106 protein-coding genes (1 of these 106 running past the window's edge) are annotated in these 115343 nt (G+C 42.7%); 8 read left to right on the top strand and 98 right to left on the bottom strand.

Annotated features, from left to right (window positions below):
* The 18 genes from uvrB to VEHSUH05_RS05955 all read right to left on the bottom strand — a co-directional run.
* Nucleotides 1-1114, bottom strand: partial view of an excinuclease ABC subunit UvrB gene (gene uvrB / locus VEHSUH05_RS06040; RefSeq protein WP_105091046.1) — the 5' portion only. 1058 nt of this gene lie to the left of the window's left edge; 1114 of the gene's 2172 nt are visible here — the first part of the coding sequence; it begins with the start codon at nucleotides 1112-1114; the stop codon falls past the left edge of the window.
* On the bottom strand, nucleotides 1114-1497 hold the full coding sequence (locus VEHSUH05_RS06035; protein ID WP_105091045.1) for a hypothetical protein: 384 nt from the start codon (nucleotides 1495-1497) through the stop codon (nucleotides 1114-1116). The genes uvrB and VEHSUH05_RS06035 overlap by 1 nt, the downstream gene beginning before the upstream one ends.
* Nucleotides 1487-2422 carry a signal recognition particle-docking protein FtsY gene (ftsY, locus tag VEHSUH05_RS06030; protein WP_105091044.1) on the bottom strand — a complete coding sequence of 312 codons (936 nt, stop codon included), beginning with the start codon at nucleotides 2420-2422 and terminating at the stop codon, nucleotides 1487-1489. Before ftsY ends, VEHSUH05_RS06035 begins: the two co-directional genes overlap by 11 nt.
* A complete protein-coding gene (gene smc, locus VEHSUH05_RS06025) occupies nucleotides 2422-5976 on the bottom strand; it encodes a chromosome segregation protein SMC (protein WP_105091043.1) in 3555 nt (1184 codons plus the stop codon). Before smc ends, ftsY begins: the two co-directional genes overlap by 1 nt.
* A 45-nt stretch (nucleotides 5977-6021) precedes the next feature.
* Nucleotides 6022-7056: an elongator complex protein 3 gene (locus VEHSUH05_RS06020; RefSeq protein ID WP_105091042.1), complete on the bottom strand. Its 1035-nt coding sequence runs from the start codon at nucleotides 7054-7056 to the stop codon at nucleotides 6022-6024.
* 124 nt (nucleotides 7057-7180) lie between these two features.
* Nucleotides 7181-7918 carry a ribonuclease III gene (rnc, locus tag VEHSUH05_RS06015; RefSeq protein ID WP_095065724.1) on the bottom strand — a complete coding sequence of 246 codons (738 nt, stop codon included), beginning with the start codon at nucleotides 7916-7918 and terminating at the stop codon, nucleotides 7181-7183.
* Nucleotides 7918-9162: a beta-ketoacyl-ACP synthase II gene (fabF, locus tag VEHSUH05_RS06010; RefSeq protein WP_038114592.1), complete on the bottom strand. Its 1245-nt coding sequence runs from the start codon at nucleotides 9160-9162 to the stop codon at nucleotides 7918-7920. Before fabF ends, rnc begins: the two co-directional genes overlap by 1 nt.
* Nucleotides 9163-9198: 36 nt before the next feature.
* Nucleotides 9199-10155: an NAD(P)H-dependent flavin oxidoreductase gene (locus tag VEHSUH05_RS06005; protein WP_054673151.1), complete on the bottom strand. Its 957-nt coding sequence runs from the start codon at nucleotides 10153-10155 to the stop codon at nucleotides 9199-9201.
* A gap of 77 nt (nucleotides 10156-10232) precedes the next feature.
* Nucleotides 10233-10463 (bottom strand): acyl carrier protein, encoded by a 231-nt coding sequence (locus tag VEHSUH05_RS06000; RefSeq protein WP_005376767.1) that lies wholly within the window; start codon nucleotides 10461-10463, stop codon nucleotides 10233-10235.
* A 51-nt stretch (nucleotides 10464-10514) separates the two neighbouring features.
* Nucleotides 10515-11258 (bottom strand): 3-oxoacyl-[acyl-carrier-protein] reductase, encoded by a 744-nt coding sequence (gene fabG / locus VEHSUH05_RS05995; protein WP_105091041.1) that lies wholly within the window; start codon nucleotides 11256-11258, stop codon nucleotides 10515-10517.
* 1 nt (nucleotide 11259) lies between these two features.
* Nucleotides 11260-12201, bottom strand: coding sequence for an ACP S-malonyltransferase (gene fabD, locus VEHSUH05_RS05990; protein ID WP_105091040.1), 942 nt, complete (start codon nucleotides 12199-12201; stop codon nucleotides 11260-11262).
* 10 nt (nucleotides 12202-12211) lie between these two features.
* On the bottom strand, nucleotides 12212-13156 hold the full coding sequence (gene fabK / locus VEHSUH05_RS05985) for an enoyl-[acyl-carrier-protein] reductase FabK (protein ID WP_054673148.1): 945 nt from the start codon (nucleotides 13154-13156) through the stop codon (nucleotides 12212-12214).
* Nucleotides 13157-13171: 15 nt separating this feature from the next.
* Nucleotides 13172-14167, bottom strand: a complete 996-nt coding sequence (locus VEHSUH05_RS05980) for a beta-ketoacyl-ACP synthase III (protein WP_038114574.1) — start codon at nucleotides 14165-14167, stop codon at nucleotides 13172-13174.
* Entirely contained in the window at nucleotides 14151-15179 is a 1029-nt protein-coding gene (gene plsX / locus VEHSUH05_RS05975; RefSeq protein ID WP_095065719.1) for a phosphate acyltransferase PlsX, read from the bottom strand. The genes VEHSUH05_RS05980 and plsX overlap by 17 nt, the downstream gene beginning before the upstream one ends.
* 3 nt (nucleotides 15180-15182) lie before the next feature.
* Complete coding sequence (gene fapR, locus VEHSUH05_RS05970) at nucleotides 15183-15746, bottom strand: transcription factor FapR (protein WP_038114568.1); 564 nt, start codon at nucleotides 15744-15746, stop codon at nucleotides 15183-15185.
* A 228-nt stretch (nucleotides 15747-15974) separates the two neighbouring features.
* The gene (gene rpmF, locus VEHSUH05_RS05965; protein ID WP_038114566.1) at nucleotides 15975-16151 is read right to left on the bottom strand and encodes a 50S ribosomal protein L32; all 177 of its coding nucleotides are present in this window, start codon (nucleotides 16149-16151) and stop codon (nucleotides 15975-15977) included.
* 25 nt (nucleotides 16152-16176) lie between these two features.
* Complete coding sequence (locus tag VEHSUH05_RS05960; protein WP_054673142.1) at nucleotides 16177-16689, bottom strand: YceD family protein; 513 nt, start codon at nucleotides 16687-16689, stop codon at nucleotides 16177-16179.
* 101 nt (nucleotides 16690-16790) lie between these two features.
* A complete protein-coding gene (locus VEHSUH05_RS05955; RefSeq protein ID WP_004693422.1) occupies nucleotides 16791-16925 on the bottom strand; it encodes a rubredoxin in 135 nt (44 codons plus the stop codon).
* 393 nt (nucleotides 16926-17318) lie between these two features.
* Here VEHSUH05_RS05955 and VEHSUH05_RS05950 point away from each other — a divergent pair, with 393 nt between their 5' ends.
* Nucleotides 17319-18272, top strand: coding sequence for a nitronate monooxygenase (locus tag VEHSUH05_RS05950; protein WP_105091039.1), 954 nt, complete (start codon nucleotides 17319-17321; stop codon nucleotides 18270-18272).
* A gap of 21 nt (nucleotides 18273-18293) precedes the next feature.
* Nucleotides 18294-18842, top strand: coding sequence for a gamma carbonic anhydrase family protein (locus tag VEHSUH05_RS05945; RefSeq protein ID WP_038114560.1), 549 nt, complete (start codon nucleotides 18294-18296; stop codon nucleotides 18840-18842).
* Between the two features lie 168 nt (nucleotides 18843-19010).
* Here VEHSUH05_RS05945 and VEHSUH05_RS05940 read toward each other — a convergent pair whose 3' ends face one another.
* The 58 genes from VEHSUH05_RS05940 to VEHSUH05_RS05655 form a co-directional block, all read right to left on the bottom strand.
* Nucleotides 19011-20246 carry a chloride channel protein gene (locus VEHSUH05_RS05940; protein WP_105091038.1) on the bottom strand — a complete coding sequence of 412 codons (1236 nt, stop codon included), beginning with the start codon at nucleotides 20244-20246 and terminating at the stop codon, nucleotides 19011-19013.
* Between the two features lie 2 nt (nucleotides 20247-20248).
* Nucleotides 20249-20746 (bottom strand): anaerobic ribonucleoside-triphosphate reductase activating protein, encoded by a 498-nt coding sequence (gene nrdG / locus VEHSUH05_RS05935; protein WP_095065713.1) that lies wholly within the window; start codon nucleotides 20744-20746, stop codon nucleotides 20249-20251.
* 278 nt (nucleotides 20747-21024) lie between these two features.
* On the bottom strand, nucleotides 21025-23175 hold the full coding sequence (gene nrdD / locus VEHSUH05_RS05930; RefSeq protein ID WP_105091037.1) for an anaerobic ribonucleoside-triphosphate reductase: 2151 nt from the start codon (nucleotides 23173-23175) through the stop codon (nucleotides 21025-21027).
* A 230-nt stretch (nucleotides 23176-23405) separates the two neighbouring features.
* Nucleotides 23406-24203 (bottom strand): CpsB/CapC family capsule biosynthesis tyrosine phosphatase, encoded by a 798-nt coding sequence (locus VEHSUH05_RS05925; RefSeq protein WP_105091036.1) that lies wholly within the window; start codon nucleotides 24201-24203, stop codon nucleotides 23406-23408.
* 219 nt (nucleotides 24204-24422) lie between these two features.
* Complete coding sequence (locus VEHSUH05_RS05920) at nucleotides 24423-24875, bottom strand: VanZ family protein (RefSeq protein ID WP_105091035.1); 453 nt, start codon at nucleotides 24873-24875, stop codon at nucleotides 24423-24425.
* 36 nt (nucleotides 24876-24911) lie between these two features.
* Nucleotides 24912-26078 (bottom strand): nucleotide sugar dehydrogenase, encoded by a 1167-nt coding sequence (locus VEHSUH05_RS05915; RefSeq protein WP_105091034.1) that lies wholly within the window; start codon nucleotides 26076-26078, stop codon nucleotides 24912-24914.
* On the bottom strand, nucleotides 26079-27176 hold the full coding sequence (locus tag VEHSUH05_RS05910) for an NAD-dependent epimerase/dehydratase family protein (RefSeq protein WP_105091033.1): 1098 nt from the start codon (nucleotides 27174-27176) through the stop codon (nucleotides 26079-26081).
* A 27-nt stretch (nucleotides 27177-27203) separates the two neighbouring features.
* The gene (locus VEHSUH05_RS05905) at nucleotides 27204-28655 is read right to left on the bottom strand and encodes a lipopolysaccharide biosynthesis protein (RefSeq protein ID WP_105091032.1); all 1452 of its coding nucleotides are present in this window, start codon (nucleotides 28653-28655) and stop codon (nucleotides 27204-27206) included.
* Nucleotides 28655-29794, bottom strand: coding sequence for a CapA family protein (locus VEHSUH05_RS05900; protein WP_105091031.1), 1140 nt, complete (start codon nucleotides 29792-29794; stop codon nucleotides 28655-28657). The genes VEHSUH05_RS05905 and VEHSUH05_RS05900 overlap by 1 nt, the downstream gene beginning before the upstream one ends.
* Nucleotides 29772-30704: an ATP-grasp fold amidoligase family protein gene (locus VEHSUH05_RS05895; RefSeq protein ID WP_105091030.1), complete on the bottom strand. Its 933-nt coding sequence runs from the start codon at nucleotides 30702-30704 to the stop codon at nucleotides 29772-29774. The genes VEHSUH05_RS05900 and VEHSUH05_RS05895 overlap by 23 nt, the downstream gene beginning before the upstream one ends.
* Nucleotides 30691-31923: an O-antigen ligase family protein gene (locus tag VEHSUH05_RS05890; RefSeq protein ID WP_038114537.1), complete on the bottom strand. Its 1233-nt coding sequence runs from the start codon at nucleotides 31921-31923 to the stop codon at nucleotides 30691-30693. Before VEHSUH05_RS05890 ends, VEHSUH05_RS05895 begins: the two co-directional genes overlap by 14 nt.
* Nucleotides 31924-31942: 19 nt before the next feature.
* Complete coding sequence (locus VEHSUH05_RS05885; protein ID WP_105091029.1) at nucleotides 31943-33010, bottom strand: glycosyltransferase; 1068 nt, start codon at nucleotides 33008-33010, stop codon at nucleotides 31943-31945.
* The gene (locus VEHSUH05_RS05880; RefSeq protein WP_105091028.1) at nucleotides 33007-34056 is read right to left on the bottom strand and encodes an NAD-dependent epimerase/dehydratase family protein; all 1050 of its coding nucleotides are present in this window, start codon (nucleotides 34054-34056) and stop codon (nucleotides 33007-33009) included. The genes VEHSUH05_RS05885 and VEHSUH05_RS05880 overlap by 4 nt, the downstream gene beginning before the upstream one ends.
* Nucleotides 34049-34774 carry an IspD/TarI family cytidylyltransferase gene (locus VEHSUH05_RS05875; RefSeq protein WP_105091027.1) on the bottom strand — a complete coding sequence of 242 codons (726 nt, stop codon included), beginning with the start codon at nucleotides 34772-34774 and terminating at the stop codon, nucleotides 34049-34051. The genes VEHSUH05_RS05880 and VEHSUH05_RS05875 overlap by 8 nt, the downstream gene beginning before the upstream one ends.
* Nucleotides 34775-34783: 9 nt before the next feature.
* Nucleotides 34784-35650: a LicD family protein gene (locus tag VEHSUH05_RS05870; protein WP_105091026.1), complete on the bottom strand. Its 867-nt coding sequence runs from the start codon at nucleotides 35648-35650 to the stop codon at nucleotides 34784-34786.
* 11 nt (nucleotides 35651-35661) lie between these two features.
* Nucleotides 35662-36348, bottom strand: coding sequence for a sugar transferase (locus VEHSUH05_RS05865; protein WP_105091025.1), 687 nt, complete (start codon nucleotides 36346-36348; stop codon nucleotides 35662-35664).
* Entirely contained in the window at nucleotides 36342-37541 is a 1200-nt protein-coding gene (locus tag VEHSUH05_RS05860) for a DegT/DnrJ/EryC1/StrS family aminotransferase (protein ID WP_105091024.1), read from the bottom strand. Before VEHSUH05_RS05860 ends, VEHSUH05_RS05865 begins: the two co-directional genes overlap by 7 nt.
* Before the next feature lie 38 nt (nucleotides 37542-37579).
* On the bottom strand, nucleotides 37580-38191 hold the full coding sequence (locus tag VEHSUH05_RS05855; protein ID WP_105091023.1) for a CpsD/CapB family tyrosine-protein kinase: 612 nt from the start codon (nucleotides 38189-38191) through the stop codon (nucleotides 37580-37582).
* A 1-nt stretch (nucleotide 38192) separates the two neighbouring features.
* Entirely contained in the window at nucleotides 38193-39647 is a 1455-nt protein-coding gene (locus VEHSUH05_RS05850) for a GumC family protein (RefSeq protein WP_105091022.1), read from the bottom strand.
* A gap of 153 nt (nucleotides 39648-39800) precedes the next feature.
* Nucleotides 39801-41627: a polysaccharide biosynthesis protein gene (locus VEHSUH05_RS05845; RefSeq protein WP_105091021.1), complete on the bottom strand. Its 1827-nt coding sequence runs from the start codon at nucleotides 41625-41627 to the stop codon at nucleotides 39801-39803.
* 41 nt (nucleotides 41628-41668) lie between these two features.
* Nucleotides 41669-42418, bottom strand: a complete 750-nt coding sequence (locus VEHSUH05_RS05840) for a polysaccharide biosynthesis/export family protein (RefSeq protein WP_038114517.1) — start codon at nucleotides 42416-42418, stop codon at nucleotides 41669-41671.
* Nucleotides 42419-42830: 412 nt separating this feature from the next.
* On the bottom strand, nucleotides 42831-43541 hold the full coding sequence (locus VEHSUH05_RS05835; protein WP_054673122.1) for an ABC transporter ATP-binding protein: 711 nt from the start codon (nucleotides 43539-43541) through the stop codon (nucleotides 42831-42833).
* Nucleotide 43542: 1 nt separating this feature from the next.
* Nucleotides 43543-44301: an ABC transporter ATP-binding protein gene (locus VEHSUH05_RS05830; protein ID WP_105091020.1), complete on the bottom strand. Its 759-nt coding sequence runs from the start codon at nucleotides 44299-44301 to the stop codon at nucleotides 43543-43545.
* 11 nt (nucleotides 44302-44312) lie between these two features.
* The gene (locus VEHSUH05_RS05825) at nucleotides 44313-45323 is read right to left on the bottom strand and encodes a branched-chain amino acid ABC transporter permease (protein WP_105091019.1); all 1011 of its coding nucleotides are present in this window, start codon (nucleotides 45321-45323) and stop codon (nucleotides 44313-44315) included.
* Complete coding sequence (locus tag VEHSUH05_RS05820; RefSeq protein WP_105091018.1) at nucleotides 45323-46204, bottom strand: branched-chain amino acid ABC transporter permease; 882 nt, start codon at nucleotides 46202-46204, stop codon at nucleotides 45323-45325. Before VEHSUH05_RS05820 ends, VEHSUH05_RS05825 begins: the two co-directional genes overlap by 1 nt.
* Before the next feature lie 14 nt (nucleotides 46205-46218).
* Complete coding sequence (locus tag VEHSUH05_RS05815) at nucleotides 46219-47367, bottom strand: ABC transporter substrate-binding protein (RefSeq protein WP_105091017.1); 1149 nt, start codon at nucleotides 47365-47367, stop codon at nucleotides 46219-46221.
* Between the two features lie 122 nt (nucleotides 47368-47489).
* A complete protein-coding gene (gene abc-f, locus VEHSUH05_RS05810; RefSeq protein WP_105091016.1) occupies nucleotides 47490-49400 on the bottom strand; it encodes a ribosomal protection-like ABC-F family protein in 1911 nt (636 codons plus the stop codon).
* Nucleotides 49401-49427: 27 nt separating this feature from the next.
* Nucleotides 49428-50705: a type II secretion system protein GspD gene (locus VEHSUH05_RS05805; RefSeq protein ID WP_245875935.1), complete on the bottom strand. Its 1278-nt coding sequence runs from the start codon at nucleotides 50703-50705 to the stop codon at nucleotides 49428-49430.
* Complete coding sequence (locus VEHSUH05_RS05800; RefSeq protein WP_054673119.1) at nucleotides 50687-51481, bottom strand: hypothetical protein; 795 nt, start codon at nucleotides 51479-51481, stop codon at nucleotides 50687-50689. Before VEHSUH05_RS05800 ends, VEHSUH05_RS05805 begins: the two co-directional genes overlap by 19 nt.
* A gap of 121 nt (nucleotides 51482-51602) precedes the next feature.
* Nucleotides 51603-52592: a UDP-glucose 4-epimerase GalE gene (galE, locus tag VEHSUH05_RS05795; RefSeq protein WP_105091015.1), complete on the bottom strand. Its 990-nt coding sequence runs from the start codon at nucleotides 52590-52592 to the stop codon at nucleotides 51603-51605.
* Between the two features lie 12 nt (nucleotides 52593-52604).
* Nucleotides 52605-54038 carry a glucose-6-phosphate isomerase gene (locus tag VEHSUH05_RS05790; RefSeq protein ID WP_105091014.1) on the bottom strand — a complete coding sequence of 478 codons (1434 nt, stop codon included), beginning with the start codon at nucleotides 54036-54038 and terminating at the stop codon, nucleotides 52605-52607.
* A gap of 83 nt (nucleotides 54039-54121) precedes the next feature.
* Nucleotides 54122-54400 (bottom strand): DUF1294 domain-containing protein, encoded by a 279-nt coding sequence (locus VEHSUH05_RS05785; protein WP_038114496.1) that lies wholly within the window; start codon nucleotides 54398-54400, stop codon nucleotides 54122-54124.
* Nucleotides 54401-54419: 19 nt separating this feature from the next.
* On the bottom strand, nucleotides 54420-55349 hold the full coding sequence (locus VEHSUH05_RS05780; protein ID WP_105091013.1) for an NAD-dependent epimerase/dehydratase family protein: 930 nt from the start codon (nucleotides 55347-55349) through the stop codon (nucleotides 54420-54422).
* A gap of 22 nt (nucleotides 55350-55371) precedes the next feature.
* A complete protein-coding gene (locus VEHSUH05_RS05775) occupies nucleotides 55372-55971 on the bottom strand; it encodes a ribonuclease H1 domain-containing protein (protein WP_054673114.1) in 600 nt (199 codons plus the stop codon).
* A 9-nt stretch (nucleotides 55972-55980) separates the two neighbouring features.
* Nucleotides 55981-56472, bottom strand: a complete 492-nt coding sequence (gene ybaK, locus VEHSUH05_RS05770) for a Cys-tRNA(Pro) deacylase (protein WP_105091012.1) — start codon at nucleotides 56470-56472, stop codon at nucleotides 55981-55983.
* Between the two features lie 51 nt (nucleotides 56473-56523).
* Entirely contained in the window at nucleotides 56524-57522 is a 999-nt protein-coding gene (locus VEHSUH05_RS05765; RefSeq protein WP_105091011.1) for a nucleoid-associated protein, read from the bottom strand.
* A 16-nt stretch (nucleotides 57523-57538) separates the two neighbouring features.
* Nucleotides 57539-58828, bottom strand: coding sequence for an AMP-binding protein (locus VEHSUH05_RS05760; RefSeq protein WP_105091010.1), 1290 nt, complete (start codon nucleotides 58826-58828; stop codon nucleotides 57539-57541).
* Nucleotide 58829: 1 nt separating this feature from the next.
* Nucleotides 58830-59936, bottom strand: coding sequence for a thiolase family protein (locus tag VEHSUH05_RS05755; protein WP_105091009.1), 1107 nt, complete (start codon nucleotides 59934-59936; stop codon nucleotides 58830-58832).
* 90 nt (nucleotides 59937-60026) lie between these two features.
* On the bottom strand, nucleotides 60027-60539 hold the full coding sequence (locus VEHSUH05_RS05750; protein ID WP_105091008.1) for a biotin transporter BioY: 513 nt from the start codon (nucleotides 60537-60539) through the stop codon (nucleotides 60027-60029).
* A 10-nt stretch (nucleotides 60540-60549) separates the two neighbouring features.
* Nucleotides 60550-61098, bottom strand: coding sequence for a hypothetical protein (locus tag VEHSUH05_RS05745; protein ID WP_105091007.1), 549 nt, complete (start codon nucleotides 61096-61098; stop codon nucleotides 60550-60552).
* Nucleotides 61099-61285: 187 nt separating this feature from the next.
* A complete protein-coding gene (gene galU / locus VEHSUH05_RS05740; RefSeq protein ID WP_038114474.1) occupies nucleotides 61286-62146 on the bottom strand; it encodes a UTP--glucose-1-phosphate uridylyltransferase GalU in 861 nt (286 codons plus the stop codon).
* A gap of 13 nt (nucleotides 62147-62159) precedes the next feature.
* Nucleotides 62160-63713 (bottom strand): LptA/OstA family protein, encoded by a 1554-nt coding sequence (locus tag VEHSUH05_RS05735; protein ID WP_038114472.1) that lies wholly within the window; start codon nucleotides 63711-63713, stop codon nucleotides 62160-62162.
* Nucleotides 63714-63742: 29 nt separating this feature from the next.
* Nucleotides 63743-64870: a hypothetical protein gene (locus tag VEHSUH05_RS05730; protein WP_105091006.1), complete on the bottom strand. Its 1128-nt coding sequence runs from the start codon at nucleotides 64868-64870 to the stop codon at nucleotides 63743-63745.
* A gap of 110 nt (nucleotides 64871-64980) precedes the next feature.
* Entirely contained in the window at nucleotides 64981-65427 is a 447-nt protein-coding gene (locus VEHSUH05_RS05725) for a hypothetical protein (protein WP_038114468.1), read from the bottom strand.
* A 237-nt stretch (nucleotides 65428-65664) separates the two neighbouring features.
* Complete coding sequence (gene hypE / locus VEHSUH05_RS05720; protein ID WP_038114466.1) at nucleotides 65665-66672, bottom strand: hydrogenase expression/formation protein HypE; 1008 nt, start codon at nucleotides 66670-66672, stop codon at nucleotides 65665-65667.
* A 1-nt stretch (nucleotide 66673) separates the two neighbouring features.
* Nucleotides 66674-67792, bottom strand: coding sequence for a hydrogenase formation protein HypD (hypD, locus tag VEHSUH05_RS05715; RefSeq protein ID WP_105091005.1), 1119 nt, complete (start codon nucleotides 67790-67792; stop codon nucleotides 66674-66676).
* Nucleotides 67752-68003 (bottom strand): HypC/HybG/HupF family hydrogenase formation chaperone, encoded by a 252-nt coding sequence (locus tag VEHSUH05_RS05710; protein ID WP_038114462.1) that lies wholly within the window; start codon nucleotides 68001-68003, stop codon nucleotides 67752-67754. The genes hypD and VEHSUH05_RS05710 overlap by 41 nt, the downstream gene beginning before the upstream one ends.
* 109 nt (nucleotides 68004-68112) lie before the next feature.
* Nucleotides 68113-70404, bottom strand: a complete 2292-nt coding sequence (hypF, locus tag VEHSUH05_RS05705) for a carbamoyltransferase HypF (protein WP_105091004.1) — start codon at nucleotides 70402-70404, stop codon at nucleotides 68113-68115.
* Between the two features lie 46 nt (nucleotides 70405-70450).
* Nucleotides 70451-71860 carry a thioether cross-link-forming SCIFF peptide maturase gene (gene scfB, locus VEHSUH05_RS05700; RefSeq protein ID WP_038114458.1) on the bottom strand — a complete coding sequence of 470 codons (1410 nt, stop codon included), beginning with the start codon at nucleotides 71858-71860 and terminating at the stop codon, nucleotides 70451-70453.
* A 170-nt stretch (nucleotides 71861-72030) separates the two neighbouring features.
* A complete protein-coding gene (gene scfA, locus VEHSUH05_RS05695) occupies nucleotides 72031-72174 on the bottom strand; it encodes a six-cysteine ranthipeptide SCIFF (protein WP_009353042.1) in 144 nt (47 codons plus the stop codon).
* Between the two features lie 67 nt (nucleotides 72175-72241).
* Nucleotides 72242-72979, bottom strand: a complete 738-nt coding sequence (locus VEHSUH05_RS05690) for an ECF transporter S component (protein ID WP_105091003.1) — start codon at nucleotides 72977-72979, stop codon at nucleotides 72242-72244.
* Between the two features lie 49 nt (nucleotides 72980-73028).
* The gene (locus VEHSUH05_RS05685; protein WP_105091002.1) at nucleotides 73029-73871 is read right to left on the bottom strand and encodes a hypothetical protein; all 843 of its coding nucleotides are present in this window, start codon (nucleotides 73869-73871) and stop codon (nucleotides 73029-73031) included.
* On the bottom strand, nucleotides 73864-74268 hold the full coding sequence (locus tag VEHSUH05_RS05680) for a hypothetical protein (RefSeq protein ID WP_095065666.1): 405 nt from the start codon (nucleotides 74266-74268) through the stop codon (nucleotides 73864-73866). The genes VEHSUH05_RS05685 and VEHSUH05_RS05680 overlap by 8 nt, the downstream gene beginning before the upstream one ends.
* 120 nt (nucleotides 74269-74388) lie before the next feature.
* Nucleotides 74389-76527, bottom strand: a complete 2139-nt coding sequence (locus VEHSUH05_RS05675) for a heavy metal translocating P-type ATPase (RefSeq protein WP_105091001.1) — start codon at nucleotides 76525-76527, stop codon at nucleotides 74389-74391.
* 16 nt (nucleotides 76528-76543) lie between these two features.
* Complete coding sequence (locus tag VEHSUH05_RS05670) at nucleotides 76544-76807, bottom strand: DUF6110 family protein (RefSeq protein ID WP_038114449.1); 264 nt, start codon at nucleotides 76805-76807, stop codon at nucleotides 76544-76546.
* A 109-nt stretch (nucleotides 76808-76916) separates the two neighbouring features.
* The gene (locus VEHSUH05_RS05665; RefSeq protein ID WP_105091000.1) at nucleotides 76917-77120 is read right to left on the bottom strand and encodes a FeoB-associated Cys-rich membrane protein; all 204 of its coding nucleotides are present in this window, start codon (nucleotides 77118-77120) and stop codon (nucleotides 76917-76919) included.
* A gap of 232 nt (nucleotides 77121-77352) precedes the next feature.
* Nucleotides 77353-79722: a ferrous iron transport protein B gene (feoB, locus tag VEHSUH05_RS05660; protein ID WP_105090999.1), complete on the bottom strand. Its 2370-nt coding sequence runs from the start codon at nucleotides 79720-79722 to the stop codon at nucleotides 77353-77355.
* A 9-nt stretch (nucleotides 79723-79731) separates the two neighbouring features.
* Nucleotides 79732-79965: a FeoA family protein gene (locus tag VEHSUH05_RS05655; RefSeq protein WP_105090998.1), complete on the bottom strand. Its 234-nt coding sequence runs from the start codon at nucleotides 79963-79965 to the stop codon at nucleotides 79732-79734.
* 436 nt (nucleotides 79966-80401) lie between these two features.
* On the opposite strand from VEHSUH05_RS05655, the gene VEHSUH05_RS05650 reads away from it, so the two are divergent.
* Nucleotides 80402-81700, top strand: a complete 1299-nt coding sequence (locus tag VEHSUH05_RS05650) for a DEAD/DEAH box helicase (RefSeq protein ID WP_105090997.1) — start codon at nucleotides 80402-80404, stop codon at nucleotides 81698-81700.
* Nucleotides 81701-81861: 161 nt separating this feature from the next.
* Here VEHSUH05_RS05650 and VEHSUH05_RS05645 read toward each other — a convergent pair whose 3' ends face one another.
* Complete coding sequence (locus VEHSUH05_RS05645) at nucleotides 81862-84174, bottom strand: DNA topoisomerase 3 (protein ID WP_105090996.1); 2313 nt, start codon at nucleotides 84172-84174, stop codon at nucleotides 81862-81864.
* Between the two features lie 177 nt (nucleotides 84175-84351).
* Between VEHSUH05_RS05645 and VEHSUH05_RS05640 the strand changes: the two genes are divergently transcribed.
* Both VEHSUH05_RS05640 and VEHSUH05_RS05635 read left to right on the top strand, forming a co-directional pair.
* The gene (locus VEHSUH05_RS05640) at nucleotides 84352-85947 is read left to right on the top strand and encodes a peptide chain release factor 3 (RefSeq protein WP_105090995.1); all 1596 of its coding nucleotides are present in this window, start codon (nucleotides 84352-84354) and stop codon (nucleotides 85945-85947) included.
* A 380-nt stretch (nucleotides 85948-86327) separates the two neighbouring features.
* Nucleotides 86328-87575, top strand: a complete 1248-nt coding sequence (locus VEHSUH05_RS05635; RefSeq protein ID WP_105090994.1) for a sodium/glutamate symporter — start codon at nucleotides 86328-86330, stop codon at nucleotides 87573-87575.
* A 163-nt stretch (nucleotides 87576-87738) separates the two neighbouring features.
* Here the strand turns inward: VEHSUH05_RS05635 and rsmA are convergent, their stop codons facing one another.
* Together rsmA and rnmV are read right to left on the bottom strand one after the other, a co-directional pair.
* Nucleotides 87739-88587, bottom strand: a complete 849-nt coding sequence (rsmA, locus tag VEHSUH05_RS05630; protein ID WP_054674844.1) for a 16S rRNA (adenine(1518)-N(6)/adenine(1519)-N(6))-dimethyltransferase RsmA — start codon at nucleotides 88585-88587, stop codon at nucleotides 87739-87741.
* Nucleotides 88588-88598: 11 nt separating this feature from the next.
* Nucleotides 88599-89129, bottom strand: a complete 531-nt coding sequence (gene rnmV, locus VEHSUH05_RS05625) for a ribonuclease M5 (RefSeq protein WP_105090993.1) — start codon at nucleotides 89127-89129, stop codon at nucleotides 88599-88601.
* A 105-nt stretch (nucleotides 89130-89234) separates the two neighbouring features.
* On the opposite strand from rnmV, the gene VEHSUH05_RS05620 reads away from it, so the two are divergent.
* From VEHSUH05_RS05620 to msrB, 3 genes are all read left to right on the top strand, one after another.
* Nucleotides 89235-90176 carry a LysR family transcriptional regulator gene (locus tag VEHSUH05_RS05620; RefSeq protein ID WP_105090992.1) on the top strand — a complete coding sequence of 314 codons (942 nt, stop codon included), beginning with the start codon at nucleotides 89235-89237 and terminating at the stop codon, nucleotides 90174-90176.
* 119 nt (nucleotides 90177-90295) lie between these two features.
* Complete coding sequence (locus tag VEHSUH05_RS05615; RefSeq protein WP_105090991.1) at nucleotides 90296-91417, top strand: 5-methyltetrahydropteroyltriglutamate--homocysteine S-methyltransferase; 1122 nt, start codon at nucleotides 90296-90298, stop codon at nucleotides 91415-91417.
* A gap of 1 nt (nucleotide 91418) precedes the next feature.
* Nucleotides 91419-92357, top strand: a complete 939-nt coding sequence (msrB, locus tag VEHSUH05_RS05610) for a peptide-methionine (R)-S-oxide reductase MsrB (protein WP_105090990.1) — start codon at nucleotides 91419-91421, stop codon at nucleotides 92355-92357.
* Between the two features lie 55 nt (nucleotides 92358-92412).
* On the opposite strand, the gene VEHSUH05_RS05605 is transcribed toward msrB, so the two are convergent.
* From VEHSUH05_RS05605 to nhaA (VEHSUH05_RS05515), 19 genes are all read right to left on the bottom strand, one after another.
* Nucleotides 92413-93390: a resuscitation-promoting factor gene (locus tag VEHSUH05_RS05605; protein ID WP_105090989.1), complete on the bottom strand. Its 978-nt coding sequence runs from the start codon at nucleotides 93388-93390 to the stop codon at nucleotides 92413-92415.
* A gap of 429 nt (nucleotides 93391-93819) precedes the next feature.
* Nucleotides 93820-95937: a polyphosphate kinase 1 gene (gene ppk1 / locus VEHSUH05_RS05600; protein WP_105090988.1), complete on the bottom strand. Its 2118-nt coding sequence runs from the start codon at nucleotides 95935-95937 to the stop codon at nucleotides 93820-93822.
* The gene (locus tag VEHSUH05_RS05595; protein ID WP_105090987.1) at nucleotides 95927-97492 is read right to left on the bottom strand and encodes a Ppx/GppA phosphatase family protein; all 1566 of its coding nucleotides are present in this window, start codon (nucleotides 97490-97492) and stop codon (nucleotides 95927-95929) included. Before VEHSUH05_RS05595 ends, ppk1 begins: the two co-directional genes overlap by 11 nt.
* Before the next feature lie 8 nt (nucleotides 97493-97500).
* Nucleotides 97501-99039 (bottom strand): Ppx/GppA phosphatase family protein, encoded by a 1539-nt coding sequence (locus VEHSUH05_RS05590; RefSeq protein ID WP_105090986.1) that lies wholly within the window; start codon nucleotides 99037-99039, stop codon nucleotides 97501-97503.
* A gap of 182 nt (nucleotides 99040-99221) precedes the next feature.
* Nucleotides 99222-99992: a TatD family hydrolase gene (locus VEHSUH05_RS05585; protein ID WP_105090985.1), complete on the bottom strand. Its 771-nt coding sequence runs from the start codon at nucleotides 99990-99992 to the stop codon at nucleotides 99222-99224.
* A complete protein-coding gene (gene metG, locus VEHSUH05_RS05580) occupies nucleotides 99992-101938 on the bottom strand; it encodes a methionine--tRNA ligase (protein ID WP_105090984.1) in 1947 nt (648 codons plus the stop codon). Before metG ends, VEHSUH05_RS05585 begins: the two co-directional genes overlap by 1 nt.
* Before the next feature lie 35 nt (nucleotides 101939-101973).
* Nucleotides 101974-102822, bottom strand: coding sequence for a 16S rRNA (cytidine(1402)-2'-O)-methyltransferase (rsmI, locus tag VEHSUH05_RS05575; protein WP_105090983.1), 849 nt, complete (start codon nucleotides 102820-102822; stop codon nucleotides 101974-101976).
* Nucleotides 102812-103537, bottom strand: a complete 726-nt coding sequence (locus VEHSUH05_RS05570) for a tRNA1(Val) (adenine(37)-N6)-methyltransferase (RefSeq protein WP_105090982.1) — start codon at nucleotides 103535-103537, stop codon at nucleotides 102812-102814. The genes rsmI and VEHSUH05_RS05570 overlap by 11 nt, the downstream gene beginning before the upstream one ends.
* On the bottom strand, nucleotides 103530-104375 hold the full coding sequence (locus VEHSUH05_RS05565) for a PSP1 domain-containing protein (protein WP_038114391.1): 846 nt from the start codon (nucleotides 104373-104375) through the stop codon (nucleotides 103530-103532). The genes VEHSUH05_RS05570 and VEHSUH05_RS05565 overlap by 8 nt, the downstream gene beginning before the upstream one ends.
* On the bottom strand, nucleotides 104376-105416 hold the full coding sequence (locus tag VEHSUH05_RS05560) for a hypothetical protein (RefSeq protein ID WP_105090981.1): 1041 nt from the start codon (nucleotides 105414-105416) through the stop codon (nucleotides 104376-104378).
* Nucleotides 105417-105559: 143 nt separating this feature from the next.
* Complete coding sequence (locus VEHSUH05_RS05555) at nucleotides 105560-106258, bottom strand: dTMP kinase (protein WP_105090980.1); 699 nt, start codon at nucleotides 106256-106258, stop codon at nucleotides 105560-105562.
* A gap of 2 nt (nucleotides 106259-106260) precedes the next feature.
* Nucleotides 106261-107718 carry an aminotransferase class I/II-fold pyridoxal phosphate-dependent enzyme gene (locus tag VEHSUH05_RS05550; RefSeq protein WP_105090979.1) on the bottom strand — a complete coding sequence of 486 codons (1458 nt, stop codon included), beginning with the start codon at nucleotides 107716-107718 and terminating at the stop codon, nucleotides 106261-106263.
* Between the two features lie 59 nt (nucleotides 107719-107777).
* Entirely contained in the window at nucleotides 107778-108356 is a 579-nt protein-coding gene (pth, locus tag VEHSUH05_RS05545) for an aminoacyl-tRNA hydrolase (RefSeq protein ID WP_105090978.1), read from the bottom strand.
* A gap of 10 nt (nucleotides 108357-108366) precedes the next feature.
* On the bottom strand, nucleotides 108367-109320 hold the full coding sequence (locus tag VEHSUH05_RS05540) for a ribose-phosphate diphosphokinase (protein WP_038114378.1): 954 nt from the start codon (nucleotides 109318-109320) through the stop codon (nucleotides 108367-108369).
* A gap of 132 nt (nucleotides 109321-109452) precedes the next feature.
* The gene (glmU, locus tag VEHSUH05_RS05535) at nucleotides 109453-110826 is read right to left on the bottom strand and encodes a bifunctional UDP-N-acetylglucosamine diphosphorylase/glucosamine-1-phosphate N-acetyltransferase GlmU (RefSeq protein WP_105090977.1); all 1374 of its coding nucleotides are present in this window, start codon (nucleotides 110824-110826) and stop codon (nucleotides 109453-109455) included.
* A 131-nt stretch (nucleotides 110827-110957) separates the two neighbouring features.
* Nucleotides 110958-111776, bottom strand: coding sequence for a pur operon repressor (gene purR / locus VEHSUH05_RS05530; protein ID WP_105090976.1), 819 nt, complete (start codon nucleotides 111774-111776; stop codon nucleotides 110958-110960).
* Between the two features lie 243 nt (nucleotides 111777-112019).
* The gene (locus VEHSUH05_RS05525; protein WP_038114373.1) at nucleotides 112020-112628 is read right to left on the bottom strand and encodes a 3D domain-containing protein; all 609 of its coding nucleotides are present in this window, start codon (nucleotides 112626-112628) and stop codon (nucleotides 112020-112022) included.
* A 147-nt stretch (nucleotides 112629-112775) separates the two neighbouring features.
* Nucleotides 112776-113948 carry a Na+/H+ antiporter NhaA gene (nhaA, locus tag VEHSUH05_RS05520; RefSeq protein WP_038114371.1) on the bottom strand — a complete coding sequence of 391 codons (1173 nt, stop codon included), beginning with the start codon at nucleotides 113946-113948 and terminating at the stop codon, nucleotides 112776-112778.
* Nucleotides 113949-113982: 34 nt separating this feature from the next.
* Nucleotides 113983-115140 (bottom strand): Na+/H+ antiporter NhaA, encoded by a 1158-nt coding sequence (gene nhaA / locus VEHSUH05_RS05515; RefSeq protein WP_105090975.1) that lies wholly within the window; start codon nucleotides 115138-115140, stop codon nucleotides 113983-113985.
* Nucleotides 115141-115343: the final 203 nt, after the last annotated feature.

The following is a 115343-nucleotide window of genomic DNA, read 5'->3' as shown; positions in this document are numbered from 1 at the left end:
CGATAAGGGATTCCTTACGGGCCCGGTCTCCATTATACATGGCCCGCACCTGCGGTATTGTTACATGTGACTCATCCACCATAATAAGAAAATCATCAGGGAAATAATCAATCAATGTATACGGTGCTTCCCCGGCCTTGCGATTCGACATATGACGGGAATAATTTTCGATACCCGAACAATATCCCATCTCCTGCATCATTTCAATGTCGTATCGCGTCCTCTGTTCCAATCGCTGCGCTTCCAAAAGTCGATCAGCCGCTTTTAATTTTGCCAACTGTTCGTCCAGTTCGGCTTCAATACGCTCTACGGCAATATTCATTTTTTCTTTCGTCGTTACATAGTGAGAAGCCGGATAGACGGCAACATGCTTGCGTTCCGCAATGACTTCGCCGGTCAATGCATCCACTTCCACGAGGCGGTCGATTTCATCGCCGAACAGCTCAACCCGCACGGCTCTTTCACTATAGGCGGCAGGGAAAATATCAATCGTATCCCCTTGTACGCGGAATGTACCACGTACGAAATTCATATCATTGCGCGTATATTGAATATCAACCAATTTTGATAAGATTTCATCACGACTCTTCGTCTGACCTAAGCGCAACGATAACACGAGATCCGAATAATCCTCAGGGTCCCCCAAGCCGTAAATACAGCTGACAGAAGCGACAATAATGACATCGCGACGCTCAAATAAGCTCATCGTAGCACTATGTCGTAATTTATCGATTTCATCATTGATGGAAGCATCCTTTTCAATATAGGTATCGCTGGACGGAATATATGCTTCCGGCTGATAAAAATCATAATAAGATACGAAATATTCAACCGCATTATTAGGAAAAAAGCTTTTGAATTCACTGGCTAATTGAGCCGCCAACGTCTTATTATGCGCGATGATAAGCGTCGGTTTCTGCACCGCTTCAATGACCTTGGCCATGGTAAATGTTTTACCGGTACCCGTTGCGCCTAATAACACCTGCGCCCATTCACCGCGTTCAATTCCTTCCGTAAGAGATGCAATAGCACCCGGCTGATCCCCCGTAGGTATAAAGGGCGCCTCTACCTTAAACGGCTGGCCCCCTTCATGGTTATATGTATTGTGTTTCATTATTGTTCATCCTGATGCTTACGGATGGCGCGTAATTCTTCGTCACTTAAGCGCCGCCCCGCATTCTCACTTTGACTTAAGGTATCCTCTCCCTCCAATACTTCGATGAGCATGGCAATGGAGAATCGATCTAATGAAGGTGTCGATGTCTGAATTGACTCCGCCATCTTCCATTCTTCAGGCGTATAATTATTGATACGCTCCGTAATTTCATTCCAATTTGATAACAATAAACGCGTAATAGGACGATATAACTCTATGCCGAAATATTCAATTAAATCGACAATCTTGTTCATATTATCCAAGCTTACATTATATTCATTTGACTTATTTTCCGATTCTACATATTCAAGTAAGAATTCCCGGTTAAATTTATTTGTCACCTTGAATCATTCCTTTATTAAATAATGCATTAGCGAATTCCTTCGCATTAAACGGACGTAAATCATCCATGCCTTCACCAACGCCAATCCAACGAACCGGTACACCCAACTCTTCTTTAATGGAAATAACGACACCGCCTTTGGCTGTACCGTCAAGTTTTGTTACGACGATACCGTTCACAGGAACTGCTTGTCCGAATAATTTTGCCTGACTGACAGCATTTTGACCTGTCGTACCGTCAAGGACAAGCAACGTCTGATGCGGAGCCCCTTCCACATGATTATTAGCTACGCGTCCCATCTTTTTAAGTTCTTCCATAAGGTTGATCTTCGTATGCAAACGCCCCGCCGTATCGACGATGACAAGGTCCGCATTCCGGGCCTTTGCCGCCTCCATTGCATCATATACAACAGCTGCAGGATCGGCCCCTTCCTTATGCTTGACAATTGGTACACCTACGCGATCCGCCCAAATAGACAGTTGATCTGCCGCAGCGGCTCTGAACGTATCCCCCGCCGCGATGATGACCTTTTTGCCTTCCTTCGTATAGTAGTTTGCCAATTTTGCGATGGTCGTCGTCTTCCCGACGCCATTAACACCTACGACGAGGATCACCTCCGGATGATGTAATGTAATTTCATCCTCCTGATCGACGAGCATTTCCGTGATACGGTCCTCCATAAAAGGCATAACATCACCCGTATTGTTGATGATGCCTTCCGTTACGCCGCGACGGATTTCTTTCATCAGGTATTCCGTCGTTTTCGGACCGAGATCACCCGTAAGCATAACCGCCTCTAAATCATCAAGAAAGTCATCATCGATTTGAGCATAACCGATGATAATGCTTTCAACATTTTTGACAAAGGACTTACGAGTTTTCTCCAAGCCGTCCTTAATTTTATCAAAGAATCCAAATGCCATTATGCTAAATCCTCCTTCACATCTTCAAATGAAACCGTCAATAATCGCGATACCCCGCGTTCCACCATGGTCACGCCCTGTAATACTTCAGCGGCTTCCATGGTTTTCTTGCGATGAGTCACGACTATAAACTGCGTTTCTTTATTTATACGATTCAGATACGAACTGAATCGATCTACATTTGCTTCATCCAATGCGGCATCAACTTCGTCAAGCACACAGAACGGTGCCGGACGATAGTTGAGGAATGAGAACAATAATGCAATAACGGTAAGAGCACGTTCACCACCCGATAACAACGTCAATTGCTGACGCTTCTTCCCAGGCGGTTGTATATAAAAATCAATGCCGCCCGTCAAGATATTTTCCGGATCGGTTAATACGATTTGAGCCGTCCCGCCACCGAATAATTGACTGAATACATCCTGAAATCCCTTGCCGACCACATCCAATACATCATACAGCTGTGTACTCATGGCTTTATCCATTTCAGCGATAACAGCTTGCAACTGAGCCTTCGCCGTCTCCAGATCAGACAGCTGATTCGTTAAAAAGTCGTATCGAGTCTTTGTTTCTTCATACTCTTCAACCGCATTCGGATTCACAGGGCCCAATTCGGCGATTTCCGCCATCAAACGAGCCTGTTCATCCTTCCAGTCCGCCACGGAGCCTTCCAATCGGATACCTTGGGCATCTTCCAAAGTGAAACCTAACTCTTGCAGTTCCTCTACATATCGCTCACAATCCATGCGATGACGAGTAATTTTACCTTCCATATCGACAAGACGGGACTGAACAACTTTGTACCGTTGATTCAATCGATCCTGTTCACTTAAGATAGATTCCAATTCCTCTCGACCTGTAGAGGTTTTATCATACGCTTCATCGCGCAATATACGCAAACGCTCTACCTCTTCGGTAACAACCTGCAATTCCGACTGTATCAACTCTTGAGTCTTCGGCAACTCCTCTTCACAGCGAATAAGCGTGCTCGCCAGTAATTCCTTTAACGGTACCAATCGGGCAGCGATACTTTCAATAGACTGAGTCCGTTGTTCGCGCTGGCTTTGTCGCTCCTTAATGTTCTGTCTCAGTGTATCACATGTAAGTCGTACTTCCGTGAAAGCTTCATAGGCTTCCTGCTGCACCTTTTGCAAACTCGTTAATCGATCCATTAAGGCACCTCGATTGCCATCTACACCGTGAGATGCCTGCAGGCTTTTCAAGGTCTGTTCCTGTTGTTTCAAATTTGCTTGCGTCGTAGCCAAATCGATATCGATTTGTACCAACCGCTCTTGTTCGGCATTAAGGACACGTCGCTTACGGTCCGCTTGATTCTGTATATTCTGAACCTTTGTTTCTCCCGCCACATAAAGTAAATTCGTATGTTGGTACCGTTCATCAAGACCGATTCGTTCCTTTTCCGTCTCTTCGACGGAGGACTCAAGACGCTCTAAATTCGATGTCAAACTCCGGATCCGCTCTCTGATATGCTCTAATTCACGTTCTAAAGTAGCTGCTTCGTCCTTACGGCTCATAACGGATGCACGTTTCCGCTTTGTAGTCCCGCCCGTTAAAGAGCCGCCCGGTTGAAACTGTTCACCGGTTAACGTAACGATACGCAACTGGTGGCGGTATTTTTTCTGCAACCCAATGGCATCATCCATGGATGTAACCACCAATGTTCGTCCCAGTAAATATTGAAAGATATGAGCATATTGATTGTCAAAGGAAATACAGTCAACAGCCGTTCCCAGTACACAGGATTCAGTGAGAGCCGGTGTATCATAAGGCTTTCCTTTTACGGAATCCATAGGCAAAAAGGTAACACGACCACCTTGCATGGATTTTAAATAATTAACCCCATCCGATGCAGCCCGCGCAGTAGTCGTAACCACATGATTCACGCTGCCGCCTAAAGCCGTCTCGATAGCCGTCATAAACTTATCCTCTACGGTAAAAAGATCACCGACGGTGCCTGTTATTTGACTTCGCCATGAACCTTTTCCGTTCAGAATATTCTTGGTCCCTTCCAAATAACCTTCATGCTGCTCTTCCCATTGAGCCAACAGTTCCAATCGGCCTTTCGTGCGCTGCTCCTGCGTGCGCAACTTCTGTAATTCTTTTTGACTTTCTCGTATCTGTACAGATGCATTTTTCGCACGCTCTATGAGCGCTTCACGTTGAGCCGATAAGGTTTTGAAAGCCTGACCTAATTGTTCATACTCAGCACGAGCGACATGGAGTTCTTTTTCTACCTGACCGATTTCAGTCTCCAGCACGCTGCATTGAGCAACACATTCTGCCTTACGAGCTTCCAGGCTGCGCAATCCGGCCTTAGCCGTTTCAATCGCACTGACCACTTCTAACTGACGTTTCTCAAAGGTATCACGATCAGACTGCAAGGATTGAAACCTCTCCTGTTCTGTAGATACAGCTTCAACAGCAGAATTATAGGCGGCTTCCAATTTCTCTAACTGTTCTTCCTTTTCAGACAGTTGATCTCCTTCATCTTGTAAAAGTTGATCTAAAATGCGTAATTGCTGCTCCTCGCCCTTTTGCGTTGCTTCCAATTCATTAATACGCATAGTCGTTTCGTCCAACTCGCGATGCGCCGTCTTTAACTGTTCCTCCAGAAGACGCAACTGTCCGGACAAGCGTTCTTCATCACGTTGCTTTTCCGTGTACTGAGCTTCCCACAGTTTTAACTGTTCCTGCTCCTTTGAGGATGAAGACTGTAACATATGACGGCGTGCTTCTAATTTAGCCAGCTCCGTTTGTAGTTCAATCTCCTCGTCCTTAAAGGATATATTATCATTTTCAAATCTCGTGAGCAGACGATCCGAAGTTTTATAATTATGAAAGCCCAAAGCGCCATCATAATCTCGTTTTGTACGGCTGAGAGCCATATACGTTTTAGTCTTTTCGGCCTTCTCCGCCAATGGATCCATCTGCTCCTCGATTGTCGCCATCACATCGCGCACACGTTCCATATTACGATCTGTGCTTGCAATACGGCGAAGTGCATCTTCCTTATTGATTTTAAAACGGGAAATCCCGGCCACATCTTCAAAAATAATACGACGCTCTTCCGGCTTACTGTTCAGAATCGCATCGATACGATTTTGACCGATGATGGCCATCGAATCCTTTCCGAGGCCCGTATCAGCTAATAAAAGATGGATATCCTTTAAACGACAAGATCGTTTATTGATGAGAAACTCGCTTTCACCGGTACGATAAATACGGCGTGTAATCGCCACCTCGGCCATGTCGAGATCGAGCTGATGATCACTGTTATCAAAAACGAGCGTAACCTCAGCGGAACTCATCGGTTTACGTTTTTCCGTACCGGAGAAAATGATATCCTCCGCTTTTTGACCGCGCAAATTACGGACATTGGATTCTCCCAATACCCATTTCATAGCATCCGTAATATTACTTTTACCACTTCCGTTAGGACCAATAACGGCAGTCATTCCTGGTGAGAATTTTACAATCGTTTTATCCGCAAACGATTTAAAGCCCTTTAATTCCAACCGAAGTAATTGCATGACTGCCTCCTTTCTGCTAACAATCCCGAATAATCATACTTTTAATTATAACATATATTGTAGGCCATCAATACAGCAACACACTGTATTTCTCGTGCTATCTTCACACCATTCAAATGCATACCGCGGATACTGATTCTGAAAGTATTTAACGTTTCGATTGTTAAGGCCTCGCACCTTAGATGTCAAGCGGCGAGGGTATGTAATTCGAACTGTCAGAATCGGCAGCATATGTTCATCAATACAGTGCTCTATACGTTGCTTGAATTGTTCATTCACCACCAGTTCACCCATAGCGGGCTCATACGGTCCGGCCACTAAACTTTCACCGGAATCAAGTTCATCAGTACTCTGCAATCCGGTACGAATGACATCGATATGATGACGCTCAAACCATTCCTTGAGAAATGCACAGTATTCTATGGCCTGTTCCGTGCTGAGAGGCGTATAGTCACCTGCGCGATATTGATCTGCCAATTCCGTATTATCAATGACCAGTACGGGATAAATCCGTACAAAATCCGGTTGTAACTGCACTACCTTGACGGCGGTTTCCAACAAAGTCCCCCACGTTTCTCCTTTGAGACCCGGCAATAGCTGTATACCGACGATCATATCGTATCGTTTCAGACGTTGTACTGCACTGATTACTTCTTCCGCCGTATGTCCACGCTTAGCATCTGTTAAAATCTTTTCATTCATGGACTGAACGCCAATCTCTACGGTCCGTACACCATAAGACTGCAATAAAGCAATGGATTCTGTCCCTACCGCATCAGGCCTTGTAGAGCAGCGTATCCCATCGATCAAGCCCTCTCGTAATGCCTCATAAGCCGGATTCAGCAACTGTTTCTGCATTTTTTCGGGAACAGCTGTGAAGGAGCCGCCGTAAAATGCGACCTCCCAGAACTTGTCGCGGCGTTTATCGCCTACGTAATCCTCTATTGTTTTTCTGATATAGTCCGCTGTAAGATGACTGATTCCCGATTGTCCCGTAATGCGTGACTGATTACAGAATGTACATATATAGGGACATCCTACATGAGGTATAAAAAAAGGAATCATACCGTACGGTTTCATAGGCACCTCCTTTCTGATTTATTCCTTCCTGATTTATAAAATCTAATATAGTAATCTAAATATCTCTTTTTATAGTAATCCAGGTATCTCTATTTTAATACAGAAAAAGCGCCATACGGCGCTTTTATTTATTCATCAACCGTTCCAGGGTCAATTGAGCGGCATGCTGTTCTGCAATTTTTTTACTTTTACCTGAGCCGGCCTCATAGGTAACACCATCGATCTGAACCTCCATATGAAAGGTTTTGGCATGATCGGGTCCACTTTCACTGAGTAGACGATATACGATATGTTTATCCCCATCTCGCTGTACATACTCTTGCAATAATGTCTTATAATCTTTGCCCCGCTTACCTTCCAAGGCTTGATCTATATAAGCGGTCAAATGCTTCAACACAAAAGCCATAGCCGTTTGGTAATCTGTAGAAATATAAATGGCTCCGATAAGAGACTCAAATGTATCAGCTAAGATAGAGTTTCGATCATTACCGCCGGAAGCATATTCCCCATGTCCAAGCAATAAATATTTACCTAAATCCAATGTGCGACTCACGGAAGCCAAAGAGTCTTCACAAACCGTAGCCGCCTTGATTTTGGTCAAGCTACCTTCCGCCATATCCGGATAGGTTCTGAACAAATATTCACCGATGATAAGATCCAATACGGCATCACCGAGAAATTCCAAGCGCTGATTGTGATGAATATGCTTTGATTTATGTTCGTTCGCATAAGAGGTATGTGTAAATGCACAATCTATAATGGATATATCTGAAACAGGTATGTCTAAACGACTAACAAGCCCCTGAAGAGATTCTTCACGAGCTTGTGTCATCTTACTCTTATGCGCTTCAACTGCCCCCATTAAGCTTCATAACGGCGCACACAAATTGTACCGTTATGACCACCGAAGCCGAAAGAGTTGGAAAGAGCACATTTAACTTGTAAATCACGCGCGCCTTCACGAACGTAATCCAAATCCAAACCTTCATCAGGATTATCGCAGTTAATTGTAGGGTGAACCTTACCGGTTTCAATAGCCATTGCAACAACGATAGTTTCAATAGCTCCGGCAGCCCCCAACAAGTGTCCCGTCATGGATTTTGTAGAATTGACAGCGATATTCTTCGCATGGTCACCGAATAATTCCTTAATAGCTAATGTCTCATTTTTGTCATTAAGACCTGTGGATGTACCATGCGCATTGATGTAGTTAACCTCATTCGGATCAATACCTGCATCTTTAATAGCCAATTCCATACATTTACGAGCCTGTACACCACCAGGAGCCGGTGCTGTAATATGATAGGCATCACCGTTTGTACCGTAACCTACAACTTCAGCATAGATATGAGCACCACGAGCTTTTGCATGTTCTAATTCTTCAAGGACAACGATACCGGAACCTTCGCCCATAACGAAGCCGTCGCGGTCTTTATCGAATGGACGAGATGCTTTTGTAGGTTCATCATTGCGTGTGGACATAGCTTTCATAGCTGCAAAACCGGCCACAGCAGCTGGAGATACGGCGGCCTCTGTACCGCCTGCAAACATGATATCAGCATCACCACGCTGAATGATACGGAAAGCATCGCCGATTGCATTAGTACCGGAAGTACAAGCTGTTACATCTGTAATAACAGGGCCTTTAAGACCTAAGCGGATAGATACGCGTGCAGATGTCATATTAGCAATCATCATAGGCACCGCAAATGGGCTCACACGACCAGGACCTTTATCGAATAGTGTTTCGTATACTTCATGGATAGAGTCGATACCGCCGATACCGGTACCAACAACAGTACCGCAACGATCCAAATCTTCTTTATCCAAGTCGAGTTTGGAGTCTTCACAAGCAAGAACTGCTGCACCGATAGCCAATTCTACGGAACGGTCCATGCGACGAGCTTCTTTCTTATCTACTCCATAGTTTGTAATGTCAAAGTCTTTTACTTCACCCGCAATGCGTGTTGCATAGTCAGATGCATCAAAGCGTGTAATCGGCCCAATACCAGATTGACCTGCTAATAACGCATTGTAAAAGTTTTCTTTACCGATACCTACAGGAGTCACTGCTCCTAAGCCAGTAATTACTACACGTTTTTCCAATTATTCCACCTCTTATAGACATACAGCCCTTTTAAATTAATCAATCTCTGCTACCTGCTGTTTCAATTGAGCAAAGATATCTTTAACTGGCATAATCTTGTCAACTTTTCTCATATTATTGCCAGAGAATACCAATCCCGTTTCCACATCGCCCTGTTGTGCTCGTGAAAGTGCACGAATAATGCAGAATTTATGTGAGCAATGCTTCAAACAGTTATCACACACCGTCGGTGGTGCTACTGTGCCGTCCAATACGGATTCGGCAAACTTATTTTTAATGGCTTGTCCGGGTAAACCTACGGGACTTTGAATTAATACAATATCCTCAGGTTTTGTAGCCCGCACATACATTTTTTTCAATTCATCGGATGCGTTACATTCATCAGAAGCAGCAAAACGACTGCCCATCTGAACACCACTGGCACCGAGCTTTAACATATCCACAATGTCGCGACCATCTAAAACACCACCGGCAGCAATCACCGGTATTTTTTTTACGGCTGCTACAACCTCAGGAACGATATCCCGAGCTGAACGATTTGTACCCAGATGGCCACCCGCCTCGCTACCTTCAACGATAACGGCAGAGGCACCCAATCCTTCGGAAATGCGTGCTAACTTTGCGGATGAAACGATCGGTACGATAGGCGTACCGGATTCTTTACCCATAGCGAACATATCTCTTGAAAAACCAGCACCTGCTACTACAAGATCTATGCCCTCTTCGATGGCAGTCTTAACAAGGCCGGCAAATTGTGTGGCCGCTACCATCGCATTTATACCAATAATACCCGTAGGTGATAATTTTCTAGCTAATTGTATTTCATATCTTAATTCATCAAAAGGCAAACCGGATGCCGCAATAAGACCTATACCGCCTTCATTTGCAACGGCTGCTGCCAAGCGAGCTGTAGACAATCTAATCGCCATACCACCTTGAATAATAGGTACTTTGGCCACTAGATTCCCAATGCGAAGTTCAGGGAGCTTCACTATCAAATCCTCCTGTAAATAAAACCGGTGGGGAGGCCACTCGGCCCCCCTCTCGGCTGAATTGTCAGCTTTACAGCTTATTTAGCAGAATCAATATATTCTACTGTATCCTTAACGGTTTTGATTTTTTCTGCAACGTCGTCAGGGATTTCAACATTGAATTCTTCTTCGAATGCCATGATCAATTCAACGATATCCAAGGAGTCTGCGCCTAAATCGTCGATGAATGTAGAATCAATGGTAACTTCAGCTTCATCAACGCCTAATTGTTCCACAACGATTGCTTTAACTTTATCGAAAGTACTCATTAGTGGTTCACCTCCTTTCAATGTAGGTTTATATATAGTCAAATTTTACAACTACATTACCATGCCGCCATCAACATTGATGACTTGTCCCGTAATATAATTAGCAAAATCACTCGCAAGGAATGTTGCTACCGATGCCACTTCTTCAGCTTCAGCCATACGGCCTAACGGAATTTCAGCAACCATAGCTTCTTTAACTTTTTCCGGTAATATATCGGTCATATCAGTATTGATAAAGCCCGGTGCAATAGCATTAACCGTAATACCGCGACTTGCTAATTCCTTAGCACAAGACTTGGTAAATCCGATAACGCCCGCTTTAGATGCGGCATAATTGGTTTGCCCCGCATTACCGATAACACCTACAACGGATGTCATATTGATAATACGTCCGGAACGTTGCTTCATCATGATTTTTGCAACTGCTTTCGTTACTAGATACACACCTTTGAGGTTAATATCGATAACAGCATCAAAATCATCATCTTTCATACGCATTAATAAACCGTCACGTGTAATTCCGGCATTATTAACGAGGATATCAATGTGTCCGAATTCTTTATGGGCTTCTTCCACCATGGAAGCCACCTCTTCAGCATCGGCCACATTAGCTTTAATTTTTATGGCTTTACGGCCAAGCGCCTGTACAACTTTAACAGTTTCTTGAGCTGCACCTTCACTACCGCTGTAATTAACTACGACATCTACACCGGATTGTGCTAATTGAATCGCTACAGCGCGGCCGATACCACGGGATGCGCCTGTTACAATGGCTACTTTACCCTCTAAGTGCATTTTATCGAACCCCTTTCAAAAATTCAAGCGTTTTATCTAAGGATGCAATGTCTTCCACATTAGCTAATTCCATGTCTTTGTTGATTTTTTTAGTAAAGCCGGTAAGCACTTTACCAGGGCCCACTTCTACGAAGCGAGTTACACCGAAGTTAATCATTTCCGCTACGCAGTCTTCCCATAATACAGGACTAGCAGCTTGAGTAACCAGAGATTCTTTAATGTCATTAGCATTAGTCAAAATCTTACCGGTAACATTCGCAACTACAGGAATTTGTGCATCACTCACCTGAATTTTATCCAATTCCTCTTTTAAGCGGATTGCCGCAGGTTCCATCAAACGACTGTGAAATGGAGCACTAACAGGCAGCATAACTGCGCGTTTTGCACCGGCTGCCTTCATTTTTTCCGCCGCCGCTTCCACCGCTGCCGTTTCCCCGGCGATAACGATTTGTCCAGGACAATTGAAGTTTACTGCCTGTACGGAGCCAACAGATGCATCGATATCCTTACAGATAGCCACAACCTCTTCACGAGGCAATGCCAAAATAGCCGCCATAGCACCTTTCCCCAAAGGTACAGCCTCCTGCATATATTCACCGCGTTTGTGAACTACATATACGGCATCTTTAAATTTTAATACGCCGGCAGCCACAAGAGCACTGTATTCACCGAGGCTATGCCCGCCTACAATGTCAGGCGTAAAACCTTTCTCTTTTAAGATTTCATAGCATGCTACAGATGCCGTCAAAATAGCCGGTTGTGTATTTGCCGTCTTTACAAGCTCTGTATCAGGACCTTCGAAGCATAATTTAGTAATAGAATACCCAAGTGCTTCGTCAGCTTCTTCAAAACGTTGTTTCACAATAGGATATTCATTATACAAATCTTGTAACATACCTACTTTTTGTGAACCTTGACCGGGAAAAACAAATGCCGTTTTCATAGGGGCCTCCTTATTTACTAAGACCTTGAAGGTTTTTAATTACTGTTTCAGCTTCAGTCATAATATCCTGAATAATCGTTGCACATGGTTTAACATCCGTCAACATACCGGAAATTTGACCGATCATTACGGAACCTTCTTTTACATCACCGTCGATAGCAGCTTTACGAAGTGTACCTGCACCCAAACTTTCCAATTCTTCCTTGGAAGCGCCGCTAAATTCAAGCGCTTTATACTTATGCGCTAACGCATTATCGATAATACGTACCGGATGACCTGTCGTAAGACCGGTCATAACCGTAGCGCGATCTTTTGCTTTCAACACGGCATTCTTATAATTCTCGTGAGCAATACATTCTTCGGATAATACAAAACGAGTCCCCATTTGCACCGCTTTAGCGCCCAATGCAAATGCGGCAGCCATGCCGCGCCCATCTGCAATCCCGCCGGCTGCGATAACCGGTACATCAACGGCATCTACAACTTGAGGGATCAACGCCATCGTCGTAATATCACCTACGTGACCGCCGGATTCAGTACCTTCCGCAATAATCGCATCAATACCGCCGCGCAACAGACGTTTAGCAAGCAACACGGACGCTACTACAGGAATAACCTTCGTACCGATCTCTTTCAGCGCCGGAATATAAACCCCTGGATTACCTGCACCGGTTGTGATGACAGGAACACGTTCTTCCAGAACAACTTCCATTACTTCTTTCACAAACGGAGACATTAACATGATGTTGCAGCCAAAAGGTTTACTTGTCCGTTCTTTTAATTTATGAATTTCATTGCGGAACACATCAGGAGGCATATGACCTGCACCGATGATGCCGAGGCCACCGGCCTCAGAAACAGCTGCCGCAAGTTCTGCAGTACCGAGCCAAGCCATACCGCCCTGAAAGATCGGATACTCAATCTGCAACAAATCACAAATATCAGTCTTAATCATCTCGACGTTTCCTCCTTAATACCATTTCAAGACTAGGCTCGCCCATGTAAGACCAGCTCCAAATCCTGCAAACGCAACATTATCACCGCGTTTGAAACGTCCTTCACGCCAGGCTTCATCAAGAGCAATCGCTACGGACGCGGCAGATGTATTACCATACTTATGTAAATTAACAAATACTTTTTCCTTCGGCATATGTAAACGTTTTGCAGCCGAATCAATAATCCGAATATTCGCCTGATGAGGAATAAAGAAATCCAGATCCTCTAAATCCATATGAGCACGTTCTAAAGATTTTAAAACGGTGCGTCCCATTGTTTTAACGGCAAACTTATATACTTCAGGCCCATCCATATGGATGAAAGTCAGCCCTTCCTCTACACGCTGATCATTAGCGATAACAGCTGTACCGCCGGCAGGTATGCAAAGAGATGAACCGCCGGTACCATCGGCTCCCATATCGATGCCTTTGATACCATATCCTTCAGGAACTTCAGAAACAACGGCCGCTCCTGCACCATCACCGAAGAGAATACATGTACCGCGATCATTCCAGTTAACTCGACGTGATAAAATTTCAGCACCCACGACAAGTACCTTTTTATAAATTCCAGAATTAATATAACTTGCTGCCGTAATCAATCCATAGACAAAGCCGGAGCAAGCCGCCTGCAAATCATAAGCCGCTGCATTTTTTGCTCCTAAATTTGCTTGCAACACACAAGCAGCAGAAGGAATAATCATATCCGGTGTCAAGGTGGCGAAGATAATCATATCGAGGTCTTCTGCATTAACTTTAGCCATCTGCATGGCTTTTTTTGCTGCCTCAGCCGCCATATAAGATGTGTTCATGCCTTCCGGTGCAATGCGGCGTTCTTCAATACCTGTACGTTCTCTGATCCACTGGTCATTAGTATCGACCATTTTTTCAAGATCAAAGTTTGTTACCACATTGTCAGGAAGGAAGCTGCCTGTACCAATAATTCCTACAGGTTTACTCATCATACTCATATTTTAAAGCTCCTTCAATTTCTATCGTTTGTTGAATGTGTTCAATAATTTTACGATCCACCAAATCTCCGGCAATAGTAATAGCCGTCTTGATTTCCTTAGCCTTGGAGCTGCCATGGGCAATCATAAACACACCATTAACCCCTAAAAGTGGAGCACCGCCATTTTCTGTGTGATCTATCTTCTTCGCGATATGCTTCAAAGCCGGTTTTACAAGCATAGCACCGAGCTTTGCGAAAATACCGCTCGCCATAATGCTTTCTTTTATAAGTTGTGTTAAGCCCGTAACCAGACCTTCAGCAAACTTTAAAATTACATTACCTACAAAACCGTCACATACGACAACATCTACGGTCCCTTTCGGTATATCGCGGCCTTCTACATTCCCTTTAAAGTTGATGGTTTTCATTTTCTCTAAAATAGGATATGTAGCCAAAACGACTTCGTTTCCCTTTGTGGCTTCTTCGCCGATATTTAATAATCCTACTGTAGGGTTATCTTTGCCTAATAACAGCTTTGCATATTCCGACCCCATCAAGGCCCCCTGTACAAGATGTTTAGGTTTGCTATTGGAGTTAGCACCGGAGTCCAGCATTACCGTAATACCGTTCACCGTGGGCATCGGTGTTGCAATAACCGGTCTATCAATGCCCTTGATTCGACCTAAGCCGAAAAGAGCCGCAGCCACAGCAGCACCGGTACTTCCGGGAGCGATGACGGCATCACAGGCTTTATCTCTCACTAATGAAGTTGCAACGACAACGGATGCATCTTTCTTCTTACGTAATGCCTGACCCGGATGTTCATCCATGCCGATAACTTGACTGGCATGATGCACGGAAATACGCGAATTATTCGCTTCATTATTAGCTTCTAATATATCAAAAATTTGCTGCTCATCACCTACGAGAACCACTTCGATGTGACTATTTTCTCGTACGGCTTCAATGGAGCCCAGAACGGTTTCCAAAGGAGCAAAATCGCCTCCCATGACGTCTACTGCGATTTTCATAATTTACACCCTATTCTCTATGGATTCCATGATAAATTTTGCTCGAAATACTTCTTTTATTTTATCTCTTATGATGACCCAAATAAAGAACTTATTTCCACGGCGACGAACAATTTCTGCTTTTGCCACCAGATTGGTACCGGCTCTTACAGGGCTTTTATACTTTATATTTCCAACTTCCGCCGAACAAACGGTCGTCCCCATGACGACTTTTGCCAGGGAATTTGCTTGCGCATATAAATACTGAGGCTCTATATAACCGAACTGATCCTCCATATCCACAGTTGTGCGCAACATGGATAAGGCCTGTTGCCCTGCGGTAACATCAATCAGTTCTCCCACTACTTCGTACGGCAAATGTTCCGCTGTTTCCGGCGCATAACCGCCTGTAGCCATCACGCGAATACGCTCACGTAATTCAGGAATCCCTAATTCCAGTCGATCCAAACGAATAGTCGGCACACTCACGCCAAAGTGAGCGGCCAAATCTTCATCAGTTAGAAATGGCGTGATATTCAGTTTTTCTTGCAACTGCTTTTGGCGCTCTTGTTTCTTCAACCGACTCATGGTACCACCTTTTATGACCTAGTATTAATATTACATACTAAGTATATACAATAATTCCCTCATTGGCAAGACTTTTCATATATATGGTAAGAATTTTAAACACATCTACCAAATATGGTAATAATTTTATATTTTTGTTGTATTTATTTTATCGAAAATATAAAAGCCGACTATAAAACGCAAAAAAAGAACGTCTGCTAAACAGACGTTCTTCTCTCAGCTTACATATTAAGCATTAGTTACTACTTGCTCACCTTTATAGTGACCACATGTAGGGCAAACACGATGAGGCATCTTAGGTTCGTGACATTGTGGACATGCTACATAACCTGGAGCTTCCAATTTCCAATTAGCACGGCGACGATCGCGACGGCATTTAGACAATCTACGCTTAGGTACTGCCATTATCTGCACCTCCTTAATACAATCATTAGGACAATCTATCATCTTTCTCATCAAGCAAAGCACGTAACTCTGCAAATCGAGGATCCACCACAAAGGATTCACAAGAACAAGGTGAAACATTTAAATTTGCTCCGCAATGAACGCACAATCCTTTGCAATCATCCTGACATAACACTTGAGAGGGTTCATTGATGATTAATGTATCCCTAATCAGTTCGGTCAAGTCAATTTCCTCTCCATCGAAAGGAATCACATCATCCTCTGTACCCCGACCATCACTAAAGACTTCTTCGAAGAAATCATTACGATTATGTTCCGTTATGTTTAAACACCTAGAACACTCATAATCACCTTTAGATGTGATCGAACCGTGGACAATGTAGTTTTGACCATCATACCAAAACTCACCACTAATGGTTATATCATGACGGCTCCAAGGAAAAGCAGTTACGTCGCCAAGTATAGAGGCTGGCATCGTATGGCTATAAGGAAATTTCTTTCCTATATGTTCTTTTGCTTGCTCTACTTGCAGTTTCATAATCTTACCTCGACTTATAATATTATAAACACGACATTGTGCTTTGTCAAATAAAAAAGGCTATCTCAAGTCCGCTTAAGATAGCCTTTTCGGTAAATGAATTACATTTTTTCGAATTGGTCTTTACCAACACCACAGATCGGGCAAACATAATCAGCCGGTTGATCTTCGAATTTTACACCTTCTACAGCTTCATCATAAACCCAACCGCATACTACGCATACATATTTTTCCATGTGTATTTCCTCCTTCACTTGAAAATTATGATTAACATTTTATCTTTCAATAGTTCAGATACTTCATCTGAATGTAGTATATCAAAGATATCGAAACTTTTCAATACTCATTTTCTTATTTTTTTAGTTTTCACAATATTTAAAAAGCATAGATAATATGTAATATGCGGTTTTATTCTGCCCACCTTTACTGAAATATATTATCAATTAGCATTCGTATTATATCAAACGAGAAAAGTCTATATACAGAATTTCACTATTATACTATTATATGTTATATAAGTAAGATATGATTTTATGTCGATACTTATCATATGAATTATATAAGTATGTACTTATAAATATCGCTGTTTTATAGGCAAAAACCATAAATTAATTATTCTAGGAGGATGTATGAGAACAAAATTAACACAACTTTTACAAATAGAATACCCTATCATTCAGGGTGCCATGGCTTGGGTATCGGAACACGAACTCGTAGCCGCTGTTGCTAACGCCGGAGCTACCGGCGTCATCGCTCTAGGCGGGCGGGATGCGGACTGGACACGTAATGAAATTCGGGCCTGCAAAAAATTAACGGACAAACCCTTTGGTGTAAACCTCATGCTGATGGCCCCTAACAAGGATGAACTTGTAGATATAATCATCGCCGAAAAGCCTGCATTTGTTACACTCGGTGCAGGTAATCCCGTACCGTATATCAAACCGTTTCAAGATGCGGGAATTAAAGTCATTCCCGTCGTACCGTCCTTAAAGCTGGCTAAACGCATCGCCGATGCCGGTGCAGATGCAATTATCGTGGAGGGCATGGAGGCAGGTGGACATATCGGCACACAAACAACTATGTCTTTAATGGAAAATATTCTGCCGGAAATCTCTATTCCCGTTGTAGTCGCAGGTGCTATCGTTGATGGGCGAGGCCTTGCAGCCGCTTTATTAATGGGCGCGGAAGGCGTTCAGATGGGATCCCGTTTCTTGTTAGCTGAAGAATGTCATGCCCATCCAAATATGAAAGAAGCCATCATCAAAGCAACCGATACGGACTCGGTTGTAACGGGACTTCTCTCAGGCCACGGCGGTGTTCGCAGCTTGAAAAATGATTTTACCACGCGCTATCTTGCGGCGGAAACCGATGGCATAACCACACCGGAAGAACGCACAAAAATGTCTCAAGGCACAAATAAATTGGCTGCTATCGACGGTGATGTTGTAAACGGTGCCGTTCAAGTCGGACAAGGCTTAAATCGACTCAACAAGATTGAACCGGCACGCGTCATCGTTCAAACTGTTATGAATGAAGCAATCATGTCTATTCGTAAGGCTCAACGTTTTATCGATGTCATTTAATATTTAGACTAGGAGTAATACATGTTACCATTTCACGGAAAATATCCTAAATTAGACCCTAAAAGCTGCGTTATGCCCGGTGCTGAACTAGCGGGTGACGTAGAATTAAAAGAATATGCATCCATTTGGCAAAACTGTGCACTTCGCGGTGATGTGAATAAAATCATCGTCGGTCGCTATTCCAATGTTCAAGACAATTCCGTTCTACATGTAGACGATGATAAAGCATGTATTCTGGGCGATTTTGTAACGGTAGGACACGGTGCTATCGTTCATGCTACAACTGTAGAGGATAATGTACTTATCGGTATGGGTGCCATTGTTTTAAGCGGTTGTCATATAGGCTCGGGCTCTATTATTGCTGCCGGTGCAGTAGTAAAAGAAAACACGGTTATCCCTCCAAACTCATTAGTAGTAGGTATCCCGGCACGCATAGTACGCACAGATGACACACAAATCGAACGCATTCACAACCAGGCATTGAAATACAAACATCTATGGACCATAGAGTACGGTATGCTTCCCGATGCGGGCGGTGAAGAATACGACAAAAATGCCAAAATTGTTTAACGTATAGTAATAATTTAACCACATAAAAAGAGGACAGTTGAGCTTGAACCGAACTCCAAAAATTTAAATATTTTTGGAAACGCAGGTTATTCAAGTAATCAACTGTCCTTTTTTATAATTCCGGAAATTTTTAATTAACTTCGGTAAAGCATATCTTATCAGGTGCACTTACGATTGTGCCAATCTGCTCTGTATTATTTGTTCCACCATCAATGCGGTGCCCATGGTCAATGCAATCGGGAATAGCATCTCAACGGAAAAACGCGATAGTTCTAACATAAACACACATGATGTGAGAGGCATCTTCTGCGCTAAGCCGAGAAATGCAACAGCCCCTATGAAAGCAGCCATTCCAAGAGAAATCGGAGTCACAGCTATAGACCAAAATGTACCGAATACAATAGCCAAGGTACTACCTAACATCATAGACGGCGTAATGCGACCGCCGTAAGCCCCCGCGGCTAATGCTAAAAGAACAGCTATCCATTTTGAGCCGAAGAGTCCTAACGCATATGTCCAAGTTATATCGTTAGCAAATGTTAACTCATTACCGGCCTTGCCGTTGCCTAGAATTTCAGGATAATACATAGATAATACACCGATTAAGGTAAACGCAATAATAGAAACAACGATCATAACAGGACTATTACGATGAAATGCGGGCAACTTACTTTGCGTTATATTAAATACGACAACACCGATAGCGATAACTGCACCTAACGCAATAGAAAACTCTTCATAATGACTGCCTAGACTCGGCTGAGCCATTGTATATTGAATAACATCCCCCACGCCGGCGAGTCTCGTAACCAACGTTGCTAAACCGCAGCATAATAGAGCGGCACTCATAGAACGCACATTCCATGTAAGTAACAATGTCTCCAGTGTAAAAATAGCCGCTGATAAAGGCGAATTATAAACGGCTGCCAGCCCCGCTCCTGCGGCACAGGCAATCAACAGCTGTCGATCCTCCCGCTTTATATCAAAATGATCTACTAAAAAGGTCGTAATCCCCGCACTCGCCTCCCGAGGTGCCACTTCCCTGCCCAACGGAGAACCTATGCCTACTGTAATAATTTGTAATGTCGCATGTAATACCGTTGTTACAGGATGCATGTCCATTTTACCCGCAACCGCGGCCTTTATATCTACAATCCCGGGGCCATATCGATGAATCAGGAACCACCCTATCCCGCCGATAACGCCACAAACCATGAGAGCAAACAATCGTTCCAGCGGTGCTACACGAGCTACAGCGGCACCGAAACTCAGATGATCCGCTGCAGAATAGTGATATACAAAATGTTGAATGGCATGTAAAAGATGGGTATACGAAGCCCCCACAAGACCAGCAATGAATCCTACTATAATAATAAGTCCTATTAATCGTTTATCAAATGCCATATTTACTCCATTGCCAATACAACTTCACAAGCTTCTAAGGTTTTTTTTACATCAATAATACGTTGATTAGAGGAACCGCGAAATCGTAATCCCGGGTCTTTTAATTCATCCACAAAACGACCGTCCACAAGGATGTCGATTTCCTTTAACAAAGCGCTCCTCAACTCATCCTCTAGTATATCATCAAGTTCATAACCTGAATAAGCCCAAATTTTCTTTTCCGGCGCCGCTGCACGTACGGCTCGAACAACAGGCAATAACCCTTGTACATTTTGGAACGGCTCTCCACCAAGCAAGGTAAGGCCTGCACAATTAGAATCTTTAACATAGGATACGACCAGATCCGTTTCCGCCTGTGTCCACAGCTTGCCCGCATTGAAATCCTGATATTCCTCATTAAAACAGTTATAACAGCAATGCGTACATCCGGTTACAAAGATGGAGGTTCTTATGCCTTCTCCATTAGCTATATCATATTGTCTAATCTGTCCGTATCTCATAGTAACATCCCCCATATACCAGCCCAAATCAACTTTGATTTCTATATAGTTTTGTTTTATCCATACAACATATAGATATATTTCAATTTATTTTCCATATAGTAAAAGCTGTGCCTATAGCACAGCCTTTACTAATTATATTCGTTAAATTTACACCTTGATAATTCATGCTTTAATTATTAAACACCGATAATATAACTCGTTATATAACTTCTTAATAGTATTTGTTATAAACTCTTAAGGCTACAATCAAATACACCCAAATCTCATAAAACAAATTAAATATGCATTACGCGATCTTTAATTTCCTTAGTGCGTCCTTCATTCCAGAAGTTTTCCCCTAAATAGCCGCAAGTACGTCGAATAACAGTCAATTTATCACGGTTCGTATTATGGCAACGAGGACATTCCCATTCATTATTGTCATTGACCTTAATTTCTCCATCAAAGCCGCATTCATGACAATAATCGGATTTTGTATTAAACTCTGCATAGGAAATATGATCATAAATATATTGCATCATCGTCAATACGGCAGGAATATTATTTGTCATATTCGGAATTTCTGCATACGAAATGCAACCGCCGGTAGACTTCTTCTGGAATTCCGATTCAAAAGAGAATTTATCAAATACATTAATCTCTTCTCGTACGCTTACATGATAACTGTTAGTATAATAACCTTTATCCGTAATATCCTCAATAATACCGAAGCGAGCACGATCCAAGGAGGAGAATCGATGCGTTAAACTTTCAGCGGGAGTTCCGTATAAAGCGAAGCCCATATTATGTTTAGCACGCCATTCATCAACAGCCGCATTTAAGCGGTCCATAATCTTCATCGCAAAAACGCGACCCTTCTTGCCCGTATTCGATTCACCTGTAATCAAACGGGTCGCTTCATAAATGCCGATATATCCCAAGGAGATAGTCGCATAACCGCCGGTCAAGAATTTAGCAATCTTCTCGCCTTTTTTAAGTCGTGCAATAGCACCGTGTTGCCAATGGATTGGCGACACATCGCTCACCACATCCTTAAGTAATTCATAGCGAAGCATCAACGCTTTTTCCGCCAGTTCAAGACGTTTATCTAAAATTTCAAAATATCGTTCTTCACTGCCGCGAGCCAAAATACCGATCTGAGGCAAGTTCAAGCTCACTACACCGATATTAAAACGCCCGTCAAACTTATACTCGCCATTTTCATCCTTCCATGGAGATAAGAAAGATCGGCACCCCATAGGGCTGAATACATTACCCGAGTAATTTTCCTTCATTTTTTTCGCGGAAATATAATCAGGGTACATACGCTTAGCCGTACATTGTGCAGCAAGTTCCGTTAAATAATAATATGGACTGTCCGGTCTTATATTATGCTCATCCAACACATATATAAGCTTAGGGAATGCCGGTGTAATATATACATCGGCTTCATTCTTTACGCCCTTAATACGCTGGCGTAAAATCTCCTCTGTAATGAGAGCCGCCTCTTTAGCATATTCGTAATCCGGTTGAAAGTACATAAATAATGTAACGAATGGGGATTGTCCGTTTGTCGTCATCAATGTATTGATTTGGTACTGAATGGTCTGAATGCCGTCCTTTACCTCTTTACGTGTACGTTTCCACGCAATTTCACGAGCCTTTTCCATATTAGGCTCCATACCGTAAACCTCAACTTGTTCTTCGATGACATTGTTGAGGATTTTTTCGTAGGACTTACGTACAAACGGCGCCAGAATACGATCAATACCATTGATACTTTGACCACCATACTGACCGGATGCCACTTGTGCAATAATTTGTGTAGTTACTGTACAAGCTACCTGGAAAGACTTCGGTGTATCAATTTTCTTACCATTGATAACAGTACCGTTAGTCAACATATCCTCTAAGTTAATCAAACAGCAATTGAACATAGGCTGAATGATATAGTCCATATCGTGGAAATGGATAGCGCCGCTGTCGTGCGCCTCCAAGATATCCGTAGGAATCAGCTTACGCCGTGCGATATCCTTTGATACTTCACCGGCGATAAGATCGCGTTGCGTAGATACGATAGCCGCATCCTTATTGGAATTTTCATCCAATACATTTACATTACTGCGGTCCAACAAACCGATTACATCTTCATCAGTTGTATTTTGACGGCGCTTGAACGCCTGCACCGCTTTATAACCTTCATAGGCACGTGCCGTTGCAGGATTATGATACTCAATCAACTTATAGTACACTTGATCTTCAATGGCGTAAATCGTCATATCTTTATGAAGTTTATTGGCATATTCTTCGATTTCATCGGCGATTCGTTGTGCCAATCCCTCTTCGTACAGCCCTGTACTACTATGCTCAGCCTTTTCAATAGCTGTGGCAATCTTGAGTTTATCAAATGGTACCCGTGTACCATCCCGTTTAATAACCTGCAACATTTTGGCAACCTCCCCTGTTTGTTACCTAAAAACTATATGTTTAAAGACAAAAGATATGGTAACCCATATTTATCATACGAAAAAATTCTAGAGATCATCGTAAACTCCTTAATTTTTACCGCCCCCTAAGTATACTATATATAGTGGTTAATTTCAATAATAAATACTATATAAAGTGGAAAAGGGCTCCTGTATCCATATCACTAGAATACAGGAACCCCTGTTATAACTTATAAAGTAAACCCGAATAAACGAGTCCAGAAATTTCCTTTTCCCCCTACCCAGCGGGAAGGTACATGCGGATAAAACACACGATTAGCCAGCAGATCCCGCTCATTTAGCTGTACATCAGATAGCAAATCCTGTTTATACGTACTATCGAGTCGAGATATGGACTCCATATACTCTCTATACGCCAACGCATTGTCACAGCTGCCGGATCCGAAGAAATGAATAAGTCCGTTTCTATACAGTTCAACCGCTCTATGATAGTTAGGAGAGCTGATATCAAACGATGCCATACTGCATTGAATCAGAATTCCTTTATCCACCCATTCCAATAATTGCTCAGGCTGAGCGAATAAATTACGACGTGCTTCCAAATCACTGATAATAGGTATAATCCCTAAATTCAACAATGCCAACAGCCATGCATTAATATGATGGATCTTGCTGTTTTCAGAAACAGTTACAAGCATAAAATGGCTCTGCCCCAATAAATATTGAGTTCTGTGTGTTTTGATATAGGATATCATATCATCGCTGAGCATAACACGCGCACCATCATGAATAGTAACATTTACATGTTCTTTTTTTAGCGCAAGACGCAAATCCTTTAATAAAGATTCCATATATGCCCACTCATCAATTCCCATATCTATCGTCACAGTAGGGGCACTAAAAATATCTGTAATCCCCTGTGCGACTAAAGATTTAATCATCTGTACGGATTCCGCCAACGTTTGAGGCTTCTCTGCGCCCGATACGCCCGGCAAAATACAACCGTGTAAATCCACCACCCGATGCATGACCTTTCCTTCCGTTCTATATATTATGTAACAAAAAATTATCTCAAAACCACTTAATTCATCTTTTGTTCATAATTATAGCAAGAGAAAAGTCGATTGTACAGCATTATTTCTATAAAAATACATAAACTCAATCAGGCCCACTTAACAAAAATTTTATTATTTCATCATTTACTCATATAAAAATCCCCATGTTCAATCCGGAACATGAGGAACTTTTTATTTATAATGTTTTGAAGATGACTCAGATTGCCCTATATATAGGATTACTTTCACCACGATAATCCCTATGATAACCCCTAACGTATCGATAAGTACATCCGACAACTGTGAACTGCGTCCGGGGCTAAAACGTTGCAAAAATTCATCTAATGCAGCAACAGCAATACCGATCTCGACGGTCTTCAGCACGGTGCCATAGGTGATATATCGTTTTAATATTATATATAAAACCCCGCCAAGAAAAGCAAATTCAGTTACATGGGCCAACTTGCGCACCACCCGATTCAGACTCCATATATTGGCATGAAATCCAAGTTTATGAACGAATGGCAGCAGCCATTTCGCAAAAACGAGACTGAATCCATCAGATGTGCCTCCGTTTTGTAGAGAGTTATCCCATATAAAAAATATGATTAAGCTAAGCACGATATATAATCCGAAACGTTTCATCAATCTCTCCTATGTTACCGTACATACAGCTTTGTATTAATCACGGTCAAAAATGTCTCGCGTATATACTTTATCCACAACATCCTCCAAAGCGGCATCCCACCGATTGGCCACGATGACATCACTAACGCGTTTAAAATCTTCAAGATTTCGAATGATAGGTGAATGAAAGAACTCCTCCGCTTCCAGCGTAGGTTCATAAACGACAACGGCAATTCCTTTCGCCTTAATACGTTTCATCACCCCTTGAATAGCGGATGCTCTGAAATTATCAGAATTCATCTTCATTGTCAACCGATAAATTCCAACTATCTTCGGATCTTTGCCAATAATCACATCCGCAATATGATCTTTACGCGTCCGATTAGCATCGACAATAGCGGAAATCAAGTTTTGCGGTACATCATTATAATTAGCTAACAGCTGTTTTGTATCCTTCGGCAAACAATATCCGCCATAGCCGAAAGATGGATTGTTATAAAAATCTCCGATACGCGGATCCAGACATACGCCGTTGATAATCTGACTCGTATTAAGCCCGCGCACCTCCGCATATGAATCAAGTTCATTAAAGTATGCCACGCGAAGTGCCAAATACGTATTGGCAAATAACTTAATCGCCTCAGCCTCAGTAGAATCCGTATATAATTGTGGCACATTTTCCTTAATCGCTCCGTCCGCAAGAAGTTGTCCAAACCGACGAGCCCGTTCCGAATCTTCCCCTACCACGATTCTCGACGGATGAAGATTATCATAGAGCGCCTTTCCTTCTCGTAAGAACTCAGGTGAAAAGATGATTTTATCGGTATTAAAACGCTCTCTCATCTGCATCGTGTAGCCTACGGGAACGGTGGATTTGATAATCATCACTGCATCCGGATTAATTTCTAACACATTTTCGATAACTTGTTCTACAGAGGACGTATCAAAAAAGTTTTTTTGCGGATCGTAGTTAGTCGGTGTGGAAATGATGACATAATCAGCGTCTTTATAAGCTTCTACAGGATCTAAAGTCGCTTTAAAATTTAAATCCTTGTGCTGTAAATATTCATTCAGCTCCGCATCTACGATTGGGGATTCACCGCGATTCAGCATATCCACCTTTTCCGCTACGATATCCAGCGCTATCACTTCATTATGCTGAGCTAATAATACGCCATTCGATAAGCCCACATAGCCTGTACCGGCAATTGCAATTTTCATTTATTCGCCCTCCATCATATAAAACGATTTATACCAGGTGGCAAACTGTCTCAAGCCATCCCGTAGTGATGTATTCGGTTTAAAACCGAAATCCCTTTCCAAGTCGCTCGTATCAGCATAGGTAACAGGTACATCACCGGGTTGCATAGGAACCAATTCCTTATGTGCCTCAAAATCATAATTTGACGATAAAACGCCGGCGGCCACAAGTTCTTCCGATAAAATCCGCACAAAATCCAATAGATTTTCCGGACGACTGTTGCCGATGTTGTAGATTGCGTATGGTGGTTCCGGTAATCCATCAGCACCATTACGCCGTTCAGGGGCAACAGTTATTACCTTCTGAACACCTTGTACGATATCATCGATATAGGTAAAGTCACGTTTGCAGTTACCATAATTAAATATCTTGATCGTTCCGCCGCTACGCAATGTATTAGTAAATCCGAAATACGCCATATCAGGACGTCCCGCCGGTCCATATACAGTAAAGAATCGAAGGCCCGTGCTCGGAATATTGTACAGCTTTGCGTAGGAATACGCTAACAGCTCATTTGATTTTTTAGTCGCCGCATAGAGAGATACCGGATTATCCACCTTATGTTCCGTCGAATAGGGAATGCGTTTATTTGCTCCGTATACGGAGGATGACGATGCATATACCAAGTGTTCAACACCGCTGCCATCACTGTCATACGAATGACGACAGGCTTCTAAAATATTATAAAAACCTATGATGTTCGACTCTATATACGCGTCCGGATTTGTAATGGAATACCGCACGCCGGCCTGAGCCGCCAGATTCACTACGATACGAGGATGGTACGTATTAAAAATAGTATCGATAAAATCCTTATCCGCAATGTTTCCCTTCTTAAAAATCCACGTATTACCCTTACGATTAGCCAATTTCTGAATTTGTTCCAATCGATAATCCTTCAGAGCTACATCATAATAATCATTAACAGAGTCTATGCCGATAATGTGTGTACCTTCCGCTTCTTTCAGCAAGGACATAACAAGATTGGCCCCTATGAATCCGGCTGCTCCCGTTACAAGGATAACTGTATTATTTAATTCTACATTTTGTGAAAGCATATATACTCCTTTCATGTTTTCTGTTGATTATGAACGCCTCAGCTTACCGAGCACCATACGATATCCGGAGGTAATAATTATTCGTTCCGACGGAATCGCATATAGAATTGCCACATACAATATGACACATAGCAACATGCATAGGATTGTCCATCCATAAGAATTGCTCAATGTTAATGCTTCATAGGCTAAAGCTCCCACTACAGCCGATGTGAGCAGATATATTTTAATATTTGATATGACGCGCCATGCGCTCATATGAACAAATACCGCCAGCAATAACATCGCAACCGCCATCATTTCCAAACGGACCAATGATCGAGCGTATACAAAAGTGGTGAAATCATATTGAATACATATATAGATAACGGGTACCAATACTATAAGATGGAGAATTTGACATAAAAAAGATAAATTCGGAACACCTTTAGACCGGAATATCTCGGAAATAAGATTCGCCGTTACCGTCATGATAGCCGAGCTGAGCGCCCATGAACCGAGTACGATTCCCGCCAGTCCCCATTGAGGGCCCAAGAGAATCTGCACCACAAAATCCTGAAAAACAAAGAGACCTACACCGATAGGCACTAAGAATAACGCCATATATCGCTGAAAGGTGAAGAACGTTTCGGAAAAAGCCTTTTCATCATGTTGTACACGACTCAGTGCCGCAAACAGCACGGGTGCTAATGACGATGTCGCTATAGACATCACAGTCGTAACGATAGCCATCGGCATTTTATAAATACCTAAATAATATGCATTTAGAAAATGTCCTATGATAAACGTATCGACCCAAGCGGTCAACCATATAGAAAAAGCTTCGGCCAAAGACCATGCACTATAGCTGAACATCCCCATAAAAATACGCCTGTCAAAAAACAGATGTATCTGATTTTTTCGACTGTAAAATAACGCAATAGACGTCAATAATTGAGCGACTAATATGCCTCCGATCAGTGACCAGTAGTCGAATCCCATGAGGGCCAGGGGAATAGAAACAGCTATAGGCGTTATGATTGTAATAAACCGAATCTTTAAGAGAAATCGGAAATTAAAATCCCTTCTGTACAAGGCCATCTGTACGCTACTGAAAGCGGACAAGGGAATCATGGATCCCATAACTGCTAGAGGAATACCTAGGCCTTCATTACCGACCAATGTAGCCAGTTCATCACGACCGACGATGATACATCCCCATAATATAAGAGACAGGACCAGATTGGCCACAAAGGCCACATCCGTAGCCTGTTGTTTATCCTCTTCAGAGTCAAACTCATGCTGGACCAAAAACTTTTGAAAACCCGCATCAGCCAACATTTCCGCGAAGGATATGACCATCATAATCGTCGCCAATATACCGAACGCCGTCGGCGCCAGCATATGAGCCAATATTATATTTGTCAGTGGTGTTATGAGCTTCGCCAAGACCTCTGTAATAATAGACCATTTGGCGGCAACTACGATTTTTGTATCCATTACTTCTTATTTATATTCTTTATTCCGCGTAAAAACAGCTCATGATGTGCTTCACATTCCAAGTAATTCTGTATTGCCAGATAGCTGGTTTTTCCTAAAATAAGATTCACTAACTTGCGTAAAAATAATGCATTAAGCGCCCGTACAACAAAGGAACGCCCTAGAAACTCCCGCAAATATCGATTTACATGAGTGTCGGCGAACGCCTTATACGCCTGCAATACAAAATGAGGATCCTTGATCTGCGCATTTCGCGCCTCATAGTCAGCCAATATTTCGTTCGCCTCACTTGACGTCGCTAAACGAATACCTATGTCCGTCTTTCGTATCGGGATTTCATTAACTATAAAATGATCCTTTGTAACATCTACGGCTAAAAGTAATGACTCTCTTATAAACTCTCCATATTTCGTGAAAAAATTGGAATCAAAGATAAAATTGCCTTGCCCGTAAATGATACTGCCATCCTTATAGTTTTCACGCGAGCCGATACAGTGGCTGTGTTGGCACACTACAAGATCCGCCCCTTTATCGACAAATTTACGGCAATATTTCTGCAGCATAGGCGACGGATATCTATAAAACTCCTTGCCGCCATGATAGAGGACGATGACATAATCACATTGTGCCTTCAGCTCGGCTACATCGTCAAAGCTTTCCAGCACATCAAACGGATTAGCCCCCGCCTTATGAGCGGATGCAATGGTGAACTCCCGTTCCGAGCACATATAAAGGCCTACACGAATGCCATCTTTCTCAAAGATGAAAGGCTTTTTCGCCTCCTCTTGATCATTGCCTACACCGCCATAAAGAATATTATGTTCTTCCAATAGCTTTGTCGTTGCCTTTAACCCCTGTACACCCTGATCCAAACTATGATTATTTGCCAAGGTCAGAAATAAAGGCTGTAATCGTGCGTATCCATGAATCGTTTTCGATGGAGACTCTAAATTATTACCGAATTTCTCAATCGGTGTTGACACATCCGCTAAGGGAACCTCCAGATTAAATATATTCAAATCAGATGCATGCAATATCTCATACACTTCTTTGCCTACTAATGATTCTATATCACCAGACTCAAAATAGCTTCTATTCACATCCGTAGATACAAAATCAGCTCCGATGTACAGTTTCAAGATCTAGCCACCCTCCTACCTCATAATCCATATCTATGGATCTAAAAGGTTCAAATCCTGCACCGGGGAACAGCGTTAACTCCCCAACATATAAATGACCATTTATTTCATAAAAATCAATGCGTATGAACGGACAGTCCTTACTTAATATGCGGGCCACACGCAACATATCGTCAAACGTCTGAGGCCGCGGAAATTCAGGTACCGCCAACTCATGAAGGCGGAATCCGACTTTCATAGGTTTCCAATCCAGGTCATAAAAATTCATCTTCGTACCGTTTTTGGAAAAGCGATCTGAACAGACAATCGTCAACTTCGGCTGACCGTTAAATACGAACATTTTATAATCCAGTAAGTTCTTCTCGCCGAGTTCCTCCATATACGGCTCGGCGATGATGCGCCGAGGCACATCGTGATAGGCCCATTCTCTGGCGATACGGTAGTAATCACGACTCAATGATTTCTGCAGCGTTTTTTTTGCCGCTTCTATATCAAAAGTCTTACGGTCCTTACAAATGACAAGACCCCCGCTATCATGAGTACATTTGAGAACAAATTGTGGCGGTAAGGAATCAAAATCAATATCATCCACCGAATCCCAGACACCTATAGCCGGTATTACATACTCCGCACCTACGGCTTCTGTGATAAAAGATTTCGCTTCGTATTTATCCACCATCTTTGTATGAATAGGTTTACGATTATGAATTTTAAGCCATTGTAACTTTTCGCTAAAACTCTTCGGATTTTCAAGATCTAATGGATAGTCCATATACTTAGGAAACACAGTTTTCAGAAAATCACTGTCAGACAATTTATCGTAATAACCTAATTTTGTTAATACCCGTGTGCGATAATATACATCCCCCAGAAAGGACAATCCCTGTTTCAACAATTTACTTAGCTGCATTTTTCCGTCCTTTCCTTAAAATCTGTACTTCCAAGAAAAATAACATCATGTAAAAATAGGTACTCTTACTTTCATAAGATACCATCCCCATATCCATCACGAGCTGCGATAATAAGAGGATTAAAACCATCACATATTCATTGCTGTGAAAGTCATGATATCGAATCATGTTATAAACTAGATACACATACATGGAGTAATACGTGACAAGACCTATAACGCCGGTCCCTGCCAAAAGCTCAATATAGTTATTGTGCAAATAATAATTATCTCTGCCAAAGATAAAGTATGTAAATACAGATGGATTATTGACACCTACACCGGTTATAGGAGATTGATAAAATAAATCCCATCCGATATCCACAAGAGACATGCGTATCATGGTGGATGAATCCCCACCTGTTCCGGAGAATGCCGCCACCATATCTTCCATTCTCGTCAACACTTCTTCAAACATCGGTAATTGTAGAACCATTATGCCGATAGCAATTAATCCTGCCAAAGAACCGACCAGTTTCAGAATAGAATGTAGCGCATTCGAACTGCGGAAACTTTTACAAACAAAGAGCAGAACAATACCGACCACGACAAAAACAAGAGCCTTGCGACTGCCCGTAGCGGCCAAAATACCCAGAGTCGGCAAAGCGATTACATTCCACCAGCGTGGCTTGTCATACATCATATAATAAATGGTCATAACAATGGCATTAGCCCCCAAAAGGCCTACCGTATTAGCATTTAATGCATCATTAGCAATACGTGCCGATGACGACAAAACCGTAATGAAGTAATCCAATCCATAAAAATATACCGTGTAAAAGCAGACGATATAGCCTGTCCACATGCCGATTTTTAAAAGGGAGTCCACCGTCGGCTTATCCTGATAGCACATATATAAAACGATGAGCATACAGAATATTTTTACGATATCAAAGCTACGACTCATGGCCACTGCCGGGTCCATCGCATTAATAGCGCTGAGATAACAGGCTCCGATAAAAAGCAGCATATAAGCGTGCATCCAGGTGAATCTAAACTTGATAATCCCCCGCTCACGAATCAGATAAAACAATATGAGGCCAAACAAACATACAAACAATACATAAGCACCATAATCCGCATCGCCGAGGGCAAAGGAAATGGTCAATGACAACACCAAAAACAGTAGAGTAATGAACCATATCATGCGATCAGCAAGAGCCGTTATATTTAACTTCAATGGTTCTCCTCCTTACAACTCATAAAACTTCCAACCAGCGTTTTGCAATTTTCCATAACGGAAACTCATCGCGAACCTTGATAGCCTCCCGAGATAATCGCGCTGCTAGCGCAGGATCACATAACACACTGCGCATCGCTTTATACATGGCCTCAGTATCCCTTACAGGTACTAACAGACCGTTTTCACCGTTACGGATAACCATCCGCGCACCGCCTACCGGGCAATCCGTCACTACGGAAGGTAAACCCATGCCGAGCGCCTCTAGCATAGAGTTTGATATACCTTCAAAATCGGAAGACGACACATACATAGCACATGGTGCCACCTTCTCTAAAATGTTATCGGCAAACCCCGGTAACAGAATACGATCTTCCAGATTAAGCGATTTAATCTGAGCCCGTAATTCATCCTCCAGCACGCCTTGTCCGTAAATAACCAGTTTGTAATCCGGAAATTCGTCGGCTAACATGCTGAAAGCATTGATCATCATAGGTAGGTTCTTCTGCGGATGTAAACGACATGCGGTAACGATAACTTTCTCCCGTTCTCCCTCTATAGGAGGCGGTAACTTTCCGTTGATAGGATTCGGAATGATAACGCCCCTTTTTTGAACGGATCGCGGAAAATAAGATTTTGCATCCTCCGTCTGAAAAACCACAGCATCCGCAAAAAGAAATGCAAAGTTGCGCAATGCCTGCTGATGCCAACCGACAGGAACCTTTCGAGGATTATTTCGTTCGGAGAAAACGATGCGATTCTTTACAAACCATGAACTGATAGCCAAAATAAAGCTGGATGCGGATAAAAAGGATAAGCATGTCGCATCGGATCTCGTTTTGAGGATCTTAATCAGCTCTTTTATCTCCTGTATAAAGCGAATCACCTTATTCGAACTGGTCGTGTGAATCTGAATCGATTCGATGCCCTCCGCCAATGCATATTCGTTACCGTATCGATTGGGACTCGTCTGAATGACCGTAATATGATGACCCTCTTGTACCCATTGGCGAGAAAGCTCCGTCAAAATTCGTTCCGCCCCGTCATTTCCCAGAGAGATGGTAACGATAATAATTTCTTTCTTCATGAACATTCCTCTCTGATATATTCGACTAATTTTATATAAGCTTCTTCCATCGATATTTTCGGTTCCCATCCCAAAGCCTTCAATTTCTTTGAGCTTAAAAACATATGAACCGTCGGTGCATAACCGAGCCCGCTAACATCGTCCGGAATATCAAATATAACCTTACTTCGATCATGGCTCACATGGTGAGCTACCAAATTGGCAATGCTGGCGATAGATCTAGTTTCTTCATCATTACATACATTATATGCCTCACCGGCCTGTCCCTTATGCATAAGCACAAGAATCGCCGACAATGCATCCGTTATATAACAATAATTTGACATAGAGTCGCCTTTCGTATGAAGCACAATATCCTCATTGGCGATAGCGCTCTTTGTGAACTGCATGAAGACACGATTGTCTGAAACAGGCACTCCGGGACCGAAGGTCTGCGCCAATCGCGCTATCACGGCAGGCACATCATACTCTACGGCATATGATTTGCAGTAACACTCACAAAGTCTTTTACTTTCAGAATAAGAACTGCGCACATTAAGATGATCCAAATAGCCTGACTGATCCTCGGTCATAACTTGACCTGACTCATTCGGCACACCATATTGTTCCATGCTCGACAAATAGATTAATTTCTTGACCCTATTGCGATGTCCTAATTCCAACATCGCCTCAGTACCCGAAACGGATGTATGTATCGTTTCTACGGGATGTTCCACAAAGAATTTGGATTGTGTCGGCGCCGCACCATGCAGAATATAATCGCAGGATACATCCACCGCATCGAGAGAGGTATCAATCAACTCGATACCTTCACGATTGAGGAAATCTCCAAATATGGACTTTGCCTTGTCCTTGCTGCGCACATGACCTATGATATGCAAATCAAGCTTGTGCACCTCATCGGCAATCAGCAACAATTTGATAAACATGGAGCCTATAAGGCCCGTCGCCCCCGTAACAAGAATGTGTTGATTGCGAAGCGGAACAAAGAGTGGTGTCTCTCTAACTAAGGAGGTTAACTCGCGTTGTATAACGGAATTATTCATCTTGAAGGCCTCCCAATTCGCGATTTTTTATAATCCCCGTGAACATATAGTAATCCGAAGGGGTTGTAATCTTTATATTTTCCGACGTTCCCATCACCGGATACAGTTCATACCCGTAATGCATCATCATCGAGGCGGAATCTATAAAATCATGTATGCCGTCACGCTTCGCCTGTTCGTGAACATGCAATATATCATCTAGGCGAAAACTTTGTGGTGCTTTGGCCATCAAGCATTCATCACGGTTTAAAATGCGTCGAATAGCCTTTCCTTGGGTAACCATTACAGTCTCAATAGCCGGAGTTACCGTAATTGCAGACCCGTTTTTCTCAACGGATACAATGTTCCGCTCAATAGTCATACTATCAACAAGCGGACGCACGCCGTCATGGATGAGTACCGTCACCGTATCTTCGTCGGAATATAAACGTTTTGTTTCGAGTAATCCGTTAAATTGCGATTCCAATGCGGTAGCGCCGCCTGCTACGACGGAAACCACCTTTGAAATGTTTGCATCTTCAATTAACTGTTTCGTATGATCGATCCATTCTTCTTTACAGGCCAGTACGATACCGTCTATAGCCTCGGTACGTTCAAAGACTTCCAGAGTCTGTATCAATATAGGCTTACCGTTCCATTGTAGGAACTGCTTCGGTGTCTTACTGTTTTTCATTCGAGCACCTACGCCGCCCGCAAAAATTACTGCAATTCGTTTCATAGGCCCTCCTTATATCTGTGAAGAATCCTTCGCATAATGAATACCTTTATAGGCTTTATAACCCGTATGCAAATCTGCAAAGACCGCATCATGTTTTGCCACGCGTTGTTCCTCCGGAGGTAATTGCATATAATCCCCCCAGATAAGGCGCAAATATCGTTCATAGCCTTTCATAACCGGGATTTGATGCCCTTCAAAGTTTTTATATACAACAGAGCTGAAATCTTCTTGAGGATGACGTAATTTCATCCCTTTCAAACTACCGATCAATTCGGTACATTCAGCACTGGTATTAAAATCATATTGACTCATCTTCTTCTCTGCATAGCGCCAGATGTGATACCGCACAGAAGGTCCGGAGATAATCTTATAAATTCCCCCTGCCAAAGCGCGATATACAGGACCTTTATTATCTGGTAACCGTTGCGCATTGAACAGAGCGAACATCATGGCCCACATCAACTGCAACATCCGGCTGATTTTACCAGGTGCACATCCATCTATAGGCATAATTTCTAAGGCCAGTCCATGACATATATCCTCGTTCATGCTATGACGATTGATAAATGTCGTGTGATTATCCCGTATGGAGGCGCCTGCATCGTGATAAATATGATTGCGGTCTGTTCTACAATAAGTGAAACGCTCCGTATCAGCATATTTTGGCCATAATATCGCTAATTTTTCATAATCCGGCCGAGGCATAAAAATATCTAAATCATCATCCCAGGGGATAAATCCCTCATGTCTGACAGCCCCGATGAGACCACCGCCACAGAGATAGAATCGCAAATTATGTGCATCACAAAACTCTTTAAAGTACAGCAACATTGCAAGTTCTTTCTCTTGTATTTCCTTTGTCATAGATGTACTCATAGGGACCTCTTTCATCGCAATACGGCAACAACCGTATCTATCATCGTTTTTATGTCACTCCAAAAGGAGAACTCTTTAATACTTTTCAGATTCCACGCCATCTTCTCCGGCAACACCTGTTCAATATAAACCCGATCCACATTATGCGCATCTTGTAAAAGCTGATCTTCATCCTTATAGGCGATGCTGGCCACACTGGTTACACCTGCCGGTAATAATAATGTAGCTTTCATTTCATCCGTATAAGCATCCACATAGCGAGGTACTTCCGGACGCGTGCCGACAAAGCTCATATCCCCTAAGAAAATATTAATCAGCTGCGGCAATTCATCAAGCCGACATTTGCGAAGCATATGACCCACCTTGGTAACGCGCATATCGCTTTTAGATGTCACTTGAGCCCCTAAAGACTCCGCATCTTTCACCATCGTACGGAACTTGTAGATTTCAAAGGTGCGTCCATATTGAGTCACGCGTGTCTGTCGAAAGAATATTTCACCTTCGCTGTCACACTTAATCATGATACTCAGAACTAAAAATACAGGACTGAGACAGACGAGCATAACAGCTGAAACGATGCGGTCAAAAATGCTTTTACAGAACAAACTGCCACGCTTCTTATTCAGTATGTCAAAGTAGGGACGCACCGCCTCGCACTGAAGTTCAGCAGGCAAATCGTAAAAGTGTCGTACTAACATTCGTCAAGAATCCTTTTGAAATTATCAATTATATACTGCACTTCCTCATCGGTAAGTCGCGTATGAAGCGGCAATGTAATTTCATTGGCGAACTGATGATACGCATTTGGATAATCATCAATGGTAAATCCTAATTTTTTATATGCCGTATGCATCGGAATCGGCTTGTAATGCACATTCGTTGCAATCCCTGCATTCGCCATAGCCTCTATGAATGTATTGCGATATTCACTATCGCGACCGTCAAGGCGCACCAAGTAGAGATGACCGCTACTTTCATGATCTTTTGTATAGTGATTCAATACGGTTACAGGCAAATCTTTAAAGGCTTTATCATAGGTTTTAATGATTTCCTTACGTCTCGCTAACAGTTGCGGGTATCGCTCAAATTGAGCAAGTCCGATAGCGGCCATAATATCCGTCATATTACATTTGTAATATGTACCCTTGATATCATATTCCCAAGCGCCTACCTTTGTTTTCGCCAAAGCATCTTTATCTTGACCATGAAGTGATAAGAGCTGAAATTCCTTGTACATCTGTTCATCATCGACACCGTCGATATGACGCCACGTAGCACAGCCACCTTCTGCTGTGGTGAAATTTTTTACCGCATGAAAGGAGAAACTGCTGAAATCCGCCACATTCCCTGTAGGAGTCCCCTTATAAGATGCTCCGAATGAATGTGCGCAATCCGCTACCACCGGAATACGGCCCAAAGCCTTTTGCAGGTCATTGGCCGGTTTAAATAAAGTTTTTTTATCTTCCACAATACGGAATATGCGTTCATAATCACATGGAACGCCCGCTATATCAACAGGTATAATCGCCTTCGTCTTAGATGTAATGGCCGCCTTTACAGCATCATAGTCCATTTCATAAGAGTTCGGCTGTGTATCGACAAGCACTAAGGTTGCACCCACATGAATGACAGGGCTGGCACTGGCTGTGTAAGAATATGCCGTAGTAATCACTTCATCACCGGGCCCGATTCCCAGCACGTGTAATATGAGCTCTAAAGCCGCCGTAGCGGAATTCAAGCACACCGCTTTAGGCGTGCCCAACTGATGGGCGATACGCTTTTCCAGTTCTTTTGTACGAGGACCGGTTGTAATCCAGCCACTTTGTAATGCGGCAACGACCTCATTTATCTCTAGCTCTGTAATATCAGGAGGAGAAAAATTAATTTTCATAGTAATCACCTCAATGCTTTCTATCTTATGCAAAAAACTTATGCGTCTATTACAATGGAGCCCAATAATGGAACGCCTACTTGAGTAAGTCGCTTTTTAGCTTCTTTCAAATCATCGGGACTTACCCCGCCGTTGCGGGCAACAATGATAACGCCATCGGATTTTTCTGCCAGTACCACTGCATCGGTTACCGCTAATACAGGCGGCGTATCGACAATAATAACATCGTATTCATCGCGCACATAATTCAAAATTGTAGGTAACTTACTGGAGTCTACTACATCAGACGGTCGCTCAACAGGGTCCCCCGCAGCAAGTATATCCAAATGAGGCTCCACATTGCGATGGATCGTCAAATCTTCATCCATGAGAACCGCATTTGTAAGTCCTCGATTCTGCACATCAAAAGCGACGTGCTGAATAGGATTACGCAAATTACCGTCCACTAACAGTACTTTATCGTTATTTTTCGACAATGATAATGCTACATTAGCCGCCACCTCAGATGTGCCTTCACCACTGGTAGCCGCCGTAATACAAATAAGCTTTCCATGCTTACGATTGCATACGTACTGTAGATTACTGCGCAATGTACGATATGCTTCAACAAACGGTGTATCACCGTGTTCTTTTGAAATTAATCTGATCATACTATCCTCTCAGTTTTCTCCACCATACAGCCATACGACTACCGGATTCTTCATAGTCTTTATAGTCCTTACGTTGATGATTAGGAATCACACCTAAATTTTGAACGCCCAAGATAGAGTCCACTTCTTGAACGGATTGAATCTTTCGATTCCACAAGGATTGACCCAACACATAGAGGCACCCCAAAATTAAGCCGATAATAGCGGATCCCACCAAAATAAGAATACTGCGCGGAGCAACTGTTTTTTCCGGTAATGTAGGCGCATCGACTATCTGTACTTCATTCGGAACCATTACTTCCGCCACTTTCGCTTCTTCTAACCGTTTTGAAAGCATGGAATAAATATCTTGAGCTACATCTACATCACGTTTTGCTTTAATATAGCCCCGTTCTTTTTCCGGTAGGCTTTTCATAGCCTCTTCGTTCGTCTTATCTAGATTTGCCAACGCGGCTTCTTTACCTTGTGCAACCGCAAGAGCCGCCTCATTTTTAAACTTATCCGCAAGCAGACCTTGCTGCGCGGAGTTACTGGAAGGAGCTTGTTGCGTAGCGATAGCATTGATTTCTGTATTAAGACCGTTCTTAGCTTCAGCAATTTGCTGATTTAACTCTTTCATAACCGGATGTTCATCCGTGTATTTGCCCACATAAGAAGCCTTACGAGATTCAAGTTCCGCCAATTGCGTCTTATAGGCCTGTACGGTAGAGCTATCCGCAATGCTTCGACCGGCGGACCCCAATTGCTCATTAATACTGCCCAATGCGGCTTGTGCCGTTTCCAAGTCCAGTTTATTCTGCGCTTTTTCCTTATCGATGAGCGTAATGGTATCCGTTAAGCCCCTCATCTGATCACTGGTAGAATATACGTTGTTATCTACCTGAAACTGTTGTAGTCTCTTCTCGGCCTCATCCAGTTCAGCCTTTGCGGACACCACCCGTTTTTGTAAAAACTCACGAGTCGCCCGTTGTTCAACATGAGATAACTCGGCTAAACGTTTTAAAAAGGTATCGATTAAAAATTGATTCGCATTTTGTGCCTGTTCCGGAGTACGACCGGTAACATTTACCTGTAACAATTCTGTTTCTTTAAACGGTTTTGTTTCGATTCGATTTTTTACGAATTCTTCATAGGTCGGAACACTGTCCTCCCCATCTTGTTCTTCAATAGAGGCCATGAGCGGTTCCACCACATTACGGCTCTTTAAAATTTCCGCATCCGTATTCATCAACTGACGCGCCATCGTGTCTGTAAATCCGTTTGGACTCGACAATACCGAATTACCTAAATCCTGTGCCTGTTTAATACGCAACATGGATGTCGATTGATATGTAGCAGGCGCGAGCAGCACATAAGTGCCTCCCAGCAAAATACAAACAGCGGTTATATTTAAAATCTTGCGGCGTTTCCGCACAAGTAGCTTAGCTACCTCTTGTAAATCAATAATTTGTTCCACCCATATACCCCTTTCTATGAAAGTATGCAAACAACGAAATCTCTCCCTTATTTTCATTCATAGCCATATATGAGCTAATATAAAAATAACGATATGATTTCCGATGGATAGCAATTGCATCACAACTATCGTTATACCTTATACAACAATACATCATACATTATGATTCGGATGATACGTAGGGATGATATCCTTCAACACATTGATGACATCCATATCCGTCTTGCAATTTTGAAAGCGATCAATTTCACGACTGAGCCAATCTTGATCCACTTCTTCCAAAGCGGCCTCAAATATCTTCTTATGCTTCGTCTTGTTGATGCCTTCTCCGGCAGTTAATAATTCTTCGTATTTCTTTTCACCAGGTCTAAGTCCTGTAAATTCAATACGAATATCCTTATCAGGCTCAAATCCCGATAAGCTAATCATATTTTTCGCCAAGTCCACAATTTTAACGGGCTCACCCATATCGAGAAGGAATACTTCTCCTCCTTGCCCCATGGCGCCGGCTTGTAATACGAGCTGACTCGCCTCCGGAATCGTCATAAAATATCGTGTCATCTCCGGATCGGTAACAGTTACCGGACCACCGGCTTCAATTTGCTTTCTAAATAGCGGAATAACAGAACCACGACTGCCCAGTACATTACCGAATCTAACGGTAATATACTTTGTTTCGTACTTGTGATTCATGCCGAGAACCACCTTTTCCGCGACGCGTTTCGTAGCCCCCATGACACTCGTCGGATTTACAGCCTTATCCGTGGAAATCATAACAAATCGTTCCACCCCATGAGCACCGGCTACATCCGCTACATTACGAGTTCCGTAAATATTATTAAACACGGCCGCAATCGGTTGCACTTCCATGAGCGGAACATGCTTATGAGCCGCCGCATGAAATACGACATCAGGTTTATAATGGGTAAAAATCTGTTCCAATTGAAACTTATCACGAATATCCGCGATAATAGGGACCACAGTCCCTTCCGGAACTAATTCTTTAAGCTCCTGATGAATCAAGTAAATACTATTCTCACCATGCCCCAACAGTAATAACTGTTTAGGTTTAACCCGTAAAACCTGACGACAGATCTCGGAACCGATTGAACCACCTGCACCGGTAACCAATACCACCTTATCCTGCAGATAAGGTGCCACCTGTGATGTATCAAGGTGGATTTCATCCCGCTCCAACAGATCCTCGATGGATACGGGGTGTAAATGCGAAACGAGAACTTCATCATCAAGCAGTTGATACATCCCCGGCAATGTATTTACCTTACATTTCAACGGAGAACAGATTTCCATGATTTTTCGTATTACCTCCCGCTTAACGGACGGCATGGCAATAATAATTTCTTCAATTTTATATTTCGATACGATCTCAGGAATATCCTGACGCTTTCCTAAAATACGCAAACCGCTCATGAGACGGTTGTACTTCACTTCATCATCATCGATAAAGCCGATAACTTTACGGGACCGTTTATGATAGCGCTCAATTTCACGAGCTATAGTAGCCCCCGCATCGCCGGCACCGATAATCAACGTATTAACCTGTTTGCTTTCATCATCATCGTTTCCGCCGTAGTAAAGCGCTAAATAGTGTAATAACATACGCCCCATACCAACAACACCGGTTGTAAGGAACCAGATGATAAAGTACACGGACCTTGGTAGGGATTTACCAAAGAAGAACATAGATGAGTAAAATATAGCTGTACCTAATGTAGTTGCCACAAATACGGCAAGCAGTTCACGCATGCCTGCATATCGCCAAATGCGGGTATACAAATGCATCACTAAAAACATTAAGATATATGCAACTATTAAGAGTGGTAACGCCCCCACCATTTGATAGATATATTGAGGCTCAATATAACCGTCAAATCGTATAAACAGGCCGATAAACGCCACAACGACAACGGTAATAATATCAGCAAACAATAAAATCCCAGGTAGTAAATATGAACGCAAATAAATTCCCCCCCTTATGTGGTGAATAAGATTGCTATCTTCTAATCTTTCCCGATTCGAGATACCATATACGCCCCCGTCAAAATCGGCGCAATATCACGAGCGAAGTTGATACGACTATTTTTAGTTAAGTATAGAATGTCGCCTTCTCGCATCACATAGTTTTCCGACATATCGCCGGTTTGTAACATCTTATTAAGATTAATAGCAATCGGTTTTTCCGGATCATTCTGGTGAATCAGATAAATTTTCTTCTTTGCCGTATCCCAGTTAAAGCTACCGGCCGCACCAATAGCATCGATAACCGTACTGGACTTCGTCAATGTATAAGCACCAGGCTTATTAATTTCTCCAAATACATAAACACGAACGCCGCCGAGTTTTGTCACATTCACGGATATGTCGGGATTAACGATATATCTGGACAGGCCCTGCTGCAGTTGTGCCGTAAATTCATCAACGGTAAGTCCGTCTGCTTTCACAGGTCCTACCATCGGGAACGTTACATATCCGTCAGGACGAACCGCATACACGATATCCTGACCGTTACGCGTACCTAAATCGGCTTGCTGCACAACCTGAATCGACAATTCATCGCCCTGGCGCAGTCGATATTCTTTATCCGAACTCACAGCTGTAGCACTTGATTCCAATGGGGCATTAACTTGATTCTCCGCTATTTTATTCGTTTTGCTGTAATCATGTTGCTGCGATACATTTACCGGTGCAGACATCGCCGTACCGGTAACACAAATAAAAGCCGCCATAATCATACATTGTTTTCTGTTCATACTATGCCTCTTTTACCTTTATTACATATCACGAAATACGTTTTAAATCTAAATTTTTAACTATAAAAAAAGATTAAAGCAATTTTATCATTATTTTATATAAAAATCTATGAAAATGAATATGCTTATCCAAGATTCATAAAATATTTAACATCGAATCCTATCGTTATCATATTTACTTCATCTTTTATACATAATTTTTTTATCGTAATAAATCATGAATCTATAATTAAGCACTCAAAGTATAAATATTTTATAAACCAACTATATTCTAAGCTCATGAGTGCCACATGATATCATCAATTTTACTTATTAACGAGAAAAAAGGTGTATATACTAAACCAGTAGTATATACACCTTTTGGGTATTACATAAGCCAAATTAAATAGCTGTCTGACCAATCATTATTCTACTATTCTACGCGACCGCCAAGGTAAGCCTCCATAACGCGAGGGTTATGACGAATATCTTCAGCAGGTCCGTTCAAAACCATTTTACCGGTTTCCAGTACATAAGCGTAATCGGCAATCTTCAATGCTTGCCGTACATTCTGTTCCACCAGAAGAACAGTAGTCCCTTCCGCACTAATTTCCTTTATGGTCTCAAAGATTTCATTGACCACAAGCGGCGCCAGACCCATGGACGGTTCATCGAGCAACAACAATTTAGGGCGGGCCATTAATGCGCGACCGATTGCCAACATCTGTTGCTGTCCGCCAGATAATGTTCCGCCTAATTGGTAACTACGTTCATCGAGAATAGGAAACCGTTTAAATACTTTTTTAATATCCGCTTCGATTTCATCGTCATTGCGAATATACGCACCCATTTCAAGATTTTCATAAACACTCATATCCTGTAAAATTTGGCGCCCTTCCGGAACAAGGGATATACCATTTTTTACAATATAATGTGTTTTATGACCTGTAATATCCTGACCTTCAAATATTACGCGCCCCGATGTCGGTTTTACAAGGCCCATAATCGTCTTCATGGTCGTAGACTTACCGGCACCGTTCGCACCGATTAAAGATACGATGGCACCTTGAGGAACCTCCAAGCTTATATCTTTCAAAGCCGTAATATGTCCGTAACCGGCCACGATATTTTCCAGTTTTAACATATTACACCTCCTTACCTAAATAAGCTTCAATAACGGCATCATTATTCTGAATTTCTTGCGGAGTTCCTTCTGCAATTTTCTTGCCGAAATTAAATACTACTAAACGATCGCAGATATTCATCATCAAAGCCATATCATGTTCAATAACAACCACGGTAATGCCGAGATCACGAATTTTACCGATGAGTTGTCGCAATGCTTCGGTTTCACTATCATTCATCCCCGCCGCCGGTTCATCCAGCAAAATTAATTGTGGATGCGTCGCTAATGCACGTGCGATTTCAAGACGCCGCTGTTTACCGTACGGCAACGATGTGGCCACTTCTTCCGCATCGGCTTCAAGACCTACCAGCTTTAAAAACTCATAGGCAATACCACGACAACGCTCTTCTTCGATGCGTTGCCGTTTTGTTCTAAAGAAGCTGGATATAATGCCGGAGCCGGTTCGACAATGCATGCCCGTCAATACCGTCTCCAATGCCGTCATATTACCGAAGAGCCGAATATTTTGAAATGTACGGGCAATGCCCATTTCCACTGTTCTATGTGGTTTGATGCCGATAACGGACATACCGTCGAATACAATTTCTCCGGATGTAACCGGAAAGACCCCGGTAATCAAATTGAATAGAGTTGTCTTGCCTGCTCCATTCGGACCGATAACACCGAATACTTCCCCCTGCTTAACACCAAAGGAGATACCTGTGAGAGCTGCAACGCCACCAAAGCTTTTACTTACATCATTTAATTCTAATAGCATTCAGTTCCCTCCTATTCCTTCGATTCAGCCTGTTTTCGTTTATACGCTTCAAAACGCTCCGTTAACACTTGCGTTTCCGGAATATAAGGGGCTTTTTTAAATCCTAATTTACGACTGATACGGTCCACCATAGATTCTGTTAAAATACCGTCCGGTCGAACAGCCATTAAAATGACAAGTAACGCACCGTAAATAATGTCTCGATAATCGGACAAGAAACGTAATACTTCCGGCAATAATGTAAGAATAAATGAACCTAATACGGATCCCCATACTACATTTGAACCGCCAAACACAGGGAATAACAAGATTTGTACCACCTTATGATAGCTGAAATCTGTAGGATTAATGAAATTTGTAACATGTGCATACAATCCACCGCCGATACCGGCAATAAAAGCACCGATGATAAAAGCCATCATCTTATAGTACACTACATTAATTCCCATCAATTCAGCCGCATGATCATCCGCTTTGATCGCAGCAAAGGCTCTACCGACGCGACTATTATTGATACGCACACAAAAAGCAATGGTAATGGCCAATATGATAAATAAAATGATGATGGCCATTAAATTTCCCCATGTAACGGCATCGATGCCCATAAGACCATCCAAGTCATATTCGTAGGCATAATTTGTAAGCTCCTGAGGAATAGACGGAATACCGGATAAACCCAACGCGCCATTCGTAACATCAAGATTCAAAAATACAACGCGCACAACTTCACCAAATCCCAATGTGGCAATAGCTAAATATAAACCGCGAAGACGTGTCGTAGGTAAACCGATAACTACGGCCACGAGGCTTGCCACCAATCCTCCGACGATAATACCTACAACGATAGGTAATTCAGCTTTCAGGGAAAGCAATGCCCCCACATACGCACCGACGCTCATAAATCCGGCTGCACCGAGGGAAAGCTGTCCGCTGGACAATGTAAAGTAGATGGAAATCCCCATAATGGCGTTGATGATAAAGAACATCACAATTTGAAGATAATAAGGGTTTAACAAATCCATTATGGTCTCCCCCCTTTATCTTTAGAACCGAATAGACCTTGCGGGCGCCAGAATAATAATAAAATGATAAGACCGAATGCCACGGCATCGCGGAATGTAGATGCCCCGTATGCAACAGAAAAAACCTCCGCCACACCGAGAATAAAGCCGCCCACCATAGCACCTGTAATATTACCAAGTCCGCCCAAAATTAGCACGGCAAGTCCTTTAAAACCAATGATAACCCCCATAGTAGGCTCAATAGCGTTAAACGATAACCCTACAAGCACACCTGCTGCAGCTCCTAATGCAGACGCAATCATAACCGTTAGGGAAATGATCAGGGTCGGATTAATACCGAGCAATGCAGCCGTTTCTGTACTTAACGATACGGCACGAATCGCTTTACCGATTTTAGTCTTTTTAATAACTATATTTAAGATAAGCATCAGCAAGACGGACACGCCTAAACCGATGATTTGTACCATGGAAATTTTAAACGCCCCGAAATCGATGAGTCCACCGATATAATCTGTCGGAAAGGATCTCGTTTGAGGTCCCCAAAGCAATAATGCCAAACTTTCAATAAAGATAGAGACACCGATGGTACTGATAAGCGGTGCCAAATGAGACACCTTTTTCTTGCGTAGCGGACGAAGCGCCACAAGTTCTAATAGGTAACCGAGGATAGCTCCTACAGCCATAGCAACGATAAGGGCTACAAAAATGTTGACATTGAAAATTGTCACCATAAAAAGACCAACGAAGGCACCTACCATGAAGATGCCTCCGTGAGCCATGTTGATAATATTCAAAACGCCGAACACTAGTGTTAAGCCGATAGCGAGTACAGCATATAAGCTACCGAGGGTTAACCCGTTAACCAATTGTTGTAAAAACACTATACTACCTCAACTTATTTTGTTAATGCGTCAAATTGACCGTTTCTGATTTGTAACACTTGAACTTCCATGGACGGATCGCGTTTTTCGTTAAATTTGAATTGACCAGTTACACCGACAAAGTCAGCGATATTTTTCAACGCTTCACGGAATTTTTCACGATCTGTCGTAGAGCCTGCTTTTTTCAAAGCCGCTTCGTAAAGATATACCGCATCGTATGCTTGTGCCGCGAACTGATCAGGTTCCTTGTTATATTTAGCAACATAAGCTTTGCGGAAATCTTTTACCTTCTGGTCATCCTTATTAGGGAACCAAGGCGTACCTACAATAACACCATCCGCTGCAGGACCTGCAATTTTAATAAATTCAGGACTGTTGAAGCCGTTAGAACCGATTACAGGTTGATTCATGCCCATTTCACGCATTTTTTTCATGATGAGTGCACCTTCTTGATAAAGAGATGCCACTACGATTACATCCGGTTTAGCCTGTTGAATCTTCGTCAACTGAGCGGAGAAGTCCGTGTCTTTATCGGCAAAGGTTTCCGTATCGATAATTTGAACACCGGCTGCTTCCAACGCCTTACGGGCCGTATTATTTACGGATACCATCTGATCATTGTTATTGGAGTACATAATGGCCGCCGTTTTAAAACCAAGTACTTTGTGTCCTTCTTTAATGGCCGTATCCACCGCCAAGGATTCCGGTACGGCATTACGGAAAATATAATCGCCGATATCAGTAATACCTTCAGCTGTAGTAGACGTACCGAGAGCAACCACCTTGCTCTTGTTCGCTACAGGGCCCGCTGCCATCATTTCACCGGATAACATAGGACCGATAACGCCGACCACTTTATCCTTTGAAATCACCTTATTCATAGCGTTAATCGCTTCATTTTTATCACCCTTGGTATCTTCTACCAATAGATTGATTTTCACAGAATTCGCATCAGCATTAATTTCACTCACCGCCAGTTCGGCACCGGATTTAATGGATTCACCATATGCGGCCGCACCGCCCGTCGTCGTCGTTAACAATGCGATTTTAGCTTCATTATTATTTGCATTACCTGCATCCTTATTGCTGCCACAACCCGCAGCAATCGCCATCACTCCGGCGAGGCCGAAAATGACCGCCTTTTTCAACATGGATTTATTCATGTTACACCCTTCCTTTAAAATATTAATCATTTTAAATCTATACTTATATTATGAAGTTTTTAACACTTTTGTCAATTAAAAGGATGCAATTTACAATGCTGTATTTATATCCCATTTATATATTATTCACATAGATGTGCCCATCTTTCATATAGCTCATCCAGCTGCGACTGTGTCGCTGTAATCTGACTTGAAATAGAGGCCATTTCTTCAAGGTCCTGTTGTACATCGGGATTAGCCAGCTGCACCTCATACATCTTCATGGTCGCCTCTAAACGGGCAATTTCCGATTCCACTTCAGCCAACTGTTTTTCCACCATGTATGCATTAGGTTTCTTAGGTGCTTCCGTAGATTCCGTCTGTGAAAGCTCGCCATGTTCTTGTGTCCTGACTTTAGCATTCGACTCTCCTATGTACTCCTTATTTTCTAAAGACAGCCGCTCTTCTTGTTCCTTCAACTTTTCTTTATAGTATGAATAATTGCCAAGGTATTCCGTAATCCGCCCCTCATTGAGGACGACCGTTTTCGTAGCAACCTGATCTAAAAAGTACCGGTCATGAGAAATGATAAAACAAGTACCTTCAAATTGCTGTAATGCCCGCTCTACAACTTCTCGGGTCGGGATGTCCAAATGATTCGTCGGTTCATCGAGAATAAGGAAATTATCCCCTTGCAGGAACAATTTTAATAATGCCAAACGGGCACGCTCACCACCCGATAAATCGCTGACTAGTTTGAATACATCATCCCCTTTAAATAAGAATGAACCCAGTACATTACGCGCCCTTTCTTCGGTAAAGTTAAAGTGATTCATAATTTCTTCTACAACTTGCCAGGATTCATGTAATTCCTCATGCTCCTGCGAGAAATAACCTACTTGCACGCGATTGCCGATATCTACATGACCGTCCTCAGGAAAAATTTCGCCTACAATGGTCTTTACCAATGTCGATTTACCGGCACCATTAGGACCTATCAGAGCCACAGACTCTCCGCGACGCACGACAAAGGATATATCATCAATAATTCGATTGTCGCCATATCCTGCAGAGAGATGATCTAATACCAAAACCTTGTCAGCACTCATCCCTGCCGGCGGAAACGAAAAATCTAAGTGATGAGATATAACCGGTGCATCCAACCGCTCCAGTCGATTCAGCTGAGACTGACGGCCGCGAGCCATCTTGGATTTAATTCCGGCTCTGTATTTATCAATATAAGCTTCCGTCTTCCTTATATGTTCTTGCTGTTTCTCATAGGCAATCATATCCGCCTTAAGCCGCTCATTCCGCTGTTGAACATAACGGCTGTAATTACCCCGATATGCGGTTGCCTTATGATTATCAAGTTCCACAACCCCCGTCACGATACGGTCCATAAAATACCGATCATGACTGACGATTAAAATTCCCCCCGGATAGGATGACAAATAGCCCTCCAACCATTCAAGCATATCCATGTCTAAATGGTTTGTAGGTTCATCCAGAAATAAAAAATCCGGACTGCGAACCAACGCTTTTGCCAGATTAATGCGCGTTTTCTGACCGCCTGAAAAGGCGTTAGCCGGTTTATGTAAATCTTCATCGGAAAAACCCAATCCGTAGACAATGCGCTTTGACTTCTGTTCATAATCATATCCACCGAGCCATTCAATGCGATTTTGTAAGTAATCGAGGCGTTGTAAATCCGCTTCTTCGGCTTCATGACCTTCCATGTATACAGTTAAATCGCGTAGTTGTTCTTCCAGAGCATGCACATCGGCCCAAGCCTTTTCAATTTCATCAGCAAGACTGTCATCACCGAGATTCACATCCTGTTGTAAATAACCTATACTCGCCACAGGCGACTTAATAACATGACCCTCGTCCAGTTCTTCATATCCTAATATACATTTTAACAATGTCGACTTACCTGCCCCGTTGGGACCTACTAAAGCAAGTCGATCACCTTCTTTTAATTCAAAGGACACATTGGAAAATACTTGGCGCACCCCAAATGATTTTCCAAGGCCTATCATTCGAATGCGTTCCATTCATAACCTCCCAATCATTTCCTTTCATTATATCACAGTAGCCCTTACAAACATCATCATTTCTACGGAATCCTTGGTTTTTCGGCTATGCCGAAACAACTTTCCCAATAGAGGAATGTCACCCAAGATGGGAATTTTCTGCAACTGATGTTGATCTCGATTATCCATGAGTCCGCCTATGACCAGTACTTCTCCTGGACGCAATCGGACACGGGTATGAGCTTGCCGCGTGCTGATTTTATAAGCCTTGATTTCCGACACCATGACAGGAGTGCTCACCTCAGCATGAATTTTGGCATCTACCGATCCGTCTTCAGTAACGATAGGTGTGTAATTCAGTTTTATACCCACCTCTTCATAGCGCACCGAAGTCTTCCGCTCACCATTCACCTGTGATTCCTCCACCACGGGAATTCTCTCTCCGATTAAAATATGCGCCGTTTCACCATTCAATGCCATAATAGACGGCCGTGCAATGAGGACCGCTTTCCCGGAGTTCTCCATCAAGCTCAACTCAGGTTTCACAAAAAACCTGTATGCGTCCCCGACCGGAGTTTTTCCGAACGATACGGCCCCATAAGAATGCGTCTTATCCTCTCCGTGTCCGGTAAGGCTCAACCATGACCAACGGACTCCCGTTTCTTTTACATACGACCTTTCCATAGCGATGATGGTCGCCTCCAGTTGTACCTGTTTCGGTTCATTATCAACCGCTTTCATCAACGTTTCTACACGCCGTTTTTCTCCATTAGTAATATGTAATACTACTTCATTTCCCTCTGAAAATACGGCCATCTTATCCGCATGCACAACAGTGCCCAGTACGCCTTCGAGCGACTGCGCCGTCAAATGTTGAGGCGTTAACACATATAATTCTCTTTGCTCCAACTCTTTGCCATCCCCTTCTATAACAAGGGTCTTATGTTGCTTTGTGACGGAAAAATGATAAAGAGATCCCAACTGAGCAATCAGTTCCTCCGGGGTATCCGCCTTAACGGAGGCCGTAATGTTTCCGGATAAGGACTCCACCCCGATGGCGGATAATCCATAACTTCTACATATACCGAGAACGGTTTCCTTCAAGGATGCATCATGTACAGATAAGAAAATAGCATTTTTAATTTCTGCGTACTCTGCTCCGTTCTTTTCATTGCCAATCTCACGATTAATCGGGAGCGATATCGATGTAGACTCAACAGCTTGTGCCATGCCCATACCTAAAAAAAGTAAATCAAAAGTTATACAGACCAGAAAAATTTTTGTAATAAAACCTATATATTTTCGATTCAATCCATCGTAAGCCATCGCACCTGACCTCCTTCTACAATTTCCACACCAGTACGTCCTATAGATTTAACTGTAATCCCTTTCCACTTCGTCCCAGTCGTAACGGAGCATTCCTCTGCGCCGCTTCGCAAAACGGCAACAAATGTTTCACCTTCTATGATACCCACTAATTGTACCGTTGATCTCACCGGTTCTGAATGATTTCTCCTATCCGTTTTATTGCGACTATTACTTACTTCTTTAGTACTCTCATAATTATTTTCATGATGCCTACTTACTTTTTTCTGAGATATATCACGTCGGTTCTTAAGTGAATGATAGGTCTCTCGTCCCATAGGTTCATCCTTTATATCCATATCTGCTTTGTCAACATTGCCGCTCAGAGGCAACTCTTTAAACACTTCACGCCACGGATATGCCCGCTCCACAGAGCTGACACCATACAGTAATCGCCCTTTTACTGATTTAGAGTCACTACTGCTCTGCTCAGCAGTATCGCTATGACGGCTCCGTTTATCGGTATCCCCACTATGATGCGTTCTATTACTACGCTGATTATCAGAATTACTGCTCTGATTACCACTTGTCTCACTATGTTCAAGTTTAGATTCGCTTTCACTATGAACAGAAGACAAGTGAATCGACTCCTCCTCGTAAGGGAAAATTAATCCTATTCCAAGTATGGTACATGTTACTATCGTAAAGCTAATAACTGCAATTTTATAATGACTGACTACAATGCGTTGTTTATAAATCCACCGCCATACCCGCTCCTTATATGTGTTCAGACTCATAGTCCACCTCCTACTCACATATTCTAGGAACTCCTTTCCAAATCCTACAAAAAAAAGACTCTACCGGTCACATAGGTGACCAATAGAGTCATTAAATATATTGACAAAATAATTTTTATGACTATTTAGTTATGAAGCCTTCCGGATGAGATGTATGCCATTTCCATGCATCTTTAATGGCATCGGATACATTACTGAATTGAGGATTCCATCCCAATAAATCCTTAATTTTTTCCGATGATGCAATAAGCGTTCCCGGATCTCCGGCACGACGATCTCCATACTGAACAGGAATATCTATACCCGTCACGGCTTTGGCAGTTTCAATAATTTCTTTCACAGAAAATCCATTGCCGCTACCTAAATTAAACACCTGAGACTGTCCGCCATTACGCAAATAATCCATTGCCAACACATGAGCGGATGCCAAATCATTGACGTGAATATAATCGCGTACGCATGTGCCGTCCGGCGTATCGTAATCCGTTCCGAACACGGTAATATACTCGCGTTTTCCCCGTGCCGCATCAAGAACCAGTGGAATTAAATGCGTTTCCGGATGATGATCCTCTCCGATTGTACCGGACGGATCGGCTCCGGCTGCGTTAAAATAACGCAGTGCCACATAGGTGGAACCATAAATAGCACTGTAATCGGACAACATATCTTCAATCATCAATTTTGTACGACCATATACATTCGTCGGATGTAATTGAGCATCCTCTCGAATCGGCACTACCTCCGGTTCCCCGTAAACTGCGGCAGTGCTGGAAAACACAAAATGATTAATCCCGGCTTGACGGGCGGATTCGATGAGGTGATACGAGCCGACTACATTATTTTCATAATAAATAGCGGGGTTCTGCATTGATTCACCGACCTGGGAATGAGCTGCAAAATGCATTATACCGATAATTTGATGCTTCTTCATCACCTCTACCAATTTTGGATCGGCAATATCCATGTTATAAAAATCAATGCCTTCAGGAATCGATTCCACATGGCCTCGAGACAAATTATCTACGATAACAGGTGTATACCCGGCGCGTTGCAATGCACGTACTGTATGACTTCCAATATAACCGGCACCTCCGGTAACTAAAATATTCATAACGTCCCCCTACTAATTATACGAATTCTTTACTTCTGCCAGTTTTGGCCCGATCAGACGTTTATAAACCTCTACCCCAGGCTGATCGAAAGCATCTACACCGGCTAAAATAGATTCAAAATATACGGCCCAACAATGCATAAACATTATTTCCCCTAAATGAAAAGCATTCAATGTAGGCACCGTAATTGTCATATTAAAACGATTATCGGTGGATAAAGCCTCACGATTGGCATCTAAAGCGATATTTAAAATATCACAAATATTTACATTATTTAATGAGCGCAACCGTTCATACTGGCTATATGTATCCGGCACGACAAGATTATTATGCCAGTCTTTCACCTTAATAAATTGAACAACCTTATTTAAGCGTCCCTCTTGATGTTCCTGTACCTGTGCATGCATATCCATTGTTCCCACTGCCGCCACAGGTGTGCGTCCATACGGCAGACACGTATTACTCATCTTGCCTAACGATTCGGATAAAAGTTGTACATACCAATCCGACAGGGAATGTAATGCTTCCCCATAAGGCATAAACACCTCTATAATACGTCCATACCGTTCTGATGCAATATATTTCAACAAAGCGCTCAACAAAGCCGGATTTCTGAAAGTATCTTCATCCTGGCATGCCGCATCCATAGATGCGGCCCCTGCCAAGAATCCTTCGATATCAAAACCCACTAAAGCCGCCGTTACAAAGCCCACCTCCGTAAATACGGAAAAACGTCCGCCTACACCGTAGGGAATAGAATACGTTTTCCAGTTATTTTCAAGAGCCATGGACCGCAAAACGGTGGGATGTTCATTATCGGATGTATCCGTAACAGCCACCACCTCATAATTAATATGATTCTCCTGTAAGAATTTTTCAAGAATCATAAAATTTGCCATCGGTTCGATTGTAGATCCCGACTTCGAGGTAATAACAAGCATCACCTTATAATCGGAGCCCTTTTCCTGCGCTTGATATTTCAAGGTGCGCATGAGGCCATCTAAATAAACGCCGTCTACGTTAAAACCCGCAAAATACATACGAGGATATCCGTCGCGTTCTTCAACGCTGCAGTTATTCCAGAATGATCCGCATTGAACATCAAAGATAACCTTGCTCCCCAAATAGGATCCTCCGATGCCCACAGATACGACCGTATCAATATGATTACGTGCATAATCACGCAATTCATATAAACGTTCTAACATATGCGGCGTATTGATGCCATTCTCCGAAATATAAGGCAACTGATAAAACAGAACAGGCTCCGGTAGACCATCTTTTGACACATGTCCTTCTTCAAATCCGGTGGACCGTAAAATATTCGTGTGATGCCATATATTTTGTATCGCCCGTTCAAAATTGTTTACATCCCGCTCTTGTATGCAGCTTTCATTATAGATATTGGAATAATCTAATTCAAACCCCGAACCTAACCTCAACATCAAATAACTCCTTCTCTACTATTTTTATATACTAACTATTTTATTATAACACAATTAGATGAATAAAATACTAGTTTATACAATCAATACACCCACAAAGCATAGGCAAAACCTATGGAGTATACAGACCATAGTAAAGCTATAGGAATAACAATTCTAAACTTCAGCTTCGCTGTTTTATGATGCCACAAAACCATTCCTAATAATGCGCCCAGTCCGGCGAAAGCAAAGGCTAAAAACAGCAATGTAAATTCAGAAATACGATCATATCCCTTGATCGCACATAATTTATCATACCCGTAGACTCCGCATACAATGAGATTCCAAAGGCCTATTGTCACCCAAAACTGTAAATCACTCATATCCCCAAACCACTTACACTCATTTATTTCGAATCTGATTAATAAAATAATCCAGTGTCTTTTTCAACCCTTCATCCAAGGAAGTCTGTGCAACAAAGCCAAAATCCTCCATGGCTTTTACATTGCTCAAACGAGAATGCTTTATATCTCCGACCCGTTCGGCCTCATACCGAACAGTAAAATCCCTTTCGCTGATAGCACGGAATCGAGCAATCAATTCATTCACAGAAACACCTGTATTGGTGGATATATTATAAATCCCGGTGCAATCCGGTTTTCCCATAGCTTTAATATTGGCATCCACTACATCATCAACATAGATAAAATCACGAGTCTGTTCGCCATCTCCAAAAACGGTCAACTCCTGCCCCTCTACGATAAGACGATTGAAAATGCTCACAACGCCACCTTCACCGCCATCACCTTGACGAGGGCCGTATACATTAGCATATCTGAAACATACCGTATTGAGTCCGAAGGCCTCATGATAAATCCGCAAATATCCTTCTGCGGTAAGCTTTGTTAATCCGTAAAAGGAGGACGGTTTCCCGCTCAAATCCTCCGTGAGCGGCAAAACAGCCAAATCCCCATATACGGCGGCTGACGAAGGCATTAACATCTGCTCCACCTTTACCTTACGACACGCTTCAAGAACATTGATGAGGCCTAATAAATTCACATCACAGTCGTAACTTGGATTTTCCATCGATGAAGGCACCATCGTTTGCGCCGCTTCATGAAAGACAACAGAAGGTTTAAAGTCTTCAAATACGGCAGTCAGATTTGCATCTCGAACATCCATCTCTTTAAACTGTGCCCGTTCATGTACAAACGAACGCATCCCCGTAGATAGATTATCGATAACCAGGACATTATGCCCTAAATCAATCAAACGATCTACCAGATGAGAACCAATAAATCCGGCCCCACCGGTTACACAAATATTCATAACGTCCTCCTTTCTGCGATAATCAATTTATACCGGCACCTTTTTTTGCCAATATATCCGCCATTTCATTATACGTATCGCCCGTATGAGCTGCCACCTTGTGAAAGTGTACATTGACAGCCCCTTTGACGGAATCATAAAACTCCGCATACTGCTGTGTAAGGGAGTTATTACGTTTCCACTTCTTCGTAGCCCACATTTCAATGCCCATGTAATCATAATAAAGGGAACACTCCTCTATCCCATGATCTACCGCATATTGCATAACATGCATGGCCGCCAGTAATTCACCGGCTACATTCCAAAACGCTGTATGCCGTTCATCAGCGGAAGAAAATGAAAAGGTTTCCTTCTGTCCGTTTAAGAATATAATACCACCGGCACCAACGATATTCGCCTGTTTATTATAACTGCCATCAATGTACGCGACAAGATGGGCAGATTCGGTAAAATCAGGTTTATTCATATCCGCATCAGCTATAAATGCGCGAGCTTCAGCTTCGGTAGGAAACGATTTATAGACGGCTCCGCCAAAGCCCTTTACCTGCTGTTCGCAATCGGCCCAAGTCATATAGATTCCCGGAGTGCGACCATGCCGCACAGCATAATATTTCTTAGCCATAAGCACCTCTTAATGATCCATCGTCAACGCTGCAAACTCGGCATTGACAACAGCTGCCAATTCCACCGGATTAACCTGCATCTGCATTCCTCTGAGACCGGCGCTTACATAAACAGAATCTTGCATCTCCATGGTTGCATCAAAGTACGTAGGAAAAGACTTTTTCATACCTACCGGTGAACAGCCCCCTCGCAAGTAACCTGTAATCCCCAATAAATCTTTTACGTGAATAAGTTCAACAGACTTATTATGACTGACCCGAGCAGCCTGCTTCATATCCAGCTCAGCGGCAACGGGAATACAAAAGACGACATAACCCGTCTTATCCCCTCTGCCGACGAGCGTTTTAAATACTTTCTTTTCATCAAGCCCTAAAACCTCCGCTACATGAAGTCCGGCGGCCCGCTCCTCGGACCATTCATATTCACTAATGTTATAAGGCACCTTATGCGTATCTAAGATACGCAATGCATTTGTTTTCTTGTGTTTCTCTTTACTCATTGTATCCCGCCTTATATATCAGTGTAACAATAAACTCTAATTATTATAAAACTATTTATTAACGATTTTATTAATATTCTTTAATTCGATGCGCAATGTGCCGTCATCATTCGTCACGATTTCGATAAACTCACGATTTTTCATATATTCAACAGGAAAAGAAATTTCTATGCCCGTATCGGTCTTTATTTTATGATGTTCCCCCACCTTGACGGCAAATTCCCGATTTACAGGTAACGGACGCATCATATCCTGATCCGCCAATTCCTTTTTCGCCGCCTCTTGTTGAATCGGGCTGGTCTTAAATACTTCCTCTACGATACGCACAGGATCTACCGTATCAGATACCTCGGCATTTTTTGCAATCATGGACTTTGCCATGGTCATTTCCGCAACACCGTCAGACTCATGGGCCTGTGCCACCTTATTCACAATATTTTTCACCTTTTTTACCGTATCCCGCGACGATTGATTCGTACCTAACTGCAGAACCTTATCCGCTAAAATATAAGATACTTCGCCATCGAACTCACCCTTCGGCTCGAAGATACGCACCGATAAATCATTCGTATTAATCGCTGCAAAGGCACGTAATTTCTGAGCCGGCATAGGTAAAACAGCCTTATGAGCTACTAACTCTGTCGTCAGAGTCCCATCATCTTCACTGAATAACTGATGGGTGAAAGCATCATGGGCCTGACATAACAGTATACAGAGATATGAAGTATCCGTGACAGCTTCACAGATAATAGTATCAATAACGATTCCATCTGTAGCCTGTTTCATGTAGTTAAATAAACTTTCACCTAACTCTTTACTGAGCGTAACAAAATCGAGGGTTCCCTGTTTATAAGCATCTAATTGTTTTCCTACGGGACTAACGGTATGTAAGGTGCCTGTACGCGCTCCGGGATCCTTAAAAGCCTTTGCTACATGAGCAGCGATATACTCCTGCACAGACTGGTCACCGACCTTCAATTCATGTTCAGAGTATACCGCCAGAGACGATGTAAAATCAAAAATTTCCAGCACCGCTTTATTTATCTGCATAAGGCCTCCTCAATCATTACGAACATACAAGCTTATTATACCATTCTTTTAACTTTCGTTTATCAACTTTTGAGCACTCTGTTAAAGGTAACATAGGAACATCCAAAATTTTCTTCGGCCATTCTACGGAGGGTAAACTTTCACGAATACGATTAAATACATCCGCTCGTGAACTGCCTTCAGCTAAAACCATAAATACCGCAAAGTCCTCACCGCGCATATCGTCGTCAATGACAATGACAGCTACCTCATCAACACCGGTCAACGATTGTAAATACCTTTCCATGGATGGAACGGATATCTTATAACCGCCTTTATTCACCACATCCCCTTGACGCCCCGTAAAAATAATATATCCGTCACTGTCGATGTATCCGCAATCATTAACCGTATATGTATCAGGAATCCCTTCGATATGATAAGCGGTTGTAATATACAATAGACCATCCTGCTCTTCAACTTGTACAGAAGGAAAAGCCTTTCCCACCGTATGTTCCCTCTCCAGCCATTCCGAACCGCTACAATACGATATATAATTCAATTCCGATGCCCCATAATACAGGATAAACTGCATGCGAGGGCATATGAATTCCAATCGCTCCATCAAATCTCGATCCAACACTTGAGACCCTGCGATAATATAATCAACCGATGATAATGTACATTCACAATGCCGCATCAATAAACGTAATTTTGTAGGCAACGCATATATATGATCCGCCCTATGCGCCTCCATCAGCTGTATCCATTTTGTAGGTTTCAAAGATTGAGATGTTAGAACGGTCCCTCCTGCCCAAAGAACGGCAACGGTCATATTGCTGACTCCGGTAAAACTGAAACTACCCTGTAAAAATAAGATAGTCCGACTATTGATATGAAATACTCCATTTTGCACATCAAAAAAGTCACGCCATGACGATTCATTGCGCCATAAAGGTTTTGGATTTCCCGTAGTCCCCGATGTAAGTACACCGAAATCCGCCTGAGGCGGTATTCCTTCCGTTTTAATAACATCCTTTATTTTCTCTATATAATCATCATTCATTTCATTATGACATACCATGGGGATATAACCTCTATATAGGGCACCGAACCATAGTATACATTGATTATAAAAAGATATATCACGAATAAGAATAATCTTTCGTCCACCCTGCGCTTCCGTCATCATACATGATAGTTCAAATTGTATACCGGTAATATCCGCCCAGAGGTCTTCATATGTATATTGTCGTTCGTCAACAGTCAAAGCTATACTCTTCGGATTTAATTGTCGATGTGATTTCAATCGTTCAATAATATTCATATTACATCCGCTCTATAATTAATGCTGTCCCTGTACCTCCGGCGCCTGCAATAGCGCACAATCCATATCGTCCGTTGCACTGCTCCAGGGCCGCCATACAATGCAATACTAATATGACTCCTGAACATCCATAAGGATGTCCATATGCCAACGCGCCTCCAAAATAATTATATTTTCCCATATGATCCGGATAGACCTTCTGAAATAGCACATCAATAATAGCAAAGGCTTCATTCCATTCCACCGCATCTATATCATCCATGGATAATCCAGTGCGTTCCAAAATGGCCTTTGTACTCTCCAAAGCTCCTTCCGGACTATACTGGGGACTTCCGGCCCAAGGCAACATACTATGAATCCTAAACGGGCCTTTTCTATTGCTGAGATATACAAATGCGCCGCCATCATGTGTCAGACAGGAATTTCCGGCATTTGTTATGGAGTCAGGCCCTAATAAAGGTTTCATCCGTCCTAATAGGTTCTTATTCATTGTAGGGCGTATACATTCGTCTCTACAAATCTTACCATTGATTTCTAAAGGCATAATGTACTGACTTAATATTTGATTGGAACGAGCAGCATCAGCTTTTTGATGACTCTCAATAATAAACGGGTATAAAGCTTCCTTCGCGATATTATATTTTGCTATTGTTCGTTCCGCCCCCTCCAGCATAGTCCATGGAGATTGATCATGGGGTGAAAATTGCGCCACCATATAACTGCCTTCACGATCATCCCCATCCGCATACGTACGCTGTGGTTGTAAGGAGGAACTTTCAACACCTCCGGCAATAGCGGAACACATAACCCCCGTCTTAATATGAGTATATGCCATTTCAATACTCATTAATGCAGATGCACATTGCATATCCACGGTAACGGCCGGCACGGATTCAGGTAAATTGGTCATAAGCCCCATCAAACGGCCTAAATTTCCGCCTGTACCTACCGCATTACCACAGAATATACCATCCACTGAAGTAATAGTATTACGGATCAACAGCTCATTAATTAAACGTGCACCCAGTACCTCAGGCCGAAGGGTTTTATATTGACCATGTACAACCCCGATAGGGCTGCGCAGGCCTCCATGAATATATACATCCATAGTATATGCTCCCTATATATAAATAAATATTCTATATCACCAAGTATATAGCATAAAAGAGGCATCCCAAAGGATGCCCCTTATACACTTTTAAATTTTAACCTTTGTCGCCAACCATGACGCAACCAGACATTTGAAGATATCTCCAGGAATAAACGGGAACATAACAGCTAACATTGCCGCCCATAAACCGGTATCAGTAACTAGCATATAACCGATAACCCCGAAAAGATAAACGATAGGAATCGTTATAACAATGGAACGCCACGCATAAGAAGTAAAGTTTCTTTTATTACCTTTATAAACACTTAATAATGTATACGCTACAGGCCAGGAGAATATAAATCCTCCGGTAGGTCCAAATAATTTTCCGAATCCTCCCGTGCCCCCTACAAATACCGGCAAACCTACGGTTCCCAGTAGTACATAAACAATAAATACTATAAGTGCATCTTTAGGTTGCAACAGTAAACCGATTAATGTAGCCACTAAGGTCAATGCCGTCACCATAGCCGGACTAAATGGTAGTGGAAATGAAATATATGCTGAAATGCATAATAAGGCCGTTAATAATGCCATTTTTGTCAAACGTCTTGTTTCCATTTAAAATACCTCAATCTATACATACACTATTATATTCATGATGAACACGAAATTTAAAAAGTACAATATCATCTACGAGCCCTTCTGAATAACCATTAGGTTGAACAACAATACGAGCTCTGTCATCAGCAATCATGGGCGAACGATACTTTACTTCCAGTCCGGTTACACCCTTATTTTCTTTATAATGATTCCAAAGAGATTCCAATATGAGCAACCCAGGAACAATATAAGGAGGCTCTCGATGTATTTTATTGACATCTCGTACCTCTGTCACAAATTGGATAATATTTTCTTTAGAAAAGGACACCGTGAAAGAACCGTCATCGGTTCTTGATTGCTGACGAATTGTTAATGGACGCGTCAACTGTAACAATTCCACTTGTAAACGTCCCACATGATTTGACAGGCATACTGTTATATATTTTTCATCTGATTTAACAACGTCACAATGAACTTGTTCACTACCGTTTAAATCAAAATAAACCTTTGTAATCACACAATTAGTAGGAAGTTTCATTGTATTATCATATGTCAGAAGCGATAATAATGATCTCATATAATCACAGTCCTTTATTAATCCAATAAATTGATTATAATCAACATCATTTTATTAGTCAACTTTTCTTTATCAGATTTTGTTTACAATAAAAGAACCTATGGAGTTGCACTGCACACACCTCCATAGGTTCTTTTCTGCTTATAGTATACATGACAGTAATCGGTCCAACTACTATAACAGAGGATTAAAATTTTAATTCTTTCAGATACGCCTTGAATGCATCTCCCAACTCTTCGTTGCGCAACGCATATTCAACAGTTGCTTTCAGGTATCCTAATTTATCACCCGTATCATAACGGATTCCTTCATATGCAAGAGCATATGTATCCGTCTTTGATGCAGCTAATGCATCAGTTAACTGAACTTCATTACCCACGCCGGGTTTAGTATTTTCCAGGATGGAGAAAATATCCGGAGTTAAAATATAACGTCCCAGTACTGCCAATGTAGACGGGGCCTTTTCGCGACTAGGCTTTTCTACCAAAGTATCCACGCGATATAAATTATCCGCTAAGGGTTCACCGTCTACGATACCATAAGCGCTGACCTTATCTTCCGGCACGAATTGAGCCCCTAAGATAATACCGGGATGTTCATCATAACAATCAATAAGTTGCTTTAGGCATGGATTTTCAGGATTGTAAACGATATCATCGCCTAGGAGCACCGCAAAAGGTTCATCTCCGATAAATGCTTTCGCACATAAAACGGCATCCCCTAATCCACGTGGTGCTTTTTGACGGATAAAATGGACTTTAATATCCGCTAAATCCTTAATCATTGCAAGTTGTTTATTCTTTCCCTGCATCTGAAGCAAATACTCTAATTCAACACTGCTATCGAAGTGATCTTCAATAGCACGCTTATTGCGCCCCGTGATAATTAAAATCTCTTCGATACCGGAATCTAAAGCTTCTTTCACGATATACTGGATAGCCGGAGTGTCTACAATCGGTAACATTTCCTTCGGTTGAGCCTTCGTAGCCGGCAAGAACCGCGTGCCGAACCCTGCGGCGGGGATAACAGCCTTTCTAATGCGTTGCATAATTCTCTCCTAATTAAAAATCCTTACCTACAAATTTAATCTTCCATTGGTTATTATTACTCTTCTGAGCATCTTTATATGTCAAATATAAATCAAAGGAATGCAAATCATGATGCCATGTATAATATATGGAATCGACTTCACCACTCATGATATTATTTTTCACACTGACGGAAACGTCATCAAGTCGCGTTAACTTATAACTTGCACCATAGATTAATTCCTTAGGCAACTCCGTCGTATCGAAGCGATATGGAGAGTTATTATAAGTAATATTTCGCTGGTTATAAGATACCCATGCCTGCATGCGATTCCCAATCTTGGTATTGAATCGGGCACCCCAGTACGGCATGCTGCGAATAGATTTATCATAACCGTAGTAATCTCGTTGATACCCGCCGAGGAATCGAAGATCCGCGCCGGACCACAACTTAATCGGGTCATGTGATACCTCTGCATAATACTCTTTATGAGAGCCCTTCACAGAACCTTCCTTCCAATAACCGGCATTAGCACCGCCTCGAACGGTAATAGGAGATTTGCCAATATGATAACTATGAGTATCGATACGCGCCTCACCGATTTTTTCAACCCATACGGTTTCATCATTATATTCATTGGATTCCTTACTATATCCTATGGATGCGGTTCCCCAAGGCAAGTAATGACGATACCCGACCTGCGGTTTAAAGCCCGCCTTTGTATACCACCGGTAATCAATATATACCTCGCCGTTTTTACCGATTGGATAATCCGTATTACCATGAAGGCCAAAGCCATCATCACTGCTGTAAGTAGGTTTTGGAACCAAAGAGAATATACTGAATTTACCTTCTTTATCATGACGTAAAGACTTTGTATATGATGGCAATGAAAAAACTTTGAAGTTTTTAATATAAAAGGTCGGATTTTTAATGACTACTTTATCACCGGGATAAACCTTAATATCTTCCCCCTCGACGCGATAATCTGGTGCATGTTTAAATGCCATCGCATGTTTCGTCGTAACCATGCCTTTTTCCATATGGCCTTCTTGACCATCAAATGTGGCATTTGAACCCTTCACATAATATGGATCATTCCAGCCCATCGCCTGGTCAGCCGTAAAATGGCGATCCTTGGTGCGATATGTCATATTTTGACCCGTAATATCCTTAGTCTTACCGTTATCCTCTAAATATCGATAACCACCTACGGTACGATATTCCGTAGTCTTCGTATTCCCTTCAATACGTGGAGATAACAATGTTTGATTACCTTGAGTCACCACTACGTCACCCTCGGCATAAACATCACCGGTCGAGCCGGTATAAGCCATTTTATTAGCATCGATGCGAGTCGGCAACTGCTCACTAGGCTCAGTAGATTTTGCTTTTTCACCACGACGTACAACACGGATATTACTGTTTTCAGGTGTGGATGCCTTTGCTAGCTCACCGGAATAAGACTGGCCCTCACTATCCAATGTATCTTGATAGACCGGGGTCGAATCCGTAGCGGCCCATACAGGCTGTGCCAAACACACTAAGCATGCAGCAGCCAGCCACTGTACTTTACTTTTCCTCATGGTTACTGGAACTCCTCTTATACAAGTAATTACTGATTACGTTTAACTACAACAATCGGTTGAGAAACATTTTCTGCGCCATCATCGGACTCTTCAATATCTGCCGGTTCTGTAGCTGTTGTATCAACCGTATCTGTCGATACCGCTTCATCATTCATATTATCTACGGAATCATTGCTTTCATCTGTCGTATTAGCCACAGTTACAGCATCGGCCAATTCATTATCGCTATGAGCCAATCCGTCCCCACCGATAACTAGGCCTTGAATTGTAACGGAATCCTGTGGTTGTACATATATGGTCGATCCTGCAGGATAGTCAATATTTTTACCTTTAATGAAAGCACCGCCCACAAGACCTACAGGCCCCAACAAAACGGCACCGGCCACGGAAGCACCGGCCGCTTTGATTTCACTACGGGTTTTCTTCTTCGCTTCCTCACCTTGTACCGCGGTAAATTCCGTACCATCAATAGCAGGAACTGTATCAAACGTAATATCAAGATCTCCATTGCGACCGAAGGAACGCGCCTTCTTCAACGATGTAATCGTACCTGTCCCAACGGTTCCGGCCGGAACGAGTAATACATTTCCATCCATTACATTTTCTGCAACTGTAAAGGAAACGGTATCGCCTTGCTGACTTGTTTTAGAAGAAACCGCATCATTTAAAGTAACTTTGAATACATGATTGCTTGCTAATGTACCGACTTGATTAGTCAACGCTACATTGCTGCCATAAACCTTTGTCTTCAAAGAGATAATGCGTTTTTGAAGTGCTCCACTACCGATACGGCCGTTAACACTGCGCTCCATTTTTTCTACACGATCCACGAGGGAACCTGCAGTAATGCCATTTTGATACGTATACTCCAAAGCATCCATTTCTTCGCGCAACGAAATATTTCTACCGCTACCCTCAACGGAGTCATATAAGGAATCGACGCGCTTGCTCAATGTTGCAGAGTTACCGTTAGAGCCAGTACCATACACGGTTTCATCAAGTTGATTGATACGGTCTACTACGGCACCCTCCTGAACAGAACCATACACAGTCGTTTCCAATACATTAGTCTTTTCCGTTACCGTACCTGGAGCAGCAAAGGCAGTTCCTGAAATCAAGGATGCCATTAAAAGTGTAAGTACTTGCTTCTTCATATAATCCTCCACAAATTTCCAAACAGTTATGCTTGTTATACAACAGAATAAGCACGGGCCTAAGACCGTGCTTATCCCCTGAGTCTAACTAATAATGAGCTCAGCCACCATTAAATTTTCAAATCAATAATTGCCGATACGCCTACACCTTGAACACGAGATGCGCCAACAGGGTTTGTGCTGTCAACAGGTACTAAGCCCTTTACACGAACCATACCGTTGAAACTGCCTTCAACTTGTGCAACAGCTTTAACCTGTTCAACGCTGGATGCAGGACCTGTAACTTGAGCACCGCCGATATACCCTTTTGTACCGATACTGATAATCGGTACAACCTTAGTTGTATATTCCGTACTCAAATTATTCTGTTTCAATAGTTTATTTAAGAAAGAGTCAATTTGTGGACCGAACTTGTTAATAACAATACCGATACCACCAATTTTAGCAGCGCCGCCAAGAATACTGCTAAGGCCACCGGCTTGAGTCGTCAAGATACCCCCAAATGCGGTCGTAGTTAAACAAATACCTAGAACGGCAGTGATAATTTTCTTTTTCATAATAAGCCTCCTAATAGATACTTATATTTTAACAAATTCTATACATAGATTCTAGTGAAAGTATATAACTTACACTTAAAGATAATCAAAATATATAAAATTTGGATGAACGCATTGTGAATTTTACGCAATTGAATTTTGTGACAATTCCACTAAATATATGAAGCTATGGCGCCCATATAGTCAATCAGATCTGAACAAAATGCATTTCCTGAATGATTAATCGGAACTACAGAACTAGCAAATGCGAGGCACTTGATCTTCTCCGAGAAGATCCACCAGTCGCACACCGCCGATGGAGGTCTGCAGGCCTACTTTCCCGATATTTTTATCCAATGTTTTACCGATGAGTACCGCTTCTTTTCCCTCTTCAAATGTATGAAGAATATCAAGAACTCGCTCTGTCACCACCGGCTCAACTAAGAAAACAGCTTTACCTTCATTGGCCAAATATAACGGATCATATCCTAAGATATCGCATACGGACCGAACTTCATCGTGAATCGGTAACGCAGATTCATCAACCTTAATACCAACACCGCTTTGATCCGCAATTTCTTTCAAAACCGTACCGAGTCCCCCCCGTGTAGGGTCCCGAAGCAATGCCACAGAAGGACCTGCTTCCTGCAGTACGGCGTGTACCATATGATTGAGAGGCGCGCAGTCCGTTTTCACCGATTCGGATAGCTCCAGGCCAAATCGCTGTCCCATAACGGCGATGGAGTGGTCCCCTATAGCCCCGGATAAAATAATGTCCATATTCGGTTGAACTCGATGAGGACCAATATCAACATGCTCGGGAATCATGCCGACACCTGCCGTATTAATATAAATTTTATCTACCTCGCCCTTTTTAACGACCTTTGTATCCCCTGTTACGATTTGAACATTCGCAAGATCCGCCATCTCCGCCATGGTCCGCAGAATCTGATCTAATTCATCGAATGGCAGTCCTTCCTCCAGAATAAGACCACAGCTTAAATATTGAGGAACAGCACCGTTCATAGCAAGGTCGTTAACAGTACCGCATACGGCTAATTTCCCGATATTACCGCCCGGGAAAAATAGGGGCTGTACAACATAGGAGTCCGTCGAAAAAGCCATCCGTCCAGATGAGACCGGAAATTGTGCCCCATCATGTAAAGGCGCTAACAGATTGCTTTTAAAGTATTTTAAAATAAATCGTTCCGTCAATTCGTGACTGAACCGCCCGCCATTACCGTGGACTAAACGTACACGTTCCATACTAATCCTCCCAAGTTAATCCGCCACTGGAAAATCCATATTTATACCAGGCGGCACAACTACCTTCCACAGATACCATACACGCCCCCACCGGATGAACGGTAGTACAGCTTTTACCGAACAAAGGACATTCACTCGGCTTAATCAAACCTTGTAAAACGCGACCACACTGACATCCTTTCGGGTCAAGTGACGGTTTTTCCAACACTGTCGGTATGGCTAATTCCGCATCATATGCAGCATACTCGCCCTTTAAAGCTAAACCGGAGTGTGAAATTATTCCGATACCGCGCCATGTATCATCACAAACATCATATACTTCACGCATCATAGCCTGTGCTACGGGATTTCCCTGCTCCATCACAACCGAATGATATGTATTACCTACCATGAACTTCCCTGAGCTGCGCTGTTCCAGGATATTGACTATAGCCGAAAGAATTTCTACGCCATCAAAACCGGCGATACATGATGGAATATGATATTCTTCAGGCAGGAATCGATACGGTTCCTCCCCGATAATAACGCTTACATGCCCCGGCAAAATAAAGCCGTCAATACGGCCTTCCTGTCGATCCAGTAAAGCTCGTAATGCCGGGGGAACTAATTTATGAGATACGAGGAAAAATACATTTTTAATCCCTGCCGCATGAACCGCTTTTACGGTCGCCCCGATAACGGCAATAGTCGTTTCGAACCCGATTGCTAAAAACACGATTTTCTTATCCGGATGGCGCTTACTCAACTCCAACACCTCTAAAGGCGTATAGATAACATGAATATGAGCGCCCTTTGTTTGAGCCTCGCTAAGATTGCTATAGCTGCCGGGCACCTTCAGCATATCCCCGAAGGTAGCGATGATAATATCATCCCGCTCCGCATAGGCTAAAGCCTTATCCATATAAATCTGATCAGTTACACATACTGGACATCCCGGACCGCTCACAAGCTCAATACCTTCGGGCAACAACTGACGAAGACCTTCTCGGAAAATCGATACCGTATGTGTCCCGCACACCTCCATGAGTCTGACGACTTCGCCCGGCTTATGAAGTGCATTAATGCGTTTCAATAATGCATCAGCTGTGTGCTTCTTTTCCTGCAAAGTAAGCTTCTTCAAGTTCCTCTAACTCCTTAAAGGCATCTAATGTTGCTTGTGCCTCTTCTTCATCAACAATCTGTACAGCAAATCCCGCATGTACCAAAAGCCAGTCTCCTACCTTCGCATCAGGTACGAGCAGAAGACTGCAATCCCGTGTAGCCCCCGTTAATTCAACGGTACCGATGGTATCATTTACGGCAACAAGCTGTGCCGGTACGGCTAAGCACATAATACCTCCTCATTGTATCATTTATCATCACTTATTATTATGAATATTCAAACACTTATAAAACATGTCATATACAACAGCTAAGAATATTGTATCACATATAAAATCATTATTTTTTCAATACATGAGCCCCGATCCATAACTGACCCACAGCCAAGCCACCATCATTTGCAGGTACGGATTTATTCATATATAGATTGCCTACATGCCAGGCACGATGTATTTCATGCATGAGTCGACGATTTTGAAAGACTCCGCCCGCAATCGCCGCATTATACAAACCATAACGCTCCATTATATCCGCCGCCACTTCACAGATGCCGATAGCTACGGTTTTATGAAAGGATGCAGCTAAATAGGCACGACGTTCACCACGCACTACTCCGTCCATAATAGCCTGTACAGTCGGAGTGAAGTCCAGGACCTCTCCATCGTAAGCAAAATCAAGAACGGACCCTTTTTCATCACCGCAAAAGGATTCCAAAGCAATAGCGATCTGCGCATCATACGTATGTACCAACCCCAATCCTAACAGAGCCCCTACCGCATCAAAAAGTCGTCCGCAGCTGGAGGATTGTATCATGGTCATAGAATGCATCGCCTTATCAAGAATCCTCCATCCTGTCGGCAACTGCTCTATCCATTCAGCATAAACTGAAGGCACATTGTCACCGTAATACTGACGTATATACCATAAGGCTTGACGCCACGGTTCAGATACCGCTTTTTCGCCGCCGGGCAAAGGCACGGTATTAATGTGAGCCAGCCGTTGATAATCCGCTCCGTTACAGAGGAGAAATTCTCCGCCCCAAACGGTTCCATCCGGGCCGTACCCGGTTCCGTCCATGGCAATTCCCAGTACGACATCGGTTAAATTATACTCCGCCATAACAGAGGCTATGTGACTATGGTGATGCTGTACGGAAATAACAGGAATATGACGGGTTTCACCAATATGACGCCCTAATTGAGATGAAAAAAACTGTGGATGAGAGTCAATAATGACCGCTTCCGGCCGTGTAGAGAACAAATTTTCATATCGCGCAATCGTCCATTCCAAGGTTTCATGAGTCGAAGCCCGTTCCAGATCACCTATATGAGGCCCCAAAAGAATACTTTCACCCTTATTTACAGCGAATGCATTTTTAAGATCGCTGCCCATAGCCAGTAAATTGAAAGCACCTAAATTTTCACAATGGATCGGTTCAGGCACATAGCCTCGACTGCGACGGATAAACTGGAGCTTCTCGCCGATGACGGATACGACGGAATCATCCAAAGGAGCATAGATTTGACGATTGTGAACCAGAAAATAATCCGCTACATTTTGGAGTTCTCTGAAAGCAGCCTCATCTTCATATAAAACGGAATCTCCGCTTCGATTTCCACTGGTCATCACCCATACGGCATCAGATGGTACCAGCACCTCATGAACAGGTGCATAAGGCAGCATAACCCCCAGCAGGTGATTTTGCGGCGCCACATATTCACTCAAATGTATGGCGCTATTAGATTTACGATTCAATAACACAATGGGACGTTCCATTCCGGTCAGAACGGATTTCTCCATTTCATTCATGTGAACCAGCCTCATGGCTGTTTCTATGGAGCCAGCCATTACGGCCAATGGCTTATGGGGACGCTGTTTACGCATACGCAAATGCTGCACCGCTTCATCATTCGTCGCATCGCATACAAGATGATAACCGCCAACACCCTTCAACGCTATAATCTTTCCGGACGCAATAAGAGCACGCACATCATCCCATATATGAGCAGTATCCACCTCCATATGATTCGGTGTATATAAAGTATAGACAGGTCCGCATTTTATACATGCATTAGGCTCAGCATGATAGCGGCGCCCCTCAATATCCTTATATTCAGTCAAACAATCGGGACACATAGGAAATTCTTTCATCGTAGTCCTTTCCCGATCATACGGTAAAGACTCGATAATAGAATATCGCGGCCCGCAATCAGTACAGTTAATAAAAGGATACTGTATGCGTCGAGGATCACTATGCAGTTCCCTGAGACAGTTCTCGCAAGGTGAAGTATCGGCACTGATAAAGGTTGTGCCCGGATCACCTAATGGTGATTGACGTACCTCAAACTCCATAGATTCGTATATAAGAGGTAATTTTGTAATGACAAAATTAGTAATCCGGCATAGTCGCGGTTTATGTTGATCAATAGCATCCACAAAAGACTGCAAATCTGCCGTCGCCCCCTGAATTTCCACATATACACCATGACTGTCATTATATACAAATCCGCTCAACTGTAAGGAATGGGCCCACATAGAAACAAGGGGTCGGAATCCGACCCCTTGAACAATACCGGTATAGCGAATCCCCCAACGCTCCATAGTTTGACTATGATTAGTATCTTTTTTCATACAAACACCTCTACTATGGATGGAACATCCCCAGTCATATGTAAGATTAACCTAGTGCAACAGGAATACTGCCATCAATGCCCGCCTGTTCTAATTCAGCTTGAATCATGATAGCACACTCAATACGTTTTTTCTGCAATCGGCAACCAAATTCATAAGGGGTTTCCAAATCTCCGCCTAACGTAATATTATTCGCATGACATCCGCCTGAGCAGAAGAATTTAGCCCAGCATTCCGCACATGTAGGTTTAGAAAATACATGCGTATTACGGAAGGCCTTAGGAATCTCAGTATTTTGCAATCCATCAAATACATTGCCCAATACATAGCCATCCTTGCCGACAAATTGATGACATGGATAAATATCTCCATTCGGTACAACAGCCATATATTCATGACCCGCACCACAACCTCGTAAACGTTTCGCCATGCATGGACCACGGTACAGGTCCATACGGAAATGGAAGAAATTAAACTTTTCACCCCAGCCGTCCAGTTGACGCTGCAAATAAAGATCCGCTAACTTTTCATATTCCGCCTCAAGAGCCGGCCAGTCCTCTTCACGCAATACGTAATCCCCGTCCTCTCCGACTACAGGCTCCATAGATAAATGTTCAAACCCTAAATCGGACATGGCCATTACATCCTTGGTAAAGTCGAGATTTTTATGCGTATATGTGCCACGCACATAATACTCAAGACCATGACGTTGTTTTACGGCGTTGACGAGATTCTTCGCGATAAACTTGTAAGACTCCGCACCGCTACCGGCTACAGGGCGCATTGCATTATGTACGGACTCACGACCGTCCAACGATAAAACGAGACTCATCTTATGTTCGTTCACATAGTCAATTTTATCCTGTGTTAAAAGCATCCCGTTTGTAGTCAATGTGAGCTTGAAAATCTTATTGTGCTGTTTTTGAACGGATTCAATGTATTCAACGGTTTGTCTCACTACATCCCAATTCAACAAAGGTTCACCGCCAAAGAAGTCGATTTCACAATGTTGACGAGACCCGCTCATTTTAATGAGAAAGTCAACGGCGCGCTTTGCCACATCAAAACTCATTAACTCACGTTTTACGCCACCGTAATCACCTTGACTGGCAAAACAATATTTACATGCCAAGTTGCAATCATGCGCAATATTGAGACATAAAGCCTTTACAATAGGTTTTTCACCTACTACAAGTTTAAATTCCTTGCTCATAGGCGCAAATAACTGTTCGTTCGCAATCAGTTCATCTAACTCGTCCATAATTTCGTCGAGCTCCGTTGCATCCTCTTGGCTATCCATCGCCGCATGCACCGCATCCCGGTTAGTGCCATTATATATGTCAAGAACTCGATCGATGAGTTCGTCGATAACGTGAATAATACCGCTGTTTACGTCTAGACAGTAATAATTCCCCTTCATCCGAAACTTATGGATCATTGGTTGTAATTCTAACATGGTACCTCCAAATTTTATGTATGGGAAAGCGCTAATCTATATAGAACTTTCTAGATAATTGTACCATATTTCTTCGGTAAAGCTATAAAAATAGTCATAAAGATATACTATAGCAACTATGTATTTCAAACATACGAAAAAGAAAAAGGCCCGCTATGCGAGCCTTTTCATTATTTTTGTTTGCAAACTTGGTTACCTACCGTGCAGCTTGTTTTGCAAGCGGATTGGCAAGATGTTTGACATTCCCCACAACCGCCGGTTTTAGCAGTTTTCTGTAAAGATTCAGTGTTGATTGTACGAATACGTTTAGACATGATTCTCCTCCTCAGTACTTATCAGATGATATTTATTCTACCATATTTATAAAAAGCCTGTAAAATACTATTTTGTTATGTTTTCTTGTACAACAGTCTCAGTATTCACATCATCAGCTTTTACCTTTTTAGGTGTATCCTTGCGCAACATCTTACGTAGCGCCAATGCAACAGGTGTTACAATAACCCCCGCAAAGATTGCCTCCGGAATACCATGCGTAACTGATAAAACCACAATGGTTCCGAGTACTTGATCCGGACTAAGGTTCATCTTGAAAGCAAACATATCCGCATATAGCAGAAAAATCAAGCCCATTACCATAATCGTATGGAACACGGTTCCCATAAATGCAGCAACGATGATACGCGGACCTTGAGGGGCCTTCCATAATAGAAGATATACCAAGTATGCCAATACAGGGAAAATAACACGGGGCAAGACGGAAACAATAGGATTAAAAAATAAAGGAGATAAGATATTCGGGGCCGTAATATTCTGCCACAAACTATAGCAGCCGAAAATAAGCCCCACAAAAGCACCGACCTTCGGTCCTTCCACGATGGCCCCGATCAAAGTTGGAACATGTAATGTTGTCACATTAAGAGGTCCCAACGGAATAATTCCATAACCGGAAAGGCCTAATGCTATTGTGATACCCGCTAACAGACCGATAATGGTCAATTCACGAATAGTGATGCCCTTCTTTTTCGGTTTAACTTGTTTTGTCTCCTCACTAGACAATTTCGGATTGTCCGAGATTGATACAGTTGAGTTATCATCTACTGGACGTTCATTGTTGTTCATACATCCTCCTTCGCTCTCATTCCTGACGGATATGAGTCGAAACTAGAAATTAAATACGCTCACGACGACGTGAAAGAATACCTCGTTCCACCAACGCACCGATTATTACGGATACCGCTATGATTCCGGCTTCCAGAAGGGCCGGAGTTATGAATACGAGCGGATTTCCCTGATATGTCGGGAAAACGGTAGGAACTATGGATAGAATAAATGGCGGAACATATCCACCATACAGAATATGTCCGTTCATCGCCAACCATAAGGCAGCGGTGACGACAATACGTAACAGGCGAACGCCTTTATAATCAATATGTCTCGGATATAAGTAAAATACGAATACCAACATGGTCATCAACAGCAATACTAACTCAGCGAAAACAATATTGATATTCATGGATGGTGCATACAGGTAATATACCATAGGATCCTGTAAGTCGATATATAGAATGGAACCTATGTACAAGAATGGAATAGGAATGATGTATAACACAATATCGATTACATCATCTATCATCCCCCAGCGACGAGGACGGGCAAAAATTTTTGTCAATAATAAACCTATTAACTCAATGAGGACCTGTATAATAAAATATACGATGAACAGTACGAATACTTTCACCAATCCGTTTTCAATTTGAAAGCCAAACGGTGTATGCAGCAGTGAAAACACAGACCACCACGCCCAACTGTATGTATGATATCCCATGTGAAGAGGGAAATCATCATTAAACTTAGCATTCTTGAGCCGTCTCATCAACAACGGTATCACTAAAGACAGAACGGGAAATACCAGAATCGGAGCCGCTAATACCTTACTCGATGTCAGTACAACAGTAACAGCACTGACAAAAAGCGCCGCAATACACGTAAATATCCAAAAGTTCTTATTCATGACGGCCTCCTATAATACGCGATAATCCGTAAGCAATACATAGACTTACCGTAACACCTGCATACATGACTATCAGAAAAGCCACATCACGCCCCGCAGTCGGCCATCCCCAGAGCATAGATAAATCGACATTCAGAAAAATTCCTTTATAGATTACGGTATGCACGACAATCCAGCTCACCACATAAGCGATGCGATTGATATATCGTCCATCACCGAAGGTACTCGTTTTATAGGATAAATAAGCCCACGGTATAACAAGTGATAATAATAAGTACCATACAAGTGCCACCGTAGCACTGGACCCATTATGAATCATGTACGCAATCAGGGGTAGCACTACGATGAACAAATTCATATAGACTGATCGTTTGCAAATATCTAACAATGTATTCATATAGTTCTCCTACCATAAGTAATCTCTTGCTATTGTACAATAATCGGGCCCAAATGTCATCATAAAAGAAAAACTCCCGCATGAGACGGACCCCATATCCGCCCCGTACGGGAGTTAATATTACGCTACCACCGTATCAGCCGTAACATCAATTGTTTCGGTATCTGACTGTAATTCTTCTTTTTTCAACAATGGTGTCATGCTTTCAAGGCCTACACCTAGAGTAAACAAATTATGTAACCATGCCGCTTGTCCCGGAGGCAATGCACCAACTACACCGCCTAAAACAAGAGCACCGTTGAAACCTACAATGCCGTTATAATTGGCTTTAATACGTTTCATTAGCGCTAAGGAAATGCGGCGTAAGTCAACCAGCGCCTGTAAGTGATCGGAAGAAATTGTAACATTTGCAATTTTTTGAGCAATTGGAGCCCCTTCATTCATCGCAATGCCGACATGAGCTTCTGAAATCGCAGGAGAATCATTAATACCGTCCCCTACCATCATTACAGTGTAGCCTTCCTCTTTGGCCTGTCTTACATAGGTCGCCTTATCTTCAGGCAAGACTTCCGCATGGACTTCGTCGATGCCGATTTCCGCAGCTACGCGTTTAGCGTTGCGTTTTGAATCGCCCGTCATCATAACGACCTTCTTAACGCCGAGCTTATGTAAATCCGCTACAACCTGTTTAGCTTCTTCACGCACAGGATCCTTGATACAGATAACCGCCGCCAATGTACCGCCTATCGCTAAGTACAAATGCGATGATGTATCCGGCAAATTATCAAATTTTTCCTGTTCATCTGCAGGAATCTTTGTTTTTTCATCATCAAAGATATAATGAGCACTGCCGATGCGTACGCGGTAACGACCGACTTTGGAGGCGATACCGTGAGCAACGACGTATTCTACATCGGAATGCATTTCCTTATGAGGCAATGCATGATCTTTTGCAGCACGTACAACTGCTTTTGCCATAGAATGAGGAAAATGTTCCTCAATACACGCCGCCAATTTCAACATTTCATCCGGATCTTGTCCATTAAACGGGATGATTTGTTCAAATTCAGGTTCCGCTTTTGTAAGAGTACCTGTTTTGTCGAATACTATCATATCCGCTTGTGCGATCTGTTCTAAGAATTTACCGCCTTTTACGGTAATCCCGAGTTTTGCCGCTTCCTGCATCGCTGAAAGCACAGCCAACGGGATGGAAAGCTTCAACGCACAGGAGAAGTCAACCATGACAAAGGATAAGGCCTTCATCACATTACGAGTCAACAAATATGTCAAGCCTGCACCAATAAAGCTGATAGGAACTAATTTATCCGCCATGCGGTAAGCCTGTTGTTCCATACCGGATTTCATCTGTTCGGATTCTTCGATGAGACTTACGATTTTTTCATATCGGGATGATTTAGATGTGCTGCGCACTTCAATAACAGCTTTGCCTTCCTCTACAACGGTACCCGCATATACGGAGGTTTCCTCATCACGACGAACAGCCTCAGGCTCACCTGTCATAGAGCTTTCATTAACAAGAATAACACCGTCCACAACGACGCCATCCAAAGGAATGACTTCACCTTGACGAACGATAATTTTATCGCCCGCAACGATATCGTTAACGCTCTTGCTAACTTCGACACCATCTGTCAAAACCCATACCTTATCTACATTCAGAGACATGCTTTGAGCAAGATTCAATACAGATTTACGATGTGTCCACTCTTCTAAGATGTCACCGATCCCTAGCAAGTACATAACCATACTTGCGGTAGGATAGTCTTTTTGTAACAGTGCCGCACCGATAGCGACACCGTCAAGAACCTCTACGGTCAACTTGCGTTGCCATAATGTTTTAATCGCTTTACCGATAAATTTAAGACCGTCAAACCACGCCCATGCCGCTGCAACAGGAGCCGGTAAAACAGCTTTTTTACCTAAGTATAGAGCCGTTTTATTCAGCATCATCTCACGGTATTTTTTATTCACCAATCGTGGCGAATACTCGCTCAAGGCAGGTGCTTCGGACAAATCCAAATCGCGTAGACCCAGTACTGCCTCACGAACGGCCGATTCGTCACCATTATGTTTAATGGCAACTTGACTGCTTCGTGTATAGAACGTTACATCTACAACTGCATCATTCAATAACAGAGTATCCTCAATATAAGCCGCTTCAGTTTCCGTAAAGCGATGACCTGTTATCTTCACATGCAAGCGATTTCTGAGTTTTCGTACTACAGAAAATTGTAACATATGCGTCATCCTTTAATTATTTTTCATCTTCTTCAAAAATTTCTTCGTTGCGAGCTTCGTTGATTTCTTGAGCTTCAGCCAATACATCGGATGCGGATGCTTGAACCTTTTCAGCAGTTTCCAATACGGATTCTTTAGCGCGAAGACCGGCTGCTACGATACCGGCATATACCTTTTTAGCGTCTTTAGAAGTTAATACTTTTAAACCTACAGTACCCAATGCAAGGCCTGCTGCAAATAAATTAGCGTTTCTTAAATTATTTCTTCTGAATCTGAACATGATTATGATCCTTTCCTATTAACTTTGTTAAAATATAAAAATTATATATGAAAAGAGGAGCCTGTTATAGAGACCCCTCTTTCATTACCATGAAAATCGTTATAAAAGCTTACTTATCTGTGCGCTTGATCCCCAATGCTTTATTGGACCCGTCACAACTGCAACCGCCGCCACAACAGGAAGATTTACCGGACGATTCGGATGAACCGCCGCCACAGCCACAGCCGCCTTGTCCGGACATTTGTTTATAAATCTTATTGCCCAAATAAGCCAATGCTAATATAACTATGAGCCCTATAATCAGAGTATCCATAATACTACCTTCTTTCTCAATATCAATAATTTTTCAATATTCATTCATCGATAAATAAGATAAAAGCAATACTTTCGGATATTTCTCTTTTCTCATTATCATTTAACCATGAATATTGATAATTATCAAGTACTAATTTCAGAATTCTTATAATTAAACTGCAATTTTCAATTTAATATAATCATAGGCCTCTGAAGAATGGTTATTCCATAGTAAACAACGGCATCTTATATTAATAACCTAATGCACGTCCTACATTATAGAAAATGAAACATGCAATCCATGCAAAAATATTTTCATAGAAAAACATGAAAAGCATCCATTTCCAGGAGCCTGTTTCACGTTTGATAACCGCCAATGCCGCAATACATGGTGGATAGATTAAAACAAACAGCATCAGTGTCAACGCAATCAGCGGTGTAAAATGTTGATCATTTTGTATATATGTGGTCAGAGCTTCCGGATGATCCGTATCGCCACCTACCGCATAGATTGTCCCCAATGTGGAGACAACGACTTCTTTCGCCGCTAAACCAGCTACAAGAGCTACGCCGATTTTCCAGTCGAAGCCCAATGGCTCGAGAACCGGATTAATGGCTTTACCGAACATAGCTGCATAAGATTGCTCCAATTTCTCAGATGCCTGATCTTCGTCAAGTTTTTGATTTTCTTCATCTAAGTTGGCACTGTTTTTGTACATAGCCCAAGCAGCCGGGAATAATTCTTTATTATCATCTTTAATACTATTAAATAGCTCAGGAGCTTCAGAATCATCTTCAACGGCAATTTCAGGTGCATCTTCTTCTGCTTCTTCAGCCGCGCTGTTAGCCTCTTCTACTGTAGATTTCATTTCTTCTACAATTTTATCAACCGCGTCCTTTTGATCATCTGTTGTAATGCCAAATTGTTGTAATGTTTGTGCATCCTTCATTTCATAAGTCTGCACTACTTGTTCATGCATCGCATCGTAATCTTTGGAATATTCCACATCCATAGGATAAGAAGTGATGAACCATACCAAAATGGATGCAGCCAAAATAAATGTGCCGGCCTTCTTTAAATATAAGATAGCACGTTCATACATATGCATAAGCGTAGCTTTCACTGTCGGCATATGATATGGAGGCAATTCCATAACAAACGGTTCCGCTTCCCCGGAAAATAGATACTTACGGAAAATCTTAGCAAAAATTACACCCAAAATAATACCTGCAAAATAAATGCAGAATAAAATCGTCCCCGCCATTTCAGGACTAAAGAATGCGGCCGCAAATAATGTATACACAGGAAGTCGTGCAGAGCATGTCATAAACGGTGTAATCAGAATCGTTACCATTCGATCCTTGTAGTTATCAAGGATACGTGCGCCCATAACGGAAGGTACGGAACAGCCGAAGCCTAACAATAACGGAATAAACGATTTACCATGTAAACCACAGGCACGCATGACACGGTCGATAACGAATGCTGCACGTGCCATATAACCGGTATCTTCCAAGAAAGAAATACCTAGGAATAACAATAGAATCAAAGGTACGAAGGATAATACGGCACCTACACCGGCGATGATACCGTCAGAAATAAGCGATTGTAACTGTCCTTCCGGTACAACCGTAACAACCCATTGCTGTAATGCGGTGAATCCGTCCTCAATCCACCCCTGAGGAATAGCGCCTACAGTATTGACGATATTAAATAGTAACCACATTACCAATAAGAAAATCGGTAAACCGAGCACGCGATGTGTCAAAATTTTGTCGTATCGGTCGGAACGTGTTTCCAATTGTGTCGGAGCTTGCGTCAACGATTTATTATATACGTCTACCGCAAAACGATGTCGATATTCCTGGAATACGACATCAAGATCAACCTGGTCCTTGATTTCTTCGCGAATGGCTTTTGCCTTTTCAATAACTGATTCCGTGTTATCGAAGCGCATTACCTTGCCAATAACGTCGGCATCCTTTTCCAATAATTTGATAGCAATCCAACGTAATGGATATGTAACAGTACCCGTTTTTTTGAGTTCTGCTACAAGCTCAGCAATTTTAGATTCTAATAATTCGCCATAATTAATCTGTACACCCGGTGCAGTACGGGTAGCTGCAACATCGATAGTGGCCTGCAATAATTCTTTCGTACCAATATTTGTACGCCCTACAGTACTAACGATGGTTGCCCCTGTCAATTCGGACATTTTCTTGATATCGTATTTAATGCCCATATCTTCTGCAACGTCAGTCATATTTAGAGCGATAACCATTGGTTTTTCAAGTTCCAACAATTGCGCCGCCAAATAAAGATTACGCTCCAAATTAGATGCATCAAGAACATTGACGATTACATCGGGGTCATCATTGACGATAACATTACGCGCAACCAACTCATCCATGGAACGGGCAGTCAAACTATACGTTCCGGGCAAGTCAACAAACATCAATTCCTGACCATTAAAGCTCGTATGGCCTTCTTTTTTTTCTACCGTAACACCCGGGTAGTTCCCCACGTGTTGTTTTGCCCCTGTGATATTATTAAAGATCGTAGTCTTACCACAGTTCGGATTACCCGCTAAGGCAATGCGAATTCTCCCATTATCTGCCATTTGGACCTCCTATTGAACCTCTACATCAATCATACCCGCTTCATTTATGCGAAGTGCTAGTTCAAAGTTTTTCACTTTGATTTCTACGGGATCGCCCAATGGGGCAAATTTCATAACATGAATCTTTGTACCATGTACAAGACCCATATCGATGAGACGATGTTTTACATTACCGCTGCCATGTAGTGCAGAAATAACGCCAGATTCACCGACCTTCATGTCCTTCAGCTTTTTGATAGCCATACGACACCTCCTAATTATTGTACCTAACAACCTCATATTAATCACATATGATAATAAATGCGTATTAATATCCTAAATAATTATATCATTCTAAAGATTAATTTCAACAATTATTATCAATTTTATAATTAATTTCTAATATACATTGATAACAATTTATCATAAATAATATGATATTAATTTTAATTTCATACTATTAAGCACAGGTGAAGTCAATCAATTTATGGCGTTTATGAGACTACTAAACAATCGACTAATTGAGTTTTACTGTTATAATTCATAAAGAAAAACTTTTGTAAATTCTCATTTATTTGTTTATAATCTTTTTAACTATTGATTTTCACTAGATTTATATTCTCAATATGATGCGTAATTTGCTCGTATTTAAGATATTAAGGTATAATTACTATAATATTTATGATAGAAAGGACGATATATGAAATCTTTCAAATCCCTAGGCGTCTGTGATGAACTGATCACGGCACTACAGAAACAAGGTATAAAAGAACCTACTCCCATCCAAGAACAATCGATTCCTATCGTCTTCAAAGGCAATGACATCATTGCAAAAGCTCAAACAGGTACAGGTAAAACATTAGCGTTTCTATTGCCGATTTTGCAACGTGTCCACACAGACATACATCAGGAGCAAGTTCTAATTATCGCACCGACAAGAGAGCTGGTAAAACAACTCTCCGATGAAGCTAAATTAATAGGTTCTGTGTTAAACGTGGATATTCTCCCACTCATCGGCGGCAAAACCATCGAGAGTCAATTACAACAGCTCGGCAGACGTCCACAAGTTATCTTAGGTACACCTGGTCGTCTATTGGACCACGCTAATCGAGGATCTCTCCATCTAAACTCCGTCCGTCGTATCGTATTGGATGAAGCGGATCAAATGTTACACATGGGGTTCTTACCGGATATAGAAAAGCTAATCGGAGAAACCGACGCAAACCGTCAACTGCTGCTCTTCTCCGCTACCATTCCGGATAAAATCAGAAACTTAGCTAAAGCATACATGTCAAAACCCGTATCGGTAACGGCAGAAGGTAAACATATTACATTAGATGCCATCGACCAGCGAGTGTATATGATGAATCCAGAAGAGAAAACAAACCGTCTCATTCAGATGATTGAACAGGACAATCCTTTTTTAGCGATTGTCTTCTGTAATAAACGGGAAGGCGCTGTTCGCCTTTCATATGAATTAACCGCTGCGGGTCTTAATATCGCTGAAATGCACGGTGATTTAACACAAGGACGACGCACTCAAATTTTGAGAGACTTCGCAAAAGCAAAAACACAAATTCTGGTCGCAACGGATATAGCCGCACGCGGCATTGATATCGAAGGGATTACCCATGTATACAATTACGATGTACCGCACGATGTGGACTACTATATCCACCGTATCGGCCGTACCGGTCGCGCCGGAAATTCCGGCATAGCCGTTACCTTTGCTACACCACAAGATGAACCTTGGTTGCGCCGTATCGAACGAGCTATTCAGGCAACCCTTACCAAATATACTAAAGACGGGCAGATTAAAACTAAAGGAAATGCCGGAGTCGCACCTAAACGAGGTAAAACTGTAGCAAAACCTAAAATTACCAGCACCTACCAGTCTACAAAAGCAAAAGCACACAAAGCTAGAGGTCATAAGGGTTCTAACACGCGACAACGGCGTACGTCTAGCAGTCAAACAGGACGTCGCGGCAAACGAAGATAAACCCTTTTATATAACACAAAAGCGCGTACAGCTGAGCTGCACGCGCTTTGTTTATTATTCTATTTAAATAAAACTAAATAACAAGAACATGTAATGTTAAATATCTTTTATATAAAAAGATGCCAACTAAATGTAGACCATCAAAATATTAACTATTGATATTATTTATTAGCATATACACTGGGCACTCCATGCACATCAGAACACTGTGTCCTACATTCCGACCGATTGCTGCATACCCAATTTATGCGACCACCGTTTTCCTGCTTTACAAAGTATCCTTTCTGACAACGAGGACATTTATAAACCCTACTCTCCTCAGGTACATCAATATTCATATCCTGTTCGGCCTGATTGCCTCCCACCGGTTGCGTGTAACGACATTCCGGATAGTTGGTGCATCCCAGGAATGCCCCGAATTTACCGTTCTTTCGCTGTAAATGACCCTTTTTGCACAAAGGACAGATCGGCAATTTAGATATATCCGTTGAGCTGTTATCCAAAGGCCTCTTTCGATTTTGATTCGATATGGTCCGCACCACATTAGGCATCATTTGTCCAGAAGAGACCTGTTTATCAAATCCCAGCTTATCAATCAAATGCTGTAAAAATTTAATTTGATCCGCAAGAAAAGAGTCTAATGTATCTTCACCATCACTCATGAGGGATAACCGTTCTTCCCACACAGCTGTTTCGTCAGGGTAAAGCAATTCGTCAGGCAGCGCATCCACCAAGAGATACCCCGTTTCCGTCGGGGACAGAACCTGTTTTTTCCCCGATGTCTTCATAAAGCCGCGACTGATGAGCTCATCGATAATATTCGCCCTCGTCGCTTCTGTACCGATACCGGACACAGCCTTTAACTGCTTCTTTAAATCTTCATTCTTAACAAATTTATGGATCTCTTTCATCGCCTGTAACAGCGTAGACGGCGTAAAGCGAGATGGCGGTTTCGTCTGCTTCGCATCAATGGTCGAATCCGTGTATTGAACCGTATCGTTTTTCTTTACAGCCGGCAAATGATCCGCCTCTTCAACAGCATCCTTTTTCGGCGAAGCCTCCGCGCCGCTTTCATCAGTCAGATCCGGCTCATCGCTATTATCTGAGGATGATTTTGATTTCTGCCGTTTATAAAGACCCTTCCATCCTTCTTCAATGACAACGCGACCATTGGCAACAAACTCTTCCTTGCATTGCTCCACCGTAATTTTTGTTTGCTCATACACATGTTCTCCATAGAACTGCGCTAAATAAGCTTGACTGATAAGAAAATAAATATTTCGTTCTTCCTCGGATAGAGTCGTTACATTACACGCCACCGTCGTAGGAATAATCGCATGATGGGCCGTAATCTTTTTTTCATTCCATGCACGGCTCCTGATATTACAATCCGCGCCACTCGCCCATTTCGATAGTTTCTCATCTCCCGAGCTTTCTAAATTCTTGAGGATTGCTATACGATCTCCATATTGATTGGGCGGTAAATATTCACAATCCGACCGGGGATACGTGGTCAATTTCTTTTCGTACAGCTTCTGCGCCGTATCGAGTACTGTCTGCGGATCATAAAAAAAAGCCTTTCCCGCCAATACCTGTAATGATGACAAGGACAGGGGCAACCGTTGTACATCTTTCTTCTTCGACTTTGTAACGGACTTGACAACACCTTCCGGACCGGCCTGAAGACGATTAATCAGTTCATCCGCTACAGCCTTATTGATAAGGCGCCCATCGGGATCAAGTCCCTTCTGTTCATCCGTCGGCTGCCATGTCGCCCAAAATATACCGTTCGGATGGGTGTATAAAATTTTGACCGTAAAATAATCAATCGGCTTAAATGCGGCCAATTCCCGTTCCCGTCGAACCACAAGGGCCAATGTAGGCGTTTTGACACGACCGATAGGCAAGGTTACTTTATGCCCCTTATACCGCTCCGACAAGGTATACGCACGAGATAAATTCATACCGATCAGCCAGTCCGCACGGGCACGGGCAAGGGCCGATTGATATAGATTGTGAAAGTCCTTATTATCACGCAAATCATTCAATGCGGCTTTGACTGATTTTTCATCCAGCGCATTTAATAAGATACGCTGTACCGGCTTTGTATTTCCTACAAAATACAGGACCTCATCAACGAGTAGCTGACCTTCTCGATCCGGGTCACCTGCATTGACAATGATATCGGCTTTCCCGATCAATTCTTTTACCGTCTCGAACTGTTGCCGACTGCTGTCGGTGATTAGCAGCTTCCATTCCTTCGGAACGATGGGTAAATCCTGAGGGCGCCAGCGAATATATTTTTCATCATAATCACCCGGTTCGGCCTGATGCAGTACATGTCCCACAACCCACGTAACCACATCATCACCTTGAATGAAATAACCGTTGCGTTTCTGTATATTTTTATTTTCCGGCAGGCATTTACTGATTTCCCGTGCCATCGACGGCTTTTCCGCAATAAATAACCGCATGGGCCCCTCCTTAACATCAATTTACGGCATAGTTTGATACCGTTCTAAGAAATTTAATTATACTACAATTTAATAGTCATAACTACCAAAATCATGTATAATTTTAAAGATGTGAAAGATATGAATATCCTCATTTAAAAGAAAAAAGCTTTCACAAACATAAAATAGAGGTGAACCATGACATTTTTAGAAGAAGTGCAACGACGTCGCACGTTTGCTATCATATCTCACCCGGATGCGGGTAAAACTACACTGACAGAAAAATTACTGTTATACGGCGGTGCTATCCATCTAGCCGGTTCCGTAAAATCCAGAAAGACCGCCAAGCATGCCGTGTCCGACTGGATGGAAATCGAAAAACAGCGCGGTATCTCCGTAACGAGTTCCGTATTACAATTCGACTACGACGGCTGTCGCGTCAACATCCTCGATACACCCGGTCACCAGGACTTTTCGGAGGATACGTATCGCACATTAATGGCCGCCGACAGTGCAGTCATGCTCATCGACGTGGCAAAAGGCGTCGAAGCGCAAACAAAGAAACTATTTGCCGTATCTAAAGAACGCGGTATTCCAATTTTTACATTCGTCAATAAGATTGACCATTTCGGACGTAACCCGTTTGACCTGATGGAGGAGATTGAAAACGTTCTCGGCATTCGCACCTGTCCTATGAACTGGCCCATCGGCATCAACGGTGAGTACAAGGGCGTATATGACAGAGAACATGAAACGATCGAGCTCTTCGCCAAGGACGAAACACATGGGCAGGAGAAATTAGCCTCTGAAAAAGGCGCTCTCGATGATCCGCGTATGAAAGAATTATTGGGCACTGAGGTATATCAGGCCCTCCTCGATGATATTGAACTGCTCGATGTAGCCGGCGATCCGTTTGATTTTGATAAAGTTCGCGCCGGCGAACTGACGCCGATGTTCTTCGGATCCGCCATGACAAATTTCGGGGTTAAGCCGTTCTTGGAAAAATTCTTGGAACTCGCCCCATCTCCGGCTCCACGTGAAGCCATCGAAGAAACGGTACAGCCAACGAGCGAAGACTTCTCCGCCTTGGTATTCAAAATCCAGGCTAACATGGATCCAAATCACCATGACCGCATCGTATTTATGCGTATCTGCTCCGGCCAATTTGAAAAAGGCATGTCCGTATTACATCGCCAGTCTAACAAAACCATTCGCCTATCACAACCGCAGCAATTCCTCGCTACTGAGCGAACCATCGTGGAGAATGCGTACCCGGGCGATATCATCGGTGTATTTGATGCGGGAACCATGGGGGTCGGTGATACTCTATGTACACCGAAGCACAAGGTAACCTTTGGTGACTTTCCCGTATTCCCACCGGAATTCTTTGCCCGTGTATCTCCGAAGGATACGATGAAACGTAAACAGTTCCAAAAAGGGATGACACAACTTGCTCAAGAAGGTGCCGTTCAAATCTTCGAACAGCCGGGTGCTCTTGACTCCTTCGTTGTCGGTGCCGTAGGTATGCTTCAATTTGAAGTATTGGAATACCGACTTAAAAATGAATACGGTGTAGATCTTTTAAATCATACATTACCGTACAGCGTAGCCCGCTGGATTGACGGCGATGTAGATATCGCCACCTTAAAAGGTGTAGACAATGCGATGATTGTGAAAGACAATCGCGACCGTACCGTAGTGCTCATCTCCAACGAATGGCAGATGGGCTGGGTTCAGGAACGTAATCCCGACGTAGTATTTTTAACGACACCCAAATTACATAATGAGGTATAACACCTTACTCGGAATACACGAGGATATGCAATTCTAAATACTACCTCTATCGTGAAAGCTATAATCACGGAATACGTATACGTTTATAACAGAACGTATACTATATTCCGTGATTTTTATTTTTCTAGCAGGAAAATCTATTTATAACGTCGAATAATTATGGTATGATTCATGTTAATAAGTCATCTATATCATGAGTTATTATCATTTAACTGCTTCATTTCCGGTAATCTGTTTTCAAAAATAAAAATTCTATTTGATCTTTATTATGACAAATGTATATTTAATATACAAAATTTGTATACTATATAAATTCTATAGTATTTTCGTATTTATTCATGATAAAATAAAAATATATTATTATTAAAAGGAGTGATTTTATGCCACTGATTGACCTAAAGTTAGTTAATGACGTATGGACCCTCAACTTGTCCATGTATCAGACTGTAGGCCTTGCCATTATTACATTATTTATAGGTACTTGGATTAACAAACATTCCAGGATTTTACAACGTATGTGTATGCCTGCACCAGCTGTAGGGGCCTTACCATTTGCATTTTTAACTGCTATTCTTTCATATTATAAAATTTTAAACATCACCTTTGAAAGTTCTCTACAAACCTTTTTAATGTTAGCCTTCTTTACGACCATCGGTTTGATGGCTTCATTAAAGGTCTTAAAAAAGGGCGGTATTTTCATTATCTTCTTCTTCATTGCTTGTGCCGTCTGGATCGTCGTTCAGAATACAACAGGTATCCTTATTGCTAAAGCACTCGGCGTTGAGCCTATCATCGGTATCATGGCCGGATCCGTATCCATGATGGGCGGTCTCGGTACAGCCGGTGCCTTCGGCCCATACTTTGAAGAATTACTCGGTATTCCAGGTACTGCTTCAGCCGCTGTAGCTGCTGCGACATTCGGTATGGTGGCCGGAACCATTCTCGGTGCCCCTGTCGGAGAACGTATTATCAAGACACACAATGTGAAAACACCTTATGAAAGCCCTGAGTCTATGGATGATGAAGGTATTGATTATATCGAAGATCACGTCGAAGGTGGCGGAAAACAATTCAGTGCACAGGATTTGTTGACCATCTGTATGTGGATCGGTCTCGCCTTAGGCATCGGCACCATCATCAGTGCAGGATTATCAATCCTCACTCCATTACCGGCATATATCGGCGCTATGATTTGTGCCGCAATCATTCGTAACTTCGGTGATTTCACAAAATCATACAAAATCAACGATACCGCGCTTGATGCTGTATCCAATGTAGCTCTATCCTTATTCGTAACGATGGCGATCAACAGCTTGAAGCTCGTGCAGTTAATCAACCTCGCATTGCCTCTCATTTCCATCCTATTGGCACAGATGGCTCTTATCGTAATTTTTGCGTACCTTATCTACCTTTTATTCGGTCGCAACTACGATTCCGTTATGCTCGGCGCCGGTGCGATCGGCTTCGGTTTGGGTGCGACGCCGAATGCATTGGTTAACATGTTGTCCTTGGCAAGTAAACATGGTCCCTCCCCGCGTGCATGGCTCGTAGTTTCCCTTGTAGGTGCATTCTTGATCGACTTTGCAAACGCCATTATCATTACTTCAATGGCAGGTATTCTGTACTAAAAAAGCCCTTCGGGGCTTTTTTAGTACATCTTTTTTAATTCATAAGGTTAAATTTGCAACACATTTTATCCCCCTGATTGATAGTTAATCACCTTGCCATAATAAATAGCCCTCCTGATGTTAGATTAATTAAATTCTAACATCAGGAGGGCTTATTCATTTCTTATAGCTCAGCCCATGCATTTGCCACATCGGCAAATTCTTGAAGACTGAAGGTCTCGCCTCTTCTCTGACCGTCAATACCGGCCTTTGATAAGATTACCTCAATCTGTTCCTTTAAAAGTCCCGTGGTACGCATCGTATTTGCAAAGGTTTTTCGACGTTGTGCAAAACCGGCTTTCACAACACGGAAAAATAAACGTTCATCAACCACATCCACAGGCGGTTTATTGCGCAATACGCAACGAATAACAGAACTGGTAACCGCCGGAGCCGGCAAAAAAGATTTCGGCGGCACATCGAGAACAATATCCGGTTCCGTATAATATTGAACCGCTACAGATAGCGCCCCGTAATCCTTTGTACCCGGTTTTGCCACCATCCGCAAGGCAACCTCTTTTTGAACCATTACAACGAAACGTTCGATCGGCAGTTTGCTTTCCAGTAAAGACATGATAATCGGAGTCGTAATGTAATACGGTAAATTAGCAACCACCTTAAAAGGCTTATGATTCATAATGGTTGCAACATCGAGTTTTAACACATCGCCGTGTACAATTCGTACATTATCATAAGATCCTAACGTAGTATCGAGGACTTCTAATAAACGGCGATCAAGTTCGATAGCCGTCACATCGGCGCCACTTTGAGCCAAACCTTGAGTCAATGTGCCTATACCGGGACCGACCTCCAGAACAGGATCACCGGGTGTTAAGTCAGCAGCATGAACGATTTCATCAACAATACCGCGTTTGATAAGAAAGTTTTGCCCCAGCTTTTTACTCATCTTAATATCAAAACGCTTGCATATATAGTGCACGACTTTCGGGCTTGCAATTACTGATTCTAACATTCTGTCTCCTGTCATAAACTATTCACGGCCTCTTCATAGGCCTCACGAGATATACCATAATGATTAAGACGGTATATGAATTGCTTTGCATTACCATAACCGATACCGAGTTTCGCTCCTACCGCCGCACGTTGTGAAGCACTGTCAGGAGCTCCGGATAATCCATATCGCACTAGATCAGCCATACAAAATTCGTCAGATGACTCCAGCGATTCCACATGTAGTGTGGATAGGGCCTTTCTAATGGATTCGGGTGAAGCCTGTTCTATACCGATATCATCATTTGCAAAAGCCTCATCTCGTGGCACAAAAGCGTGTTGAGCGCGAGGGAATTTTTTCGTCAGTACACGACGGATACGCTCCCCCGCCGTATCCGGATCGGTTAATATAATAATGCCCCGCTTTTCATAAGCGATGCGAATCATATCGATTACACCTTTTCGCAATGTAAATCCTTCCGTAGCTATACAATCGGCCTCTATAGCCTGTGCAATGCGCTGTATATCAGATTTTCCTTCTACAACGATGACTTGTTTCAGCATAGTCCCTCCTCATTCTGTTAGTCCATTGTAACACATATAGAACATTGCTTAAATACATGGAATCGTTTACTATTAATAATATAATAGAATAAAAGGAGAACTGCTTTGACTCTACAACAATTAAAATACGTAACTACAATCGCAAATATCGGCAGTATCAGCGAAGCTGCCAAACGACTATTCGTTTCTCAGCCGAGCTTGACAAAGGCTATCAAGGAACTGGAACGGGAAATGGGAATTACCATCTTCGATCGTACCAATAAGGGTATTACCGTTTCCAAAGAAGGTGAACGCTTCTTAGGCTATGCGCGCCAGGTCTTGGAACAGGCTGCGCTGTTGGAGGAACAATACAAAAGCCAGGGAGGCGGCAAGAAGCAATTTTCCGTTTCCACACAACATTACTCATTTGCAGTCAGTGCGTTTATAGAACTATTGAAAGGTGCCGGTATCGACCAATACGACGTATCGCTACGAGAAACACAAACCTATGAAATCATCGATGACGTGGCTCATATGAAAAGTGAAATAGGATTGCTTTTCTACAATGATTTTAACCGTCCTGTACTGGAAAAGCTCATCCACACGAATGAGTTGACCTTTACGGAACTATTCAGAGCGCATCCTCATATTTTTATCAGCAAGAATCATCCGTTGGCACATAAACCAAGCGTATCCATGGATGAATTAGAAGAATATCCCTATCTTTCATTCGAACAAGGGGATCATAATTCCTTCTATTTCTCAGAGGAGATTTTCAGCACCGTAGTTCGCCCAAAACACATCCGCGTGCGCGATAGAGCTTCTCTATTCAGCCTTCTTATCGGGCTCGACGGCTATACGGTATCTAGCGGTGTTATCGATGAAGAAATTAACGGTGAAAACATCATCTCCGTTCCTCTCTCCGAAGAAGGTATTATGCATATCGGTTACATTACAAATAATAAAATGCAACGCAGCCGATTAGGTCAAGAGTACATTCAGGCCTTGGAGCAATATGTAAGCAACTACGGAAAACATATTCAACTACCGACAACGGAAGAATCCTGATGCTATAGTTTGAAGTTATATTGAACCTCACTATATTTATATTTTTGTATATCGATAACCTTCGTTATAATAAACCTATCGAAATTATCGGTTATACCGTTTATATAAGGAGGTCAATTATGTCCAAACAACTAGCACCATTTCATTTTGATATTGTAGGATCGTTTCTACGTCCTGCAGAACTGAAAGAAGCACGTGAAGCTTTTACAAAAGGTTCTATCACGCATGACGAATTAACAGAAGTTGAAAATCGACTCATCACAGATCTTATCAAAAAACAAAAAGCCGCGGGGTTACCGGTCATTACGGATGGCGAATTCCGCCGTGCTTATTGGCATCTTGATTTTATGTGGGGTTTTAACGGCGTCAAGGAAATCGAATTGGAGCACGGCTATAAATTCCATGGACAGGAAACCGCACCGGGGTCACTCGCACTGACCGGCAAAATTACAGGAACCAATCATCCATTTGTAGAACATTTCAAATTTGTCAAACAATTCGAAGATGAACATACCACGGCACGCCAGACGATTCCGGCACCGTCTCAATTTTTAGCCGAGCTATTCCGCGAAGATAACGGTATCACAACCCGGTCTTTCTATCCTGATTTAGAAGAGTTAATTCAAGATATCGCCGCCGCATATCGACAAGTAATTAAAGATCTGTACGATGCAGGCTGTCGCAACATCCAGTTCGATGATTGTACATGGGGTATGTGCTGCGATCATACCTACTGGACAGGTCGCCAAAAGGATAAAAGCGTTACAATCGAGGGAGAAACGGTAAAATACTTGCGTCTTAATAACCTCGCCTTAGAAGGACGTCCTAAGGATTTAGCATTCACCACGCATGTATGCCGGGGTAATTACAATTCCACCTGGGCTGCAAGCGGCGGATACGAACCGATTGCACCGATTCTTTTCGGCCAGGAAAATGTGGACGCATATTATTTAGAATTCGATGACGACCGTTCCGGCGGCTTTGAACCGTTACGTGAAGTATCGGACCACAAAAAAGTAGTCCTCGGTCTTATTACAACAAAACGTCCTCAACTGGAAGATAAAGAAGTTATAAAAAAACGCATTCAGGAAGCGACAAAATATATTCCATTAGAACGTTTATGCCTCTCCCCTCAATGCGGCTTTGCATCCTGTGAAATCGGCAACCAATTAACAGAGGATGAACAATGGGCTAAACTAGCCTTAGTAAAGGAAATAGCCCACGAAGTATGGGGTAACTAATATGAAAGAACATACAATCTATTTAGGTGGTGGCTGTTTTTGGGGCCTACAGGCCTATATTCGCAAGATAAAAGGTGTTATTTCTACCGAAGTCGGCTATGCCAACGGTCCAACCTCCAACCCCACCTATGAAGAGGTATGCCACGATAGCGGCCACGTGGAAGCACTTAAAGTCGTCTTCGACGAGGACACCTTATCCTTAGACCATTTAATTCAATATTTCTTGCGTGCCATCGATCCATTCAGTATTAACAAACAAGGCGGCGATGAAGGAATTCAATATCGTACAGGCATTTATTACACCGTTATGGAGGACAGAAACATTATCGATGCCACCTTGGCTCGTGCACAGTCCTTCGAAAGTAAACCATTTGCTATCGAGGTATTACCGCTAGAAAATTATTATTCCGCCGAAGAATACCATCAGGATTATTTAGATAAGAATCCAACAGGATATTGCCATATTCCACTCGGCTTATCGCTAGAACCTCTTATCGACGATACAGCTTATACGAAACCGACTCAGAATGAGTTGGAAACACTAACGTCTCAGGAATACGAAGTTACGCAGAATGCGGCCACAGATCCACCTTTCAGCCATGAATTGACCGATGAGTTTAAATCCGGTATCTACGTGGATATTACGTCAGGTGAACCTCTCTTTGTATCAGCCCATAAATTCGATTCACACTGCGGTTGGCCAAGCTTTACAAAACCGATTGCCAAAGATGTCATACGTTATTACCGGGATACCTCTCATGGTATGAATCGTATCGAAGTACGTAGCCGCATCGGCAACGCCCATTTAGGACATGTTTTTGAAGACGGGCCAAACGGTTCTTTGCGCTATTGTATCAACGGATCCGCATTGCGTTTTATACCGAAAGAAAAGTTAAAAGGATCAGAATATGAATATCTATTACCCTATGTAGAGGATTAATAGAACACAAAAACGGATATATCCTTAAGGATATATCCGTTTTATTATGTATATTTTAATCTAATACGTATACTGTAACGTCTTGACGACCAAAATCCATCGCTTCTCCGTAGGAGTCCATAACAAGGTCTATACGATTACCTACAATGGCACCGCCTGTATCGGCAGCAACGGCTTCACCGTAACCAGGTATAAATAAACGTGTTCCCAATGGAATTACATCAGGGTCTACAGCCGCAATACCGCGAACCGCAGGTACGCCTGTTGCAGTAATACCGTAACCGTCACCATCACCGGCTAAGTAAGCGGATGCTTCCATAACAATGGCACGAGATGCACGACCGGCTATATTACGAGATGTTGTAACTTCACGAGTACCTTCTTTAATGATGGTCGGAACCATTTCCCGTTGTGTAGAAGTAGATACATCATTAGTTTTAATGACGGATCCGTTACTATATAAAGTTTCGCGTTGTACGCGTTCCAACCCAGGTTGACCTACTTGTACAACTTCTTCTTCACCTAATGCCATTGTGTCATCTTTTTGACGAATAACCTGTACCTCAATTTCTTTATCTACATTAGAAACTGAGCGACTGGTAACCGGTGCAATAGAAATATGACTACCGCTCGTGATAGCACCGTCGCTATCACCTAGAACCGCATAATTAGGTGTTTTGAAACCTAATTCATCAGCCAAAGCTTGCGCCGTATTCTGTGTAGTCATGACTGCACGTGTCCTGCCATTCACGGTAACATAAACCGGAACAGCTCTTACGACTGTTAATGTTGTACCGTTTTGAATTGATGTAGAATCAGAAATAACTTTATCTTTTGGATTCAATTTAACCCCGGCATCACGAACGATACCTTCGTTAGAATTTAAATGCGTTCTAACAGTGTGTGCTGCCCCATCAACCATTACGGTTACGGTTTTATCATTATAGTTAAAACCGGCCATGGTAACAGCCGTTACAATCAATCCAGCAACAACAGACGATACATATCGTTTGTTTGTCTTATGAATTCTCATGTTGTAATCCCTCCTGTATCGAATTAATTCTACTACAGATAGATACAACCTGTCAAACCGCAAAGGTTAACAATAGTCAATAAATACAGTTAATTACTTTATTTTCAAAATATCTTTTTTATGTTTTTTATTAAAAAGTCCACTCCATACATACATATCGATATTTTTCGACAATATACTATATATTCTGAATTGTGCACATATATTAGATACTACCACTATATATTGTATGCATAGATTTTTTATTATCTAAAATGAATTTTTATGAGTTTTTAGATTGTTACCACATAAAGTTCAACTTTTCAAAAACTTCATTTTTTGTTCATTAAACGTGATAAGGAGCCGCCAAAACCATTTATTTTCCTAGCTTTTAAAGGATATATATATATGCATTAAAATTCATATACTAATACATTACGCGTATTTTCATCATTTATTCATCTTCAGCATCGGCTGTAAACGTTCAATGACGGTCATTGATTCTCTATTTTCCCCCGCAATAGCAGCCTTCATCAGTTCCTCTTGGGCAGATATAGGATTATTTTCATCGATAATTTTCCCATAAGAACCGTCAGCACGCATGATGTGAGCTTTTAAGGAGTCCTCTAAATAGAGATCCAAAATGCCCTTTACCCGTTCCTTATGACGTTTGTCCTCAATAGGTACCATCAATTCAACGCGTTCATTCAGATTTCTCGGCATCCAGTCGGCGCTGGAAATATATATACTTTCATTGCCCCCATTTCGGAAATAGAACATGCGGTGATGCTCAAGATATCGTCCGACGATAGAGCGCACCGTAATATTATCGCTGACACCGGCAATACCGGGACGCAAGGTACAAATACCGCGTACGATAAGGTCAATACGAACACCGGCCGTCGATGCTTCATATAGTTTTGCAATAACGTTTTTATCGAGAAGCGAGTTCATCTTGGCGATGATATATGCCTCTTCTCCTTTTTTGGCAAATTCAATTTCCCGATTGATCAGCTCCATAATGCGCTCACGCAAATTAAGAGGCGCCACGATAAATTTATTCCAAATCGGAGGATCCGAATAACCTGAGATGAGATTAAAGAATCGCGATGCATCGTCACCGTATTCATCATTGCATGTAAAGATTCCGCAGTCCGTATACATACGGGCGGTTTTACCGTTATAGTTTCCCGTCGCCAGATGCACATATCGGCGTATACCGTCATCTTCTCGACGTACGACCATAGTTATTTTTGAATGTGTCTTCAATCCTTTTAATCCGTAGATAACGTGACAGCCGGCCTTTTCAAGACGCCGTGCCATATGAATGTTATTTTCCTCATCGAATCGCGCCTTTACTTCCATGAGAACCGTTACCTGTTTACCATTATCCGCGGCCTTGATAAGGGATGCAATAATGGGAGAATCACCGCTGACGCGGTACAAGGTCTGCTTTATCGCCAATACCTCAGGGTCGGTAGAGGCCTGTGCTATAAATTGTTCTACAACGCCAAATGATTCAAAGGGATGATGCACGAATATATCACGCTTACCGATAATGGAAAATAGATTTTCCCCTTCATGTCCTACAAGCTCGCTGGGAATCTTAGGCTCAAAGGGCTCATAACGCAATGCATCAAGGCCCGGATAATTACAGAAACTAAAATACATACGACAGTCCAAAGGCCCATCAATGCGATATACATCCTTCTGCTCCAGTTCCACACTGGTAAGAACGAAATCAAGCAACCCTTCTTTTACGTCGCCGCTTACCTCAAGGCGTACCGCATCACCACGGCGTCTCCGCCGCAAAGAGGCTTCAACCTCGGAAAGCAAATCCGTCGTATCTTCTTCATCAATTTCGAGATCCGCATCACGCGTGATTCGAAACACCATGTATTCTTCGATACCGTAACCTTGAAAGAACTGATTCGCATAATAGGTTATAACATCTTCCAGGTAGACGAATCGATGTTCCTTACCGTTGCGGTTTGGCAATTCAATAATACGATCAAGTACCGACGGAATCGGTAAAATCGCAATTTTATAATCCTTTGTACCATCCTCCTGAACTTGGAATATACGAACAATGGCATTAATCGTATGGTTCGTCAGGAATGGAAACGGATGTCCCGAATCTACCGCCAAGGGTGTAACCACCGGATAGATATGCTCTTCAAAGTAATGACGTAACCATGTCTTCGTCTTCACATCCAATGCATCGGGCTTCGTAAAATAAAAGCCGTATGATTCGAGAGCCTCCAGCACATTATGTAGATAAGCGCTCTGCATGGAGACAAGACGTTGTACGGACTCATCGATTGCTTTCAGCTGTGCCTTGGCATCCATATGAGCCGCATCATATTTAACAATTCCGTTTCTTACCTGATGACGCAGACCGGCGACGCGAATCATAAAAAATTCGTCTAAATTCGATCCGGCGATGGCGATAAATCTCAACCGCTCCAGGAGAGGATTGCTCGTATCAATAGATTCCAATAATACGCGCTGATTGAACTTAAGCCATGACAATTCGCGGTTAAAATAATACTTTGCATTATTGAACATGACGAACACCTCCCTTTACGAGCATGACCTCCATACCGAAAATTTCCGTAAAATACTCCGAATCGCGATTAAATGTCCACCATTCCAAGGATATATCTTCATCGGTACGACAAAATACGTACAACACATTATCCCGTTCCTCCAAAGAGACCTCAGTAATCTTCTGATTACTGCCCGCATCAAGCGCACAGGCAACACGGATAATCGCCACCAATTTTGTAACCTGAATTTTCTGCAGCTCCGTCAGTTCCTTGAAATACGGATCATCATCGCACGGGGTCCCCTTGTAATGATAATATACAACATTGGCTACCACTTGTTTTTCCGCCTCTGAAAGCCCGAAAATATCCGTTCCCATAACGATATGATAGGCGTGTTCCCCGTGATTTCTAAGGCTTACAAACTTACCGACGGAGCACAAAATCGTGGCGATCCTACATAAGTAACCCCAGCGTTCAGGTAAACCTTTATGGCGCAGTGCATTACAAAACAGCAGACTAAATCTCTCAACCTTACGATCATGAACCGCATCCGTATGATACCGGGCCGCCACGGCGCGAGCCAACTGGGCATTCTGCTCACGTAATTGATACATGAACGGATTATTCTCAGCCTCCACACCATAAAACCAGCTGATGCCCTGTGAAAAGGAGAAACTGCTGAATATCAAGGTTCTCGGTTCAATGGCAGTAATGATTTCGTTGAAGAGAATCATGGTTGGCATCAAGATATTCGCTTTATATTCGGCTAGCTTATATCGATTCATCAGTTTCGTAGCCGTCACACCGTCAAAGGATTGAATGAGTCCCTTAAATCGTTCCGGTTCACAGGTAATCATTTCCGCCTGATGTGTTTCATACCCCATGAGGCGTGCCATATATTGCGCTTCATCACCGGACAAAATGACACTATTGATATTAAACGTCTGTAATTCCTCTCTGAGCGGTCCGATCATGCGATGTAGATATTCTGTAATCGCCATGGGAAATGACGTGGATGACCGCTGATTGCGATTGAATGATTCCATAACCCTCAATGAGCCGCTATGCATATTACGCTGGAATAACAGGCTTTCACCGCGCCAAACCGTAAGGCCTACACCGCCGGATGTAATATCCAGAAATAGGGTTGCCTTCGACGGGTCCGCCAGTTTATAATGACGAGTCATCTCATAATATAAGAGAGCGTATTTATAATACACCTCTTTCGGCATATCGATAACCTCGACGCGCATACCCGTCTGTATAAAAATTTGATCCAAAATACTACGGCGATTCGCCGCCTCGCGAATTACAGTCGTACCGTATAAACGCGAACGACTTACTCCGTAATCCGCCATCAACTGTTTATAGCCTTTAAGAATGTGACAGATTTCCTCAATAGTTTTAAAGCTCAATCGGGATGTCTGGAACAGTTCCTCCCCAAATGTAACCTCCCGCGCCGCATAGTCAATGAGGCGCACCTCATCGATTCCCTTATACTCCAATATAGTAATGCTCATGCTGCTGGATCCTACATGCAGTACCGCATATCTCAGTACCTTCGGTAATGTCATAATACCTCCTAACGAGCTTCGGTCCACTCAATATGTAACTGATGTTTATATTCCTTTTTAAAAGCTTTCACCAATTTCTCTACAGCCGACTTGGTAACGCTGATATTCTTGCCTTTTGCATATGTGACAAGCAATTGAACGGAGTTTTTATCAATCGTTACGTCCAAGGATTTGATAAATTGTTCATGGCTTTCATCAAGAGCCTCGGCCAATGCCAAAATAATGGATAATTTCTGTCCTAATAAACGTTGTTCCTGATCGAGCAGCTTACCATACAGAAAATTTTTATACTCCTTCGGCGTCAGTCCGTGAGAATTCATCACCAGAAAGGCGCTAAAAGCTTGTTCGATATGCGTAATTCCGTATAAATTACTATTCACCAGCATATAACAACCGTGTCGTGCATGACTGTAATAGTTGACCCGCTTTCCTATATCATGTAACAAGCTAGCCACCATCAGGCAACGACGAACATTGCGATCAGCCCGATGTAGTGGTTGCAACATATCATATAGCTTCATGGCAAGTCCGCAAATATAATTGGCATGAACAAACTCATGCTTGGTCATTCCTAACAGCACATTCTCCGCGGAGTGCACGAGAATATCTTCGATAATAGGATTCCCCCCTAAATAATGCTGTCCGTAATAATCGTAAAACAGCCCCTCCCGAAGTCCGCAGCCTCCTACAACGAGGGTTTTCGTATTTACATAATTGAAAAGCTCATCAACGATAGTCATTCCTGCGATGATGATATCCGCACGATCAGTGGAAAGGCCGTTGATTTTCTTGCGTTCCGCCAACGGTTTGGAAACGACCTCCTGTAATATCTCATAAAATCGATGATACGGAATTTCGTAATTATGAAGTTTTGTTATCGGATACGACAGCTTACGCTGATCCATTTTCGCAATATTCCGTGCCGTTCCGCCGATACCGAGAAGAGGTAGTTTTATATTTCTCAGCCATGCATGTTCCTTTATGATCTTTTTGATGGCTTTCGACATCTTATCCAGCTCTTTAGAGGTATATTCATCCCCCTTCTGATACGTACCCGTCAATGTAAGCGCCCCGATAGGCAGGCTCACAGCCTTTACGATACGGCGATTGCGAACCAATGTAATTTCCGTACTGGCCCCGCCCAAATCAAAAACGATGAAATCTTTGAGTCCGATGGTATTGATAACACCAAGAAACCCCAGCCGCGCCTCTTCTTCGCCGGCAATACATTCCAAATCTAGACCGGTCTCGTCTTTTACAATTTTTATGAAAGTATCGCCGTTCTTCGCCAGCCGTACCGCTGCCGTAGCAACCGCCTTAATTGTATCAACCCCCATGGCCTCCGCCATATGAACGAAAGCCTTTAAGGATTCCAGCGACCGTTCCATCGCAGCCGGCGTCAGTTCATGAGTTCCCCACATATTCTCACTCAACCGAACGCTTTCCTTTTCCTGATAAATCAAACGATAACTGCCTGTATCGGAGATTTCATATATGACAAAGCGCACCGAATTGGAGCCCAGATCTATAAATGCAATACGTTTCATGCTACTAACCTCATCCTGTCTCATCCTATAATATGTTTAGTATGAATTTATTTTAGTATACCATAGAAAAACGCGATTCTCATCGCTATGCGAGAATCGCGTTGTATTCTATATGATATAATTCTGATCTTTCTAATTCCGTCATTACAAAATGCGACATATACTGCGAAAGCAGTTCAGTATCATTCAATACCGAACACGCGCTTAGCATTATTAAAGGTTATGTCACAGAACTCATCTACGTCCATTCCTTTAAGATTCGCAATCTCCTCCGCCACAAATTGAGTCTTGCTCGGATCGTTACGACGACCTCTAAATGGAGGCGGCGTCAAATACGGCGAATCCGTTTCAATGAGGATTCGATCCAACGGAACTTGTCTTGCCACTTCCTTTAGATTGGTTGATTTAGGAAATACAACAGGACCGGCAAAGGAAATATAGAAACCCATCTTGATGGCTTCCTTCGCCATTTCCCAACTGCCCGAATAACAGTGAAATATACCCCAGTTATCCTTGCCCTCATTACGCAGAATATCCATGATGTCACCATGTGCATCACGATCATGAATAATAATCGGCAAATCGACGTCTCGAGCCAGTTCCAGATGTCGGATAAATACGCGCTTTTGCGTATCCCTATCGGAAAAATCATAGTAGTAATCGAGACCGATTTCACCGATAGCGCGAACCTTATCATTATGCAAAGCCTGCTCCTTATAAAACTCATAATCCTCATCCGTAAAGTCTTTAGATTCATGAGGATGAGTCCCTACCGCCGCATACAGCTGTTCATATTGTTCCGCTAACGCAATACCGGATTCAACGGTATCCCGGTCCACACCGGGAATCAGAATATATTCAACACCTGCATCAAAACAAGCTTGTAACATATCTGTCCGGTCGTTATCGAAACGACCGTCATTAACATGAGCATGACTATCGAAGAGTTTCATTATTTAACCACACTCCCCGCCGGTAATGACTCGATATTGGTGACCTCCAAATGTTCTTCCCAGTCAGAAGCGGACAAAATCATACCATTTGACTCGATGCCCATCATCTTCTTAGGTGCAAGATTCGCCAGGTAAATCACCTTTTTACCGACCATCGTTTCCGGTTCATAATACTGGGAAATACCGCTTAGTACGATGCGCTGCTCTAAACCGATGTCCAATACAAACTTCAACAGTTTCTTGGATTTCGGAACCTTTTCACAGCTGACAACCTTAGCTACACGAAGGTCTAATTTTTCAAAATCGTCATATGCAATATTGTCTTTTAATGGTGGAATATTGGATGTATCAACGATTTCCGCGTCGGCTTCAACCGGTGTCGCCTCAACCATTTCAGGTACGTCAAAGCGAGGGTAAATCGGCTCGCCTTTCACCACCTTAGTCCCCGTTGGCAACGCACCCCACACCTTAGCATCATCAAGGGTGACATCACTGAATCCCGCAAGGCCCAACTGTTCCCAGATTTTAGGTGCCCCTACAGGGATAACAGGACTCACCAAAACAGCGATGATACGCAATGCCTCTGCCAAATGATACATAACGGACTGCAAACGTGCCTTATCATGGGCATTCTCGGATTTAGCCAATACCCAGGGCATCGTTTCATCAATGTATTTATTCATACGGCCGATAAAAGCCCATACGGATTTAATCGCTTTATTGAGTTCCATCGCTTCCATAGCGCTTTCAAAATCATTTACAGTCTGAATAGCCATGGCGGATACATCACGATCCAAATTATCCATATCATCGCATTTTGTAATCACACCGCCGTGATATTTTTCAATCATCGCAATGGTACGGTTCAAGAGATTCCCTAAATCATTGGACAAATCGGCATTGATTTTTGTAACGAAATTAGGCAATGTGAAATTACCATCGTTCCCCAGCTGAATTTCACTCAACAGATAGTATCGCAACGAATCGGCACCGTATGTATCGATCAATGGAATCGGATCGATTACGTTACCCAAGGATTTACTCATCTTTGTACCGTCGACGATCATCCAGCCGTGACCAAATACCTTTTTTGGTAATGGCAATTCAAGACTCATGAGCATCATAGGCCAAATAATCGTATGGAAACGAACGATTTCTTTACCCACCAAGTGAAGGTCTGCAGGCCAATATTTTTTATACAGCCCACCATCTCCATCAAAAGGAGAGAGTGCACTGATATAGTTTACCAGTGCATCGAACCATACATACACCACATGTTTAGGGTCAAAAGGCACCTTGATCCCCCAATCAAAGGATGTACGGGATACGGCGAGATCTTCTAATCCCTGCTTTACGAACTGAATCATTTCGTTACGACGTGATTCAGGTTGAATAAAATCTGGATTTTCTTCAATAAACTTAAGCCATTGATCCGTATATTTACCGAGTTTAAAGAAATAACTTTCCTCTTTAACGCGCTCTACAGGGCGACCGCAATCCGGACAGGTGTGATTAGGTCCTAACTTCTGCTCTGTCCAAAATGTTTCGTCCGGCGTACAATACCAGCCTTCATACTCGGCTTTGTAAATATCGCCCTTCTCATAAGCTTTTGTGAACAGTTCCTGCACAACCTTTTCATGGCGTTTATCCGTGGTGCGGATAAAATCATCATTGGAGATATGCATTTTTTCCCACAATGCTTTAAAACTGTTTACGATATTTGTCGTATATTCAAGGGGTGTGATGCCTTCCGCCTCCGCCGCACGCTGAATCTTTTGACCATGCTCATCGGAACCCGTTAAAAATCGCACATCATACCCGGCCAATCGCTTAAAACGTGCAATCGTATCCGCCACGGACGTGCAGTATGTATGCCCGATGTGCAGTTTAGCGCTCGGATAATAAATCGGTGTCGTAATATAATACGTTTTTTTTGTGTCTCCCATAATGTGTCTCCTTCCGACCTTCGAATGAGAAGGTCTTAACGTTCTACAATATTATATACATCTCGGCGGGAAACGTTAAAACGCTTTGCCACCTGTCGAATTGCTTCTTTTTTAGGTACGCCTTTACCTATGAGCTCTTTAACTGCATCTGCGTAAGACACAGGCGCTTCTGATATATCGGTATCCTCTGTTTCCACCGTGTCAGCACCGCTCACGACGAGAACGAACTCCCCTTTATAGGTTAATTGTTCCAGATTCTCCACGAGAGATTGTAAATCAGTGCGCACAAAGGTTTCAAATTTCTTCGTCAATTCCCGTGCTACCGTTATAGACCTATTGCCGAAGGCGTCATACATATCCTGCAGCACCTCTTGTAATCGGTGAGGTGCCTCATAAAACAGCAAGGTTCCTTTAACCTGTGAAAGTTCTCGTAGAACCTCGCCTCGATGTTTTTCCCGTTTCGGTAAAAATCCTACAAAGGTAAATTGCCTTGTGTCAAGACCGGATGCGATTAGCGCCGTCAGCGCCGCATTCGGTCCCGGTAAAGGAACTACGGTAATCCCTTCCGATATGGCCTTAACCGCTAAATCAGCCCCCGGATCGGATATGGCGGGCATGCCCGCATCACTGACACAGGCAACCGACCGCCCTTCCGACAACATCGCTATAATATAAGCCCCTTTTTCCTCTTTGTTATGTTCATGGTAAGAAATAAGGGGTTTCCGGATATCAAAATGTTTCAGTAGTATTCCTGTGTGCCGCGTATCTTCCGCCGCAATGGCATCAACTTCACCGAGGATGCGTACCGCCCGATAGGTCATATCCTCCAGATTGCCAATCGGCGTAGGTACCAAATATAAAGTGCCCTGTCTGTTATCGCTCATACCAAGAGGACACCTCCTTTGTGTACACATTCGGCTTGTCATAAACGATGAGCGGCGGTTCCAATATAAGTCCTGCGCTGCCCTGATAAATGCCTTCAATCAGTACAAGCTTCGCCGGTTTATCGATCATACCGTGAATAAAGCGCAATCGTTTAACCTGAAAATGAGCCTGCTCCAATTGGGACAAAACATATTGCAGTCGACCAGCACTGTAGATCATCCAAAGCCGCCCTTTATACTTGATAAAGGACTGTACCGCCTGAAGAACGTCTGCAAGTGTCGTATGACGGTCATGTAAGGCGGCTGCACGCTCTTTCGACGTCGGCAGTGCACCGCTTTCACAATCATAAAAAGGAGGATTCACAATAACCCCGTCAAAGGGTTTGTCTTGTAAATCCCTATACGACAGATTCCGATAATCACCGCATACCATCGCTACCACATGCGATTTATCATTATGTGCGACGCTACGTCGTGCCAAATCAATCAATGTGTCATTAATATCAATTCCCGTTATCTGACCGGCGCCCAACGAAGTTCCGATAAGCGGAATAACCCCCGTTCCGGTGCCCAGTTCCACATAGGTATGATTGATATTAAATTGACAAAAGTGAACCAATGCAATGGCATCAAAAGAAAACCGGAACATATCGCGTCGCTGATAGATTTGTAATCCGTCGATAATCAAGTCATCAAGACGTTCCTGCTCAGTCATCAGGCAATGCCACCTCGGACCATTTCAAATCGATCGTTCGCCCCGCCTCCAGCTGCACCTTAACGGTATGCTTGTGGTGGTTTACCTTGAGAACTTTACCGACGCCCTCATCGGTAACCACGTCCTTGCCAATCCCGGGCGGTTCAATATCCTGTGCAGCGGCAGGACGTTCCTTTTTCACATACAGGTCGCCGCCCTTTTTATACATATCATCTTCATAGTTAAGACAACACATCAGGCGCCCGCATACACCGGAAATCTTTGTCGGATTCAAACTCAAATTCTGATCCTTAGCCATGCGAATCGATACAGGTGTGAAATCACCTAGGAAATTGGAGCAGCACAACGATCTACCGCAGGCACCGATGCCGTTCAGGACCTTCGCCTCATCGCGAACACCGACCTGACGTAATTCAATACGCGTTCTAAAAACCGTAGCCAAGTCTTTTACCAGCTCACGGAAATCGATACGTCCGTCAGCAGTGAAAAAGAAAACGATTTTATTCATATCAAATGTATATTCCACATTAATCAGTTTCATCGGTAATTTACGCTTTGCTATCTTCTCGAGGCAAATGCCGAACGCTTTCTCTTCCCGTTCTCCGTTTTTTTCTATTTGTCTAAGATCCTTCGCTGTAGCCTTGCGCATCACCGGCTTCAACGGGGATACAAGGGTATTTTTTGAGACGCCTTTCGGTCCGATGACAACCGTACCGTATTCAACACCCCGTGCGGTTTCCACAATGACACCGTCACCTACGGATATCTCTAACTGTTCAGGTAAAAAATAATAAATTTTGCCCGCTTTTTTAAAACGTACACCAACGATGGTTACCATCTAATCCTCCTCACGAGCATCATGAAGGGCGATACTGAGACCGTCCATCACGAGAGCATTTTTTATATGTAAGCGCAAAGCCCGTTCTGCCTGTAACGTCTCTCCGATAACTGCGGAGAGAGCCTGCATAGACCAGCGCGGCAATAATCGTAATAATTGAGCCTTATACATAGGCACCTGTAATTGCGCCTCTGCAGCACCCATTTTGAGAGCCATCATATCGCGGCTCACTAAACGCAACCAATACATTAATTCACCTAGGGATTCTCGAGGTAAGCTTTCACAGGATAAGGAAATCATGGAGAACCACCGTTTTTCAAAGGCCAGTATATCCATGAATCGCACTGCCAGTTCCAGCATCTCAATACGCCCCTGTGTGACCAGCCGCTCCACTAACTGCGGATTGCCATGACCGGCCAATAATGCCTGTTCTATATCACCGGTAATCCCCTTCACCTCCATTGCGGCACGAATTGTATCCGCATCGACACTATGAAAGCTGACGCCCATGCATCGGGACACGATGGTCGGTAATACAGTATTGATCTTGTTTGTAATGATGATGAAGTACACCTGTTGTGGCGGCTCTTCGATGGTTTTCAACATCGCATTGGCCATGATCGCATTGGCCGTGTGAAAGTCCTCCACAATGACGACACGATTTCCATTGCCCGCCACCGATAGATGATCCTGCAATAAGTTATACCACTGTTCCACCTTTAAGGTCGTCTTCATAGGACGAATCCAGAAGGCCTCCCCTTTATCGATATAAATCGGCAATCCTTCGGCTTCGATGCGCTTTTCGCTTTCACCATTGGCTAAGCGAGCCGCAGTCACATCCGCCAAATAAGATTTACCTCGTGGTTGTGAAAACACGGAACGCCCCAACAAAAGAGACGCCAAGCCTATTGCCATATCCAATTTGCCGAGGCCTGCTTCACCATAGAAGAGCAAACTATGAGGCAGCGCATTGCGCCCTACCAGTTCAGATAGGTGTGACTTAATCGAATCTTGACCGATTATGGTATCAAAATATGTCATAGCGCCTCCTATCATTATCTGCTCAATATTAATATTATATAGGAAAAAGGCGACTTTTAAAAGAGTCGCCTTTGTTATTATCCGGGAATTACGAGGCTATCTCAGCCTTAAATAGCCGGTAATTCATATATATTTATCTTAAGTTATATGTATAGGGCATCCAATAGGCTATGAACAGCAGCATAGACATCCTCATGAATAGCCTCAACGGTACGCAACCGATACGACTTGATATCATCCCCATCAACACAAGAGATACGATGCCATTTATATCGCTCTACCAACTCTTCATAAGCGCCATGAACAGCTGCTAAATATGCGTGATTACCTTCGTGAATATCCCCCGTGGCACCGCCTGTTTTACCCGTCCGCTCCGCCATCAGCACCTCGCTCACCTCTAACGGCATGTCGAGAAGGCACACCGCATCCGGCTTCGGAAGCCCAAATTTGGTAAATTCATAATCTTCAAGCCAGTCCAGAAAATTCTTACGCTCTGCCGGATCTTCGTATTTAACCATCTGATGCACCATATTCGACGTTGTATACCGGTCGGCAACGATAATGCCGCCGCTATTATAAAAATCCTCCCAGTCAGTTCTGAAGGATGCAAATCGATCTATGGCGTACATGGAACTTGCAATATACGGATTTACATCGTTCACATCACGACCGAACTCCCCGGCCAAATACATCTTGATAGGCATAGACGCATCGCTGTCATAATTGGGAAAGCTCACGGACCTCACCGCACGACCTTCATCGGCAAGACGTTTTACAAGCAACGCCGTCTGCGTCGCTTTTCCGCTACCGTCGCCACCTTCTAAAATGATTAAAGTCCCCATAACTACTCCTGTAAAACCCATATCGTTTCTAACGTCATATCATCCGCTCCGTTCGGCATATAGCCGAGAGCCTTCCGATTCTCTATATATTGTAACACAGCCGGGGTGATCTCTTCACCTACCGCAACGCACGGAATCCCCGGAGGATAATATGCGACTGTCTCACCGGAAATACGATGCAAAGCCTTATCTATCGCTATACGCTCACGCTTGGCATACATAGCATTACGCGGTGTCATGCGAACCACAGGTTGAGGTAAAACCGAATACTCCATAATCTGCATCTTAGTAACCCCGGCCTGTTTATCAAGCGCTTCATCACGGACAGCTTGTACGGCCTGAATCAAAGCATTCACCGATGATGTCGTATCACCGATCGTAATCAGCACCAGTACATGATTCGCCTGCACCAGCTCCACCTCGATATGATGAGACCGCAACAGCCGTTCAAACTCTACACCGGTCAGTCCCAACTTTCCCGCATCAATTAGCACCTTAGTGCAGTCATAATTGACCGCCTTATCCCCAATATCGGAGTATTCCATCACGGATATGCCGTCAATGGATCGTAACGCTTCTCGCAGATACATGCTCAATTCTACGGCTCGATTTACGAGCATAGCGCCTTCCTTAGCCAATTGATGACGAGCTAAATCCAGAGAAGCTAAGAAAATATAATTTGGGCTCGTGCTCTGCAGCATCTGATGCATCTGTGTAATCCGTCTAAGCGCAATGCGAGAACCTTGACCGAGGAGCCATGACGTCTGTGTTAGGGAGCCTACCGATTTATGCGTACTTTGTGCCACCAAATCCGCACCGGCTTCAATCGCCTCAATAGGTAAAGACTCTGAGAACGGTAAATGAGGTCCATGCGCTTCATCGACGAGAACGATCATATTCCGTTTATGAGCCTCCTCAACAATGCGTTTAATATCAACACCTATACCATAGTAATTAGGATATACCACAAGGATAGCCTTTGCCTCCGGATGAGCCTCCATAGTTGCTATTGCATCATCAACAGTAACACCTAACGGAACGCCCCAACGCTCATCAAAACGTCCTTCCATGTAGACCGGTCTCGCACCCGATAAAACGAGTCCGCTAATTACGGACCTATGCGCTTCACGAGGTATGATGATCGTATCGTCCGGACCGACTGTCCCAATAATCATCGCTTCTATGAGGGCCGTCGTCCCGTTAACGGAAAACCAGCAATAATCGGCTCCATACAGATGGGCCGTCAAATCCTGAGCATCCTTTAAAGCGCCTTCCGGCTCATGTAGGTCATCCAAAGCGTACATAACCCCTAAATCATAGGGTAATGCCGCCCCCATCCACTCCCGTAACAGTTGTGGTGCACCGCCCCCGATTTTATGTCCCGGCGTATGAAATGGCACAAAATGTTCCTCTTTATATGCAGTTAGGGCCTCTACAAAAGGCATGCGATTTTGATTCATATTAATACCTCATAAAAAAGGCATGAATCTCAAAGAGACTCATGCCCTTATGCATGTAATTATCGGTGAGGACGACGTTTAGGATTAAATTGATTCATCCCCTTGTCGAGTCCCACCTCTAATGTACCAAGCACAGCTTTCACAGTGTCCTTAATACCTTTATCAACCTTATCCTGCACCTCATCACTGAATGGAGACAATACATGGTCAATCACGGACCACTGCGGCAACGGACGGCCTATGCCGACACGAAATCGCGGAAAATCCTCAGTTCCCATATGAGAAATTAAAGATTTGATTCCGTTATGACCGCCGGAACTGCCGTTAGGACGTATGCGCAACTTACCAACGGGCAAATCCATATCATCGTAGATGCAATACACATCGGAAGGACTAATTTTATAATACCGCATCAAAGGTCCTACCGACTCACCGCTGGCATTCATAAATGTTTGCGGTTTTACAAGCAATACTTTCTCTCCATCTACGGTGATGCTGCATACCTCGGCATTCTGTTCCTCTTTCCACGGTGTATGAGGCACGTTGTCGGCAATAGCATCAATAACCATAAATCCTATATTATGTTTTGTCATTGCATATTGCTTGCCGGGATTACCAAGACCTACTACTAATTTCAATGATCACCTATTATTTATCAAACAAATTACTTACCGATACTTCATGGAAAATACGCATAATCGCTTCGCCCAACAACGGAGCTACGGACAATTGTGTAATATTCGGCAACTTGCAATTTTCTGGCAACGGAATGGTATTGGTAACGATAAGTTCCTTAATATTGGAATTTGCAATGCGTTCACTTGCAGGATCTGTCAAGACTGCATGAGTAACAGCGGCGGTAACGGATTTAGCACCGAATTCCTCCAATGCTTTAGCGCCTTCAACCAAGGAGCCTGCTGTATCCACGATATCATCGATAATAATACAGTTTTTACCTGCCACATCGCCGATGAGATTCATCACTTTTGCTACACCCGGTTCAGGGCGTTTTTTCTCGATGATTGCAATCGGTGCACCGATGCGGTCGGCCAAATCACGAGCTCTTGTAACACCGCCAAGATCAGGGGATACAACGATAACGTCTTCCATATTCTTTTCATTGATATATTTAGCCAAGATGGATGCGCCGAACAGATGGTCTACAGGTACATCAAAGAAGCCCTGAATTTGACCTGCATGCAAATCGATAGTTACAAGACGGGTAATACCGGCTGTTTGCATCAAATTCGCCACTAATTTAGCCGTAATCGGTTCACGCCCGCGAGTCTTGCGATCTTGACGTGCATAACCGTAATACGGTACTACAGCCGTGATATGACGAGCCGAAGCGCGTTTTAAAGCATCGGCCATAACCATTAATTCCATTAAATTATCATTTACAGGATAGCTGGTCGGTTGAATGATAAATACATCTTTGCCACGTACGCTTTCATCAATCATTATTTGCACTTCGCCATTGTTAAAGCGCCCTACAAATGCTTCACCTAAAGGCAAACCTAAATAATCACAAATTTCTTTTGCCAATGCCGGATTCGCATTACCTGTGAAAATTTTAAGTTTCTTGCCGTCTTCAAATGCCATTTTGTTACCCTTTCATCTGTTCGTACTATCGGTTACTTATCCGTAATCTGTCCTAGAGTTACAGATACACACTCTTGCCCTATTATTGTATACTATTTTGTCACAGTTGTGTAAAAATTTTTGCCTTATTTTCTATTTCTTTTTGAAAGTATCATCTGTAACCCAATTTTCTTTGATGATTTGTTTGCTGCGCCCTACGGCTAACGCCTTATCAGGTACATCTTTTGTAATCGTAGAGCCCGCCCCTACATAACTGTAGTTACCTATCGTTACAGGCGCCACCAGATTGCTGTTACAACCTATAAAAGCCCCTTCACCGATGGTTGTACGGTGCTTAACTTTACCGTCGTAATTGACGGTAATCGTACCACAGCCGATATTAACACCGGAGCCTACATCACTATCGCCGATATACGATAAATGAGGGAACTTTGTCCCTGCTCCGACATGGCTGTTCTTGACCTCCACGAAGTTACCGATATGAACCTGATTGCCGATAACGGTATCCGGACGCAAATGAACATACGGTCCAATGTCCGCACCATCTTTAACTTCACAATCATGCCCATAGGTAAAATGAATAACCGTATCATTGCCAACCACTACATTCGACAACCGTGTATGAGGACCTATTTCACAATCGCTGCCGATAACCGTATTCCCCTCCAAAATCGTTCCGGGATGTAAAATCGTATCAGGACCGACTAAGACTTCAGGTGCCACATAGGTTGTATTAGGATCGATAATTGTCACTCCGTCATTCATGAGTTCATAATTTTTGCGACGTTTTAAAATTTCTTCAGCTTGTGCCAGTTGATGACGAGAGTTTACCCCGAGGGATTCTTCGAAATCCTCGGTCATATACGCACTGACACGTTCTCCAGCATTCACAAGAATGCCGACTACATCGGTAATATAAAGTTCACCTTGTGCATTATCATCAGATAACTGATCGAGACAAGGCCACAGTTTTTTGCTGTCAAATGCATACATGCCTGTATTGATTTCTTGTACGATTAACTCCTCGGGTTTACCGTCCTTCTGTTCCACGATTCGCACCACGGAGCCCGATTCATTACGGATAATACGACCATAACCCGTAGGATCAGGCATATGTGCGGTCAAAATCGTCGCCGCCGCTCTCGATTTCGCGTGTTCTTGTAACAGAGCTTCCAGACTTTCCTTCGTTACCAATGGTGTATCGCCGCAAAGTAAGATAATAGTTCCATCATAGTCGCCCAATACGGGTTGAGCCTGCTTTACCGCATGACCTGTGCCGTTTTGTTCCTCTTGTCGTACAAATTCAGCACGGTCTCCCAAATAGTTCTGCACCGCATCTCCGCCGAAGCCGACAACGACCACATCTCGATTTGTACCCATGGATTGAACGGTATCCAATACTCGTTCCACCATGGCCTTGCCCCCCACCTTATGAAGGACCTTCGGCAGTTTGGATTTCATTCGAGTACCCTTACCGGCTGCTAAAATAAGGCTCGCAATATTCATAGTAATCTCCTATCTGTTCACCATATATCATCGATTCATCACAACCACTACTTGGAATATATTTCGTCATAATAGATTCCGTCGTATATTTCATAACAAATCGATACGTCAACTATATCAATTAACTGAACCTATATTGCATCAAATACAGGTTCAATATTTATCTTTTTCGTAGTTTCATCAATACCGTAGAAGGTAAACAACGATTCATAGTCATCAATCAATTTAGGATTCGGTTCCGCTGTAGCGACCAAAACACCGGTTCCCACAACGACACCGCTCATTTCAACTACTAACTCTTTAAGCCCTTTTGCGGTACCGCCGGCTTTCATAAAATCATCGATAATGAGGACCCGTGCATTTGGCGGTATAGCACGTTTAGTTAATGTCATCGTCTGGATACGCCCCGACGATCCCGTCACATAATTGATACTGATAGCGGATCCCTCTGTTACCTTACTGTCACGCCGTGCAATCACAAGCGGTTTATTGAAAGCACGCGCCACCATAACAGCAAGAGGAATTCCTTTTGTTTCCACTGTTAAAATATAATCCGGCTCACGGTCCATAAAACGAGTCATAATAATTTCGCCCAGACGCGTCATCACATGCCAGTCATACAGAATATCGGACATATAAATAAAGCCGCCCGGAATAATGCGATCCGGTTCCATCAACCGGGTCTGTACATCCTTTAAAATACCATTTGCCTGAGAACCTCTGCGATTCGGAATAAAGCGAACCCCTCCAGCCACACCGGCCACTGTCTCCAGTGTTCCTAGCTGAAAGTGCTCCATAGACTGTCTCACACAGGTCAAATCTTCACTGACCGTGGATTTTGCCATACCGAAAAAGTCACAGAAATAATTTAAAGGAATCAATTTTTGAGGTGAGTCAACCAACAATTTTGTCATTGCCACCATTCTTTCGACACGCCGTACTTTATCCATAGAAAATCCTTTGCTCACATATCATACAACTAGAGGTCATTTAGCGCTGCCTATACACGGCCATGTAGACCAAATCTGTTCACTGCTTATTATATCATATTTCCCGAATATTCGAGTTCTCTTTTACACCATAATTCGGTATCTTAATAAGCCTTCTCATTGACCTGATATGCATTTCAAATCAAAATAGCATATCTAGATTAAAGAATAAAAAAACTCTCCGGCACAACCGGAGAGTCTCAATTATAATACGTAAACCTTAACGGTCTGGCGTCCGAACTGTAAAGCTTCAGCCCTAGTGTCATAGGCCAAATCTATGCGATGTCCACGAATTGCTCCGCCCGTATCATCAGCAACAGCATACCCGTAACCTTCAATATACAATTTAGTTCCCAGTGGAATCACCTTAGGGTCTACAGAAACGAGCCCTTTACGAAGGCGGCTGCCTGTAGCCGTATACTTTCCATTCCCCGGATCCTGAGATGAGTAGGCGCTGGCCTCCATCGTTAAAACCCGCGTATATTTGTTAGGTACTCCGTTATGACCACGCTGTGTTCCATGCCCACCATATTGGAGTTCTATTTTTTCCAATTCTTTCATCGTATTCGAGTCTACACGACCATTGGCAGTCAAGCCTTTTGATTTTTGAAAGTTGCGCACTGCTTGTTCCGTATTACGGCCATAAATGCCATCTACAGAATCATGTAAAAATCCATGGTGTTTCAAAATTGTCTGTACTTTTGTTACATGCTTACCGCGAGCACCGCGATCTATGGTTTTCGCCAGAGTCACGGATGACATCATAGCGGTCATGCACACCAATGTGCATGCAATAATTATCTTTTTTATCATACATACCCCCACTTTATAGGTTTCAGTATACTATATATCTTTAAAGAATCTATAAACCATTAATAAGGCAAACTGTAACTCTTTATATCATATAAAAATAAGCCACCCATGAAGGATGGCTTACTTGAAAGCTTTAAAGCTATAGGACTAACAATTATGATACAACCCGATATGGCACTCCTTGCGATTTGCACCTACAATTCGTAAGAATACATAACCTAGCAGGGCGGAGATAATTGAACCTAAAATAACACCGCCCTTTGCCATTTCTTGTGCATGGCCCGGATCAAATGCCAGAATAGATACAAAAATGCTCATTGTAAAGCCGATACCGCATACAATCGCTGTACCATATACATGTTTCCAGTTGGAATCTGTCGGCATCGGTACCAAGCCTAACTTAACCATACCGAATACGGCGCCAAAAATGCCAATCTGCTTACCTAAAATAAGACCTAACGCAACACCTAACACAACGGGATGTGTTAAATCGCCTAACGAAACATCGCGTAAGTCCACACCTGCATTAAAGAATGCAAACACGGGAACGATAAGAAAACTAACCCAGTTGGACAACACGTGCTCCCAATGCTGCATAGGACGTACCACCATGTGACCGACCTTACCATGTGCGGGAATCGTCATAGCTAAAATAACACCCGCCATTGTCGCATGTAGTCCTGATTTTAATACACAGTACCATAGGATAAATCCTAAAATAATATACGGTAGCGGTCTCACATATCCCGCTTTATTACAATAAATCAATGCCGCCACTATAACAGCTGCAGCAAGCAAATACATGGCATGAATACTCGCAGCATAGAAAATGGCAATAACGATAATCGCTATGAGATCATCAATAACAGCCAAGGCCGTTAAGAATACTTTCATCGCATTTGGTACACGAGAACCTAACGCAGTGATGATCCCTATAGAAAACGCGATATCTGTTGCAGTTGGAATAGCCCAACCATGAATATATTCGTCACTATGACCGGCAATTAAGAAATATATCAACGCCGGTGTAAGTACACCAAATAAAGCCGCAATACCCGGCATAACTCGTTTTGCATTAGTATTAAGCTCGCCAGCTATAAGCTCCCGCTTAACTTCTAATCCGACAAAGAGAAAAAAGATTGCCATCAATGCATCATTAACCCACTCCATAATCGATAAGGGACCCAGATGATGATTAACAATACCAAAATATTGTTCAGACGATGGTGAATTAGCTAAAATTAGAGCAATCACCGTTGCCCCTAACAGTACGGAAGTAGCTGCTGCTGGAGAACGTAAAAAAATAAAAACTCGTTCCATTTCAGACCTTTCTATACTTTCAAAAATAATCCTCTTATAGTTTACCACGCATTTTGCGTATTTGATAGGCGGTAAGCAGTACTATAGCCCCTAACAAACCGGATAGGATAGAGCCTAGAAAAATACCGATTTTGGCCATTTCCTGATTAAATCCGGGAGGAAATGCCAATGTAGCCACGAATAAACTCATCGTAAAGCCGATACCACATAGTATAGCGGTACCATAAATTTCAGGCCATGTCGTCTTACTTGGCATTTTAATGACCTTGGATTCCACGAGGATATATACAGCGGAGAAAATCCCCAACTGTTTCCCCAAAATTAAGCCCAAGGATACACCCATTACAACAGGATGCCACAAATTATCCATAGAGAATTCAGCAAATGATACGCCGGCATTTAAAAAGCTGAACAATGGAATGATTAAGAAATTAACCCAATGTTTTAATCGTTCCGCCCAAGCATCCATAGGATACACGGTATGTATATCCGCTTTGCCTTCATAAGGAATGGTCATCGCTAATATGACCCCCGCAATAGTTGCATGAACACCGGATTCTAATACTAAATACCATAGGGCAATCCCTAACACGATATAAAGAAGCGGTCGTACATACCCTTGTTTATTCGTATAGACTAACAATGCAGTGACTACACCGGCCCCGAGCAAATAAGTAAAATGAACCCCTGCACCGTAAAATAGTGCAATAACCACTATGGCAATAAGATCATCTATGACCGCCAAAGCAGCCAAAAAAGCCCGCATCGCCTGCGATACTTTTTTCCCCAGCATAGTGATAACACCGATTGCAAAGGCAATATCCGTTGCGGTAGGTATCCCCCAACCATGTGAATACTGCGGCTGATAACCGGCGATAAAATAGAATACAATTGCCGGTGTAATCACACCGGCAAATGCTGCAATAACAGGTAATAGTCGTTTTGCAGGCGTATTTAATTCACCGGAAATCATTTCCTTTTTAATTTCGATACCGACATATAAAAAAAACAGCGCCATTAAGGCATCATTTACCCATTCTAAAATATCCATAGGGCCTAATTGTACTGTCATAAAAGCAAAGTACTGTGCCGAAATCGGTGAGTTGGCAATAATAACCCCTAAGATAGCGGCCACTAAAAGTGATATACCGCCCGCAGAATCAGACTGGAAAAATGCTTTTACATAATTCATCAAGCACCCCTCTTTATTGATATAATATATACGTAATTATTTCTTCTATCGATATTAATGATACCATATCATTTCGAAAATAATCAATAAAGGTGGTTATGTATACAAGATTATATCATTATAACGATAACTGACCAACAACATAAACCATACAAGATAAACCTGTTCATATTATTAATAATATGATACAATATGTACATCTT

The sequence above is a fragment of the Veillonella denticariosi JCM 15641 genome, assembly GCF_002959855.1.
In the GTDB taxonomy this organism is placed as follows: Bacteria; Bacillota; Negativicutes; order Veillonellales; family Veillonellaceae; genus Veillonella; species Veillonella denticariosi.
The sequence above is the reverse complement of the archived record's forward strand: the minus strand, read 5'-3'. Positions and strand labels throughout refer to the sequence as shown.

Excerpts from the sequence above, each read along its gene's own strand:
- ftsY (WP_105091044.1), bottom strand. The coding sequence starts at position 2,422 with ATGGCATTTGGATTCTTTGATAAAATTAAGGACGGCTTGGAGAAAACT.
- smc (WP_105091043.1), bottom strand. The coding sequence starts at position 5,976 with ATGCAATTACTTCGGTTGGAATTAAAGGGCTTTAAATCGTTTGCGGAT.
- VEHSUH05_RS06020 (WP_105091042.1), bottom strand. The coding sequence starts at position 7,056 with ATGAAACCGTACGGTATGATTCCTTTTTTTATACCTCATGTAGGATGT.
- rnc (WP_095065724.1), bottom strand. The coding sequence starts at position 7,918 with ATGGGGGCAGTTGAAGCGCATAAGAGTAAGATGACACAAGCTCGTGAA.
- VEHSUH05_RS06000 (WP_005376767.1), bottom strand. The coding sequence starts at position 10,463 with ATGAGTACTTTCGATAAAGTTAAAGCAATCGTTGTGGAACAATTAGGC.
- fabG (WP_105091041.1), bottom strand. The coding sequence starts at position 11,258 with ATGCACTTAGAGGGTAAAGTAGCCATTGTAACAGGCGCATCCCGTGGT.
- fabD (WP_105091040.1), bottom strand. The coding sequence starts at position 12,201 with ATGAAAACGGCATTTGTTTTTCCCGGTCAAGGTTCACAAAAAGTAGGT.
- fabK (WP_054673148.1), bottom strand. The coding sequence starts at position 13,156 with ATGATTAAGACTGATATTTGTGATTTGTTGCAGATTGAGTATCCGATC.
- VEHSUH05_RS05980 (WP_038114574.1), bottom strand. The coding sequence starts at position 14,167 with ATGAGTATGATGAGTAAACCTGTAGGAATTATTGGTACAGGCAGCTTC.
- plsX (WP_095065719.1), bottom strand. The coding sequence starts at position 15,179 with ATGAAAATCGCAGTAGACGTCATGGGAGGCGATTTTGCTCCTTTGGAA.
- fapR (WP_038114568.1), bottom strand. The coding sequence starts at position 15,746 with ATGAGTCGGTTGAAGAAACAAGAGCGCCAAAAGCAGTTGCAAGAAAAA.
- rpmF (WP_038114566.1), bottom strand. The coding sequence starts at position 16,151 with ATGGCAGTACCTAAGCGTAGATTGTCTAAATGCCGTCGCGATCGTCGC.
- VEHSUH05_RS05960 (WP_054673142.1), bottom strand. The coding sequence starts at position 16,689 with ATGAAACTGCAAGTAGAGCAAGCAAAAGAACATATAGGAAAGAAATTT.
- VEHSUH05_RS05955 (WP_004693422.1), bottom strand. The coding sequence starts at position 16,925 with ATGGAAAAATATGTATGCGTAGTATGCGGTTGGGTTTATGATGAAGCT.
- VEHSUH05_RS05950 (WP_105091039.1), top strand. The coding sequence starts at position 17,319 with ATGAGAACAAAATTAACACAACTTTTACAAATAGAATACCCTATCATT.
- VEHSUH05_RS05945 (WP_038114560.1), top strand. The coding sequence starts at position 18,294 with ATGTTACCATTTCACGGAAAATATCCTAAATTAGACCCTAAAAGCTGC.
- VEHSUH05_RS05940 (WP_105091038.1), bottom strand. The coding sequence starts at position 20,246 with ATGGCATTTGATAAACGATTAATAGGACTTATTATTATAGTAGGATTC.
- nrdG (WP_095065713.1), bottom strand. The coding sequence starts at position 20,746 with ATGAGATACGGACAGATTAGACAATATGATATAGCTAATGGAGAAGGC.
- nrdD (WP_105091037.1), bottom strand. The coding sequence starts at position 23,175 with ATGTTGCAGGTTATTAAACGGGATGGTACACGGGTACCATTTGATAAA.
- VEHSUH05_RS05925 (WP_105091036.1), bottom strand. The coding sequence starts at position 24,203 with ATGCATCGGGTGGTGGATTTACACGGTTGTATTTTGCCGGGCGTATCG.
- VEHSUH05_RS05920 (WP_105091035.1), bottom strand. The coding sequence starts at position 24,875 with ATGAAACGTTTCGGATTATATATCGTGCTTAGCTTAATCATATTTTTT.
- VEHSUH05_RS05915 (WP_105091034.1), bottom strand. The coding sequence starts at position 26,078 with ATGAAAATTGCAATTGCCGGTACAGGCTATGTGGGCTTATCGAATGGC.
- VEHSUH05_RS05910 (WP_105091033.1), bottom strand. The coding sequence starts at position 27,176 with ATGCTTTCACAAAATGTAGAATTAAATAATACAGTTATCCTTGTAACG.
- VEHSUH05_RS05905 (WP_105091032.1), bottom strand. The coding sequence starts at position 28,655 with ATGGATACAAAAATCGTAGTTGCCGCCAAATGGTCTATTATTACAGAG.
- VEHSUH05_RS05895 (WP_105091030.1), bottom strand. The coding sequence starts at position 30,704 with ATGCAGCTAAGTAAATTGTTGAAACAGGGATTGTCCTTTCTGGGGGAT.
- VEHSUH05_RS05885 (WP_105091029.1), bottom strand. The coding sequence starts at position 33,010 with ATGAAGAAAGAAATTATTATCGTTACCATCTCTCTGGGAAATGACGGG.
- VEHSUH05_RS05880 (WP_105091028.1), bottom strand. The coding sequence starts at position 34,056 with ATGAATAATTCCGTTATACAACGCGAGTTAACCTCCTTAGTTAGAGAG.
- VEHSUH05_RS05875 (WP_105091027.1), bottom strand. The coding sequence starts at position 34,774 with ATGAAACGAATTGCAGTAATTTTTGCGGGCGGCGTAGGTGCTCGAATG.
- VEHSUH05_RS05870 (WP_105091026.1), bottom strand. The coding sequence starts at position 35,650 with ATGAGTACATCTATGACAAAGGAAATACAAGAGAAAGAACTTGCAATG.
- VEHSUH05_RS05865 (WP_105091025.1), bottom strand. The coding sequence starts at position 36,348 with ATGTTAGTACGACACTTTTACGATTTGCCTGCTGAACTTCAGTGCGAG.
- VEHSUH05_RS05860 (WP_105091024.1), bottom strand. The coding sequence starts at position 37,541 with ATGAAAATTAATTTTTCTCCTCCTGATATTACAGAGCTAGAGATAAAT.
- VEHSUH05_RS05855 (WP_105091023.1), bottom strand. The coding sequence starts at position 38,191 with ATGATCAGATTAATTTCAAAAGAACACGGTGATACACCGTTTGTTGAA.
- VEHSUH05_RS05840 (WP_038114517.1), bottom strand. The coding sequence starts at position 42,418 with ATGAACAGAAAACAATGTATGATTATGGCGGCTTTTATTTGTGTTACC.
- VEHSUH05_RS05835 (WP_054673122.1), bottom strand. The coding sequence starts at position 43,541 with ATGTTAAAACTGGAAAATATCGTGGCCGGTTACGGACATATTACGGCT.
- VEHSUH05_RS05830 (WP_105091020.1), bottom strand. The coding sequence starts at position 44,301 with ATGCTATTAGAATTAAATGATGTAAGTAAAAGCTTTGGTGGCGTTGCA.
- VEHSUH05_RS05825 (WP_105091019.1), bottom strand. The coding sequence starts at position 45,323 with ATGGATTTGTTAAACCCTTATTATCTTCAAATTGTGATGTTCTTTATC.
- VEHSUH05_RS05815 (WP_105091017.1), bottom strand. The coding sequence starts at position 47,367 with ATGAATAAATCCATGTTGAAAAAGGCGGTCATTTTCGGCCTCGCCGGA.
- abc-f (WP_105091016.1), bottom strand. The coding sequence starts at position 49,400 with ATGGAACGCATTCGAATGATAGGCCTTGGAAAATCATTTGGGGTGCGC.
- VEHSUH05_RS05805 (WP_245875935.1), bottom strand. The coding sequence starts at position 50,705 with ATGGCTTACGATGGATTGAATCGAAAATATATAGGTTTTATTACAAAA.
- VEHSUH05_RS05800 (WP_054673119.1), bottom strand. The coding sequence starts at position 51,481 with ATGAGTCTGAACACATATAAGGAGCGGGTATGGCGGTGGATTTATAAA.
- galE (WP_105091015.1), bottom strand. The coding sequence starts at position 52,592 with ATGAATATTTTAGTTACCGGAGGTGCCGGTTATATTGGAAGTCATACA.
- VEHSUH05_RS05790 (WP_105091014.1), bottom strand. The coding sequence starts at position 54,038 with ATGTTGAGGTTAGGTTCGGGGTTTGAATTAGATTATTCCAATATCTAT.
- VEHSUH05_RS05785 (WP_038114496.1), bottom strand. The coding sequence starts at position 54,400 with ATGAGTGATTTACAGTTTTGGGTGACAATAGGCCTTTGGAATCTCATT.
- VEHSUH05_RS05780 (WP_105091013.1), bottom strand. The coding sequence starts at position 55,349 with ATGAATATTTGTGTAACCGGTGGGGCCGGATTTATTGGTTCTCATCTG.
- VEHSUH05_RS05775 (WP_054673114.1), bottom strand. The coding sequence starts at position 55,971 with ATGGCTAAGAAATATTATGCTGTGCGGCATGGTCGCACTCCGGGAATC.
- ybaK (WP_105091012.1), bottom strand. The coding sequence starts at position 56,472 with ATGAGTAAAGAGAAACACAAGAAAACAAATGCATTGCGTATCTTAGAT.
- VEHSUH05_RS05765 (WP_105091011.1), bottom strand. The coding sequence starts at position 57,522 with ATGCAGATAAATAAAGCGGTGCTGGAAATTTTTGATTTTACATCGTCT.
- VEHSUH05_RS05760 (WP_105091010.1), bottom strand. The coding sequence starts at position 58,828 with ATGAATATTATTGAACGATTGAAATCACATCGACAATTAAATCCGAAG.
- VEHSUH05_RS05755 (WP_105091009.1), bottom strand. The coding sequence starts at position 59,936 with ATGGATGTATATATTCATGGAGGCCTGCGCAGCCCTATCGGGGTTGTA.
- VEHSUH05_RS05750 (WP_105091008.1), bottom strand. The coding sequence starts at position 60,539 with ATGGAAACAAGACGTTTGACAAAAATGGCATTATTAACGGCCTTATTA.
- VEHSUH05_RS05745 (WP_105091007.1), bottom strand. The coding sequence starts at position 61,098 with ATGAGATCATTATTATCGCTTCTGACATATGATAATACAATGAAACTT.
- galU (WP_038114474.1), bottom strand. The coding sequence starts at position 62,146 with ATGCAACGCATTAGAAAGGCTGTTATCCCCGCCGCAGGGTTCGGCACG.
- VEHSUH05_RS05735 (WP_038114472.1), bottom strand. The coding sequence starts at position 63,713 with ATGAGGAAAAGTAAAGTACAGTGGCTGGCTGCTGCATGCTTAGTGTGT.
- VEHSUH05_RS05730 (WP_105091006.1), bottom strand. The coding sequence starts at position 64,870 with ATGAAGAAGCAAGTACTTACACTTTTAATGGCATCCTTGATTTCAGGA.
- VEHSUH05_RS05725 (WP_038114468.1), bottom strand. The coding sequence starts at position 65,427 with ATGAAAAAGAAAATTATCACTGCCGTTCTAGGTATTTGTTTAACTACG.
- hypE (WP_038114466.1), bottom strand. The coding sequence starts at position 66,672 with ATGGAACGTGTACGTTTAGTCCACGGTAATGGCGGGCGGTTCAGTCAC.
- VEHSUH05_RS05710 (WP_038114462.1), bottom strand. The coding sequence starts at position 68,003 with ATGTGCTTAGCCGTACCGGCACAGCTTGTTGCCGTAAATGATACCATC.
- hypF (WP_105091004.1), bottom strand. The coding sequence starts at position 70,404 with ATGAAAAAAGATACTAATCATAGTCAAACTATGGAGCGTTGGGGGATT.
- scfB (WP_038114458.1), bottom strand. The coding sequence starts at position 71,860 with ATGTTAGAATTACAACCAATGATCCATAAGTTTCGGATGAAGGGGAAT.
- scfA (WP_009353042.1), bottom strand. The coding sequence starts at position 72,174 with ATGTCTAAACGTATTCGTACAATCAACACTGAATCTTTACAGAAAACT.
- VEHSUH05_RS05690 (WP_105091003.1), bottom strand. The coding sequence starts at position 72,979 with ATGAACAACAATGAACGTCCAGTAGATGATAACTCAACTGTATCAATC.
- VEHSUH05_RS05685 (WP_105091002.1), bottom strand. The coding sequence starts at position 73,871 with ATGAATAAGAACTTTTGGATATTTACGTGTATTGCGGCGCTTTTTGTC.
- VEHSUH05_RS05680 (WP_095065666.1), bottom strand. The coding sequence starts at position 74,268 with ATGAATACATTGTTAGATATTTGCAAACGATCAGTCTATATGAATTTG.
- VEHSUH05_RS05675 (WP_105091001.1), bottom strand. The coding sequence starts at position 76,527 with ATGTTACAATTTTCTGTAGTACGAAAACTCAGAAATCGCTTGCATGTG.
- VEHSUH05_RS05670 (WP_038114449.1), bottom strand. The coding sequence starts at position 76,807 with ATGTTCAGATTCAGAAGAAATAATTTAAGAAACGCTAATTTATTTGCA.
- VEHSUH05_RS05665 (WP_105091000.1), bottom strand. The coding sequence starts at position 77,120 with ATGGATACTCTGATTATAGGGCTCATAGTTATATTAGCATTGGCTTAT.
- feoB (WP_105090999.1), bottom strand. The coding sequence starts at position 79,722 with ATGGCAGATAATGGGAGAATTCGCATTGCCTTAGCGGGTAATCCGAAC.
- VEHSUH05_RS05655 (WP_105090998.1), bottom strand. The coding sequence starts at position 79,965 with ATGGCTATCAAAAAGCTGAAGGACATGAAGGTCGGTGAATCTGGCGTT.
- VEHSUH05_RS05650 (WP_105090997.1), top strand. The coding sequence starts at position 80,402 with ATGAAATCTTTCAAATCCCTAGGCGTCTGTGATGAACTGATCACGGCA.
- VEHSUH05_RS05645 (WP_105090996.1), bottom strand. The coding sequence starts at position 84,174 with ATGCGGTTATTTATTGCGGAAAAGCCGTCGATGGCACGGGAAATCAGT.
- VEHSUH05_RS05640 (WP_105090995.1), top strand. The coding sequence starts at position 84,352 with ATGACATTTTTAGAAGAAGTGCAACGACGTCGCACGTTTGCTATCATA.
- VEHSUH05_RS05635 (WP_105090994.1), top strand. The coding sequence starts at position 86,328 with ATGCCACTGATTGACCTAAAGTTAGTTAATGACGTATGGACCCTCAAC.
- rsmA (WP_054674844.1), bottom strand. The coding sequence starts at position 88,587 with ATGTTAGAATCAGTAATTGCAAGCCCGAAAGTCGTGCACTATATATGC.
- rnmV (WP_105090993.1), bottom strand. The coding sequence starts at position 89,129 with ATGCTGAAACAAGTCATCGTTGTAGAAGGAAAATCTGATATACAGCGC.
- VEHSUH05_RS05615 (WP_105090991.1), top strand. The coding sequence starts at position 90,296 with ATGTCCAAACAACTAGCACCATTTCATTTTGATATTGTAGGATCGTTT.
- msrB (WP_105090990.1), top strand. The coding sequence starts at position 91,419 with ATGAAAGAACATACAATCTATTTAGGTGGTGGCTGTTTTTGGGGCCTA.
- VEHSUH05_RS05605 (WP_105090989.1), bottom strand. The coding sequence starts at position 93,390 with ATGAGAATTCATAAGACAAACAAACGATATGTATCGTCTGTTGTTGCT.
- ppk1 (WP_105090988.1), bottom strand. The coding sequence starts at position 95,937 with ATGTTCAATAATGCAAAGTATTATTTTAACCGCGAATTGTCATGGCTT.
- VEHSUH05_RS05595 (WP_105090987.1), bottom strand. The coding sequence starts at position 97,492 with ATGACATTACCGAAGGTACTGAGATATGCGGTACTGCATGTAGGATCC.
- VEHSUH05_RS05590 (WP_105090986.1), bottom strand. The coding sequence starts at position 99,039 with ATGAAACGTATTGCATTTATAGATCTGGGCTCCAATTCGGTGCGCTTT.
- VEHSUH05_RS05585 (WP_105090985.1), bottom strand. The coding sequence starts at position 99,992 with ATGAAACTCTTCGATAGTCATGCTCATGTTAATGACGGTCGTTTCGAT.
- metG (WP_105090984.1), bottom strand. The coding sequence starts at position 101,938 with ATGGGAGACACAAAAAAAACGTATTATATTACGACACCGATTTATTAT.
- rsmI (WP_105090983.1), bottom strand. The coding sequence starts at position 102,822 with ATGAGCGATAACAGACAGGGCACTTTATATTTGGTACCTACGCCGATT.
- VEHSUH05_RS05570 (WP_105090982.1), bottom strand. The coding sequence starts at position 103,537 with ATGACTGAGCAGGAACGTCTTGATGACTTGATTATCGACGGATTACAA.
- VEHSUH05_RS05565 (WP_038114391.1), bottom strand. The coding sequence starts at position 104,375 with ATGGTAACCATCGTTGGTGTACGTTTTAAAAAAGCGGGCAAAATTTAT.
- VEHSUH05_RS05560 (WP_105090981.1), bottom strand. The coding sequence starts at position 105,416 with ATGACATATTTTGATACCATAATCGGTCAAGATTCGATTAAGTCACAC.
- VEHSUH05_RS05555 (WP_105090980.1), bottom strand. The coding sequence starts at position 106,258 with ATGGGGACTTTAATCATTTTAGAAGGTGGCGACGGTAGCGGAAAAGCG.
- VEHSUH05_RS05550 (WP_105090979.1), bottom strand. The coding sequence starts at position 107,718 with ATGAATCAAAATCGCATGCCTTTTGTAGAGGCCCTAACTGCATATAAA.
- VEHSUH05_RS05540 (WP_038114378.1), bottom strand. The coding sequence starts at position 109,320 with ATGGCATTTGAAGACGGCAAGAAACTTAAAATTTTCACAGGTAATGCG.
- glmU (WP_105090977.1), bottom strand. The coding sequence starts at position 110,826 with ATGAATATTGCGAGCCTTATTTTAGCAGCCGGTAAGGGTACTCGAATG.
- purR (WP_105090976.1), bottom strand. The coding sequence starts at position 111,776 with ATGGATAAAGTACGGCGTGTCGAAAGAATGGTGGCAATGACAAAATTG.
- VEHSUH05_RS05525 (WP_038114373.1), bottom strand. The coding sequence starts at position 112,628 with ATGATAAAAAAGATAATTATTGCATGCACATTGGTGTGCATGACCGCT.
- nhaA (WP_038114371.1), bottom strand. The coding sequence starts at position 113,948 with ATGGAACGAGTTTTTATTTTTTTACGTTCTCCAGCAGCAGCTACTTCC.
- nhaA (WP_105090975.1), bottom strand. The coding sequence starts at position 115,140 with ATGAATTATGTAAAAGCATTTTTCCAGTCTGATTCTGCGGGCGGTATA.